This is a genomic window from Amycolatopsis sp. NPDC059027 (genome assembly GCF_042739735.1).
In the GTDB taxonomy this organism is placed as follows: domain Bacteria; phylum Actinomycetota; class Actinomycetes; order Mycobacteriales; family Pseudonocardiaceae; genus Amycolatopsis.
The window spans coordinates 2,813-85,157 of the sequence record NZ_JBHYIK010000041.1; the positions used below are offsets into that span (position 1 = coordinate 2,813).

The 82,345-nt window shown below is 70.0% G+C and carries 84 protein-coding genes and 2 pseudogenes; 46 read left to right on the forward strand and 40 right to left on the reverse strand.

The annotated features are described in order from the left end of the window. Nucleotides 1–92: 92 nt before the first annotated feature. On the reverse strand, nt 93–1,079 hold the full coding sequence (locus ACFWY9_RS26540) for a LysR substrate-binding domain-containing protein (RefSeq protein WP_378340189.1): 987 nt from the start codon (nt 1,077–1,079) through the stop codon (nt 93–95). A gap of 139 nt (nt 1,080–1,218) precedes the next feature. On the opposite strand from ACFWY9_RS26540, the gene ACFWY9_RS26545 reads away from it, so the two are divergent. From ACFWY9_RS26545 to ACFWY9_RS26575, 7 genes are all read left to right on the forward strand, one after another. Further along, complete coding sequence (locus ACFWY9_RS26545) at nt 1,219–2,472, forward strand: CaiB/BaiF CoA transferase family protein (protein WP_378340190.1); 1,254 nt, start codon at nt 1,219–1,221, stop codon at nt 2,470–2,472. Between the two features lie 47 nt (nt 2,473–2,519). Beyond that, nucleotides 2,520–3,827 (forward strand): MFS transporter, encoded by a 1,308-nt coding sequence (locus ACFWY9_RS26550; RefSeq protein WP_378340191.1) that lies wholly within the window; start codon nt 2,520–2,522, stop codon nt 3,825–3,827. Continuing rightward, complete coding sequence (locus tag ACFWY9_RS26555) at nt 3,824–4,624, forward strand: enoyl-CoA hydratase family protein (RefSeq protein WP_378340192.1); 801 nt, start codon at nt 3,824–3,826, stop codon at nt 4,622–4,624. Before ACFWY9_RS26550 ends, ACFWY9_RS26555 begins: the two co-directional genes overlap by 4 nt. 10 nt (nt 4,625–4,634) lie before the next feature. Continuing rightward, complete coding sequence (locus ACFWY9_RS26560) at nt 4,635–5,444, forward strand: enoyl-CoA hydratase/isomerase family protein (RefSeq protein ID WP_378340193.1); 810 nt, start codon at nt 4,635–4,637, stop codon at nt 5,442–5,444. A 5-nt stretch (nt 5,445–5,449) separates the two neighbouring features. Further along, on the forward strand, nt 5,450–6,526 hold the full coding sequence (locus ACFWY9_RS26565) for an acyl-CoA dehydrogenase family protein (protein WP_378324291.1): 1,077 nt from the start codon (nt 5,450–5,452) through the stop codon (nt 6,524–6,526). Next, entirely contained in the window at nt 6,523–7,479 is a 957-nt protein-coding gene (locus ACFWY9_RS26570) for an acyl-CoA dehydrogenase family protein (RefSeq protein ID WP_378340194.1), read from the forward strand. The genes ACFWY9_RS26565 and ACFWY9_RS26570 overlap by 4 nt, the downstream gene beginning before the upstream one ends. A gap of 331 nt (nt 7,480–7,810) precedes the next feature. Beyond that, nucleotides 7,811–8,218: a hypothetical protein gene (locus tag ACFWY9_RS26575; protein WP_378324288.1), complete on the forward strand. Its 408-nt coding sequence runs from the start codon at nt 7,811–7,813 to the stop codon at nt 8,216–8,218. Nucleotides 8,219–8,252: 34 nt separating this feature from the next. On the opposite strand, the gene ribA is transcribed toward ACFWY9_RS26575, so the two are convergent. The 5 genes and pseudogenes from ribA to ACFWY9_RS26600 all read right to left on the reverse strand — a co-directional run bounded on the left by ribA (nt 8,253) and on the right by ACFWY9_RS26600 (nt 13,156). Continuing rightward, nucleotides 8,253–9,863 carry a GTP cyclohydrolase II gene (ribA, locus tag ACFWY9_RS26580; RefSeq protein ID WP_378340195.1) on the reverse strand — a complete coding sequence of 537 codons (1,611 nt, stop codon included), beginning with the start codon at nt 9,861–9,863 and terminating at the stop codon, nt 8,253–8,255. Nucleotides 9,864–9,868: 5 nt separating this feature from the next. After that, nucleotides 9,869–10,684, reverse strand: a complete 816-nt coding sequence (locus ACFWY9_RS26585) for a methyltransferase domain-containing protein (protein WP_378324508.1) — start codon at nt 10,682–10,684, stop codon at nt 9,869–9,871. A 12-nt stretch (nt 10,685–10,696) separates the two neighbouring features. Then, nucleotides 10,697–11,752: pseudogene (locus ACFWY9_RS26590) on the reverse strand (glycosyltransferase family 4 protein); the annotation flags it as partial. An 8-nt stretch (nt 11,753–11,760) separates the two neighbouring features. Then, a complete protein-coding gene (locus tag ACFWY9_RS26595; RefSeq protein ID WP_378340196.1) occupies nt 11,761–12,159 on the reverse strand; it encodes a 6-pyruvoyl tetrahydropterin synthase family protein in 399 nt (132 codons plus the stop codon). A 28-nt stretch (nt 12,160–12,187) separates the two neighbouring features. Beyond that, complete coding sequence (locus ACFWY9_RS26600; RefSeq protein ID WP_378324284.1) at nt 12,188–13,156, reverse strand: zinc-binding alcohol dehydrogenase; 969 nt, start codon at nt 13,154–13,156, stop codon at nt 12,188–12,190. A 53-nt stretch (nt 13,157–13,209) separates the two neighbouring features. Between ACFWY9_RS26600 and ACFWY9_RS26605 the strand changes: the two genes are divergently transcribed. Then, on the forward strand, nt 13,210–13,917 hold the full coding sequence (locus tag ACFWY9_RS26605; RefSeq protein ID WP_378340197.1) for a CDP-alcohol phosphatidyltransferase family protein: 708 nt from the start codon (nt 13,210–13,212) through the stop codon (nt 13,915–13,917). On the opposite strand, the gene ligD is transcribed toward ACFWY9_RS26605, so the two are convergent. From ligD to ACFWY9_RS26630, 5 genes are all read right to left on the reverse strand, one after another. Beyond that, a complete protein-coding gene (gene ligD, locus ACFWY9_RS26610) occupies nt 13,914–14,867 on the reverse strand; it encodes a non-homologous end-joining DNA ligase (RefSeq protein WP_378340198.1) in 954 nt (317 codons plus the stop codon). The two genes, ACFWY9_RS26605 and ligD, sit on opposite strands and share 4 nt — an antisense overlap. Before the next feature lie 55 nt (nt 14,868–14,922). Beyond that, complete coding sequence (locus ACFWY9_RS26615; RefSeq protein ID WP_378324507.1) at nt 14,923–15,510, reverse strand: phosphatase PAP2 family protein; 588 nt, start codon at nt 15,508–15,510, stop codon at nt 14,923–14,925. Between the two features lie 311 nt (nt 15,511–15,821). Further along, nucleotides 15,822–16,958 (reverse strand): acyl-CoA dehydrogenase family protein, encoded by a 1,137-nt coding sequence (locus ACFWY9_RS26620; RefSeq protein ID WP_378327703.1) that lies wholly within the window; start codon nt 16,956–16,958, stop codon nt 15,822–15,824. A gap of 15 nt (nt 16,959–16,973) precedes the next feature. Next, complete coding sequence (locus ACFWY9_RS26625) at nt 16,974–17,798, reverse strand: oxygenase MpaB family protein (RefSeq protein ID WP_378327704.1); 825 nt, start codon at nt 17,796–17,798, stop codon at nt 16,974–16,976. Between the two features lie 85 nt (nt 17,799–17,883). Further along, the gene (locus ACFWY9_RS26630; RefSeq protein WP_378327705.1) at nt 17,884–18,768 is read right to left on the reverse strand and encodes a LysR family transcriptional regulator; all 885 of its coding nucleotides are present in this window, start codon (nt 18,766–18,768) and stop codon (nt 17,884–17,886) included. 96 nt (nt 18,769–18,864) lie between these two features. On the opposite strand from ACFWY9_RS26630, the gene ACFWY9_RS26635 reads away from it, so the two are divergent. Then, complete coding sequence (locus tag ACFWY9_RS26635; protein WP_378340199.1) at nt 18,865–20,214, forward strand: FAD-binding oxidoreductase; 1,350 nt, start codon at nt 18,865–18,867, stop codon at nt 20,212–20,214. Nucleotides 20,215–20,261: 47 nt separating this feature from the next. Here ACFWY9_RS26635 and ACFWY9_RS26640 read toward each other — a convergent pair whose 3' ends face one another. Beyond that, complete coding sequence (locus ACFWY9_RS26640; protein ID WP_378340200.1) at nt 20,262–20,678, reverse strand: nitroreductase family deazaflavin-dependent oxidoreductase; 417 nt, start codon at nt 20,676–20,678, stop codon at nt 20,262–20,264. A gap of 206 nt (nt 20,679–20,884) precedes the next feature. Between ACFWY9_RS26640 and ACFWY9_RS26645 the strand changes: the two genes are divergently transcribed. Next, the gene (locus tag ACFWY9_RS26645; protein WP_378327708.1) at nt 20,885–21,349 is read left to right on the forward strand and encodes a MarR family winged helix-turn-helix transcriptional regulator; all 465 of its coding nucleotides are present in this window, start codon (nt 20,885–20,887) and stop codon (nt 21,347–21,349) included. A gap of 9 nt (nt 21,350–21,358) precedes the next feature. On the opposite strand, the gene ACFWY9_RS26650 is transcribed toward ACFWY9_RS26645, so the two are convergent. Genes ACFWY9_RS26650 through ACFWY9_RS26660 form a run of 3 tightly spaced genes read right to left on the reverse strand, consistent with a single transcriptional unit; the run spans nt 21,359 to nt 23,194 of the window. Further along, nucleotides 21,359–21,727, reverse strand: coding sequence for a PLDc N-terminal domain-containing protein (locus ACFWY9_RS26650; RefSeq protein ID WP_378327709.1), 369 nt, complete (start codon nt 21,725–21,727; stop codon nt 21,359–21,361). A gap of 50 nt (nt 21,728–21,777) precedes the next feature. After that, nucleotides 21,778–22,578 carry a hypothetical protein gene (locus ACFWY9_RS26655; RefSeq protein ID WP_378327710.1) on the reverse strand — a complete coding sequence of 267 codons (801 nt, stop codon included), beginning with the start codon at nt 22,576–22,578 and terminating at the stop codon, nt 21,778–21,780. Nucleotides 22,579–22,588: 10 nt separating this feature from the next. Beyond that, entirely contained in the window at nt 22,589–23,194 is a 606-nt protein-coding gene (locus ACFWY9_RS26660; RefSeq protein WP_378327711.1) for a GNAT family N-acetyltransferase, read from the reverse strand. A gap of 146 nt (nt 23,195–23,340) precedes the next feature. Here ACFWY9_RS26660 and ACFWY9_RS26665 point away from each other — a divergent pair, with 146 nt between their 5' ends. Next, a complete protein-coding gene (locus ACFWY9_RS26665) occupies nt 23,341–24,198 on the forward strand; it encodes a PaaX family transcriptional regulator C-terminal domain-containing protein (RefSeq protein ID WP_378327712.1) in 858 nt (285 codons plus the stop codon). On the opposite strand, the gene ACFWY9_RS26670 is transcribed toward ACFWY9_RS26665, so the two are convergent. Further along, nucleotides 24,182–24,583 carry a RidA family protein gene (locus ACFWY9_RS26670; RefSeq protein ID WP_378327713.1) on the reverse strand — a complete coding sequence of 134 codons (402 nt, stop codon included), beginning with the start codon at nt 24,581–24,583 and terminating at the stop codon, nt 24,182–24,184. The genes ACFWY9_RS26665 and ACFWY9_RS26670 overlap by 17 nt on opposite strands. Nucleotides 24,584–24,650: 67 nt before the next feature. On the opposite strand from ACFWY9_RS26670, the gene ACFWY9_RS26675 reads away from it, so the two are divergent. Continuing rightward, the gene (locus ACFWY9_RS26675; protein WP_378340201.1) at nt 24,651–27,002 is read left to right on the forward strand and encodes a bifunctional salicylyl-CoA 5-hydroxylase/oxidoreductase; all 2,352 of its coding nucleotides are present in this window, start codon (nt 24,651–24,653) and stop codon (nt 27,000–27,002) included. Next, nucleotides 26,999–28,168, forward strand: a complete 1,170-nt coding sequence (locus ACFWY9_RS26680) for an acyl-CoA dehydrogenase family protein (RefSeq protein ID WP_378340202.1) — start codon at nt 26,999–27,001, stop codon at nt 28,166–28,168. The genes ACFWY9_RS26675 and ACFWY9_RS26680 overlap by 4 nt, the downstream gene beginning before the upstream one ends. Here ACFWY9_RS26680 and ACFWY9_RS26685 read toward each other — a convergent pair. Next, nucleotides 28,113–28,808 carry a DUF2306 domain-containing protein gene (locus ACFWY9_RS26685; protein ID WP_378340203.1) on the reverse strand — a complete coding sequence of 232 codons (696 nt, stop codon included), beginning with the start codon at nt 28,806–28,808 and terminating at the stop codon, nt 28,113–28,115. The genes ACFWY9_RS26680 and ACFWY9_RS26685 overlap by 56 nt on opposite strands. A 306-nt stretch (nt 28,809–29,114) precedes the next feature. On the opposite strand from ACFWY9_RS26685, the gene ACFWY9_RS26690 reads away from it, so the two are divergent. After that, complete coding sequence (locus tag ACFWY9_RS26690) at nt 29,115–29,849, forward strand: DUF4253 domain-containing protein (protein WP_378340204.1); 735 nt, start codon at nt 29,115–29,117, stop codon at nt 29,847–29,849. 23 nt (nt 29,850–29,872) lie between these two features. Here the strand turns inward: ACFWY9_RS26690 and ACFWY9_RS26695 are convergent, their stop codons facing one another. After that, complete coding sequence (locus tag ACFWY9_RS26695; protein ID WP_378340205.1) at nt 29,873–31,450, reverse strand: phytoene desaturase family protein; 1,578 nt, start codon at nt 31,448–31,450, stop codon at nt 29,873–29,875. 191 nt (nt 31,451–31,641) lie between these two features. On the opposite strand from ACFWY9_RS26695, the pseudogene ACFWY9_RS26700 reads away from it, so the two are divergent. Continuing rightward, a pseudogene (locus tag ACFWY9_RS26700) lies at nt 31,642–32,499 on the forward strand (family 16 glycosylhydrolase); the annotation flags it as partial. Nucleotides 32,500–32,863: 364 nt separating this feature from the next. Here ACFWY9_RS26700 and ACFWY9_RS26705 read toward each other — a convergent pair. Next, on the reverse strand, nt 32,864–33,529 hold the full coding sequence (locus tag ACFWY9_RS26705; protein WP_378327806.1) for a GntR family transcriptional regulator: 666 nt from the start codon (nt 33,527–33,529) through the stop codon (nt 32,864–32,866). 179 nt (nt 33,530–33,708) lie between these two features. Here ACFWY9_RS26705 and ACFWY9_RS26710 point away from each other — a divergent pair, with 179 nt between their 5' ends. Genes ACFWY9_RS26710 through ACFWY9_RS26730 form a run of 5 tightly spaced genes read left to right on the forward strand, consistent with a single transcriptional unit; the run spans nt 33,709 to nt 38,035 of the window. Further along, complete coding sequence (locus ACFWY9_RS26710) at nt 33,709–34,962, forward strand: MFS transporter (RefSeq protein WP_378327719.1); 1,254 nt, start codon at nt 33,709–33,711, stop codon at nt 34,960–34,962. 13 nt (nt 34,963–34,975) lie between these two features. After that, the gene (locus tag ACFWY9_RS26715; RefSeq protein ID WP_378327720.1) at nt 34,976–35,770 is read left to right on the forward strand and encodes a putative hydro-lyase; all 795 of its coding nucleotides are present in this window, start codon (nt 34,976–34,978) and stop codon (nt 35,768–35,770) included. Then, a complete protein-coding gene (locus ACFWY9_RS26720; RefSeq protein WP_378327721.1) occupies nt 35,770–36,528 on the forward strand; it encodes a LamB/YcsF family protein in 759 nt (252 codons plus the stop codon). Before ACFWY9_RS26715 ends, ACFWY9_RS26720 begins: the two co-directional genes overlap by 1 nt. Nucleotides 36,529–36,551: 23 nt before the next feature. Then, nucleotides 36,552–37,175 (forward strand): allophanate hydrolase subunit 1, encoded by a 624-nt coding sequence (locus ACFWY9_RS26725; RefSeq protein WP_378327722.1) that lies wholly within the window; start codon nt 36,552–36,554, stop codon nt 37,173–37,175. Continuing rightward, nucleotides 37,172–38,035: a biotin-dependent carboxyltransferase family protein gene (locus ACFWY9_RS26730; RefSeq protein WP_378327723.1), complete on the forward strand. Its 864-nt coding sequence runs from the start codon at nt 37,172–37,174 to the stop codon at nt 38,033–38,035. The genes ACFWY9_RS26725 and ACFWY9_RS26730 overlap by 4 nt, the downstream gene beginning before the upstream one ends. On the opposite strand, the gene ACFWY9_RS26735 is transcribed toward ACFWY9_RS26730, so the two are convergent. After that, entirely contained in the window at nt 38,016–38,288 is a 273-nt protein-coding gene (locus tag ACFWY9_RS26735) for a hypothetical protein (protein WP_378327724.1), read from the reverse strand. The genes ACFWY9_RS26730 and ACFWY9_RS26735 overlap by 20 nt on opposite strands. Further along, on the reverse strand, nt 38,281–38,688 hold the full coding sequence (locus tag ACFWY9_RS26740) for a hypothetical protein (RefSeq protein ID WP_378327725.1): 408 nt from the start codon (nt 38,686–38,688) through the stop codon (nt 38,281–38,283). Before ACFWY9_RS26740 ends, ACFWY9_RS26735 begins: the two co-directional genes overlap by 8 nt. 111 nt (nt 38,689–38,799) lie before the next feature. Here ACFWY9_RS26740 and ACFWY9_RS26745 point away from each other — a divergent pair, with 111 nt between their 5' ends. Beyond that, the gene (locus ACFWY9_RS26745) at nt 38,800–39,405 is read left to right on the forward strand and encodes an ArsR/SmtB family transcription factor (RefSeq protein WP_378327726.1); all 606 of its coding nucleotides are present in this window, start codon (nt 38,800–38,802) and stop codon (nt 39,403–39,405) included. Between the two features lie 38 nt (nt 39,406–39,443). On the opposite strand, the gene ACFWY9_RS26750 is transcribed toward ACFWY9_RS26745, so the two are convergent. The 6 genes from ACFWY9_RS26750 to ACFWY9_RS26775 form a co-directional block, all read right to left on the reverse strand. After that, on the reverse strand, nt 39,444–40,088 hold the full coding sequence (locus ACFWY9_RS26750) for an alpha-ketoglutarate-dependent dioxygenase AlkB family protein (RefSeq protein ID WP_378340206.1): 645 nt from the start codon (nt 40,086–40,088) through the stop codon (nt 39,444–39,446). A 293-nt stretch (nt 40,089–40,381) separates the two neighbouring features. Continuing rightward, nucleotides 40,382–40,735, reverse strand: coding sequence for a transcriptional regulator (locus tag ACFWY9_RS26755; RefSeq protein WP_378327728.1), 354 nt, complete (start codon nt 40,733–40,735; stop codon nt 40,382–40,384). A gap of 87 nt (nt 40,736–40,822) precedes the next feature. Then, nucleotides 40,823–41,644, reverse strand: a complete 822-nt coding sequence (locus ACFWY9_RS26760; RefSeq protein WP_378340207.1) for an LLM class flavin-dependent oxidoreductase — start codon at nt 41,642–41,644, stop codon at nt 40,823–40,825. A gap of 68 nt (nt 41,645–41,712) precedes the next feature. Next, nucleotides 41,713–42,396: a metal-dependent transcriptional regulator gene (locus tag ACFWY9_RS26765; protein ID WP_378327730.1), complete on the reverse strand. Its 684-nt coding sequence runs from the start codon at nt 42,394–42,396 to the stop codon at nt 41,713–41,715. A 21-nt stretch (nt 42,397–42,417) separates the two neighbouring features. Continuing rightward, the gene (locus ACFWY9_RS26770) at nt 42,418–42,858 is read right to left on the reverse strand and encodes a GNAT family N-acetyltransferase (RefSeq protein ID WP_378327731.1); all 441 of its coding nucleotides are present in this window, start codon (nt 42,856–42,858) and stop codon (nt 42,418–42,420) included. Nucleotides 42,859–42,880: 22 nt separating this feature from the next. Then, nucleotides 42,881–44,473, reverse strand: a complete 1,593-nt coding sequence (locus ACFWY9_RS26775; protein ID WP_378327732.1) for an amidohydrolase — start codon at nt 44,471–44,473, stop codon at nt 42,881–42,883. Between the two features lie 47 nt (nt 44,474–44,520). On the opposite strand from ACFWY9_RS26775, the gene ACFWY9_RS26780 reads away from it, so the two are divergent. The 4 genes from ACFWY9_RS26780 to ACFWY9_RS26795 are packed head-to-tail and all read left to right on the forward strand — an operon-like array spanning nt 44,521 to nt 47,816. Then, nucleotides 44,521–45,264 carry an enoyl-CoA hydratase/isomerase family protein gene (locus ACFWY9_RS26780; protein WP_378327733.1) on the forward strand — a complete coding sequence of 248 codons (744 nt, stop codon included), beginning with the start codon at nt 44,521–44,523 and terminating at the stop codon, nt 45,262–45,264. Beyond that, complete coding sequence (locus ACFWY9_RS26785; protein WP_378327734.1) at nt 45,261–46,805, forward strand: AMP-binding protein; 1,545 nt, start codon at nt 45,261–45,263, stop codon at nt 46,803–46,805. The genes ACFWY9_RS26780 and ACFWY9_RS26785 overlap by 4 nt, the downstream gene beginning before the upstream one ends. After that, nucleotides 46,796–47,437, forward strand: a complete 642-nt coding sequence (locus tag ACFWY9_RS26790; protein ID WP_378327735.1) for a TetR/AcrR family transcriptional regulator — start codon at nt 46,796–46,798, stop codon at nt 47,435–47,437. The genes ACFWY9_RS26785 and ACFWY9_RS26790 overlap by 10 nt, the downstream gene beginning before the upstream one ends. Before the next feature lie 58 nt (nt 47,438–47,495). Then, nucleotides 47,496–47,816, forward strand: a complete 321-nt coding sequence (locus ACFWY9_RS26795; RefSeq protein WP_378327736.1) for a hypothetical protein — start codon at nt 47,496–47,498, stop codon at nt 47,814–47,816. A 72-nt stretch (nt 47,817–47,888) separates the two neighbouring features. Here ACFWY9_RS26795 and sepH read toward each other — a convergent pair whose 3' ends face one another. The 3 genes from sepH to ACFWY9_RS26810 form a co-directional block, all read right to left on the reverse strand. Continuing rightward, complete coding sequence (gene sepH, locus ACFWY9_RS26800) at nt 47,889–48,758, reverse strand: septation protein SepH (protein ID WP_378327805.1); 870 nt, start codon at nt 48,756–48,758, stop codon at nt 47,889–47,891. A gap of 197 nt (nt 48,759–48,955) precedes the next feature. Next, nucleotides 48,956–50,116: an ATP-binding protein gene (locus tag ACFWY9_RS26805; protein WP_378327804.1), complete on the reverse strand. Its 1,161-nt coding sequence runs from the start codon at nt 50,114–50,116 to the stop codon at nt 48,956–48,958. Further along, entirely contained in the window at nt 50,113–50,778 is a 666-nt protein-coding gene (locus ACFWY9_RS26810; protein ID WP_378327803.1) for a response regulator transcription factor, read from the reverse strand. The genes ACFWY9_RS26805 and ACFWY9_RS26810 overlap by 4 nt, the downstream gene beginning before the upstream one ends. 148 nt (nt 50,779–50,926) lie before the next feature. Here ACFWY9_RS26810 and ACFWY9_RS26815 point away from each other — a divergent pair, with 148 nt between their 5' ends. From ACFWY9_RS26815 to ACFWY9_RS26835, 5 genes are all read left to right on the forward strand, one after another. Further along, a complete protein-coding gene (locus ACFWY9_RS26815) occupies nt 50,927–51,457 on the forward strand; it encodes a hypothetical protein (RefSeq protein ID WP_378340208.1) in 531 nt (176 codons plus the stop codon). Next, nucleotides 51,454–52,533: a peptidoglycan-binding protein gene (locus ACFWY9_RS26820; RefSeq protein ID WP_378340209.1), complete on the forward strand. Its 1,080-nt coding sequence runs from the start codon at nt 51,454–51,456 to the stop codon at nt 52,531–52,533. Before ACFWY9_RS26815 ends, ACFWY9_RS26820 begins: the two co-directional genes overlap by 4 nt. Further along, nucleotides 52,530–53,246, forward strand: coding sequence for an ABC transporter ATP-binding protein (locus ACFWY9_RS26825; RefSeq protein ID WP_378327800.1), 717 nt, complete (start codon nt 52,530–52,532; stop codon nt 53,244–53,246). Before ACFWY9_RS26820 ends, ACFWY9_RS26825 begins: the two co-directional genes overlap by 4 nt. Then, nucleotides 53,243–54,451, forward strand: coding sequence for an ABC transporter permease (locus ACFWY9_RS26830; RefSeq protein WP_378340210.1), 1,209 nt, complete (start codon nt 53,243–53,245; stop codon nt 54,449–54,451). Before ACFWY9_RS26825 ends, ACFWY9_RS26830 begins: the two co-directional genes overlap by 4 nt. Nucleotides 54,452–54,602: 151 nt before the next feature. Further along, nucleotides 54,603–56,114 (forward strand): amidohydrolase family protein, encoded by a 1,512-nt coding sequence (locus ACFWY9_RS26835; protein WP_378340211.1) that lies wholly within the window; start codon nt 54,603–54,605, stop codon nt 56,112–56,114. A 3-nt stretch (nt 56,115–56,117) separates the two neighbouring features. On the opposite strand, the gene serC is transcribed toward ACFWY9_RS26835, so the two are convergent. The 7 genes from serC to ACFWY9_RS26870 form a co-directional block, all read right to left on the reverse strand. Then, complete coding sequence (gene serC, locus ACFWY9_RS26840) at nt 56,118–57,245, reverse strand: phosphoserine transaminase (RefSeq protein WP_378340212.1); 1,128 nt, start codon at nt 57,243–57,245, stop codon at nt 56,118–56,120. Between the two features lie 68 nt (nt 57,246–57,313). Continuing rightward, nucleotides 57,314–58,663: a serine hydrolase domain-containing protein gene (locus ACFWY9_RS26845; RefSeq protein ID WP_378340213.1), complete on the reverse strand. Its 1,350-nt coding sequence runs from the start codon at nt 58,661–58,663 to the stop codon at nt 57,314–57,316. 102 nt (nt 58,664–58,765) lie between these two features. Further along, nucleotides 58,766–59,386, reverse strand: coding sequence for a response regulator (locus ACFWY9_RS26850; RefSeq protein ID WP_378327795.1), 621 nt, complete (start codon nt 59,384–59,386; stop codon nt 58,766–58,768). Continuing rightward, a complete protein-coding gene (locus ACFWY9_RS26855) occupies nt 59,383–60,558 on the reverse strand; it encodes a sensor histidine kinase (RefSeq protein WP_378327794.1) in 1,176 nt (391 codons plus the stop codon). Before ACFWY9_RS26855 ends, ACFWY9_RS26850 begins: the two co-directional genes overlap by 4 nt. After that, a complete protein-coding gene (locus ACFWY9_RS26860) occupies nt 60,555–61,367 on the reverse strand; it encodes an ABC transporter permease (RefSeq protein WP_378327793.1) in 813 nt (270 codons plus the stop codon). The genes ACFWY9_RS26855 and ACFWY9_RS26860 overlap by 4 nt, the downstream gene beginning before the upstream one ends. Continuing rightward, nucleotides 61,364–62,203 (reverse strand): ABC transporter ATP-binding protein, encoded by an 840-nt coding sequence (locus ACFWY9_RS26865; RefSeq protein WP_378327792.1) that lies wholly within the window; start codon nt 62,201–62,203, stop codon nt 61,364–61,366. The genes ACFWY9_RS26860 and ACFWY9_RS26865 overlap by 4 nt, the downstream gene beginning before the upstream one ends. Before the next feature lie 83 nt (nt 62,204–62,286). Then, on the reverse strand, nt 62,287–62,874 hold the full coding sequence (locus tag ACFWY9_RS26870) for a TetR/AcrR family transcriptional regulator (protein WP_378327791.1): 588 nt from the start codon (nt 62,872–62,874) through the stop codon (nt 62,287–62,289). A 77-nt stretch (nt 62,875–62,951) separates the two neighbouring features. Between ACFWY9_RS26870 and ACFWY9_RS26875 the strand changes: the two genes are divergently transcribed. From ACFWY9_RS26875 to ACFWY9_RS26890, 4 genes are read left to right on the forward strand one after another with little or no spacing between them, the layout of a single operon-like run. Next, nucleotides 62,952–64,475: an MFS transporter gene (locus tag ACFWY9_RS26875; protein WP_378327790.1), complete on the forward strand. Its 1,524-nt coding sequence runs from the start codon at nt 62,952–62,954 to the stop codon at nt 64,473–64,475. A 36-nt stretch (nt 64,476–64,511) separates the two neighbouring features. Next, nucleotides 64,512–66,224: an SDR family oxidoreductase gene (locus ACFWY9_RS26880; RefSeq protein WP_378340224.1), complete on the forward strand. Its 1,713-nt coding sequence runs from the start codon at nt 64,512–64,514 to the stop codon at nt 66,222–66,224. A 14-nt stretch (nt 66,225–66,238) separates the two neighbouring features. Beyond that, on the forward strand, nt 66,239–66,838 hold the full coding sequence (locus tag ACFWY9_RS26885; RefSeq protein WP_378340225.1) for a TetR/AcrR family transcriptional regulator: 600 nt from the start codon (nt 66,239–66,241) through the stop codon (nt 66,836–66,838). A 4-nt stretch (nt 66,839–66,842) separates the two neighbouring features. Next, nucleotides 66,843–67,130: a CPCC family cysteine-rich protein gene (locus ACFWY9_RS26890; protein ID WP_378340214.1), complete on the forward strand. Its 288-nt coding sequence runs from the start codon at nt 66,843–66,845 to the stop codon at nt 67,128–67,130. 45 nt (nt 67,131–67,175) lie between these two features. Here the strand turns inward: ACFWY9_RS26890 and ACFWY9_RS26895 are convergent, their stop codons facing one another. Beyond that, entirely contained in the window at nt 67,176–68,318 is a 1,143-nt protein-coding gene (locus tag ACFWY9_RS26895) for a citrate synthase 2 (RefSeq protein ID WP_378327788.1), read from the reverse strand. A gap of 318 nt (nt 68,319–68,636) precedes the next feature. Here ACFWY9_RS26895 and ACFWY9_RS26900 point away from each other — a divergent pair, with 318 nt between their 5' ends. The 6 genes from ACFWY9_RS26900 to ACFWY9_RS26925 are packed head-to-tail and all read left to right on the forward strand — an operon-like array spanning nt 68,637 to nt 73,085. Beyond that, nucleotides 68,637–68,939, forward strand: a complete 303-nt coding sequence (locus ACFWY9_RS26900; protein WP_378327787.1) for an urease subunit gamma — start codon at nt 68,637–68,639, stop codon at nt 68,937–68,939. Nucleotides 68,940–68,950: 11 nt separating this feature from the next. Beyond that, entirely contained in the window at nt 68,951–69,256 is a 306-nt protein-coding gene (locus tag ACFWY9_RS26905) for an urease subunit beta (RefSeq protein ID WP_378340215.1), read from the forward strand. Continuing rightward, nucleotides 69,256–70,974 carry an urease subunit alpha gene (locus ACFWY9_RS26910; RefSeq protein WP_378340216.1) on the forward strand — a complete coding sequence of 573 codons (1,719 nt, stop codon included), beginning with the start codon at nt 69,256–69,258 and terminating at the stop codon, nt 70,972–70,974. Before ACFWY9_RS26905 ends, ACFWY9_RS26910 begins: the two co-directional genes overlap by 1 nt. Nucleotides 70,975–70,988: 14 nt before the next feature. After that, entirely contained in the window at nt 70,989–71,675 is a 687-nt protein-coding gene (locus tag ACFWY9_RS26915) for an urease accessory protein UreF (RefSeq protein ID WP_378340226.1), read from the forward strand. Then, a complete protein-coding gene (gene ureG, locus ACFWY9_RS26920) occupies nt 71,665–72,378 on the forward strand; it encodes an urease accessory protein UreG (RefSeq protein WP_378340217.1) in 714 nt (237 codons plus the stop codon). The genes ACFWY9_RS26915 and ureG overlap by 11 nt, the downstream gene beginning before the upstream one ends. Continuing rightward, nucleotides 72,375–73,085 (forward strand): urease accessory protein UreD, encoded by a 711-nt coding sequence (locus ACFWY9_RS26925; protein ID WP_378340218.1) that lies wholly within the window; start codon nt 72,375–72,377, stop codon nt 73,083–73,085. Before ureG ends, ACFWY9_RS26925 begins: the two co-directional genes overlap by 4 nt. A gap of 50 nt (nt 73,086–73,135) precedes the next feature. On the opposite strand, the gene ACFWY9_RS26930 is transcribed toward ACFWY9_RS26925, so the two are convergent. Further along, a complete protein-coding gene (locus ACFWY9_RS26930) occupies nt 73,136–74,257 on the reverse strand; it encodes a lipase family protein (RefSeq protein WP_378340219.1) in 1,122 nt (373 codons plus the stop codon). 90 nt (nt 74,258–74,347) lie between these two features. Between ACFWY9_RS26930 and ACFWY9_RS26935 the strand changes: the two genes are divergently transcribed. Beyond that, nucleotides 74,348–74,968, forward strand: coding sequence for a TetR/AcrR family transcriptional regulator (locus ACFWY9_RS26935; RefSeq protein ID WP_378327781.1), 621 nt, complete (start codon nt 74,348–74,350; stop codon nt 74,966–74,968). Between the two features lie 74 nt (nt 74,969–75,042). Here the strand turns inward: ACFWY9_RS26935 and ACFWY9_RS26940 are convergent, their stop codons facing one another. After that, nucleotides 75,043–76,719: a purine-cytosine permease family protein gene (locus tag ACFWY9_RS26940; protein WP_378340220.1), complete on the reverse strand. Its 1,677-nt coding sequence runs from the start codon at nt 76,717–76,719 to the stop codon at nt 75,043–75,045. 242 nt (nt 76,720–76,961) lie between these two features. On the opposite strand from ACFWY9_RS26940, the gene pdxH reads away from it, so the two are divergent. The 5 genes from pdxH (at nt 76,962) to ACFWY9_RS26965 (ending at nt 82,230) form a co-directional block, all read left to right on the forward strand. Then, a complete protein-coding gene (gene pdxH, locus ACFWY9_RS26945; protein ID WP_378340221.1) occupies nt 76,962–77,642 on the forward strand; it encodes a pyridoxamine 5'-phosphate oxidase in 681 nt (226 codons plus the stop codon). 492 nt (nt 77,643–78,134) lie between these two features. Next, nucleotides 78,135–79,400, forward strand: coding sequence for an MFS transporter (locus ACFWY9_RS26950; protein WP_378340227.1), 1,266 nt, complete (start codon nt 78,135–78,137; stop codon nt 79,398–79,400). 28 nt (nt 79,401–79,428) lie between these two features. Further along, nucleotides 79,429–79,977: a DUF3558 domain-containing protein gene (locus ACFWY9_RS26955; RefSeq protein WP_378327778.1), complete on the forward strand. Its 549-nt coding sequence runs from the start codon at nt 79,429–79,431 to the stop codon at nt 79,975–79,977. A gap of 59 nt (nt 79,978–80,036) precedes the next feature. After that, nucleotides 80,037–81,386: an APC family permease gene (locus ACFWY9_RS26960; protein WP_378340222.1), complete on the forward strand. Its 1,350-nt coding sequence runs from the start codon at nt 80,037–80,039 to the stop codon at nt 81,384–81,386. Nucleotides 81,387–81,414: 28 nt separating this feature from the next. Continuing rightward, nucleotides 81,415–82,230, forward strand: a complete 816-nt coding sequence (locus ACFWY9_RS26965; RefSeq protein WP_378340223.1) for an alpha/beta fold hydrolase — start codon at nt 81,415–81,417, stop codon at nt 82,228–82,230. Nucleotides 82,231–82,345: the final 115 nt, after the last annotated feature.

Genomic DNA, 82,345 nt, shown 5'->3' on the forward strand with positions numbered 1-82,345 from the left:
CCCCCCCCCGCGCCCCCCCCGCCCCGCCCGCCGCGCCCACACCCCACCCCCGCCACCCCCCCCCCCCCTGTCCGGAATTCACTCCTCCGGCGTCACGTGATTCTTTCTTGGTTCACATCGGGGCTGATTGCCGTGGAATCCCCGGCGTCGCCGGGATGGTCGTCCCGCAGCAGGGCCAGTACCCGGTGCACGGCCGGGTCCCGCTGCCCGGCGCGGGTGGCGGCGATGATCGTCAGGGTCAGGTCGTCGGTACCGCCCGCGTCGTCGTCGTGTCCTTGCGGCCGCGTGGTTTCCAGCGTCCGGAACACCACCCCGGGCAACGCCCCGGTCTGGACCTGTGCGGGCACCAGGCATACGCAGGTCGCTGCCGCGACATGGCTGATGAGGCCGGGAAGGCTGTCCGCGCGGGCGCCGTCGCGCGGAGCGAAACCGGCGGCGCGGCAGGCGGCGGTGACCTGCTCGGCCAGGCCCGCGAGCGCGGTCAGGGACGGCAGCGCGAAGCTTTCGCCGGCGAGATCGGCCAGGCGCAGGGCCGTGCGTTCGGCGAGTGGATGGTCCGCGGGCAACGCGACGGCGAGGCGTTCGGCCGCCACCTCGTGCAGATCGAGCCCGTCGGGGTCGGCGAGCGGTCCACGGACGAAGGCGAGGTCGAGGCGGCCCGAGCGGACCATCGAGGCCAGTTCGACCGACGTGTTCTGGTGCAGGTGCAGCCGCAACGCGGGAAAGCGGTGCCGCGTCAGCCGGAGCACGCGGGGCAGGAAGGTGTAGGTGATACCGCTGATGAAGCCCAGGTGCAGTTCGCCCTCGGTGCCGTGGGCGATGCGCCGCGCGCGTCCGACGGCGGCCTGCTGCGCTTCGAGCAGGTACCGGGCGTCGCGGGCGAAGGCGGCTCCGGCCGCGGTCAGCCGTACGGCGCGGGTGCTGCGCTCCAGCAGCCGCACCCCCAGAGCGCGTTCGAGGCGCTGGATCGCCTGGCTCAGCGGCGGCTGGCTCATCGAGAGGCGCTCGGCGGCTCGCCCGAAGTGCTCTTCTTCGGCCAGGGCGACGAACTGCTCCAGCAGGCGCGTGGTCAGATCCATAGCCCCAAGCATATGAATAATGGGCCAGAAAGTATTGGCGATAGATCAATGATCTCGCTTTGACTGTGTTCACCAGCACGGTCCCGATCGTCGACGCCGACGAGGCCGGGCCGCCGGAGGACACAGGAGGTGCGAGGCGATGTCGCCTTACCAGGTGGACGAAGTCGCCGGAGACGCCGCGGCCGCGGCGCCCACCGGCCCGCTGGCCGGACTGCGGATCGTCGAGCTGGCCACCGTGATCATGGGCCCGTATGCGGGTGCGCAGCTGGCCGATCTGGGCGCGGACGTCGTCAAGGTCGAGGCGCCGGGCGGGGATCCGACCCGGCACTTCGAGCCGCGCCGCCACCCCGGGATGGCGGGCGCCTCGCTCAATTTCAACCGCAACAAGCGCAGCGTGTCCCTCGACCTGAAGACCGGCGCCGGGCGCGAGGCGCTCCTCGCACTGCTGGCCACCGCCGACGCCTTCATCACCAACATCCGCCCCGGCGCGCTGCACAGGCTCGGGCTGGGCTACGAAAGCCTGGCGGACGAACTTCCCCGGCTCGTCTACGTCAACGCACAGGGTTTCCGGAGCGATTCCCCGCTCGGCGACAACGCCGCCTACGACGACATCCTCCAGGCCGCCTCCGGCCTGGTCTGGCTGAACGAGCAGGTCACCGGCGAGGCCTACTACGTGCCGACGGTCCTGGTGGACAAGGTGTGCGGCCTGGTCATCGTCCAATCCGTACTGGCCGCGCTGCGGCACCGCGACCGCACCGGCGAGGGCCAGCACGTCGAGGTGCCGATGGCCGACACGATGATCGCGTTCAACCTGGTCGAGCACCTCGCGGGCGCCTCACTCGACCCCACCGAAGAACCCGGATACGGCTACCCGCGTGTCCTGAGCAAGGAGCGCAGGGCCTGCCGCACCGCCGACGGCTGGATGTGCGTCCTGCCGTACAACGACCGCAACTGGCGCGACTTCTTCGCCCACGCGGGCCGTCCCGAACTGGCCTCGGACCCACGCTTCGCGAGCATGCCGGCCCGCATCGCGCACGCCGACGAACTGTACGGCCACGTAAGGGAGCTGACTCCGCAGTTCACTTCCGCGCAGTGGCAGGAGTTCTGCGACCGCGTGAGCATCCCGGCGCATCCCGTGTACAGCCTCCAGGAGGCGGCCGAGAGCGAGTACGCCCGCCAAGGCGGCCTTGTCCGCACGGTCCGGCACCCCACCGAGGGCGCCTGCCGCCTCGTCGCCCCGCCGGTGCGCTACTCCCGCACACCTGCCGGGATCTACCGGCATTTCCCGCCCGTCGGCGCGGACACCGACGAGGTGCTGGCCGAGGCGGGCTTCGACCCGGCCCGGCTCGCCCGGACACCGGCACCGGCCCCCGCCCCGACGCGGTGCGACTGAGCCCGGGGCTCACCCCAGCGACAACGTCGTCGTCCCCAGGAGAACCCATGGCACCCTCCGAACACTTCGTCCCGCCCCGCGCTCGAACCGGCCGGGCCTGGACCGTCACCGTGCTCGTCCTGCTCTTCCTGCTGATCAACTACGCGGACAAGACGGTGGTCGGCCTCGCCGCGGAGCCGATCATGAAGGACCTCGGCCTCGGCGAGCGGCAGTACGCCCTCGTCCAGTCCAGCTTCTACTTCCTGTTCAGCGTCTCCGGGATCGTCGTGGGTTTCGCCGCGGCGAAGCGTCGTTCGACCCGGGTCATGGTCGTGCTCGCTCTCGTCTGGGGTGTGACGGCGCTGCCCGTGGCGGCGGGGCTCGGCCTCGCCGCCCTGATCGCCTCGCGGATCGCCCTCGGCGCTGCCGAAGGGCCGGCGGTGCCCGCCGCGACGCATACCGTCTACGGCTGGTTCCGGGCACGCGACCGTGCCCTGCCCAACGCCTTGGTCCACATTGGACCCACCCTCGGTGTCGTGGCGAGCGCGCCGCTGCTCAGCTGGATCATCGCGGACTTCGGCTACCGGACCGCGTTCGGCGTCCTGTTCGCCCTCTCCGTGGTGTGGTCCGCGGTGTGGCTGCTGATCGCGCGCGACGGCCCCTACGCCAGGACCTCCGCCGAAGACAGGCGGGCCGCATCGCCGCGCGAGGGCGCTGCTCCGGTGCCGTACCGCGTGCTTTTCCTGTCGGGCACGGTGATCGGTGCCGTTCTCACCGGTTTCGTCGCCTTCTGGGCGACCACCACCGCGCTGGGTTTCCTGCCCCGATACCTGTCCTCCGGTCTCGGCATCGGACGTCAGCAGGCGGGTACCCTCACCGCGCTGCCCCCGCTGCTCGCCACCGTCGTAATCCTCGCGATGGGCGCCGTGGCCACGCGGCTGCGCCGCGGGGGCATGGACAGCCGCCGCGCTTACTGCCTGCCGGGCATGGCGCTGCTCGCCGTCTCCGGCGCCACGATGATCCTGTTCCCGCACACCGAAAAGGGCATGGCACTCGTCCTGATCACCGTGGCCTTCGGCCTGCCGAGCGCGTTCTATCCGATGATCTGGCTGCTCATCGGCGAGCTGGTACCGCCGGAGCGCCGCCTGGCCGTCACCGCGGCCACCACCGCCATCGCCACGTCCGCCGGTGTGTTCGCACCGCTGGTGATGGGCGGCTTCCTCACCGCGGATCGCGGCTACGCGGCCGGGTTCGGTGTTTGCGGCGGGCTGTTGCTGGCGGGAGCGGTCCTGGGCGCCGTACTGATCAATCCGGCGAGAGACCTGCGGCGGCTCACCACCCTCGCCCCGGCCGACGAAAGCACGAGTCCCGCATGATCCACCGAACCACCACGCCGCTGGTGCGCCGCACCGACGACAGCGGCATCGCCACCCTCACCCTCGATTCGCCCCACAACCGCAACGCTCTCTCGGCCCGGCTCGTCGACGACCTCGTCGCGCACCTGAACCGCGCTGCCGAGGACTCCGGCATCCGGGCCGTGCTGCTCACCCACACCGGCGAAGCGTTCTGCTCGGGCATCGACCTCACCGAAGCCCGCGCGGGCACCGGCGTCACCGCCGAGCGGCTGGCCGATCTGCTGCGCACCGTCGTCGAAGCACCGAAACCCGTCGTCGCCCGTGTGACCGGACCTGCACGGGCGGGCGGGCTCGGGCTGCTGGGCGCCTGCGACATCGTCGCGGCGGGCCCTGCCGCGAGTTTCGCCTTCACCGAAGTGCGCATCGGCCTCGCGCCCGCCGTCCTGTCGACGACCGTGCTGCCCCGCCTGGACCCGCGCGCCGCCGCCCGCTACTACCTCACCGGCGAACCGTTCGACAGCGCCGAAGCGGCACGCATCGGCCTGGTCACGATCGCCGACGACGACGTCGACGCGGCACTCGAACCCGTGCTCGCCGGGCTGCGCTCCGCCGCTCCCGGTGCGCTCGCCGCCGCCAAACACCTCACCACAACGAACACGCGGCAGTTCTTCGCTGCCTACACGAGCGAGCTGATCGCCCTCGCCGCGCGGCTCGCCGGTGGTGCCGAAGCCGGGGAAGGCATCGCGTCCTTCCTCGAACGCCGCAGCCCGGTCTGGAAGTCGGCCTCGTCCGAAACCTCTTGCGCCCCAACACAATAAAGGAGCCGTGATGACCTCCCCGCCCACCGCGTTGCCGTCGGTGCCCGGCCTTGACGTCCGCGTCGAAGACCACGTCGGCTGGATCGTCCTGGACCGTCCTCGGCACAAGAACGCCTTCACCGGCGAAATGCTGCGCGCCTGGGCCGAGGCGTACCGCGCGTTCCAGGCCGACGACCACGTGCGCGCCGTCGTCCTCACCGGCACCGGCGACGCCTTCTGCGCGGGCGCCGATCTCGGCGACCTCGGCCAGGCTCGCTCGCCACTGGACAGCCGCCGCCTGATGACCGAGCACGTGCACCCGGTGGCCAGAGCCGCCGAAGATCTCGCCAAACCACTGATCGCCGCCGTCAACGGAGTCGCGGTCGGCGCGGGCATGGACATGGCCCTGATGTGCGACTACCGGATCGTCTCGGACCACGCGCGGTTCTCCGAGGGCTACGTGCGGGTCGGCCTGGTACCCGGCGACGGCGGTTGTCACTACCTGCCGCGCATCGTGGGACGGTCTCGAGCACTGCGTCTACTGTGGACAGGAGAGTTCGTCGACGCGGACCAGGCGCTGGCGTGGGGGCTGGCCGACGAGATCCGCGCGCACGATCGGCTACGGGCGCGGGCCGGTGAGTTCGCCGCGACCCTCGCGTCCCAGCCACCGATCGCGGTCGAACTGATCAAGCGCGCGGTACAGGCTGGCGAGCACGCCGACCTGCGCACCTCGCTGGACCTGATCGCCTCGCACCAGGCCGTCGTCCAGGCGACCGCCGACTCCGCCGAAGCGCTCTCGGCCTTCCTCGACAAGCGTCCACCGCACTACACCGGAGAGTGAGGCAGATGACCACAACCGAGGCCCTGCGAAACAGAGTCCGAGACTTCCTCGGCACCCATCCGTTCACACCACGATGCGATTCCTGGGCAGGCGCGTACGACGCGAGTTTCAGCCGCGAACTCGGCAAAGCCGGGCTTCTGGCCGTCTCCTGGCCCGGGCACCTGGGCGGCGGTGGCGGCACCGCCGTCGACCGTCTCGTGGTGACCGAGGAACTTCTGCGCGCGGGAGCGCCGCTCGCCGCCCACTGGGTGGGAGAGCGGCAGATCGGCCCGACTCTGCTCCGGCACGGCACGCCGGAGCTGCGCGAGGAGTTCTGCCCGCCGCTGGCCCGCGCTGACTACACCTTCGCGCTGGGGATGAGCGAGCCGGACGCGGGATCGGACCTGGCCTCGTTGCGGACCTCCGCCGTCCGCGACGGCGACGGCTGGCGCATCACCGGGCGCAAGATCTGGACCAGCGGCGCCCACCTGGCCACCCACCTGTACGTCCTGGCCAGGACATCCCGCGAACCCGACCACCACGACGGGCTGACGGAGTTCATCGTCGCCATGGACACACCGGGAATCACCGTCACGCCCATCCTGGATCTGCGCGGTGAGCACCACTTCAACGAAGTCGCGCTGGAAGACGTGCACGTTCCGGACCGCTGGGTGATCGGCGGGGTCGGCGAGGGCTGGCGGCAGGTCGTCGGCCAGCTCGCCTTCGAACGGGGCGGCCCCGAACGGTTCCTGTCGACCTACCCGCTCCTGTCCGCGGTGCTCACCGCGGGCCTCGTGGACGACGCCGCCCGGCGCGAACTGCGGGGACTGGCCGCACGTCTGCAGATCCTGCGTGCCTGGGTACTGGAGACCGCGCGAACGCTCGACGCCGGCGGCGCCCCGGTCGTGCAGGCCGCCATGAGCAAGTACCTCGGCAACCAGTTCGAGCTGAGCGTCATCGAGTGGGCGCGGCCGCTCATGCCGCGGGCGGCCCCTGCCGTCCGCGCGCTCTACGACCAGGCCCTCGCGGCCTCGCCCGCCTCGGGCATCCGCGGTGGCGCGGCCCAAGTCATGCTGTCGATGATCGCCAAGGACAACCGATGACCAGTCAAATCGAACACACTCTGGAAAAGGATCTGGACGACGCGGTCAGCGAGGTGATCGCGGGCTGGGAACGGCCCGGCGACCCGCGCGAGCACTGGCGGATCGCGGCCGGGCTCGGCTGGACCACCATCCTCGACGACTTCCGTGCCGACGGCACACAGGAGCAGAACCAGCGAGAACTCGCCGACGCGGCCTGCGGCGCGGTGACAGCTCTCGCGCGCGGCGGGATCGCGCTCCCGCTCCGCCAGACGCTGGTCGCCCGCGCCGCGGCCAGGACTCCGGTGTCCGAAGTGGACGCCATCGCCGTTCATCCGACCGCGCAAGGACTCTGGGCACCGATCGCCGACGTCCTCGTCGCCGCCGACGGCAGCGTCAGCCACGGCGCACCGGGCGACGAAGCCGGACGCGATCTCGCGGGTCGGCCCTACCGTCTCGCGCCACCACCGCCGCCGGAGATCCCGCTGCGGCTGACCGCGTTGGCGGACGTCCTCCGGTGCCAGGAGATGATCGGCGCGGCACAGGGTGCCGTCGCCGAAACCCGGCGCTACGTCACCCAGCGCGTCCAGTTCGGCAGGCCACTCGTCGCCATTCCCGCGGTCCGGACCCTGCTGGGGCAGGTGAAAGTCGACCTCCGGGAACTGGAAACCAGCACCTACGAGGCCAGGCACCGCCTCTTCGGCGACGACTCGGACGCACTCGCCTTCTCGCTGGTCACCGCGCGCGAGGTCGCCAGCGCCGTCGCACCTCGGATAGCCCAGACCACCCACCAGCTCCACGGCGCGATGGGCATCACGCACGAGGCCGGACTGCATTGGCGGACCAAACTGCTGTGGACCGGCTGCGACGAGGGCGTCCCGCGCCGCGACCACGGAGACGAAGCCGTACCGGCGGACGAGCCATCCCTCTGGTCGCTCACCACACCGGGGACTCTCCGGAGCGGTGCCCGTCCGTAGTCCACCAGCGACACGGCCTGGTACGAGCCGGGCTCACGCGATGGCGCCGGGCTGCAGGACCAGCGCGGGCTTGCCCTCGACCAGTATCAGGCCGACCTCGACCGAGGGGGATCCCCGCGCTGATCGCCGTCACGTCGCAGGGGTGTGCAGGCGCATGCACGGTTTGTAGCCCTCATTCCGGGGAGGCGCCCCCGTACCCGGCGGCGGGCCCCGTGAAGACCGGACGATCCCGTTCGAGTGGATCAGGAGCGCACCGCTCGCCGTGGTGTGCACGGCCCGGAAGCATGGGAAGCCGGGATCGCCAAGGGGCGGCGGGAGTCATGGAGGAGCATTGAGGACAACGAAGTACGCGGCCGCGGCGGCGGGGCTGGCGTTGATCGCGAGCACCGTCGCCACGGCGACACCGGCCATCGCCGGGCAGAGCGGCCGGGTCGTGCTCACGAACACCGACAACGGCCGATCCGTGCGCGCGAATATCGGGGACACCATCGCGGTCCGGCTCACCGGCTACCGAGACCAGGGGCTCACCTACTCTTGGGGTATCCCGCAAACCAGTGAGCCACAGGCTCTCGGCCGGACCACGGGCACGACCACACCGGGCGGTGGCGCCTCGGCGACCTTCCACGCCGCTGGGGAAGGCACCGTCACCATCTCCGCGGTACGGACCTGCCGTCCCGACGCCGGCCGCGTCTGCCCGCACGTCGTCACGCCGTGGAAGGCCACCGCGACCATCAAGTGATCCGGCGGTACGAGCCTTACTTGTCCAACGCGGCCTAGGTGCCGACCTCGTCGAGATGCGGCAGGTAGTGGTCGAGCCGCTCCCGTTTCGCCCGCAGATACCGGAGATTCTCGGCGTTCGGCGGCACCAGCAGCGGCACCTGTTCCACGACCTCGATCCCGTCGCGCTGGAGCGCGTCCAGCTTGTCGGGATTGTTCGAGAGCAGCCGGACCGAGAGCACACCCAGGTCACGAAGGATCTCGGCGGCGGGCCGGAAATCCCGGGCGTCGACCGGCAGTCCCAGCGCGAGGTTCGCGTCCACGGTGTCGAGCCCCTCTTCCTGCAGCCGCATGGCTTTCAGCTTGGCCAGCAACCCGATCCCCCGTCCCTCGTGACCCCGCAGGTAGACGAGCACGCCCGCGCCTTCCGTGACGATGGCGTGCAACGCCGTGGCGAGCTGATCCCCGCATTCGCAGTGCGTCGAGGAGAAGACGTCGCCGGTGAGACATTCCGAATGGACCCGCACCAACGTCCCGTATCCGCTGACATCGCCGTGAACAAGCGCGACGTGCTCGTCTCCGCTCCGCCGGTCCAGATACCCGACGGCGCGGAAATCCCCATACGCCGTGGGAAGCCGGGTGCCCACGATCCGCTCGACGAGGCGTGCCCCGGTGCGTTCCGACTCGGTCATCGCCCTCGTCCCATCCTCGCCGTTCTCGTCCTTCTTGCGCTGTTCCCAGAAGTCCGCCATAGCACGGAGGACGAGCACTCCCGCGCCCGGCAGGCTCGCGACGAGCACGAGCACGCCGTAGACGACCGCGACGGTGAGCCCTTGCGCGGCACCGAGCCCGGCGGCACCGAAGGCCAGCGCGGCGACGCCCTCACGCGGTCCCCAGCCCCCGATGTTCACCGGCAAGCCCATCGCGAGCAGCACCAGTACGAGCAGGGGCAGCAACTCGTCGATCGGGGCGGTGGAGCCCGCGGCCCGCGCGGCGACCAGGAACATCGCGAGGTACCCGGCCAGTGTCAACGCGGACAGCACCGCCACACCGGGCCAGGAATCGCGCGAAAGCAGCCCCGCGCGGATGTCGGTGAGCGTGACGCCGAGCCCGCGGCGCCACTTCGACGTACTGGCCGCCCACCGCCGTCCCACGGTGAAACCGGCGGCGAGCAGGCACCCCGCGGCGAACACCACCACGACGCCGCAAATCGTGACGACGTCGCGGAATTCGGCGGGCACCACCGACGGGCGGAAGAGCAGGACGGCGAGCCCGGCGCCGATCATGACGACCTGGCCCGCGGTGCGTTCGAGCACCACCGCGCGCACGCCGCGCCCGACGTCTCCGGCACCGCGTCCGTGCTGAACGGCGCGGTGGACGTCGCCGAGTACCCCGGCGGGCAGGACGGCGTTGAGGAACAACGCCCGGTAGTAGTCGGGAACGGCCGTACGCAAGGAAAGCCGCAGGCCGAGACGCCGCGCGACGAGGCACCAGCGCCAGGCGCTGAACACGGTGGTCACCGCGCCGATCGCCAGGGCCGCGAGCACCGCGCGGCCGTCGATCACGTGCAGCGCGGCCAGGAACGCCGCCGAGCCCAGTTGCCACACCAGGATCCCGATGATCGCTGGCGCCGCGAGGGCCCGCAGCCACGGCAGGAACGCCCGCATCGTCCTCACACCCCGGCCGGCAGGGCGAGCAGATCGCCGTGGTGGACGACGGCGCACAGCACACCGTCCGCGCATTCCGCCAGCCGTCTGTCCAAATAGGACTCAGCGGCCACGGTCAGGCCGGGCCGGTGCGCACAGGCCGCCGCGACCCAGCCGCGGAGCCATTCCACCAGCAGCGGCGCCTCCGCCGCGCCGAGCCGCCACGGGCTGGCATACCGGTGCACCACCGCGCCCCGGCGTTCGAACTCCCCGGCCGCGAAGTCGACGGCGTCCGGGCCGAGCAGATCGCGGCCCTCGGTGGTGCGGCGCTGATGGGCGTTGAACGCGGCCTCGATCTCACTGTCGAGCGGATCGGGCGGGGTCAGCTCGACCCGGCCCTCGACCGACAGCGCCAGCAGCGTCGGATGCTCGGCGCAGGCGTCGGCCAGTGCGGTGACCTCGGCGGCGGTGAGCAGATCCAGCAACGCGGACGCCGTCACCAGCGACGTGTCGGCGAGGTCGTCCGCGTGCAGCTGCGTGATGTCGCGGCGTTCGGTCTCGACCGTGACCGGCTCGCCGCCCATCCCGGTGGCGGGCAGGCTCTCGCCCGCGTGCGTGAGCAGGACGGGATCGCGGTCGTGCAGGATCCAGCGTTGCGGCCCGGGAAGCCGCCGGGCGAGCCAGCGCCCCATCGCCCCGGTGCCGCAACCGAGGTCGCGGATCACCAGCGGTGCACGGGCCGGCAGACGCGTCCGCAGCAGCTCGACGAGTTCGTCGGCACGGGCGGCGGCGTCCGCGCTTTCCCGCAGCCGCAACCATTCCACCGAAAACCCGCCCCCGATGCCGGTCGCTTCGAGCCGCTCCAGCACTTCCGCGAGCTGCCGCGTCGTCGAGCCCCAGCCCCGCAGCGAACGCTGCCGCAGCCGTGCCGACTCCCGCAGCTGATCACGCAGGCTCGGCGAGGCGAACCAGCAGCGGAGGGTGTCCGCGAGGATGTCGGCGTTTCCCGGCGGGACAAGGATTCCCGGCATGGTTCCGTCCGGCGCGAGACCGAGCGTGTCCGGGACGCCGTCGGCGGTGGTCGCGAGCACCGGCAGTCCACGGGCGAGCGCCTCGGTGATCACCATGCCGTACGTCTCGGCGTGCGAAGGCAACACGACGAGGTCAGCGGACGCGTACGCGGCGTCGAGATCGGCGCCGATCCGTGGCCCGGCGAGGGTGATCCGATCCCGTAGGCCGCGCCTTTCGATGAGCGCGCGAAGCCGTTCGACGTACCCGGGATCGCGTCGCAGCGGCCCGACGAGTTCGCACGTCCACGGCAGATCTTCCAGCGCTGCCAACGCTTCGACGAGCACGTCCTGCCCTTTGCGCGGCGTCGCGGAACCGACGCACAGCAGCCGCGACATCCCGTCGGTGCCCGGCGCGGGCGGCGCGGGGTCGGTGCCCGGCGGGACGACGTGCACCCGGTCACGGTCCAGCCCGTGACGTTCGATCAACCGACGGGCCGCAGCCACACCTGTGGTGATGACCGCACTCGCCGCCCAGAGCGTTTCCCGTTCCGCGGCGTCGAGGCGAGCGGCCGTGTCGGGCGCGAGTCCGGTTTCCTCCGCCAGCGGCAGGTGCAGCAGCACCGCGATCCGCAGCCGCCGGGCCTCCGGCACGACGATCTCGGGGACACCGCAGGCCACCAACCCGTCCACGAGAACCACCGCGTCGTCCGGCGCTTCGGCCAGAGCCTTGGTCAGTTCGGTTCGCGCGTCGTCGTCCGGCCGGGGCCAGTCACCCGCGATGGCGATCTCGCGCACTCGCCATCCCGCGACCAGCAGGCCCTGACAGACGCGGCGGTCGTACTGGTTACCGCCGCTGGGCACCGAGACGTCGTCGACGTCGCCGGGCAGGACGACGAGCACCTCGCCGGTCACAACGCACGCTCGTAACTGGCCCAGGCGACATGGGACTCACGCAGTGTGACGACGATGCCGTCGATCCTGCGGGCGCCCTCCCCGAGCGAACCGGCGTGCACACGCTCGGCGAGCCGGTCGGCGACGACCTTGGCCAGGAACTCGGTGGAGGTGTTCACACCCGCGAACTCCGGCTCCTCGTCGAGGTTGCGGTAGTTGAGATCACCCAGCACAGCGCCGAGTTCCCGGGTGGCGAGGCCGATGTCGACGACGATGCCGTCCGCGTCGAGTTCCGCCCTGCGGAACGAGGCGTCGACCACGAACGTGGCTCCGTGCAGCCGCTGCGCCGGGCCGAAGACCTCGCCGCGGAAGCTGTGCGCGACCATGATGTGGTCGCGGACGGTGACAGTGAACACCCGTTCCCTCCAGAAACGTCGGCCGTGCCTAGGTCCCCTCGTAGAGGACACGGTGACAAAGCGCGGACGGTTCACTGTTCGTCAGACGCGTCATCACCGCGGGGAGGGTTTCGAAGCGGGATTCCCCGGTGACCAGCACGTCGAACGCCGGATCGGCGAGCAGTTCCAGCGCCAGCGCCATCCGGTCGGCGAAGTCACGCCCCGGCCGCGCCACGGTGCCGACCTGGCTGCCGCGCACCGTCAGCCGCCGCGAGTGGAAGAACTCGCCGAGCGGCAGGCTGATCTTCCGGTCGCCGTACCAGCTCAGCTCGACGACGACGCCGTCCGGCGCGAGGAGTTCCAGCGACCGGGCGAGCCCTGCCTCGGACGCGCTGGCGTGTACGACGAGGTCGCAGCCACCCTTGGCCTGCGCGGGGCTGGTGAACTCGACGCCGAGCCCGGCCGCGACCTCCGCCCGCGCCGGTTCGACGTCCACGAGCTGCACGCGAACCCCGGGAAAACCCGCCAGGAGCTTCGCGACGCAACAGCCGACCATCCCGGCGCCGACGACCGCGACCCGGTCGCCGATCAGCGGTTTCGCGTCCCACAGCGCGTTCACCGCGGTCTCGACCGTGCCGGCGAGGACGGCGCGTCCCGGAGGCACGGCGTCCGGCACCGGCGTCACCGCGGCGGCCGGGACGACGTACCGGGTCTGGTGCGGGTAGAGGCAGAACACCGTCCGGCCGAGCAGCTCGCGCGGCCCTTCCTCGACGACTCCGACGTTGAGATAGCCGTACTTGACCGGCCAGGGAAACTCGCCTTCCTGGAACGGCGCGCGCATCAGGTGGTACTGGCTTTCCGGTACACCACAACGGAAAACCAGCGTCTCGGTGCCGCGGCTGATCCCCGAGCAGATACTCCGCACCACGACGTCGCCGTCCCCGGGTTCGGGCAGCTCGACCGGCAGAATCTCGCCGTGGCCGGGGCCAGTGAGCCAGAAAGCGTTCGCGGCGCGCATGGATACCTCCGAGCTACTCTCGATCGCACCCTACGCGGTGAGAGGAGCCGAGCATGGCGATCCGGATCCGCTGTGGCGCCGTCACGTTCGGGTGGGGACCGTTCGCGGGAGCGGCGCTCCAGCTCGTTCTGCTGGCGCTGGTGTGGAAAGTGGACGGCCTCGGTCTCGCGGGCTGGCTCAGCGGATCGGCGTACGCGATCGCGCTGTGCGGACTCCTGCTCGTCGCTCTGCGAGGGACACGACTTGGGCCCGCAGACGTCGTCACGCTCACGCGAGCGACGCTCGTCGGCTGTGTCACCGCGCTGGTCGCCGACACCGTGACACGACCGGCCCCGACCACGACGCTCGTCGCGCTCGCCTCGATCGCACTGGCGCTGGACGCCGTCGACGGACAGGTCGCGCGCCGCACCGGCACCGCGTCCCCGCTCGGCGCGCGGTTCGACATGGAAGTGGACGCGTTCCTCATCCTGGTGCTGAGCGTCTTCGTCGCGCGGTCGCTCGGGCCATGGGTACTGGCGATCGGCGCCATGCGGTACGTCTTCGTGGCCGTGTCCTGGTTCCTGCCCTGGCTGAAGGCGCCTTTGCCGCCGAGCATGGGCCGCAAGACCGTTGCCGCGGTCCAGGGCGTCGTGCTCGTCGTCGCAGCGGCCGATGTCCTGCCGCAAACGTTTGCGATGCTGGTGACAGGGCTGGCGCTCACGTCGTTGTGCTGGTCGTTCGGCCGCGATGTGACCTGGCTGGCGCGGCACCGCGCGGGCTAGTTCGCGCGGCGGGCCCTGGCGCGGCGTTTGCCCTCGTGCATCGCCTGGACCCGGGCGATCGGGATGGTGTGCCCCTCCTCGACGAGATCCGCGGGCAACTGCTGCGGCTCGGGCATCTCCTCGGCCCACGGATCGCGATCGCCGAGCCGCTCGGCAGCGGTGTGCAGCGTGAAGTCGGCCGGGGTGACGTCGTCGATTTCGGACCACGCGAGCGGGAAGGAGACCGGGGCGCCGGGACGGATCCGCGGGCTGTAGGCGGCGACAACCGTCGCGCTGCCCGCGCGGGTCGAGTCGAGGAAGACCTTCCCGCCCCGGTCCTCGCGGATGAACGCCGTGGTGGCGAGCGCCGGGTCGATCCGCTCGGCACGGGCGGCGACCGCGCGGGTGGCCGCCGCGACGTCGTCGATCGCGAGCCCCGGCACGATCGGCACGAACACGTGCACGCCCTTGGCGCCGCTGGTCTTGACCGCGCCGGCGAGCCCGTCGTCGGCCAGCGCCGCACGGATCAGCTTGGCCGCCTCGACCGCCTTGCGGAAGGCGTCGCCGGGCGGCGGGTCGAGGTCGAGGATGAGGTGCGTCGGGCCCTGGGAGTAGTCGGCGAGCAGCAGCGTCGGGTGGTATTCGACCGCACGCTGGTTGCCGAACCACAGCAACGTCCGCACGTCGTCGCACAACGCGTACGAGACCTGGCGATGGGAGGACTCGGCCCAGATCGAGACCCGCTTGACCCAGTCCGGCGTGTACTTGGGCAGGTTCTTCTGCATGAACGGTTCCTGCCCCGGCCGGATGCGGACGACCGAGAGCGGCCTGCCGCGCAGCTGCCGGACAAGCCGGTCACCGACGACCTCGAGGTAGTCGACCAGATCACGCTTGGTCGCCTCGGCGCCGTCGAACAGCGGCTGGTCGAGGTTGGTCAGCGTCACGCCCTGCCGGGCCTCTTCGCCGCTCATGCGATCGACCCTTGCCCACCAGTGGGGCCACAGTCAACTCGGTGAATGCTCGCGCTCAGGCGAGCGCCGCCGCCAGCGCGAGATAACCGCCGCCCCCGACCACGAGCCCGAGGACCAGTCCCACGACGACCTGGGGTGTCGTGTGGTCCTTCAACGCGACGCGGGACCAGCTCACCCAGCCGACGAGCGGGAACAGCAGCGCGGGCCATGGCCCGTAGACCGCCATGAGGATCACGACGGCCCCGGCCGCGACGGCGGCGTGGATGGAGACCTTGAACTTCAGCCCGAACGTGACCGCGAGCGCCACGACCAGACTGGCCAGCTCGGCCGCGGCCAGCGCGATCATCTCGTGCGGCGCGCCGCCGGCGAGCAGGATCACGAACCCGGCGCCGAGCGAGCCGATACACACCGCGAACGGCACGAGCCGCCCCGCCCGATCGGTGACGTGGTGGCCTTCCCAGCTGCCCCGCTTGGCGCCGCGGACGATCACCGCCATCGGGATCAGCGAACCGGTGACACCGACCACCAGCCCCCACAGCAACGCCCGGCCGAGGCTGTACCCGGTGACCTGCCACGCCACGACCAGCGGCAGCCCGAGCACCCACACCCACGGCGCGAGCACCTCGGTCGCGATACGGGCCATGCCCCGCGACGTCGCCGCACTCTCTTGCCGCACGGACGACTCGGCGCCCTGCCCTGCACCCTGCCCGTTCGATTGCCCGACGGATGACTCGGCCGACGAAAAACTCACCCGCCAACGCTACCGACTCGCCTCCTGGCCCCCTGCGCCCGGCCGGTCCCGTACCTCGGGGCATCCCCCTCCCACCCTGGCGACCCCGAAACCAGTCTACCGCCGGGGTACGACAAAACCCCGCGATCAAGGGCCGGCACCCGGATTCATCCACAACGCGAAAACCCTGTGGACAACTCACCCCGACGGTAGCGAAAGCGGCGTCAGAGCCCGTAGGTCTTCCCGATGATGTCCCGCTGCACCTCGCTCGTCCCACCGTACACAGTGGACACCACGGTCGCGCGCAGCAAGGCCTCCATGCCGTACTCCGTCGCGTACCCGTAGCCGCCGTGCATCTGCATCCCGTCCAGTGCCATGGCTTTCGCGAACTCGGTCGCCTTCAGCTTCGCCATCGACGCCTCGCGCGGGAACAGCTTTCCGGGATTCTCGTCGATCTTCTCGGCGACGTCGTGCACCAGCAGCCGCGTGCATTCCAGCTCGACGGCGTGATCGGCGAGGCGGTGCCGCAGCGCCTGAAAAGTCCCGATAGGACGGCCGAACTGCTTGCGCTCCTTGACATACGCCAGTGTGTCGTCGAACGCCCGCCGCGCGGTGCCGAGCATCACCGCGGCGAGGATCATCCGTTCCAGGTTCAGCCCGGCCATGAGCTGCCCCCACGCCTGGCCTTCGACCCCGACGACGGCGCCGGCCGGCAGCACGCAGTCGGTGAAGTAGAGGTCGTTGACCTCCTTGCCGCCCATGGTGTCGATGCCGTGCATCGTGAGCCCTTCGACGTCGGCCGGCACGACGAACATCGTGAGCCCGTCGTGTTTGCCGCCGCCGGTGCCGGTCCGCGCGACGAGCAGGATGTGATCGGCGATGTGGGCGTTGGAGCACCAGGTCTTCTGGCCGTTGACGACCCAGCCGCCGTCACGCTTCTCGGCCCGGCAGGTCAGCGCGCCGACATCGGACCCTGCACCCGGTTCGGACATCGAGATCGCGAGCACCGAACCGTTCACCACCGCGGGCAGCAACGCGCGTTTCTGTTCCTCGGAGCCGAATTTCTCGATCGCCGCGGCCACGATGATCGTCGTGGTGAACCCGGTGATCGGCGCACGCCAGTATCCCGTCTCCTCCAGGAACAGGACGAGATCGACCATGCCCTGCCCGGAACCGCCGTACTCCTCGGGCAGCGAGATCCCGAGCCAGCCGAGTTCGGCGAGCTTGCCGTACAGCTCCCGGCTGTGCGGACCGTCCTTGGTGAGTTTCGCCCGCTGTTCGCGGTCCCCGGCCTCACGGCGGCAGAACGCGCCGAACGCGGAGACGAAATCCTGCTGTCCTTCGGTCAGCCGCAAAGCCATTGCCTTCCCTTCGGGCTAGACGAGCGGGCGCCCGGTGCGGATCCGCAGCCGGACGTCCCAGAGGTAGAAGTTGAACGGGAACTGCCGCAACGGCTTCGGCAGCCGCCGCACCACCGCGCCGATGGCCGCCATCAGCCGGTCGAACCGACGCTGCTGCCGCGAGGTCCACGAAAACCGCATCTGCTCCCGGAACTCCGGCGGCAGAAAGCCGATCGTCACGAACCTGACGAAGGGTCCGAAAAGGACACTCAGTGGTTTCGGCTGGAAGCGAAGTTCGGCGACGGCGGTGAGATGCTCACGGACGGTGTCGTCGATCGACACCCGTTTCAGCCCGTCCTGCCAGTATTTCCCGAATGCGTCCAAATCGGACGGCCAGCGGTCAGGCGGAACCTGCAGGGTGGTCCCGAACGTCGCCGAAGCGCGGTAGAACTCCTCCGCCAGCGCGCGATCGGGTTCGCCGACGAGTAGCCGATAGCTGTCCTCGAATCCTTTGTAGATACACGCCGCAACCCACAGCTGCAGCTCTTTGTCGAAAGCGTTGTACCGGACCGGGCTCGCGTCGGTCGAGTACACCTGCGCGTGCGCCTTGTTGACCCCTCGCCGGAATGCCGCCTTGTCCTCGTCACTGCCGAGCGCCGCGACCGCCAGATAACTCAACGTCGTCCGGGTGCGCTTCGCCGGATGCTTGAACAGATTCCCGCTGTCCACCCGGCTTTCCACCACACCGTGGCCGACCTCCGGCCAGCTGAGCTGCATGATCACGTTCGCGCCACCCGCGAGGAACGCCGCCGCGCCGATGACGGCGTCGTCGAGGACATCCGTTCGTGTCGTCGTGCGCATCGGTGCGCCTCCCTGGCGGAATTCAGGACACGTTTCGCCTGCCATCCAGCTAACGCGCTTGTTGACGCCCTGTCAAGAGGTGCCGCTACAGCGGTAACGTCCGCCTCGCGAAATCGATCAGCGCCCGCCCCGCGGGGGCGATCGGCCCCTCCGCACGCCACGCGAGCGCGAGGCAGCCCCGCAGGTTCGGCCCGGCGACCCGCACCGTGCGTACCTGTTGCGCGTAGTACGCGGCGAGCGACTCCGGCACGATCGCCACACCGAGATTCTGCGCGGCGAGCTGCGCCAGCAGATTCGGGTCCCCGGCTTCGAAGGTGATCTTCGGTTGCAGTCCCCGGGACGCGAACCCGGCATCGAGCGCCGTCCGCAGCCCGGTCCCCTTCGGCAGGCTCATCAGCGACCGCTCGGCCAGCTCGGCGATCGTCACCTGCTTCCGCTCGGCGAGCGGATCGCGCGGCCCGGCGATAGCCACGAAGTCCTCTTCGCGCACCACCTTCGTCTCGATCCCCGACGGCGGATCACCGGCGATCCCGACCACCGCGACGTCGAGCTCGCCCTCGCGCAGCGACTCGATCAGCAGATCCGAATTCCCTTCCCGGAGCGTGATTTCGACCGCCGGATGCCGCTCGTGGAACATCGCCAGCAGCTCGGGCACCCGGACCGGCCCCGGCGAGGTCACCATGCCGAGCGCGACCTGGCCGCGGACCAGCCCGGCGAGCTCGTCGACGGCCTGCCGGACGCCGGCGACCGCGGCGAGCGCCGCCCGCGCGTGCGGCAACGCCGCCAGCCCGACGTCGGTCAGCCGCACGGACCGGCCGGACCGGTCGAGCAGTGGCTGCCCCAGCTCCCGTTCGAGCCTGCGGATCTGCGCGCTCACCCCTGGCTGCGCGACGTGCATCCGGGCGGCGGCCCTGGTGAAGTTCGCTTCCTCGGCCACCGCCACGAAGTACTCGAGCTGATGCAGTTCCATAAGCGTTCATTATAGCTAGTAGATGAACTAGATCTTGGACTTCTAGGTCGCGACTCGCGAAGCTGGAGGGGAACAAGGGAACGACAGGAGCAGGTCATGACGCAGGTTTCGGAGATCACGACGCTGACCGGGCAGGTGCACGGCCCGGTGTTCCAGCCCGGCCAGGACGGCTACACCGAGGAGGTCGCCGGCTTCCAGACGGGCGTGCCAAGCAGCCCCGCGGTGGTCGTCGGCGCGACACGGCCGGAGGACGTCGCCGCTGCGGTCCGGTTCGCGGCGTCGCACGACCTACCGGTCGCGGTGCAGTCCACCGGACACGGCCTGGTCACCGGCGCCGACGGTGGCGTGCTCATCAGCACCCGGCGGATGACCGGCGTCGAAATCGACCCGGCGACCTCGACCGCGCGAGCGGAAGCGGGCGTGCACTGGGGCGCGGTCATCACCGCGGCGGCCGAGCACGGACTGGCGCCACTGAGCGGGTCCGCCCCCGACGTCGGCGTCGTGGGCTACACCCTCGGCGGCGGTTTCAGTCTGATGGGCCGCAAATACGGCCGGGCGGCCGACCAGGTCCGCGCGCTCGACGTGGTGACCGCGGACGGCGAACTCCGGCACGTCACCGCGGACACCGAGGCCGAGCTGTTCCAAGCTCTTCTGCTCGGCGGCCGCGACAACTTCGGGATCGTGACCTCGCTGGAGTTCGGGCTGGTGCCGGTGACCACGCTCTACGGCGGCGGTCTCTACTTCGGCCCCGAACACCTCGGCGACGTTCTGCGCGGCTGGCGCGACTGGGCCGCCACGGCGCCCGAGGAGGTGACGACGTCGGTCGCCATGGTCCCCATGCCGGATCTGCCGATGGTGCCGGAACCGTTGCGCGGCAAGCACATCGCGCAGATCCGGATCGCCTACCTCGGCGACGCGGACGCGGGCGAACGCCTCGTCGAGCCGCTGCGCGCGATCGGACCCCGGCTCATCGACTCACTCACCGAGATGCCGTTCACCAAGTCCGGCTCGATCGCCAACGAGCCGCCGCACCCGCACGCCTACCGCGGGGACAACACGACCACCCGCGAGCTGACCGACCCGATGATCGACACGATCCTGGAACTGGCCGGACCGGACGCGCCGGTCGAAACGGTCCTGCTGGTCGACCTGCTCGGCGGCAAGCTCGCCCTGGAGAACGACGCGGCGCGGTTCACCGTGCGCGCACTGTCCATCGTGGACAGCGAAACGGCGGGTGAGGTCAAGGCGGCACACGGGAAGCTGTTCACCGCTCTGCGTCCGTGGAGCACGGGCAAACTGCTCACGTTCGTCTACGGCGAGCACGACCCGCACGAGCAGGCGCCGGCGGCGTTCGGGGAACCCTGCCTGCGGCGGCTCACCGAGGTCAAGGCGAAGTACGACCCGTCGAACGTGTTCCGCCTCAGCCACAACATCCGTCCCAGCTGAGCGGCTACGCGGTCTCCGGCGCCCCCAGGAAACCGGAGACCGCGTAGTCACTTCTCCAGAACGACGACCGGGATGATCCGCTCGGTCTTCTGCTGGTATTCGGCGAACTGCGGCATCGCCTCGGCCATCCGGGCATACAGCCGGTCCCGCTCCGGGCCTTCGGCATGGACGACGGCGGCGGCAGGGAAGGCACCATCACCGAGATCGACCGTGACCTTCGGGTTCGCCAGGATGTTGTGGTACCAGGCCGGATGCTTGTCGGCACCGCCGTACGAGGCGATGACGACCATCCGCGCGCCGTCGCGCTGGTACGCCAGCGGCGAGATGCGCTCCTGACCGCTCTTCGCCCCGACAGTGGTGAGCAGCAGCAGGTCACGACCCTCGAACATCCCGCCGACCTTGCCGTGGTTGGCGCGGAACTCCTCGATGATCCCCTGGTTGAAGTTCTGGATCTCCTCCGACATCAGGCCTCCCCAGGGACACGATCGCCCGGATAGTTTTGATTTGCTTGCAAAACTACTTGCCTCCCCGCACCCTGTCAACGTCGTACTCATCGGACAGCAGCTGACGCAGGAACCACCTGATCTTCCCGGGTACCGCCGTCGACCCAGGTAGGCTCAAGTCGCTGGTGAGATGGTGGACGACGAACGCACCGAGGAGACAGGGGATCATGTCGACGGAGGCCGGACCGAGCGTCGAGGACGGGGTGCGTCAGCTGCTCCTGCTGATGCCACGCCTGATCGGCCGCGCGAAGCGGACTCCCGTACCGGAGGAGCTCAGTGGCCTCTCCCTGGCACCCCGGCATCTTTCCCTGCTGTGCCATCTCCTGTTCGACGGTCCGACGACCGTCACCGAACTCGCCGGGAAACTGGAGCTGGCACCCACCACCGCCAGCCTCATGGTCGGCGACCTCAGCCGCCAGGGCGTCCTCGAACGCACCGAGGACCCCGCCGACCGCAGGCGCACGATCGTCAGCATCGCCGAGGACAAGCGCTGCGCCGTCGATGCCTGGCTGGCCCGCGGCGCGCACGCGTGGACCCGCGCGCTGACCCCACTGTCCCCTGCCGAACGCAAGCTCGTGATCGACACCCTGCTCGCCTACGAACAGGACGTCTCCGGCTGCTGCCCGGAGTAGCCGGCGCTTTCAGCCCTCCCCACGTTTTTCGCGTGCGGCACGACGCTGCGCTTCGGCGCGCTCACGACATTTCCGGAGGAATTCCTCATCCGCCGCGGGATCCGTCGCGGCGAACCGCCCTGGACGGTTGTATTCGGGATACTCGGGCGCGTCCCTTTCGAAAAGCCCACGCGACGCCCGTGCTCGTCCTGCGGTCTGCGGCCGTCCGGCCACCAGCCAGACGATCGAACCGACCAACGGCACCAGCAGAACCAAGAGCAGCCACAGGCCTTTCGGCATGTTCCGGCACGACGACTCGTCCGTCACCACGACGTCGACCACGCAGAAAATCCACAGCCCGAGTGTGAGGAACCCGAGTAATCCATTGAAGTACCACATGGAAAGACCCTCCCAGTACGCCGGACCCTCCGCCGACGACGCGGTAAGTCTTAGCACAGGCCCCCGACAGAATCGTCTCGCACCACCGGAAGTGACACCGGGACGCGAATGTTCACACTCGGCTCGTAAGTGATTTCCCCGGGCACCACACGGAATCCGCGCAGTGCCGCGAGAATTCCCATGACCAGCGCGACCGCGTGCCCGCGACCGGGGCATTCCTTCGCGCCCGCACCGAAAGCGAGTTTCGCGGCCGCCAGATCCAGTGCGACGATCTCGCCGTCGACCACCCGCCGCGTCACCCGGACCGGGGGTTCGGCACCGGCCACACTTCCGCTCAACAGAGCCGAAGCCACCAGCCCGGCTGTCGCGTCGCAGGCTTGGATCAACAGGCCGATCCGCGCCGCGGCACGCTCGTCCGCGTCTGGGCCACAGGCCTCGACCAGCCGTGCGAGCGCGGCCTCCGCCTCCTCGTCCGGCTCGACATGCGGGTGATACGCCCGCGCGATCACGGCGACATCACGGGAAACGTCCGGCAGCCCCAACGCCTCCGCGAGCACCCCGACCGGCACCCGCCTGGCGATCAGGGCCATCACGTCCACCACAGGGCCCGTCTCGGACACGATTCCGCAAGTCCATTCAAAAGCCTTGTCACACAACGACTTCTCGTCGACCATGGCGAGTTCGGACAGCGCGAGCGCACGCCGCCGCGCGTGCGCTTCGCCGTTGCTGAACCGGGCGACAGCCGCCCGTAGCCACCGCACACCACTCGCGCCGTCCGGTACCGCGGGCACCTCCGCGGCCGGATCGGTCAGCACCGCGTGCACCTCGGCCCGCGTTGTCAGGGTTCTCATACCCGGGACGCTAGGCCGGGAACGCTTCGGCCTCCGCCGAACCGTGCCGGGCACGGAGCCACCCGGCCTGCGGACCCGCACAGGCCCGCGTCGCGCCGCTTCGATGTTCGTACCAACCGGCCTCGGTCACCCTGCCGTTCGGCAGCCGGTACGACGACGGACCGGGCACCCGGACAAGGCCGGCCGCCTCGAGCGAGCGGCCGCTCGCGACATTGCCGAGCTCGGCGCCCGCGCGCACCCGGTACAGCCCGAGATGCTCGTGCGCCAGCCGGACCCCGGCGGTGAACAGCACCCGGCCGACCCCGCGCCCGCGATAGTCCGGCACGAGATAGCCGCCGGTCTCCGGGCTGCCGTCCTCACCGCTGTGCACGCTGACCAGCCCGACACACCGCCTGGCCGCGACATCGATCGCGACGAGGTCGATCGACAGCGGATCCGGCGACGTCCAGTCCGGCCCCGTGCCCGGCACCACGCGCAACGCCTCGGCGCGTAACGGCTCGGCCACGATCGATTCGTCCAGCCAGCCGAGCCAGCGCTGCGCGGCCGGGTCGCTCCCGCAGGCGACAGCCGCGGCGTACTCCCACGCCGTCGGCGTCCGGAACAGGAATCCGGCCACCTCGAAAGCATGTCCGCGCGGGTCACACGTCCGCTTCGCCATCAGGCGACCGCGGCGGGTGAACCGGTCGAAGAACACTACTTCCCCCTAGCAGCACGTCCGGAGAATGGTAACGAACCCGAAGCCCCGGTTGTTATGGTGGCCGGATGACGGTCGTACCGGAAGCAACCGAACTGGACGGGGGCGGCCGCGCCGCGCAACCCCGCCAGCTCATCGTGACGGTGTACGGCCTCTACTCGCAGACCGAGGGCGACTGGCTTTCGGTCGCCTCACTGATCGACCTGCTCGCCGCGCTCGGCGTCGACGAACCCGCCGTGCGCTCGTCCATCTCCCGCCTCAAACGACGCGGCATCCTCGAGGCGGTCCGCCGCGGGACGACCGCCGGATACGAGCTGTCCGGCCCGGGACGCGCGATCCTGCGCGAGGGCGATCAGCGCATCTTCCGCCGCGAACGCGCCAAGATCGACGACGGCTGGCTGCTCGCGGTGTTCTCCGTGCCCGAGGCCGAACGCCACAAGCGGCACCTGCTGCGCACCCAGCTGGCCCGCCTCGGTTTCGGCACCGTGTCCTCCGGCGTGTGGATCGCCCCGGCGCTGCTGCACGACGTCACCGAGCACACCCTGGGCGAACTGGGCCTTTCCGGCTACGCCGAACTGTTCCGCGCCGACCACATCGCGTTCGGCGAACTCGCCGGGAAGGTCCGCGAATGGTGGGACTTCGCCCAGCTCGACGAGCTCTACACCGCCTTCCTCGACGAGTACGGGCCCACCCTGCGCCGCTGGCAGCGCCGCAGGTCGGTAGCCGCCGACGAGGCGTTCACCGACTACGTCCGTGTCCTCACCGGCTGGCGCCGGATGCCCTACCTCGACCCCGGTCTTCCCGCCGAGCTGCTGCCGCCGGACTGGCCGGGGCTGCGCGCGAGCGACCTCTTCTTCACCCTGCACGCCCGGCTCGAAACCGCCGCGCGCGCGTTCGTCACGAGGACCGTCAGCGGGCCGGGATGACCGCGTAGCCCTGCACTTCCACCAGAGCCTCCGCATCCCACAACCGCGCGACGCCGATGCCCGCCATCGCCGGGTATTCCGTGCCGGCCAGCCGCCGCCACACCTTGCCGATCTCGCGGGCGTGTGCCCGGTAGTCGTCCATGTCGACGATGTAGATCGTGACGGCGCAGAGTTGTCCGGGCTCACCACCCGCCTCACGCAACGCCGTCAGCAGGTTCGACAGCGCCTGTTCGAACTGCGCCACGACGGTTTCGCCGACGATCTTGTTCTCCGCGTCCAACGCCGTCTGGCCGGCGAGGAACACGAACCGGCCCTCCGCCACGACGGCGTGCGAGAACCCCGATGGGCGGCCGAGTCCGGCCGGATTGACGCGCTCGATGACCATGGCGCTCAGCCTACGACATATTTCGCCTCCTTGACGGTCGTATCAACAGCGACATACTCTGACTGACGTGCGTATCGCGGTTCTCGGCGGCGGCCCGGCGGGGCTCTACCTCGCCGCGCTGGTGAAACAGCTCGACCCCGGTCACGAGATCACCGTGTGGGAACGCAACGCGCCCGACGACACCTTCGGCTTCGGCGTGGTGTTCTCCGACGAGACGCTGGGCGGGATCGAGCACGCCGACCCGGTGGTCCACGAGGCCATGCGTGCCGAATTCGCCCGCTGGGACGACATCGACGTCCACTACCGCGGCACCGTGACAACCTCGGGCGGGCACGGTTTCGCGGCGATGAGCCGCAAACGGCTGCTGGGCATCCTGCAGGAACGCTGCGCGGAACTCGGCGTCGACCTGCGCTTCCGCACTCCCGCACCGGACCCCGCCGCGCTGTCCGCCGGGTACGACCTCGTCGTGGCCGCGGACGGCGTCAACTCCGCCGTCCGCGAACGGTTCGCCGCGGCCTTCCGGCCTGAGATCGAAACGCGGCGGTGCACCTACATCTGGCTCGGCACAGACCTCGTGTTCGACGCGTTCAAGTTCCACGTCCTGGACACCCCGCACGGGATCATGCAGATCCACGGCTACCCGTACGGCCGCGACGGGAGCACGTTCATCCTCGAGATGCACTCCGACGTCTGGCGCCGCGCGTTCGGCCCGATCGCGGCGACCTCGCTCGCCCCCGGCGAGAGCGACGAGAAGTCGATCGAGCTGATCCGCGAACTGTGCGCGGACGTCCTCGACGGGCACCAGGTACTGGCCAACAACTCGAAGTGGACGGCGTTCGGCACGGTCCGCTGCGAGCGCTGGGTGCACGGCAACGTCGTCCTGCTCGGCGACGCCGCGCACACCGCGCACTTCTCCATCGGCTCCGGGACGAAGCTGGCCATGGAGGACGCGCTCGCACTCGCCGCCTGCCTGCACGAACAGTCCACTGTGGACGACGCGCTCGCCGCCTACGAAACCGAGCGGCGGCCGGTCGTCACCTCGACGCAGCGCGCCGCGCAGGCCAGCCTCGAATGGTTCGAGAACCTCGGCCAGTACACCCATCAGGAACCACCGCAGTTCGCGTTCAACCTGCTCACCCGCAGCCGCCGCGTCACCTACGACAACCTGCGGCTGCGCGATCCCGAGTTCACCGCGGAACTCGACACCTGGTTCGCCGGACGGCTCGGCACCGACGTCGCGCCGCCGATGTTCCAGCCCTACCGGATCGGCGAACTGGAACTCGCCAACCGCGTCGTCGTCTCCCCGATGGACATGTACTCCGCCGAGGACGGGGTGCCCGGCGACTTCCATCTCGTCCACCTCGGCGGCAAGGCGCTCGGCGGCGCCGGGCTGGTGATGACCGAGATGGTGTGCGTCTCCCCGGAAGGCCGGATCACCCCGGGCTGCGCGGGCCTGTACACGGCCGAGCAGGAACGCGCGTGGGCCCGCGTCGTCGGCTTCGTGCACGGCAATTCCCCGGCGAAGATCGGCGTCCAGCTGGGGCATTCCGGGCGCAAGGGGTCGACCAAGCTCATGTGGGACGGTATCGACGAGCCCCTGCCGGAAGGCAACTGGGAGGTCTGCGGTCCGTCGCCGATTCCTTATACCGCAAGGAATCAGACACCTCGCGAGCTTTCGGCCGAGGAACTGGGCGAAATCCGCGAGCAGTTCGTGAACGCCGCGGCGAGCGCCGCGCGGGCCGGGTTCGACCTGCTGGAACTGCACTGTGCGCATGGGTATCTCCTGTCCTCTTTCCTGTCACCGTTGACCAACCACCGCACCGACGAGTACGGCGGATCACTCGAGAACCGGCTTCGTTTTCCGTTGGAAGTCTTCGACGCGGTCCGCGCGGTCTGGCCTGCCGAACGGCCGATGACCGTGCGCATTTCCGCGACGGACTGGTGTGAAGGCGGGATCGACACCGGGGACGCCGTCGAGATCGCCCGTGCCTTCGCGGCACACGGGGCGGCGGGGATCGACGTGTCCACCGGGCAGGTGGTCAGCGAGGAGAAGCCGAAGTTCGGTCGGAGCTACCAGACACCATACGCCGATCGGATCCGCAACGAAATCGGGGTGCGGTATCCGATCGCGGTGATCACTGTCGGCGCGATTTCTTCCTATGACGACGTGAATTCGCTGATCCTCGCCGGCCGCGCGGACCTGTGCGCGCTCGGCAGAACGCATCTCTATAATCCACAGTGGACACTGCACGCCGCCGCCGAACAGGGCTGCCGCGTTCCGTGGCCGAAGCCGTTCGCCGCGGGAAGCTGGAAACCGCAGAGCGGCCGGACGGACGGACCGCCGCCTCGGCTCGAACTCGTCCGCTCGGGCGTACCGGGTACCGCGCACGCCCGCTGGCGACCGGAGGAATCACGATGAGCGCCTTCGCACTCGACGCCACCCAGAAAGCCTTCGCCGCCGAGGTTCGCGTCCTCGGCGCGGAACGGCTCCGGCCGCTCGCCGAGTCCGGTGTGGACGGTGCGGTGAACCGGCCGCTGCTGGAAACCATGGGCGAACTCGGCCTGCTCGCCCGGCTGTTCCCCGGTGTGTCGGGCGGGAACCCGACCCGTCAGGCCGCGGCGACCGAGCTGTGCATCCTGCGCGAAGCACTGGCGACCCAGTGCACCGAGGCCGAGACGGCACTGGCGTTGCAGGGCCTCGGCAGTTATCCGGTGCTGCAGTCGGCCCGTGACGAACAAGTACGGAAATGGCTGCCCGAGGTCGCCGCCGGGCGCGCCGTCGCGGCGTTCGCCCTCACCGAGCCGGACGCCGGTTCCGACGCCGCCGCCTTGTCGCTCGCGGCCGAGCGCGACGGCGACGGCTGGCGGCTGACCGGCGAGAAGATGTGGATCTCGAACGCGCCGGAAGCCGATTTCTACACGGTCTTCGCCCGCACCACACCGGGTGCGGGCGCACGCGGGGTGAGCGCGTTCGTGGTGCCCGCCGACCGTCCCGGGCTCTCCGGCGAACACCTCGAACTGGTCAGCCCGCACCCCATCGGGACACTCCGTTTCGACGGCGTCCCGGTACACCGCGACGAACTGCTCGGCGAGGAGGACCGCGGCTTCGCCGTCGCCATGCGGACGCTGGACCTGTTCCGCCCCAGCGTCGGCGCGTTCGCCGTCGGGATGGCGCAGGCCGCGCTGGAGGCCGCCGTCGAGCACACCGGGCAGCGCGTCGCGTTCGGCGGCCCCTTGGTACAGCAGCAAACCGTCGCGCACACACTCGCCGAAATGGCGACCCGCACCGAGGCCGCGCGGCTTCTCGTCTACTCCGCGGCCGCCGCCTATGACGCCGGAGAGAAGAACCTCGCCGGGCGTGCGGCGATGGCGAAGCTGTTCGCGACCGAAGCCGCCCAGTACGTCGTCGACGCCGCCGTCCAGCTGCACGGCGCGCGGGCGCTGCGGCGCGGGCACCTGCTGGAGCACCTCTACCGCGACGTCCGCGCGCCGAGGATCTACGAGGGCGCCTCGGAGATCCAGCGAACGATCATCGCGCGAGAACTGGCCGCCGGGCGGGCCGGCGCTCCAGCCACCACTGACTGACGACGAGCAGCGTGAACAGGCTCAGCGCGGCCGAAGTCGCGGACGAGACGTCGGTGAACCACTGGTCGTTGCCGCCGAACCTGGTGTCCTTCCCCGACCCGATGGCCATGAACACGAACGGCCCGTAGAACCGGGTCAGCAGGGTGTTCATGGCCATCGCGAAACTACGGATCATCCACTTCCGATGCTCGCCGAACCGGCGTTCCCGCGCCGCCTTCCACCCCGCGACCGTGAAGCCGAACCACAGCGACGCCGCGATGACGTCGAGCGTCGAAGTCGCCGGGCCGAACGGGCTCATCGCGCCGATCGTGCCCGCCATCAGCGCGGACGGGATCGCCCCGGCGAACACGTAGATCCGGCCGACGCGGCGATGGCCCACCGGATGCTTCCGGCGGAACCACGGCCAGATCTGGAGCAGGACACCCACGATCGCGACGGTGCCGAAAAGGACGTGAGCGACGAGAAACCAGTAGTGCGCGGCGAATCCTTCCGGTGCCGGGACACGCGACCGAGCCGGGTCCATCGCCAGGTACGGCGGCAGCGAATACGCGAGGAACGCCACGACGAGCACGGCGAGCGGGCCGACCCACGGCCGTCTCCACCATCGCTTCGCCCGGGGTGCGGTTTCCGCCGGCGTCACCTGTTCAGGTGAGGTTTCGAAATCCGTTCCGAGTGCCATCCCCCAGGACCTTTCCCTTGTCCGCCAAGGAACTTTTCTCCCGAGGCTAGGGCGCGCGGCCGGGCCGGACCATCGGGTGAGCCACCCGGCTCTGGGTAGGGCTGCCCCCACCGAGCCCGAAATCGTCGTACCCTCGCTCTAGCGTTCGACGCATCGTGAACCGTCCTGAGTCACCCCCGATCCGCTGCCCGTCCGGGCACCAGCCGGGTCTGTCGCGAACCCCCTTCCGCCGCCGGCCCGTGCCGGCTCGATTCCCCTGGGGAAATCATGACCGTTCTTCCGTTCCGCCGTAGCGCTCTCGGTCTCGAGGCAAGCCCCGAGACCCCGAAACCGGACGGCTGCTGGCACGGCCCGATCTGGCTGTCCTCCGCGCGGGCCGATCCGGCCACCTACGCGGCTTTCCTCGACGACGCACCGAAAACCGGCTTCTGGCCACTCGTCGTCCAGACCGCCGTGGAGGCTTTCGACGGGGCGCGCGCCCGTTCCGGGAGCAGACCTCTCGATCAGGAGGACCCGATACGGCTGGATCCCGCCGAAATCCTCGCGCGCTGGTGGCGGGCGGGCCAGCACTCGTTCCCGGCGGCACGTTTCCCCGGCCTCGTCCGGCGCTCCACCGCGCGGCGGGATCCGTTGCTGTACGCGATGCACTGCGGCACCGAACTTCTCATCCGTGACGGGGGCAGGCTCGGCCTGACGAAGGTCCGGCTGTCGGCCGACGTGCCCTTCCGCATCGGCTGGCCGGGCGCCGGCCTGGTACGCGGCAAGGCTGACGCGGTGGCCGCCGTGCTGGGCAGCTGGGAACACCGCTTCGGTACCCGGCTCGTCGGCCTCGGGAGCACCGACCTCACCCTGTCCGTGGCCGCGCCCCCGACCACGTTGAACCGCGCATTGGCCATCGCGGCCGAACATCGCGCGTTCTGTCCGCGGATCTGCGGCGAGGATCAGGAGGCCTACGCCCACAGTCTCCTCAACCACCACATCTGGCGGCTCCGATGGTCGTGAGCGCGGTCCTCCGCCGCCGGGCGCTAATCCAGCAGACGGCGAGCCACGATGTACCCGGACGCCCCGTTGACGCCGTGGCCCGGCCAGGTCGCGGCGCCCAGCATCCACAGCCCCGGGATCGGGGTGTGATGCGAAGGCTGCGCGGGAAGTGGCCGGAAAAGGTAGCTCTGCGCGAGATCGTGGCTGCCACCGTACGGATCGCCAGGGCCGCAGTTGCGGTTGGCGCGCGCGAGGTCGTCCGGCGCGATGACGTGCACGGCGAGGATCGCGTCCGGCAGGTTCGGCACGTGCCGGCCGGCCACCGCCAGCACCCGGTCCGTGAAGGCCTTCTTCACCTCGTCCGTCCACCCGTCACCGGCGTCGATCTCGCCCGCCGCGTCGCCACGCGGACGCGTCGGCACGTCAAGCAGTTGCAGGCGCGCCACCGCCTTTCCCGGCGGGCACCGACTGCTGTCCACAGTGGACGGAACGTCGAGGGCGATGGTCGGCTCGGCGGGGAGCAGGTCCCGCGTCGCCTCGTTGACCGAGCGCGACAACGCGTCGAGCCCACCGGTCAGATGGGGTTCACCCGCGCTCGCCAGCCGCTCGTCGGCGAACCGGGGCGGTTCGGAAAGCGCCAGGTGCAGCTGGAAGCAGCCCCGGCCGTAGCGATAGCGGCCGGCCTGGCCACGGATCACCGGCGGCACCGCTTCGGGCGCGTCGGCGAGCAGTTCGAGATACAGCTGATCCGGGTTGACCGAGGCCAGCACGGCGCGCCGGGCGTGCACGATCTGCCCGTCCGTCACGCGGACTCCCCTGGCGCGGCCGTGCTTGAGCAGGATCCGGTCGGCTCGCCGTCCGGTCCGCACCTCACCTCCGTGCTTCTCGATCAACTCCGTCAACGTCTGGGCGAGCCGTTCACTGCCCCCTGCCGGGGTCGGCATCCCGGCCATGCCCAGCGCGACCTGGACGAGGATCACCCACAGCGCGCTGTTCACCTCGTCCGGACCGCGGCCGAGATGCAGGGCCCACGGGGCCAGGAGGCCGCGCAGCACCGGCGAGGAGAAGGTCCGGGTGAGCAGTTCACGCGCGGTGCGGGTGAACAGGTGCGCGAACTCGGAGAAGCCGCCGTCCTCGTCGTGCAGGAGCCGGTGCAGGCGGCGGCAGGCGGCCTTGGTGTTCAGGTCCGTGCCCATCAGGGCGAACACCGGCTGGATGTACGGCTCGAAGTCCTTGAGCAGCTTCGCGAACGCCTGCCCGTCGCCCGGTGCGAGACGTTCGGCCTCGGCCACGTTCTCCTCGACGGAGGAGGAGAGGACGGCGCTGCCCTCGCCGGGCATCGAGACTCCGGAGAAGTACCGCGGCTGCCGGTATTCGAGGCCCAGTTCGGTCAGCTCCGGGCCGAGCGCGGCGTAGGCGGGGCCGCCGGTGAACAGGGGATGCGCCGAGGAGAACACGTCGTGCCGGAAGCCGGGGAGCGTGAGCTCCTCGGTCCGCACCAGGCCACCGGGACGGTCGCGCTCCTCCAGTACCAGCACACTCCAGCCGTCCCTGGCCAGCATCGCTCCCGCGACCAGCGCGTTGTGCCCGCTGCCGATGATCACCGCGTCCCACGAGTCCATGGTCGGCATCCTGGTGGCCCGGCAGTCCCGGTCACCAGGGACCGCGGTCCCGGATCGCCCCGATCCGCCGGTGCCCCGCAGCACCCCGCCGAAAACCGCCAACGAAACGCTTGCCCACCTGGTTTAGACCATGCATACTTTGTTGCCGAGCACAACAAAACCCCCGGTTTGCTCGCAGAGAGGCGACAAAGATGTCCATCTCACGCTCCCTCCGGCGTCCTCGCTGGGCGGCCGCACTGGCCGCCGGCGCCGTCCTCACCCTCGGCCAGGCCGCGCTCCCCGCCACCGCTCCCGCATCCGGGGCGGGTACCGGCACCGCGGCGGCCGCCACGTTCACCGACGACTTCGACGGCCCCGCCGGAGGCGCGGTCAATGGCTCGAAGTGGCACTTCGAGACCGGCGACAACGTCAACAACCACGAGCGACAGTGGTACACCTCCGGCACGAACAACGCGGCGCTGGACGGCCAGGGGCACCTGGTGATCACCGCGCGCAAGGAGAACCCGGGCAACTACAACTGCTGGTACGGCCGCTGCCAGTACACCTCGGCACGGCTGGCCACCCAGGGCCAGTTCACCCAGACCTACGGCCGTTTCGAATCGCGGATGAAGCTCCCCCGCGGACAGGGCATGTGGCCCGCGTTCTGGATGCTCGGCAGCGACATCGGCAACGCCGGTTGGCCGAACTGCGGCGAGATCGACATCATGGAGAACATCGGCAAGGAGCCGAACACCGTGCACGGCACCATCCACGGCCCCGGCTACTCGGGCTCAGGCGGGATCGGCGCGCCCTACAACGGCCCCAACTTCTCCGACGGGTTCCACACCTTCGCCGTCGACTGGGCACCCAACTCGATCCGCTGGTCGGTCGACGGGAAGGTCTACCAGACCCGGACCCCGGCCGACCTGCACGGCAACCGGTGGGTCTTCGACCACCCCTTCTACCTGCTCCTGAACCTCGCGGTCGGCGGGTACTGGCCGGGCGACCCGGACGGCGGCACCCAGTTCCCGCAGCAACTGGTCGTCGACTACGTCCACGTCACCACCGGCTAGCGCGGTACCGCCGGGGCGATCACCGGGCTGGGCGGAAGGCAGGCGAACGGGCTTGGGCTCATTCCGCCGACGGCATTTCCGCCCGGCCCGAGCCCATGATGACAACCACCGACCACAACTCCGCGAACGCCGCCGCCGTGGATCCGGCCCCGCACCGGCGGGTCGGCCAAAGGATCGGGCCCCGGCTCGGCCGGGGCCCTGCGTTCCCGCTGGGGGCGTCCGGAACGCAGGGCGGCCGTGGCAGGACCTCTCGACTGATCCATAGCCACGCTAACCATCAGGCGGGCCGAGCACGCCGCCACGCCGCCGGTTCGTCCCCCACGCGGACGATTCGTGCCCCTTCGGGCAATCTCCGGCGTTCCTACTCGGCCGGCTCGGCCCCGGCGGCACGCTCGCGGAAGGCCTCGACGAGTTGCTGTTCGGCGTCGCCGAGGTACTTCTCGAGCAGCGCCTCCGCGGCGGCACCGTCCCCGGCCTCGATACGGTCGAGGATCTGGTGGTTGCGCTTGAGGTACGGCTCATGGAACCGGCGCGGGTCGGCCATCATGTGGAAGGCCAGCCTCAGCTCGGCGCAGACGCCCTCCATCAGCTCCTTGATCCGCTCGCTTCCGCTGATCTCGGTGATCTCGGCGTGGAAGCGGATGTTCGCGGTGCCGAGGTCCCGCCATCGGCCGCTCTCCTGCGCGACGTCGCCGTCGGCGACCGTCCGCGCCAGCCTCGCGAACGTCGCGGGCTTCTCCGTGATCCCCCGGACCGCGGAACATTCGACGAGCTTGCGGACCTTGTAGAGATCGACGACATCGGCTTCGCTCAGCACCCGGACGAAGACACCGCGGTTGAGTTCGTGGCTCAGCAACCGCTCGTGCGTGAGCAGCCGGAACGCCTCGCGCAGCGTGTTGCGGGAGACCCCGAGCGCGGTGCCGATGTCCAGTTCGGACAGACGGACACCGGGCAGGAAGTAGCCCTCCGCGATCCGGGTGCGCAGCACGCCCGCGACGCGTTCGGCCGTGCTCGTGCGGCCGAGCAGGCCACGATCCGCTTCAAGCCCCTGGCTGCCGCCCTCGATGACCACGTCATCGATCCTACGCGCGGTCACGAGAACGATAAAATCAGAGTCTTGTGGGATTGTTCAACGATCCCTACAGTGACTAGGCGAGTCAGAAAGTGTGAGCCATGCCACGATGAGCACTCACCTGTGAGGTCCCGATGAACGCGATTGCCGACACCACCACCACGAAAGATCGCCCTTTCGCCTGGTTACGCAGCCTCGGCCCGAAGGGCAGGCGCGCTTTCCTCGGCGCGTTCGGCGGCTATGGGCTCGACTCGTTCGACTACCAGACGCTGCCGCTGGGGCTCGCCGCGATCATGGCCTACTTCGGCATCTCGTCCGGGCAGGCGGGACTGCTCGGCACGACGACCCTCGTCGTTTCGGCGATCGGCGGCGTCGGCGCGGGCATCCTGGCCGACCGCATCGGCCGCGTCCGCACGCTCCAGCTCACGATCGCCATGTACACGATCTTCACCGTGCTCTGCGGGTTCGCGCCGAACTTCGAGACGCTGCTGGTGTTCCGCGCGCTGCAGGGTCTCGGCTTCGGTGGTGAATGGGCGGCGGGCGCCGCGCTGGTCGCCGAGTACGCGCAGGCACGGTACCGGGGCCGGACCGTCGCGTTCGTGCAGAGCGCGTGGGCGGTCGGCTGGGGTTTGTCGGTGGTCGTCTACACCGTCGTGTACAGCATCACCGGCCCCGATCTGGCCTGGCGCGTCATGTTCTGGGCCGGCGTCATCCCGGCGCTGCTGGTGCTGTGGCTCCGCCGCAGCGTGCAGGACGCGCCGCGCGCGGCAGAACGTCGCACGTCGACCCGCGAGCGCGGCGCGCTGCTTCGGATCTTCCGGGGCGACCTGGCCCGCACCACGCTCTTCGCCTCACTGCTGGCCACCGGCGTCCAGGGCGGCTACTACACGCTCAACACCTGGTTGCCGGCGTACCTGAAGAACACTCGCGGGCTCAGCGTCATCAACACGGGCGGCTACATGGCGTTCCTGATCTGCGGCGCGTTCATCGGCTACGTCTGCGGCGGATATCTGACAGACCTGTTGGGGCGCAAGAAAACCTTCCTGCTCTTCTCCGTGCTCTCCGCGGTACTGATCGTCGCGTACGTGCAGATCCCGGCCGGCGCGAACGGCCTCGTGCTCGTGCTCGGTTTCCCGCTCGGCTTCTCGATGTCCGCGATCTTCAGCGGGTTCGGAGCCTTCCTCGCCGAGCTGTACCCGACCGCGCTCCGCGGCACCGGGCAGGGTTTCACCTACAACTTCGGCCGCGCGGTCGGCGCGGTGTTCCCGGGCCTCGTCGGGTTCCTCGGCGCCGGCGGTGGCATCGTCATCGGAGCGGCCGGTTACGTCCTCGCGGCGCTCGCGCTGCTCGGCCTTCCCGAAACCCGCGGCCGCGAACTGCTCGCCTAGGAGGTGCTTGACGATGACGACCTACGACGACCCGGCGACGTTGACCCCCGCCGAAGCACGCGCGGTGTTCCGCACCGGCACGGAGCGCCCGACGACGGGCTGGGCACGCGGCTACACCCAGACGAACCTCATCGCGGTGCCCGAGGACTGGGCCTACGACGTCCTGCTGTTCTGTCAGCGCAATCCGCAGGCCTGCCCGGTACTGGATGTGAGCGATCCCGGCGATCCAGGCAGCAGGCTCGCCTCGGACGCGGATCTACGCACCGACCTGCCGCGCTATCGCGTCTGGCAGAACGGCGCGCTCTCCGGCGAGGTCTCCGACGCCAGCGGACTGTGGCGCAGCGACATGGTGGCCTTCTCGATCGGCTGCAGCTTCAGCTTCGAATCGATACTGGCCGCCGAGGGCATCCCGCTGCGGCACAACGACCAGGGCCGCAATGTCGCCATGTACGTGACGAACGTCGAATGCGAACCGGCGGGCAGGCTGCACGGGCCGATGGTCGTCTCGATGCGGCCGATCCCGGAAGACCGCGTCGGCGACGCCATCCGGCTCACCCGCGCGATGCCCGCGGTGCACGGGGCGCCGGTGCACGTCGGCGATCCGCGTACGCTCGGCATCGAGGACCTCGACCGGCCGGACTTCGGTGACCCGATCGACGCCGAGCCCGGCGACGTCCCCGTGTTCTGGGCGTGCGGGGTGACCCCGCAGGCGGCCCTGATGGCCTCGCGGCCGCCGTTCGCGATCACGCACGCACCCGGCTACATGTTCATTTCCGACCGGCTCGACAGCGAATATCGGGTGGACTGATGGATCTCAACAGCGATCTCGGAGAAGGTTTCGGCGCCTGGCGGATGGGCGACGACGAGGCGATGCTCGACATCGTCACCAGCGCGAACGTCGCGTGTGGTTTCCACGCCGGGGATCCCGGGGTGATGCGGCGCGTGTGCGCGCTCGCGGCCGAACGCGGCGTGACCATCGGGGCGCATGTCGGCTACCGCGACCTGGCGGGTTTCGGCAGGCGGGCACTGGACATCACGCCCGAGGACCTGGCCGACGACGTGCTGTACCAGATCGGCGCGCTCGACGCGTTCGCGCGCGCGGCGGGCAGCCGTGTCCGGTACGTCAAGCCACACGGGGCGCTCTACAACACCGCGGCGGTCGACCCGGATCAGGCCGCCGCCGTGGTCGAGGCACTGCGCCGGTACGACCCCGGTCTCGCGCTGCTCTGCCCGCCAGGCTCGGAAATGCAGCGCCAAGCCGAAAAAGCGGGCATCGCGAGCTACGCCGAGGCGTTCGCCGACCGCGCTTACACCCCGGAGGGCCGCCTGGTGTCGCGCCGGGAGCCCGGCGCCGTACTGCACGAGGCGGACGCCGTGGCCGAACGCGCGGTCGCCATGGCCACCACCGGCACAGTGTCCGCTGTGGACGGACAGGTGCTCGCGCTGAACCCGGCTTCCCTGTGCGTGCACGGTGACACCCCGGGCGCGGTGGAGCTGGCGAGGCGGATTCGTGACGGGTTGACCGAAGCCGGGGTCAAGCCCGCACCGTTCGTGCCCGCCGGATGACCGGGAAGAACGTGGAAGTCCACATGCGACAGTGGCGGGTCTCGCCGTACGGCCGCCGGGCGGTGCTCGTCGATCTCGACGGGCAGGAGGACGTGCTCGGCCTGCACGACGCGCTCGAACAGGAGCAGCCCGACGGCGTGACCGAGCTCGTCCCGGCGGCACGGACGCTGCTGGTGCGGTTCGACCCGGACCGCACCAGCCACGAGCGGCTGACCGACGACCTGCTCCGGCACTCCACAGTGGACGTTTCCGCGCGGGCGGAGCGCGAGGTCGTCATCGAAGTCCGCTACGACGGCGAGGATCTGGGCGAGGTCGCTGAGTACACCGGGCTGTCGGTGGCCGAGGTGGTGGAACGCCACGAGCAGGGCGGATACGTCGCGGCGTTCTGCGGTTTCGCACCGGGTTTCGCCTACCTGACCGGGCTCGATCCGGTGCTGCACGTGCCGCGGCGGGCCACGCCGCGCACCCGGGTGCCCGCCGGGTCGGTCGCGATCGCCGGCGAGTACACGGCGGTGTACCCGAACTCGTCGCCCGGTGGCTGGCGCCTGCTCGGCCATACCGGACACCCGGTGTGGGACGTCGAACGGGCGCGGCCGAACCTGCTCACCCCAGGCACCCGAGTGCGGTTCGCCAGGACGCGCCGATGACCGCGAAGCTCGACGTACTGCGCCCGGGCCCGTTCGCCACCGTGCAGGATCTGGGCCGTCCCGGCCTGGCGGCGATCGGCGTCGGCCGCTCCGGCGCCGCGGACCGCGGTGCGCTTCGCCTGGCGAACCGGCTGGTCGGCAACCCCGAGGGGCACGCCGCGCTGGAGACCGCGCTCGGCGGGCTCGCCCTGCGGGCCTCGGAGACGGTGACCGTCGCCGTCACCGGGGCACCGTGCCCGATCACCGCCGGAGGCCGCGCGGCCGGGCCGAACGCGCCGATCGTCCTGCGTCCCGGTGACGAGCTGGCGCTCGGCACGCCGGAACGTGGTTTGCGGTGCTACGTCGCGGTTCGAGGCGGCCTCGACGTCCCCGCGATCCTCGGCGCCCGCGCGACCGACACCCTCGGCAAGCTGGGCCCGCCGCCGCTCGCGGCCGGGATGTCGCTGCCGGTCGGGAGTGTCGTGCTCGGCCCGCCCGCGGTGGATCTCGCACCACGCCCCGGCCTTCCGGCCGAGCCGTGCCTGCGGATCACCCCGGGACCACGGCTGGACTGGTTCACCGGCGACGCACTGTCCACAATGGTCTCGCGGCCCTACACCGTTACGTCCGATGTGGACAGAGTCGGCATCCGGTTCACCGGCCCGCAACTGAGCCGCGTCCGCGATGGCGAGTTACCACCCGAGGCGTGCGTGCCGGGCGCACTGCAGGTGCCGCCATCGGGCGCGCCGATCCTCTTCCTCGCCGATCACCCGGTGACCGGTGGCTATCCGGTGATCGCGGTCGTCGACGAGGACGATCTCGACCTCGCCGCCCAGCTCCGTCCCGGGATCTCGGTCCGGTTCACCGCCTCGGGCGCGTGAGCAGCCAGGCGAGGTTGACGACCGCGAGCGAGCCCCAGATCCAGCACAGCACCGTCGGCTCGAACTGCGCGACAACCGTCGCGAACGCGCCGAAGGCCACCGTGCCCAGCACGACCCCGGCACCACGACCGGCATCGAGCGCGCTGCGCAGGGGACCGGGTTCGGCCAGCCGCTCGGCGAGGTAGGCATCGAAGGCCTCGGCCACACGGTCGTCGATCTCGTCGCGCAGCACCGGGTCGAGACGCTCAGGCATGAGCCACCGCCAGCGGCCGCGTAGCCCGCGAAACGACAGCCGGCGCCGTCTTGCGCAGTGCGACGAAGACGCACACCGCGGCCAGCGGCAGTTCGAGCGCGAGCGCCATGATCAGCGACACCACGACGTCGCTGCCCGCGGTCAGCACGTCGAACCAGGCGTCCACGAACAGGAGCACCGCCGTCCCGATCGACGCGAGCGGCGCCCGGTGATCGCCCCGCCGGACCAGCCACGCCGTGGCGAGCAGCCCGAGGGCCTCCAGCAGGTCCAGCCCCACCCACGCGACACGCCAATGCTGCGCGGGGTAGGCGTCGGGCAACGTCGCCCAGAGCACGCCGATCCACGGCAGCAGGCCCGCTCCCGCGAGCAGGAACAGCCTTCCGGCCAGGTCTTTCCGCATGACAGCCCCCGATAGGTCGCGGCGCCGGTGCGCCTCGCCGACCAAGTTAGCCGATTGCAGAGACTTTTTGCAAACTTGCTTTGCAGTACTTCTCTGCAATACGGTGACCGCATGGCGGAACGTCCCGAGCGCCGCGTACTCACCGGCGCGGACATCAAGGCGCTGTACAAGGCGCTGTCCAATCCGGTGCGCCGCGACATCCTCAGCTACCTCGGGGACCACGGCGAAGCGAACTCGACCAGCGTCGCGAAGGCACTCGGCGAGAGCACCGGGACGACGAGCTACCACCTGCGCAAACTCGCGGATCTGAAGCTGATCGCCGAGATCGAGGAGCGCTCCACCGGGCGCGAGCGCTGGTGGCGGTCGCTGACGAAGGACATCTACACCCCGCCCGGCCTGGAAATGACCCCGGACGAGCGCGAGGCCGCGACCAAGCTCGGCGCGCTCAAGATGAGCCACGACCTCGGGCTCGTCGTCAGCGCGTACAGCGGCTACGACACCGCCGGAGGCTGGAACCAGATCTACCGCAGCGGGCTGCGGATGACCGAAGAGCAGATCACGTCGTTCGTCGAGGAGTACCAGAACCTCATCTGGAAGTACGTGAACGAGCCCGGCGAAAAGCCGCCCGGCTCACGGCAGATGGCCGTGCGGCTGTACATGCTGCCCGACGAGGGCCCGCACCCGACACCGCCCAAACTGGACGGCGACGAGGACTAATGCCGCCTCATCCCCTCCGCCCGCCCTCAACGGTGGAGCTACGCTCCCATGCCCAGCCCTGACACGCGGAGCGTCAGATTGAGCCTGCCGGTCAGGCCCAGCGCCGGTTCCGCCGTGCCCGGCAGGGTTTTCGGCACTCCGTGATAGGCGAGCCGCGACGCGCCACCGAACACGAACAGATCGCCCGAGCCGAGTTCGACGTCGGTGTACGGCTGCCCGCGATTCTCCGTGTTCCCGAAGCGGAACACACAGGTGTCGCCGAGGCTGAGGGACACCACAGGTTCAAGGCCGCGTTCGTCCTTGTCCTGATGCATCCCCATCCGCGCGGCGGCGTCGTAGAAGTTCACGAGCGCGACGTCCGGCCGGTAGTCCTCGGCGGGCGAGCCGTACGCGTCCGCCAGCCCGCGGCGCCCGAGATCACCGAGCCAGTCCGGGAACGGCAGCACCGGCGAGCCGTCGCCGTCGTCGATCGTGCGCGAATAGCGGTAGGGATACCAGTGCCAGCCGAGGCAAACCGTGCGCACGGACATCACGCCCCCGCTCGGCAACCGCGCCGACCGGTAGCCGCGCCAGCTCCGGCAGGCCTCGACCAGCTCACGTTGCGCGTCGAGATCGAGCCAGCCCGGCACGTGCACCGCGCCGGGTGCGATCTCGGCCCGCGGACGGGGAAGCAGCGCGTTCACCCCGGCGATTCTGCCACCGGGCACACCGCGTAGCCGCTCGCTATCCGCCGCGCGACGTTCGCACTTTTTCCGGCACCTCGGCTCGCCAGCCGAGCATTACCCGCTGACCCCGGAAAGCCACATTCGCCGCCACAAGCCTCCGCATTCCTCGCTCGAATGGCGCAGTCCCGAAGTCACGCAGCCGAGTTCCTCTGCTCTGCGTCACCATTCGTCCAAGACTGCCACAGAACTGTGATCCACGGCACACTCGATCGGCAACGGGGCGGTCACGTGACCAGTGACCGCCTCCCCGGCTACCGCGCGTGTTCATGAGGAAGGCCGCACGGGGTGGCCCTGCCCCGCGGCGGGCCGAGCAGCCGGATCAGCGAACCGCCCGGCACACCGAGGATGTCCTCGAGATTCCGCAACGCCCGCAACGATTCCGACCGCTCCGGCCGGCACCGTCCCGACTGCCAATGGCTCAGTGTGGCAAGGCTGAGCGAAGTCCCCCTGCTCCGCAAGCGATAGCGGATGCGATCGAGGCCGAGCCCTCTGGCCCGGATCGCCGCGCGCAACGCCTCGGCGAACGGGCCCGTTTCGAGCAACCGTTCCAGTTCGCTCCCCGTGCGTTCCCCCCGGTCGATGGTCCTTGGTCGTTGACCGGTCATGGTTATTTCGCTCCGAGCTACAGCTGGTGAGAACACTGGAGCGTAGGCGCCGCGCGGCAGGATCGGAAGGGTGCTCACCCAGGTGCTTCAGGCGAGCGCACGCAGCGATCGGGCAATGGCCGCGAAGGGCTGGAGATAGCCGGAATTGACTGTGGCGTACGAGATCCCCCACTTCTCTCGCCAGCCGAGAAGTGTGTCGGTGGCCTGTCCGGGATCGGCGGGGAGCACGGTCACCGCGCCGGACGCGGCGAGTTCCGGGACGTCGACTCCGGCGAACCGCGCGACGTGCGGTGCCGGCTCGTCCCCGATCGCCATCAGGTTCACCGCCAGCTCGATCTCGCCGAGCCGCGCACCCGCGAGCTCGCGGAACTTGTCCACAATGGACAGCGCTTCGTCCGGCGTGGTCCGCGGCAGCCAGGAGAACGTGACGATGTCGGCCTCGCGGGCGGCCAGCGCGAGCATCTTCGGCCCCCGCGCGGCCATGAGCAGCTTCGGCCGGTCCGGCGTGCTCTTGATCAGCTCGATGGTGGCTTCCAGCCGCTCGATGCGCTGCGCCATCCCGGGGTAGTCCCTGCCCAGCGACCGGGCGTGGTCGTCGGCACCGGGACGGCCGGCGCCGAGGCCGAGTTCGAACCGGCCACCCGTCTGCCGGTGCAGCGTGCGGACCTGCCAGTCGAGCTGGCGCGGGTCGCGGAACGGGTCGGCGAGCACGAACGTGCCCACCCGGAGCGTGCTGGTGACCGCGGCGGCGGCCGGGACGAGCGTGAGCGGGTCGGAGCCGGCGACCGGGTCGGTGGCCAGCATCGTGTCCAGGCCGAGCTGCTCGACCTGCTTCGCCTGCGCGGTCCACGCGGCCAGGTCCGGCGAGAACCCGGCGACGATCCCGAAGCGGAAGGATTTCGATGTCATGCGGCCATCCTGCGCCGACGGACCTGGCCGCCACATCCGCTCCAGGACGTCAACCGCGGATACGTCGCTCAGCGCAGGGCGACCGACAACGCCTGCGCGATCTCCTTGCCGATGGCGTGCGTGGCGGTGTCCGGCGGCGAGCCCACCTTGACGACCATCGGACCGCCGAAGGGCTGACGCTCGACGACCTCGATCCGTTTGCCGAGCCCGATGGCGTGCTCGGTCAGATACCGCAGCAGCTCCGGATCGGTGTCCCAGACCCGCACGATCTCGCCGACGGCTCCGGGCGGCAGATCGTCGAGGATCCGCATCGGCAGCTCCTCGACACTGCCGTCGGGTGCCGGGATGGGGTCGCCGTGCGGATCGCGCACCGGGTTGCCGAGCTTCGCCGCGATGCGTTCGACCAGCCTGTCGGACACCGCGTGCTCCAGCGCGTCGGCCTCGGCGTGCACCTCGTCCCAGGTGTAGCCGAGTTCGGACACCAGGTACGTCTCGATCAGCCGATGCCGCCGCAGCACCGACCGGGCCAGCTGCCTGCCCTCGCCGGTCAGCTCGATCCCGCGGTAGGGCACGTGCGCGACCAGGCCCAGCTGCGCGAGCTTCGTGACCATGCCCGAAGCCGACGACGGGCTCACCTCGAGCCTGCCGGCGAGCGAAGCGTTGGTGACCGCCTCACCCCGCTCGACCAGCCCGTAGATCACGCGGACGTAGTCCTCGACCGACGAAGACCTCCGGACCGAACCATCACCCATGCCGAATACGATACGGCGTGATCAGGGTCGCCAGCGGTAGCGGATCCATCCCGGCACCGGTTCGGCGCCGAGATCGGCGTAGAACGCTTCGCCCTTTTCGTTCCCCGCCTGCATGTCCCACTCGACCCGCCCGGTCGTCCGCGCGCGCAGCGCGTCGAGCAGCTCGCGGCCGAGCCCGTGCCGCCGGTACTCCGGCCGGATGAACAGATCGTCCAGCCAGATCCCCGGCCGGGCCTCCCAGGTCGAGAAGTTCCAGCTGCAGAACGCGAAACCCGCGACCTTGTCCGGGTCCCCCGGCACGGTGGCGATCAGCACCCACGCCTTGGGCTCCGGCCCGAACAGGTGACCGCTCATCTCGGCGCGGTCGAGCTTCAGCTCGGTGTTTCCCTCGTACTCCGCGTGTTCCTCGATGAGCGCGCAGATCTCCTCCGCGTCCTCGAACACCGCTTCCCGGACCGGCATCGGCCAGCACTCCTCTCGGTCGTCAGTTCGGGGCCTCGTAGCGCAGCTCGCCGCCGACGGCGGTGGCCAGCACCCGAGCATCGTCCATAGTGGACTCGTCGGTCGGGTCGGCCGACAGCACGGCGAAGTCCGCGAGCTTGCCGGGTGTCAGCGTTCCCAGATCATTCTCGGCGAAGACGGCGTACGCCGAGCCTTGGGTGTAGGCCCGCAACGCCTCGCGCGGGGAAAGCGCTTCCTGCGGACCGAACGGGGCACCGGAGGACGTCCGGCGCCGCACCATGTCGGCGAGCGCGAGCAGCGGGGCGCCGTTCACGACCGGGCGATCGGAACTCGCGGGCAGCACGCATCCCGCGTCGAGCAGGCTCTTCAGCCGGTAGCACCACGCGACCCGCTCCTCGCCGAGCGCGGCACGCATCCCGTCGCCGAGTTCGTTGACGAACCGGCCCTGCGGGGACGGGATCAGGCCGAGACGCGCCATCCGTGTCAGCTCGTCCGGCTGCAGGACCGCGCAGTGCTCGATCCGGTGCCGGTGATCGGCGCGCGGATGCGCGGCCAGCGCGGCCTCGTAGGCGTCGAGGACGACGGTGATCGCCCGGTCCCCGATCGCGTGCGTCGCGATCTGCCAGCCCGCCTCGTGCGCCCGCATGATCGTCCGCGCGAGTTCGTCCTCCGGCAGCTGGAAGTAGCCGCGGTTGTCCGGCTCGCCCGCGAACGGCTCGTGCATGGCGCAGGTTTTGCCGACCAGCGAACCGTCGGCGAACAGCTTCATCGGGCCGATGCGCAGCCACTCGTCGCCGAGCCCGGTGCGCAGACCAAGATCCAGGCCGAAACCCGCGCCGTCGCTCAGTTCGTGCAGTACCGGCGCGCCCACCATCACCGTGGCTCGCACGCGCAACAGCCCGCGTTCGCGAGCCAGCTGGTACGCCGCCAGTTCCGCCGGGGACTCGCCGACGAGCCCGCCGCCGATCCCGGCCTCCTGGACACTGGTGATGCCCTCGGACAGGTACACCTCGCTCGCCCGGCCGAGACCGCGAACCAGCGTTTCCGTCGGGGTCGGGTAGGTCAGCGGGTCCAGCAGCCGCTGGGCCTGTTCCCGCAACAGCCCGGTCGGCGAGCCGCCGTCGTCGAGCACGAGGTCCCCGCCCACCGGCACGTTGCCGACGTCCAGCCGGTCGAGCACCGCGGTGTTGACCACGCACATGTGCCCGGAAGTGTGCTTGAGCTGCACGAGCTTTCCCGGGGCCGCGCGATCGAGACCATGGCGGTCGGGATGGCCGCCGACGAGCTTGTTCTGGTCGTAGCCGCTGCCGACGACCCAGCTGCCGTCGGGCAGTTCGGCCGCCCGGCGCGCGATCGCGGCGTAGACCTCCTCGACGCCGCGGCAGTCGCTGAGCGGGACATGGTCGAGCGACATCCCGTACCAGGCCATGTGGTTGTGCGCGTCGTGGAAACCGGGGACGACCACCGAGCCGCCGAGGTCGACCCGCCGACGCGCCGACAACGCTTCGGCGTCCTCGCCGAGCGCCACGATCCGCCCGTGCAGGACGGCCAGCGCACTCGTCGTGGTTTCCCCGGTCAGCACCAGGGCGTTCTCGTAGACCGTGTCGACCCGCATGAATCGGACCCTATCGATCGATCGATCGAACGTCTAGGCTCGCCCTCATGAGCACCGTGGACCTCGCCGTCGCCGACGGCATCGCCCAGATCCGGCTGAACCGGCCCGAGCGGCTGAACGCCGTCGCCCCGGCACTGGTCGACGACCTGCTGGCCGCACTCGACGAGGTCGCGCGCGGCGACGCCCGCGTGGTCGTCCTGTCCGGGAACGGCCGCGCGTTCTGCGCGGGTCACGACCTGAAAGAGCCCACCCCGGAGGGTGATTCACGGGCCAGGCTCGATCGGTTGCAGGACGTGACGCGGCGGCTGCGCGCGTTGCGGCAGCCGGTGATCGCCGCGGTGCACGGCTACGCGATCGGCGCGGGCGCGGAGTTCGCGCTGGGCTGCGACCTGATTCTCGCCGCCGAGGACGCGGTGTTCCGCTTCCCCGAGGTCTCGCTCGGGCTGAGCGTCACCGGGGCGGCGTCGCGGCTGCTGCCGTTGCTGGTCGGACCGCTCAAGGCGAAGGAACTGCTGCTGCTCGGCGACCGGATCTCCGGAACGGAGGCGCACGAACTGGGGCTGGTCAACGCGGTCTTCCCGGCAAGCGAACTCCCGGAGCGCGCACTCGACTGGGCGGCGAAGATCGCCGCGCATCCGGCGGAGGCCGCCACGATGGCCAAGCGAGTCCTCGACTCGGGCATCGACAACGCGCTGGAATCCGCGCTGGAACTGGAAGTCAGCCACGCGCTGGTCACCGAGCACTCGGCCGCGGTGCGCGCGTCCACCGAAGCGTTCCGGAGCCGGGCATGACGCCGTTGCGCGAGTGCACCACCCTGGTCGAACTGCTCACCCGCGCCGCCGAACTCTGGCCGGAGCGGACCGCCTGGATCTTCGACGAAACGGGCGAGCGGCTCACCTTCGCCGAAGTCGACCGCCGCAGCTCACGGCTCGCGCTCACCCTGCTCGACCTCGGCGTCCGTGCCGGTGACCGGGTCGCGGTGATGCTGCGCAACCAGCCGGAATTCCCGCTCCTGTGGCTCGCGCTGGCGAAACTCGGCGCGGCGCTGGTGCCGGTGAACACGAACTACCGGGAGTTCGACGGCGCCCATGTGCTGCGCCATTCCGGCGCGCGATTCGCCGTCGTCGCGGCGGAATTCGCCGAACTGATCGGCCGTGTCGCACCGGAAACCGCACTCGAGCGGACGCTGACGATCGACGAACTCACCGCACTCACCCCTGGCATCGGCGCGGCCCGGTTCACCACCACCGCCGAGCGGCCGGTCAACATCCAGTACACCTCGGGCACCACCGGCGCGCCCAAGGGCTGCGTGCTGCCCAACCGGTACTGGACGACGCTCGCGATCAGCCTGGCCACCGACTTCCCCGCCGTCGGCGAGGACGACGTCTTCCTGACCGCGCAACCGTTCCACTACATCGATCCACAGTGGAATGTCGCGTTGGGACTCGCGGGCGGCGCAACGCTCGTTGTGCTGGACCGCTTCCACCCCACGACGTTCTGGTCGAAGGTCCGCGAATACGAGGTCACCTGGTTCTACTGCCTCGGCATGATGCCCGCGCTGCTGCTGCGCCAGCCTCCGCACGAGGACGACCGGAACCACCGGGTCCGCGCCGTCACCGCGTCGGCGATCCCGGTGGAGCTGCACGCGGAACTGGAGGAACGCTGGGGCGTGCCGTGGTACGAGGCGTTCGGGATGACCGAGACCGGCGGCGACATCCGGATGACCGCGGCCGACCACGACGAGACGGTCGGCACCGGCTGCCTCGGCCTGCCCAACGCCGCCCGCGAGGTGATGATCGCCGGCGACGACGACAAGCCGTTGCCACGCGGGGAAACCGGACAGCTGCTCATCCGCGGGGTCGGGCTGATGCACGGCTACCACGACGATCCGGAAGCGACCGCGCGTGCCTTCGCGGGCGGTTGGTTCCACACCGGTGATCTGGCCAAAATGGACGATCGGGGCCGGGTCTACTACGTCGGGCGCACCAAGGACATGATCCGCCGCAGCGGGGAGAACGTGTCCGCCGACGAGGTGGAACGCGCGCTGCTCCTGCATCCCGCGGTGAAGCTGGCGGCCGTCGTCGCGGTGCCCGACGAGTTGCGCGGCGAGGAGATCAAGGCCTATGTCGTCCGCGACGGCGATCGTCCCGAACCCGCCGAACTGGCCGAGTTCTGCGCGGAGAAGCTCGCCTACTTCAAGATCCCGCGGTTCTGGGCCTTCCCGGACGAACTGCCGCTGACGCCGTCCGAACGGGTCGCGAAGGGCGAACTGCGGAGGATCGCCGACCCGCGCGCGGGCAGCTGGGACCGGACGGCGGGCCGATGGCTGTGACCAGTCGCGAGCGCGTCCGCGCCGCGGCCGTCAAACTCTTCGCCGCCAAGGGTTTCCACGGCACCGGCATCCGGGATCTCGCGCAGGAGGCGGAACTGTCCTCGGCCAGCCTGTACCACTACATGGGCACCAAGGAGGATCTGCTCGTCGACATCATGACCACCGCGCTGCGCCGCCTGCTCGACGCCGCGCGCCAGGCCGTCGCCGAGTCCGCCGGCCCGGTCACCCGGGTACGCACGCTCGTGGCGCTGCACGTCCTCGCGCACGCGGTCCAGCCAGAGGAAACCCGGGTGGTGGACAACGAAGTGGACGCCCTGTCCGACGAATCACGCGAACGGGTCGTCGCGTTACGGGACGACTACGAAAAGCTCTGGTCCGACGCCATCGAGGAGGGCGTGGCGGCCGGTGTTTTCCACACCACACATCCGGCTGTCACCCGGTTGGCGCTCCTGGAGATGTGCAACGGCGTCGCCCGGTGGTATTCGCCACGCGGGCCGCTCTCCCTCGACCAGCTGGCCGCGCATTACGCCGAACTCGCGCTGCGGGTCCTCGGCTGTGAATGTCCGGCCGGTGTTTCGGAGTTGCGGCGGGAGCGCGAAATGGTCGCGAAAGTGTGGGGAGTGCCCGTTTAGCGGCGCTTTTACCACCGTACGCCTTGCCCCGGGCGCGTGTGTGGGGGACGCTCGAAGGGTGACTGAGCAAACGATCCAACTGGAACTGGACGACTCGGGTCTCGCACCTGGTCTGCCGACCCCGGCAAACCCCCGCGATCAGGTGCAGGACGTGCCTTACCGCCCCGTGGAGTTCCGTGACGACGACCTCCCCGCGGCACTGGAACGGTGTGCGGGCTGGCTACGTCAGGCCCAGGAGTGGCTCGGTGAGCCGCTGGACGTGCTGGCGATCCACCTCGACTACGACGAACGGCAGGGTTCGCCCTACTACGACGTCAAGCTGCTGTGCAACGAGGAGGACCTGGCGGGCGTCCCCATCGCGCTCCGGAACCAGAAGTAGGAACCTGAAGTGCCGTTAAGGCCACCTTACGGGCGTCAGACGCCCGTAAGGTGGCCTTAACGGCAGGTCGGGTCAGCCGCGCTGGGTGCGGACTCCGAGGAGCACGTCCTCCCAGGACGGCACGATCGGATGATTCTTCTTCGCCTTGGCCCGCTGCGGCTGCTCGTCGGTCTCCCGGACGTCCTCGTCGCCCTCCGGCGGGACGCGCGGGATCTCCCGGGTGTCGTCCTCGGGGTCGTGCTCAGGTTCGGTTCGCGGCGCCTCGATCGCCTTGGCCTCGAGGGATTCCGCGGAGTCCAGCGTCGGCTGCACGGCGGGCTCGCGGGCCGGGTCCAGCGCGCGCACGGTGCGCGGCGCGCGGTAGGAGTTCGGGTTGAGCAGGCCCTCGGCGTTCTCGTCCAGCGCGTGCACGGTGCCGCCGTGCGCCCCCGGCGAGAACGACCAGTGCGCGCGGTTGTCCGAACGGCCCGCCTTCCATTGCAGCACGACGACCCAGCGGCCGTCGTCACCGCGCCAGGAGTCCCACTTGGCCTGCGTGTAGTCGTGACCACGGACCCCGAAGGCGTAGGCGATCACCTCGCCGAGCGTCTGCACGTCGGGGCCGTCCTCACGGACCGGGTGCGCGCTCTGGGCGAGTTCGGCGGTGCGGGACCGCTCCAGCAGCACGGGGTAGGCGAAGCGCTCGACGCGCTGCACCGGCACCCCGGCACTGCTCGCCACCTGCTCGACGGACTCACCGGCCCGGATTCGCGCCTGGATCTCGCGTGGCCGCATCTGGCTCTCCAACTCGATTTCGATCTGGCCCAGCCGGGTGATGTCACCCCTCGCCGCCGCGCGCAGTCTCTCATCGGCCGGGAGCAGAAAGCGCGTACGGCTCGCCGGGTCTTCGCACACGATGGACTTTCCGTCCTCGTGCAGCCCGACCACCCGTAGCGCGCGCATTGTTCGCCTCCCCGATTCTTCACCTTTGTGGGTGCTTACGTTAGAACGGCGCGTCGGCTTGACGTGCGAGGCGCGCCGAGCCTTGACCGACCTGTTTCACTCTTGATCTTTGTGTCACGCATCCTCTGCCACCGTAGCGAAACCGGTGTGTGTGACGCGCCGAATACTGTGCGTCACGATTGGGTGTACTTCGGTGGTCACCCGGGCAGCCGGACGTCGACGGTCAGGCCGCCGCGGGGATTCGCCCGCGCCGCGGCGGCGCCACCGTGTGCCTCGGCGACCGACCGCACGATCGACAGCCCCAGCCCGGCGTGCGCGGCCGAGCCGGTGCGTTCGGGGGTGCCGCGCCGGAATGGCTCGAACAGCTCCGCGGCGCTTTCCGCGGGCACCGGCCTGCCCGAGTTCCGCACGCTCAGCGCGGGTTCGCCGCTGACGTCGACGTGCACCCAGCCGCCACGGACGTTGTAGTCGATCGCGTTGCTCACCAGGTTCGTCACCAGCCGTTCGAGCAGCACCGGATCGCCCGCGACGGTCCTTGGCCGCAACCGCGTCTCCACCGTCACCCCGGCCGCCTCGGCCTGCGCCGACGTCGTCCGGACGACCGAGCGCACGACCTCGTCGAGCCGCACCGGCGCGCGGGCGGTCAGGCCACGATCGCTGCGTGCCAGTACCAGGAGGCCCTCGATCATCCGCTCGCTGCGCTCGTTGGTGTGCAGCAGATGGGCGCCGAGCTTGCGGAGTTCCGGGGTCACCTCCGGATCGGCGAGCGCGACCTCGATCAGGGTGCGCTGCACGGCCAGTGGTGTCCGCAGCTCGTGGGACGCGTTGGCGACGAACCGTTTCTGGCTGTCGAACGACTCGGCGAGCCGGTCGAGCATGCCGTCGAAGGTGTCAGCGAGATCCTTGAGCTCGTCGTGCGGGCCGTCGTGGTTGATGCGCCGGTCGAGTTTGCCCGCCTCCAGCTTCCGCGCGGTCGAGGTGATGTCGTGCAGCGGACGCAGCGCCCTGCTCGCCATCAGCCAGCCGAAGAGCACCGCGAGCGCGGCCGCGACCAGCAGCGCCACCGCGGAGCCGAGTACCAAAGTGGACAGTGTCGAGCTGCGGTAGCCGTCGACGACGTCGGTTGCCACGCCCGCGACCACCCCGGCTTGGCTGACCTCCAGCGTCGTCGACGGCGGGAGCGTCTCGGCCAGAGGCAGGCGGGCCGCCACGGCGGTGCTCGCGTATTTCGCAGGCTCGGGCAGGGAGCTGTCGACCAGCAGGTAGTTGATCACCAGCAGGGCCACGCCCGCCAGCAGGAACAGGCCGCCGTAGAGCGCGGTGAGCCGGGTGCGCACCGACAGCCGGACGCGCTTCACCGTGCCCCGCCGAACCGGTAGCCCGCGCCCGGCACGGTCTCGATGACCGGGGGTTCGCCCAGCTTGCGCCGCAGCGTCATCACGGCGACCCGGACGGCGTTGGTGAACGGGTCCGCGTGCTCGTCCCACGCCTTTTCCAGCAGATCCTCCGGGCTGACCACCGTGCCGCTCGCGCGCATGAGTACCTCCAGCACCGCGAACTCCTTCGGCGACAACGGCAGGAAACGGCCGTCGCGGGAGGCCTGGTGCCGGGGCAGGTCGAGCACGACGCCGTCGCTTTCCAGTACCGGCGGCAGGGCGGGGCGGGCGCGCCGGGCCAGTGCCTGGACCCGGGCGACCAGCTCGGCGAAGGCGAACGGCTTGGTGAGGTAGTCGTCCGCGCCGAGACCGAGGCCGCGGACCCGGTCGGTGACCTCGGCGGCCGCGGTGAGCATCAGCACCCGTGCCTCGCCGCCCGCCGCGACCACCGCCGAGCAGACGTCGTCGCCGTGCACCTTGGGCAGGTCGCGGTCGAGGACGACGACGTCGTAGCCGTGTACGCCGACGCGTTCCAGCGCCTGTTCGCCGTCGTAGCAGACGTCGACCGCCATCGAATAACGGCGCAGTCCTTCGGCGATCGAATCCGCGAGCAGCAGCTCGTCCTCCACAACCAGCACACGCACATCGGTCAGTCTGCACCGCGGGGACATAAGCACCGGATAAACAACTTCGCTTAACGCGCGGAAATCACCCGGCCCGTAGAAATCCGGGCCGAGGCGGGTCCGGTTCGTCGGGGGCCGGACCCGCCCTTCGACCGAAAGGGAGATGCGGATGAAAACGCGGATGGCGATCCTCGGTGCCGGGGTGGCACTGGCCGTTTTGGCCGGCTGTTCGTCCGGTGACGGCGGCTCGAAGGTCGCTTCGATTTCGACGCCGCCGAAAAGCGGGAGCCAGGCGCCCGCGGCGGGCGGCAATGGGCAGACCGACAAAGCCGCGGATATGGACGCGATGCGTGCCTACGCGAAGTGTATGCGCGAACACGGCGTCGACATGCCCGACCCGACGGACGGCGGGATGATGTCGCTCCCCGCGATGACGCCGGGCGACACGAAGCTGGAAGGGGCGACCGCGGCCTGTAAGAAGCTGCTGCCCAACGGCGGCGAGGTCAAGAAGCCGACGCCCGAGGAGCTGGACAAACAGCGGCAGCAGGCCAAGTGCATGCGTGAGCACGGCGTGAACATGTCCGACCCGACCACCGACGGTGACAGCCAGGGCATCACGATCGACGGGGGCGACGGCTCGAAGTTCGAAGAGGCGGCGAAGGCGTGTGGCCTCGGGATCGGGATGTCGGCGCGGAAATGAACCAGCACAGGACACGGCGACGGACGCGATGGTTCATCGCGGCGGCGGCCGCGATCGTGGTACTCGGCACCACCTCCGTGGTGATCATGACCCAGGTCGCCTCCGGCAGCCCGAGCGCGACGCCGCCACCGAAACCCGTCGCTACCGCCGAAGTGGTCAAGACCGACCTGAGCGAGGAACAGGACGTCGACGGGCAACTCGGGTACGGCAAGGAAAATCCCGTGGCGGGCAGGAAGAACGGCACGATCACCGCGTTACCGTCCACAGGGGACACCATCGGCAGGGGAAAGCCGGTGTACCACGTGGACGCCAAGCCGGTGCCGTTGTTCTACGGGAACCTGCCCTTCTATCGGGACCTCTCCGACGGGGTGGACAAGGGGCCGGATGTCAAGGAGCTGGAGGAAAACCTGCAGGCGCTGGGTTTCGGCGGTTTCGGTGCTCCGGACGAGAAGTTCACGGCGGCCACGGCCGCGGCGGTGAAGCGGTGGCAGAAATCGCTCGGGCTCGAGCAGACCGGGACGTTCGGCCAGGGCGACGTCGTCCTCGCGCCGGGCGAGATTCGCGTGGCGTCGGTGTCGGCGCAGCTCGGCGGCCCCGCCGCGGGTGACGTGCTCAAGTACAGCGGTACCGGGCGCGTCGTGGAGGTCAAACTCGATGTCGCGAAGCAGAGCCTCGCAGCACGGGGCGCGAAGGTCAACGTCGTGGTGAACGGTCGCACGTCGACCGGCACGGTCGCCGAAGTCGGCCGGGCCGCCGAGAACGGCAAGGACGCGCAGGGGCAGGACGACGGCAAGCCGAAGATCGTCGTCCGGGTCACGTTGGACGATCCCGGAGTCGCGGGTTCCCTCGATACCGCCCCGGCGACCGTCCGGTTCACGAAGAGTGTCCACAAAGGAGTCTTCACGGTGCCGGTCGGTGCGCTGCTCGCGCTCGCGGAAGGCGGCTACGCCGTCGAGGTGGACGAAAACGGGCAACGCAGGCTGATCGGGGTCAAGACCGGATCGTTCAGCGGCGGCAAGGTCGAGGTCAGCGGGGACGGATTGCGCGAGGGTATGCGGGTGGTGGTCACGTCGTGACGCCGGTACTCGCCGTGCACGAGGTGTCGCGTACGTATCCCGGCGGGGTCACCGCGCTGCGTGACGTCTCACTGTCCTTATCGGACGGTGAGATGGTCGCGATCGTCGGACCTTCCGGCTCCGGGAAGTCCACCCTGCTGCAGCTGATGGGCACACTCGACCGGCCGAGCACCGGCCGGATCGAGATCCGCGGGAACGACGTCGCGGAGTTGCCCGACCGGAAGCTCTCGGCGCTGCGCTCGCGGTGGATCGGGTTCGTGTTCCAGCAGTTCTTCCTGAGCGAGGGTGTCAGCGCGGTGGACAACGTGTGCACGGGCCTGCTCTACAGCGGTGTGCCGAAACGGAAACGGCGGGAGAAAGCGCTTGCCGCGCTCGACAGGGTCGGGCTGGCACACCGGTCCTCGCACTTCCCCGGGGAGTTGTCCGGCGGGGAGCGGCAGCGGGTCGCGATCGCGCGTGCCGTCGTGAACACTCCGCCGATTCTGCTCGCGGACGAGCCGACCGGGAACCTCGACACCGGCAACGGCGCGGCGGTGCTCGGCCTGCTGGGGCAGCTGAGTTCCGACGGCACCACGATCGTGATCATCACGCACGACCGCGAGATCGCCGCCGGCTTGCCGAGACGGATCGAGATCCTGGACGGGGCGGTGCGGCTCGACACCGGTTCGATGACCGGGCCGATGGCCGGTTCGAGGACCGGGGTGCCGCGGTGAGCGCGCCGGTCGCCCCGCCGCCGCCCGTGCGGCTCAGGCCGTCGGACGTGGTTTCCCTTGGCGCGCATGGGATGCGCACCCGGCCGGTGCGGGCGATGCTGTCGGCGCTTGGCATCGCGATCGGCGTCGCGGCGATGGTCGCCGTGCTCGCGGTCCCGGCGTCGGCGGCGCAGGCGTTGCAGGACAGGCTGGCCGCGATGGGCACGAACCTGCTCAAGGCGGGACCGGGGCAGACGTTGTTCGGGAAGAAGGCGACGCTCCCGGACGGTGTCATCCCGATGGTCCGGCGGATCAGCCCGGTCACCGGGGCGGTCGAAACCGGCAGGGTCGACGCGAAGGTGCGGCGCAACGACCACATCCCGAAGGACGACACGTCCGGGCTCGCGGTGTTCGCCGCGCGTCCGGACCTGCTGTCGGTGCTCGGCGGCAAGGTGCGGGCAGGGCAGTTCCTGAACGCGGCGAACCAGCGGTACCCGGTGACCGTGCTCGGTTCCGAGGCCGCCGCGCGGCTCGGGGTCGACCACGTGGATCCCGCGCGGCCGCCGCAGGTGCTGATCGGCGACGTCTGGTTCACCGTGGCGGGGGTGCTCGACCCGATGCCGCTCGCGCCGGAGGTCGAGCGGTCGGTGCTGGTCGGCTGGGACGTCGCGAAGGCGTTGCTCGGCTTCGACGGGCACCCCGGCACCGTGTACGTCCGGGCGAGCGAGTCCGAAGTGGACAGTGTGCGGTCGGTGCTCGGCGCGACGCTGAACCCGGCCGCGCCCAACGAGGTCGAGGTGCAGCGGCCGTCCGACGCGCTCGCCGCGCAGCAGCTGACCAGGACCACCTACGACGCGCTGTTCCTCGGCCTCGGCGGGGTGGCGCTGCTCGTCGGCGGGGTCGGGGTGGCCAACACGATGGTGATCTCGGTGCTGGAACGCCGTCGCGAGATCGGGCTGCGGCGGGCGTTGGGCGCGACGAAGCGTCAGGTGCGGGGTCAGTTCCTCGCCGAATCGGTGCTGTTGTCCGGCCTCGGCGGGCTCGTCGGCGTACTGCTCGGCGTCGCGGTCACGGCAGGGTACGCGCTGAGTCAGGGCTGGCCCGCCGTGCTTCCGCCCGTCGCGCTGGTCGGCGGGGTCGCGGTGTCCGCCGCCGTCGGCGCCATCGCCGGTGCCTATCCCGCCATGCGGGCCGCCCGCCTGCCGCCCACCCAGGCCCTCGCCTGACGGTCCGAGGGGCCTCGCCGTGAGGCCCCTCGGAGCTTGCGCAGTTCCGCACGAGGGAAGGCGTGCGGGCGATTCAGCACGATAGAAGAACCCACGCCCCGTGCAAGCCCGGTTCAATGGGCGCAGGGATCATGCTGAAGGGTGGCCTGTGGTGGCGTGCGAGGTGGGCAGGCGTGACTTCCTGCGCTGGCTGGCGATGAGTGGAGCCGGACTCGCGGCGGCGGGACTCGCGCCTGCCGTGTTCGCGCAGGAAGCCGCGGCGGCGGGTTCCGACGTCGTGGTGCTGACGCCGGTGACGGTGATCGACGCGACCGGTGCCCCTGCCCGCTCCGACGTCGCGATCGTGCTGGTCGGCGACCGCGTCGCCTGGATCGGGCCGCCCGCCGACCTGCCGCCGGCCGAGGGCGCCCGGGTGCTCGACGGTCGCGGCAAGTACGTCATCCCCGGCCTGTGCGACATGCACACCCACGGCGCCGACATGGTCGCGGTCCCGGAGCTGCACGTGGTCAACGGCGTGACCACGATCCGCGAGATGTGGGGTTATCCCGAGAACCGGGTCGTCCGGGACCGGATCGAACGCGGTGAGCTGCTGGGCCCCCGGATGGTGCTGGCCAGCGGCATCATCGACGGACCGGTGTCCCTGCTGGAGCCCCCGGTCGTCCGGGTGTCCACAGAGGACGAAGCGAGGGCGGCCGTACGCACCGCGAAGGCCGAGGGCGCCGAGTTCGTCAAGGTCTATTCGTACCTGGGCCGGGACACCTTCGCCGCGGTCGCCGACGAGTGCGCGCGGCAGGGCCTCCCGTTCGGCGGGCACTGGCCGTACCGCGTCACCATTCCCGAGGCCAGTGCCGCGGGCCAGCGGAGTTTCGAGCATCTGTACGGCATGGGAATCCACACCTCGACCCGGCGGGATGAATTCCTCGCGCGGCTCGCGGGTCAGCGGTTCGATCCGGCCGCGCCGCGCGCGTTCTACAACCTGGTCGCCGAGCTCGATCGCCAGGGCACGCTCAGCCACAGCCCCGCCCGCGCACAGGCGTTGTTCGAGTTGCTGGTCCACAATGGATCGTGGCTGTCCCCGACGCTGATCGTGAACCGCGTCATTTCCGCGCCCGCGGAGACCTACGCGCACGATCCCCGGTTACGGTACGTACTGCCGTCACTGCGGGATTACTGGAAGGAACGCATCAAGGTCTTCGCGCCGGTCACCCCGCGAGAGATCGCCGAGCGGGAGGCGTATTTCCAGGCGCTGCTCGGATTGCTGGGCGACGCGTACCGCGCGGGTGTCGGCGTCATCGGCGGCACCGACTGCCCGAATCCGTACTCGTTCCCCGGGTTCGGCCTGCACGACGATCTCGAATTTCTCGTCAAGGCGGGATTGTCGCCGATGCAGGCCCTGCAGACGGTGACCCGCGACGCGGCACGCTACCTGGGCAGGCAGGACACCGCGGGGACGGTCACCGTGGGCAAGGTCGCCGATCTCGTGGTGCTCGACGCGAATCCGCTCGACGGCATCGGTGCGGTGCGCCGGATCGACACGGTGATCAGCCGTGGCAGGATCCTCGACCGCGCGAAGCGGGCGAAGGTGCTCGCCGACGTCGAAAGGGCCGTACAGACCAGTGCCCCGGTCGCGAGGACCGGGGCACCGAAGCGGGACTGCTGCTGAGGGTCAGGACAGCCGCTCGACGACGTACTCGACGCTCTGCGTGAGCTTGCTGATGTCGTCCGGGTCGATGGCCGGGAACAGGCCGACGCGCAGCTGGTTGCGGCCCAGCTTGCGGTACGGCTCGGTGTCGACGATCCCGTTGGCGCGCAACACCTTCGCCACCGCCGAGGCATCCACCTCGTCGGCGAAGTCGATGGTGCCGACGACCTGCGAGCGCAGTGCCGGATCGGTCACGAACGGCGTGGTGTAGGCGGTCTTCTCGGCCCATTCGTACAGCCGGGTCGAGGAGTCCTTGGTGCGGGCCGTCGTCCAGTCGAGGCCGCCCTGGCCGAGCATCCACTCGATCTGGTCGGCCAGCAGGAACAGCGTCGACACCGCCGGGGTGTTGTACGTCTGGTCCTTGCGCGAGTTGTCCAGCGCGGTGGTCAGCGACAGGAACTCCGGCACCCAGCGGTCGCTCGCGCCGATCTCGCCGATCCGCTCGACCGCGGCGGGCGAGGCCAGCGCGATCCACAGCCCGCCGTCCGAGGCGAACGACTTCTGCGGCGCGAAGTAGTAGACGTCGAAGTCCTCGGCCTTGACCGGCAGGCCGCCGGCGCCGGACGTCGCGTCGATCGCGACGAGCGCGCCTTCACTGCCCTCCGGACGGCGGACCGGCACCGCGACGCCGGTCGAGGTCTCGTTGTGCGCCCAGCCGACCAGGTCGGCGCCGGACTGGTAGGCGATCTCGGGCGCGCTGCCCGGGTCGGCCTTGACCACGATCGGGTCGGCGAGGAAGGGGGCGCCCTTGGTCACGGTGGCGAACTTCGAGGAGAACTCGCCGTAGGTGAAGTGCTGCGCACGCTCGCGCACGAGGCCGAACGCGGCGGCGTCCCAGAACGCGGTCGTGCCGCCGTTGCCGAGGATCACCTCGTAGCCCTCGGGCAGGGAGAACAGCTCGGTCAGGCCCGCGCGGACGCGCCCGACGAGGGACTTGACCGGCTTCTGGCGGTGGGACGTGCCCAGGTAGGTGGAGCCGGAGGCCGCCAGCGCGCTCAGCTGCTCGCCGCGGACCTTCGACGGTCCGCAGCCGAAGCGGCCGTCGGCCGGCTTGAGCTCTGCGGGGATGGTCAACTCAGCTGCGTCGGTCATGTGCGCAGTCTCTCAGGCCGGGACGCCCCAGCTCCCTCCGGTACCGCACTGCCCACCATCTGGAACACTCAGCGCCAGCCTTCGGGGTCGACGCCGCCGGGGATCGGGGCGGCCGGGTCGTACGGCGTACGGGTGAAGATGAACGTCGCCAGGTCGAGGTGGTTCGGGACGCCGTCGGCGTCGCGGCCGACGGTGAGCGTCTCGCCCGCGTAGTAGGCGTCGAGGCCGAGCCAGGTGTCGCTGTCGACCGGCCGGAACCGCGACGCGCGGCCGACGCCGTCGGCCGGGTACAGCGAGAAGCAGCCGTCGGGCAGCAGCCGCAGGTGATACGGCGTCGGACCCCAGTGCCAGAGCCCGGTCAGCTCCAGCAGTTTCGGGTCCACAGTGGACGGAAGCCACTCCGCGGGGAACGCGGGTTCGAGCTCGTCGCTCGTCGTGATCAGGTCGAGGCACAGCTGGGTGATGCCGACGCCGCCGGTCGAGTTCGTCAGCACCAGCGCGCCGGTGCCGGTGGCCGGGTCGCTCAGCGTGACCGCCAGGAAGCCGGGCATCGACCCGGTGTGCCCGGTCAGCCTGCGTCCCTGATAGCGCAGTGCCATCAGGCCCAGCCCGAACCCGGTGGTCCAGTTGTCGGCGTCGTCGACGGTGACCATGGTCCGCATCTCGGCGAGCGTGTCCTCGCTCAGGACGTCGCCGCTGCCCTGCCCGCCGAGGAACGCCGTCCAGCGGCCGAGGTCGGTGACCGTCGACCACAGCTGCCCGGCCGGGGCCATGGCGCCCGCGTCCGGTGACGGCTCCGGCAGCAGCAGGTCCGCGAACGGGTGCACGGCGAAACCCTCCGCGTGCGCGCCCTCGGGATGCGGCGTGGTGCGGGACATGCCCAGCGGGCCGAGGATCTCCGTACGCAGCACGGTGAGCCAATCGCTCCCGCGCTTGCGCGCGATCAGCTCGCCGAGCACGCCGTAGCCGACGTTCGAGTAGTGGAACTTCGCACCGGGACGAAGCTTCGTCGCGCCGGTCGCCAGGCTCCCGACGAGGGCCTCCCAGTCCGCGCCCGGCGTGCGTTCCCACCACAGGCCGGGAGATTCGGAAGTCAGCCCGGAGGTGTGCGAGAGCAGCTGCGCGATGGTCGCGCCGCCGAACGCGGTGCCCGGCAGATGCTGTTCGAGCGGGTCGTTGAGGTCAAGTGCGCCCTCGTCACGCAGCCGCATGACGGCGGTGGCGACCATCGTCTTGGTGATCGAGCCCAGCCGGTACTGCGTGTCGTCGTCCGGGCGCGCGTCGCCAACCTGCCCGCGAGCCCCGGACCAGACGACCTGCCCGTCCCGCACAACAGCGGCGACCAGGGACGGAGCACGGCAAACGGCCTGCTCGTGCGCCACTCGGCGCAGCAGGGCGAGTTCGGTCGAAGCAAGCATGAAGAGCATTCTGCCCCTAGTACCTTCTATCCGATCACGCGAGTTCTCCATCCAGACACGCGAGATCGCCGCCCAATCACGCGAGTGCGCCGCCTAATCACATCAGCCGAGGAGGCCCCGCTCCATCGCCGTGGTCACCGCCGCGGTCCGGTCGGACACGCCGAGCTTCCCGAACACCCGCAGCAGATGCGTCTTCACCGTGGCCTCGCTGATGTGCAGTGCCCGTCCGATGTCCGCGTTCGTCCCGCCCTTCGCGACGAGCCGCAGCACCTCCGCCTCCCGCGCCGACAACGGCGGCGACTCCGGGTTCCGCACGCGCTTCACCAGCTTCCCGGCCACCGACGGCGCCAGTACCGTCTCGCCCCGTGCCGCCGCCCGTATCGCCCCGGCCAGCTCGGCCCGCGACGCGTCCTTGAGCAGGTACCCCGACGCGCCGGCCTCGACGGCGCGCAGGATGTCCGCGTCCGTTTCGTAGGTGGTCAGCACGACAATCCGCCGACCCGGCGTCTGCCGCAGGATCTTCCTGGTCGCACCGACACCGTCGAGGCCGGGCATCCGCAGGTCCATCAGGATGACGTCGGGCTGCTTGACGCTGTCGAGTGCGACGGCCTCGTCGCCGGAGCCCGCCTCACCGACGACGCTGAAGTCCGCTTCGGACTCCAGCATCCCGCGCAGTCCCTCGCGTACCACGGGGTGATCGTCGACCAGCATGATCCGGATCACGCGGGCACCTCCACTGTCAGTTCCGTCCCGCCGGTACGTCCACTGCGGACGGTCAGCCGCCCGCCTACCTGCTCGGCCCGCGACCGCATCCCTGGCAGGCCGAACCCGTCCGACGGGTCATCCGGATCGAATCCGACGCCGTTGTCCCGCACCAGCAACCGTACCGAATCGTCCACAACGGACACTTGGACGGACACCGTCGACGCGGCCGCGTGCTTGCGTATGTTCGTCAACGCCTCCTGCGCCGCCCGCAAAAGGACCACTTCGGCCGCCATCGGCAGCGGTGGCACCGCACCGTCCACTTCGTACGAAGCCTCGACGCCGGTCTCATCGGCCAGCCGTTCGACCTGACGTCGCAAGGCATCGTCCAGCGAACCCGTGGTGAGCTCGGCCGGGGCGAGCGCCGCTACCATCGTCCGAGCCTCGTCCAGGTTCTCGCGCGCGGTGCGGGCCGCGAGTTCGAGGTGCCGCCTCGCCGCCGCCGGGTCGGTGTCCATTTCGGACTCGATCGCCTGGGTGAGGGTGACGATGCTGGTGAACCCCTGCGCCAGCGTGTCGTGGATCTCGCGGGCGAGCCGTTCCCGTTCGGCGGCCGTGCCCGCCTCCCGGGAGAGGCGGGCCACCTCGGCCTGGCTGGCCTCCAGCCGCTCGATCAGCTCGGCGCGGGCGCTGCTCTCCTCGATGATCCGGGTGATGTACCGCCCGATCAGCATGCTGAACACGATCATGATCGCGAGCATCGGCACCAGGAACCGCAGTATCGCGCTGTCCAGCCCGTCGTGGACGATCGAGGACACCGGGCTCAGCACTATCGCCGTGGTGGTGAGCACGGCGGCCGGTTTGAAGTCCAGCGTGATGTACACCAGCGGGCAGACGATGAACAGGCCGAAGCTCGCCGTGGAGTCGGCGAACATCGCGACGGCGATGAGGACCAGCAGGACACCGGCGAACAGCCACCGCTGGGGGTCGCTGTCCTCGGCGAAGAGAACGCGACGACCCTGCAGCAGGTAGGCGAGCGCGATCCCGGTCAGCGCGAGGACGGCGACCAGTTTCGCTGCCGGCTCCGCGTTGTCGGTCAGGATGTATGCGGCCGTGCCGAGGTACGCGACGCCGAACACCACGTCCCACAGCCAGTGGAACCGGTCCCAGGCGTCCCGCCTCGGGGGTTTCACCGGCTCTCGTTCGTCCAGCGGAACGTCAGCTTCGCCAGCAACAGCCCCGCCACGCACCAGGCGCCGAGCACCAGCGCCACCATCGGAAGTTCCCATGTCCCCGCCATCTCCTGAGCCGCGGCCTCCGGGGGCAGGAACACCGAACGGAACCCCTGGCACACCCACTTCAGCGGAAAGACCGACGCGACGTAGACCATAACCTTCGGCAGATGCGTGATGGGCGTGACGAACACCCCGGACATGAACTGCAGCACCAAATACACCAGGTTGACCAACGCGACCACGCCGTTCGTCGAGCGCACCGCCGAGCTGATCACGATGCCGAGCAGCGTGCAGGACACGATTCCCAGCGCGAACACCCAGAACAGCGTCAGCCACTGAATGGGGTCGGCGGGCAGATGCAACTTGAACAACAGCACGGCCACCGCGATCATCAACACCGACTGGGCCGCGCTGGTCACCGCCACCAGCACCATCTTGCCGATGAAGTACGACCCGGCGGACATCGGTGTCCCGCGAAGGCGTTTGAGCGCACCGGTCTCGCGGTCGGCGGCCAGCCCGATGCCCATGCTGTTGAACGACGTCGAGACGATGCCCGCGCCGATCATGCCCGCGGCGAGCAGCTGGCCCGAGCTGACCGACGCCTGCGCGGTCGGACCGTCCAGAATGGACCCGAGCAGGATCATCAGTATCGCGGGCAGGGAGAAGGTGAAGATCACCTGTTCCTTGTTGCGGAAGAACTGGCGCAGTTCCGCGCCGCCGCGGAGCAGCCCCAGCGAGAACGTGCCGGGCAGGGCGAGCGTGGTCATTCCGTGTCTCCGATCAGGTCAAGGTAGACGTCCTCCAGGCTCGGCCTGGTCACGGTCAGCTCACCGAGCTCCCCACCCCCAGTGGAGAGCTCGGTGATGAGCTTGGTCGGGTACGCGGTGCGCTCGACGTGTTCGCCGCGCTGGTCGACCCAGCGCACGGTGGCCTCCGCTCCGGCCCTGCCGCCGAGGTCCCGTGGAGTGTCCTCGGCGACGATGCGGCCGCGGGCGATCACCGCGACCCGGTCGGCGAGGGCCTCGGCCTCGTCGAGGTAATGCGTGGTGAGCAGGATCGTCGTGCCTTCCTCGGCGAGCCCGGCGATCAGGGCCCAGAACTGGCGACGCGCTTCGGGATCGAATCCGGTCGTCGGCTCGTCGAGGAAGAGCAGTTCGGGACGGCCGACGATGCCCAGCGCGACGTCCACCCGACGGCGTTGCCCACCGGACAACGACTTCACCCGCGCTCCCGCCTTCTCGGTCAGCCCGACCTTGTCGATCACTTCCTCGGGATCCCGGGGATTCGGGTAGTACTTCGCGAAGTGCCGCACGGTTTCGGCGACGGACAGCTCGGCCGCGTCGGTCGCGGTCTGCAGGACGATGCCCAGCCGCGCCCGCCAGGCCCTGCCCGCGCGTCCGGGATCCTCGCCGAGCACGCTGACCTCACCGGCCGTCCGGTCGCGGTGCCCCTCCAGGATCTCGACGGTCGTCGTCTTCCCCGCGCCGTTCGGCCCGAGCAGCGCGAACACCTCGCCGCGCCGGATGTCGAGATCGAGCCCGGCCACGGCGACGTGCCCCGGATACTCCTTGCACAAGCCGCGCACGCTCACTGCTGTGGTCATGGCTCGAGTCTGCTGCCGTCGGGGGCGCCTCAGGGACGTCCGGGAAGTGGAATCCGGTTGTCCACCGATCGACGGACACGGGCTCAGCGAGGAGTCAGCAGCTCACGCAGCGCGAGGGTGAGCGAGGCTTGGAGCGCGTGCGGATCCTCGCAGGTCAGCATGCGGTGGGCGAATCCGTCGCCCAGCGCGATCACGACGTCGGCGAGCTGGCCGGTCGGCAGGTCGGTCCGGATGTGTCCGGCGTCGCGGGCGGTGTCGAGGAAGTCCACGGTCATGTCGTGGAGTTCGTCGTAGCCTTCGCGGACGAAGTCCGTCCACGAGGGACGCACCGCCGCGCGGGCGGTGAAGGCGCTGATGACGATCGACTCGGCACGGCGCTGCTCGTCGAGCGGCAGCGTCTCGCCGACCAGCCGGATCAGCACCTCCAGAAGGTTCCCGGTGTAGTCGATCCGCGTCCAGCGCTGCTCCACGAACTCGCCGGTGAGGTCGAGTGCGAACCGGAACAGTTCTTCCTTGGTGGAGAAGTACTTCTGTACCGCGCCCGCGGACACCCCGGCCTCGGCGGCCACGGATCGCACGCTCACCGCCTCGACGCCGCCCGCGGCGACCAGGCGCAGCAGCGCGTCGGCGATTTCCCGGCGGCGCTCGGCCCGGTCCACGATCTTCGGCACTGGCGCATCCTACTTTCGGCGGAGGTGGTGTGCCCGTGACGGTTTTAGGATACGCTCGTATCTCGAAAGGGGGGAGGGTGGCCGAACAGGGGGTGCGCCGCCGCGAGGAGAACGAGCTCGCGGCGGCGCTGGTCAAAGGGCCGGCCGAGGTGCTGGATTTCTTCCTGCCGTTGTGGGTGGGGATCCAGCTGGGCGCCTCGGCGGCGGAGGTCGGCGCGCTGACCGCGCTGGAGACGCTGGTTTCGTTCCTGGTACGGCCGCTGGCCGGGGTGCTGGCCGACCGCGCCGATCGGGGTCGGGTCGCCGCGATCGGTGCTGTCCTCTATGGACTGTCCTTTGTGGCGTACGGGGTGACGCCGGGCATCGGTGTCGCCTACGCGGGCGCGGTACTCGGCGGCGCGGGTGGCGCGTTGTTCTGGGTGGCACTGCGCGCGAGAGTCGGCGAGGGACTGTCCACGGACGACAGTGTGTTCAGCAGGCTGTTCGCCGCCGAGGGTGGCGGGACGTGGATCGCGTTCGTCGTCGCGATGACGCTGGTCAAGTGGCTCGACTACCGGGGCGTTTTCGCGCTCGGCGCGGTCGCCTGCGTGGTCGCCGCGGTGTTGCTGGGCTTCTCGCGGGTGAAACGTGCCGAGCCTGTTCCCGAAGCGCCACGCCTCGGGCAGGTGAGCAGGCGGCTGCGGCCGATGCTCGGCCTGGTGGCGCTGACGGCGCTCGCGGAAGGCGGCGTCGCGTTGTTGCTCCTGCTGCATCTGCAGCGCGGTCATCACCTGGAACTGGGCCGGATCGCCGCCGTGTTCCTGCCCGGGTTCATCGTCTACAGCGTGCTGCCGGGGTACCTGCACGGGTTCGTCCGGCGGCTCGGCCGGACGCGGGTCCTCGCGCTGGCGATGCTGGCGAGCGCCGTCTTCGCGGCCGGGCTCGCGTTCGCGCCGGATCCGGTGACGATCGCGGTGATGTGGATCCTCTCGGCCGCCGCGTTCGCCGCCGCCGTGCCGGTGGAACAGGCCGTGGTGGCCGAAGCGGCCGGGGGCAGCCTCGGCCGGGGCATGGGGATCTACGAGAGCGCGACGTTACTCGGAGCGACCATCGGCACCTTTGCGGCCGGGCAGCTCTATGGTTCCGGGGACGCCGGCTGGCGGATCGCGTGCTTCGGTGCGGCGGGTCTGCTCGTGCTCGGCGCGCTCGTCGTCCGGGGTGCGGTGCGGCGGATCGGAGTCGCGGAGTTTCCCGTGGAACAGGCGAAAACGCCGTCACAAAAGGAAAAACCGGCCTCTGAACCCGTTGTCATGGTGCCCGGAGTGATCGACGTCCGGCCACAAGAGGCCAACCCGGTGAAGCGCGAAACGAACACTCGCGCGAAGCCGCTCGCGAACTGGGGCGTGCACTTGGCCGTGTTCGTCCTCGTGCAGGGCGTGCTGGCGTTCGCTGGGTACAGCTGGCCGGTCGAAGCGGTCTTCGGCGGCCCGCACGACGCGGGCTGGTTCTGGAACTGGAGTGGTCACTGGCTGTTGAACGCGGGCCGGATCTGGACCGCCCTTCTGCTGCTCGACACGGTGTGGACCTGGGGCCGGTTCGCGCTGCGCTCGCGCGCTTGTTGACAAACTGTCTAACATGACAGAATGTCTCACAAGTGGGTGACCGCCAGCGACGGTGTCCGCCTCTCGGTCCAGGTGACCGGCAACGAGGACGGACCCACGGTCGTGCTTGTGCACGGCTATCCGGACAACGGCTCGATGTGGGACGGCGTGGCCGCCGAGCTGGACGCCCGCTACCGCGTCGTGGTCTACGACGTGCGGGGCGCGGGTCAGTCGGACAAACCGTCAGGACGCCGGTCCTATCGGCTGGACCAGCTGGCCAGTGACCTCAAGGCCGTCGTCGACGCGGTCGCGCCGACCGGCAGGGTCCACCTGATCGCCCACGACTGGGGCTCGATCCAGGCCTGGCACGCGGTGACCGGCGACGAGCTGCGCGGGCGGCTCGCCTCGTACACGTCGATTTCCGGGCCGAGCCTCGATCACGCGGGCGCGTGGTTCCGCGCGCAGGTCGCGAAGCCGACGCCGCGGCGGCTTCGGCATGCGCTGGGTCAGGGCCTGCACTCCTGGTACATCGGCTTCTTCCAGATCCCGCTGCTGCCGCAGCTGTTGTGGCGCGTCGGGGCGATGCGCGCGATCATCCGGCGGATGGAGCCGGCGGAGGCCGCGCCGGAGACCGCCGACGGCGTGCACGGCCTCAACCTCTACCGCGCGAACATGCTTCCTCGGCTGTCCCGGCCCGCGCCGCGTGCCGCCGAGATCCCGGTGCAGGTGCTCGCACCCAGCGGCGATTCGTTCGTCACCACGCCGTTGCAGACCGAGATCTCGCGCTGGGTCCCGGATCTGCGGGTCCGGCGGATCATCGGCACGCACTGGGTCGCGCGCAACAAGCCGAAGGTCATCGCCGGCGCCGCGGCCGAGCTGATCGACCATGTCGAGGGTGGTGAGGAAACCCGTGCGCTCAAACGATCCCGCGTGTCTGATGTAGACACTCCGGGACGCTTCGCGAACAAGCTTGTCGTGATCACCGGTGCGGGCAGCGGGATCGGCAGGGCGACCGCGCTGGCCTTCGCAGGCGAGGGCGCCGACGTCGTCATCACCGACATCGACGCGAACGCCGCCGCCGAGACAGCGAAGCTGTTGCTGGACAAGGGTGCGAACGTCGGTGAGTACACAGTGGACTCCTCGGACGGCGAGGCGGTGGCGCGGTTCGCGGAGCTCGTCCGTGCCGACTTCGGAGTCCCGGACATCGTGATCAACAACGCCGGGATCGGCATGTCCGGCTCCTTCCTCGACACGTCCGAAAAGGACTGGGAGAAGGTCGTCGACGTCAATCTGTGGGGTGTCATCCACGGATGCCGCGCGTTCGCCGCGCAGATGGTCGAGCGGTCCGAGGGCGGCCAGATCGTGAACCTGGCCTCGCTGGCGGCCTACCTGCCGTCGAAGATCCTTTCCGCCTACGCCACCACGAAGTCCGCCGTGCTGACGCTTTCGGTGTGCCTGCGCGCGGAACTGGCTGCCGAAGGGATCGGGGTCACCGCGATCTGTCCCGGCATCGTGAAGACCAACATCACCGACACGACGCGGTTCGTCGGGGTGGACGCCGAGGAGCAGCGACGGCTCCAGCGGGCCAGCTCGAAGCTCTACGCGCGGCGTGGGTTCGGGCCGGAGAAGGTGGCGCGCGACATTCTGAAGGCCGTCGAGCGGAACACCGCGATCGCGCCGTCGACGCCGGAGGCCAAGGCGGCGCTGGTCCTTTCGCGACTGACCCCCGGACTCCTCCGTGCGGCGGCGAAACTGGACGTCACTCCGTGAGCAAGCCCCGGCGCATGTCGCCGCAGGCACGCCGGGACGACCTCATCCGGGCGGCGCTGGACCTCTTCGGCAGCCGTGCGCCGGAACTGGTCACCGTCGACGACATCGTCGCGCGCTCGGAGGTTTCGCGGCCGCTGTTCTACCGGTACTTCTCCAGCCTGCGCGAGCTGCAGGTGGAGGCGTTGCGGACGGTCACCGACGGCCTGATCGACCGGCTCGCCGGTCTGGAGGAGGGCCCGCCGCCGGAACGGTTGCGGGCCGCCGTGCGCGGGCTCATCGACGTCGCGGATTCTTACCGCGCCGGGTACATCGCCTTGCTGCGCAGCGGTTCGGTGATCGCGACGTCCGAGACGAACGCGGCGATCGACCACGTCCGCAACCGCGCGGTGGAGCTGATCCTGGACGCGCTGGGCGTCGGCGAGCCGTCGCCGATGCTGCTGCTGACCCTGCGCTGCTGGACCGCGGTCGTCGAGGGCGCCTTGCTGAGCTGGCTGCAGGAACGCACGGTGGCGCGGGCGGACCTCGACGGCTGGCTCGTCGACCAGCTCGCCGCCATGCTCTCGGCCACCGCCGCCCACGACCCGACCGTGCCGGTCGTGGTGCGGGCACAATGACCGGGTGCACAACGTCAAGCGTCCCGCTGAGGTCGGTCCGCACGCCTGTCCGTGCTGCGGCTATCTCACGCTCGAAGAGCGGGGCGGGCACCAGATCTGCCCGGTCTGTTTCTGGGAGGACGACGGCCAGGACGTCCACGACGCCGACGAGGTACGTGGCGGCCCGAACGGCGCCTTGAGCCTCGCCCAGGCACGGGCGAACTTCGAGCGCTTCGGTGCCTGCCGGGATCGCGACCTCGCGCACGTCCGCCCGCCTCGCGACGACGAACACCCGTTGCGGCCCCGGGATTGAGCCCAAGCGCCCCAATGTGGCATTGGGGCGCTTGGGCCGCGGAACTCAGTGGCCGATCGACGCCCAGCCCTCGACCTCTTCCGGACGACGCGGGCCGGGGCCGATGTACTTGGCCGACGGGCGCACGAGGCGTCCGGTCCGCTTCTGCTCCAGGATGTGCGCGGCCCAGCCGGCGGTGCGGGCCGAGCTGAACATCGCGGGCATCATGTGCGGCGGCACCTGGGCGAAGTCCAGGATGACCGCGGCCCAGAACTCGACGTTGGTCTCGATCGGGTGATCCGGGCGCCGGTCGCGCAGCTCGGCGAGCGCGGCCTGCTCCAGCGCCGCGGCGACCTCGTACCGTTCGGCGCCCAGCTCCTGGCAGGTCCGCCGCAGCACGCGAGCCCGCGGGTCCTCCGCGCGGTACACGCGGTGCCCGAAGCCCATCAGCCGCTCCTTGCGGTCGAGGATGCCCTTGACCAGGCCTGCCGCGTCGCCCGTCTTCTCGACCTCGGCGATCATCGGCAGCACCCGCGCCGGCGCGCCGCCGTGCAGCGGGCCCGACATCGCGCCGATCGCGCCGGACATCGCCGCCGCGACGTCGGCGCCGGTGGAGGCGATGACGCGCGCGGTGAACGTCGAGGCGTTCAGGCCGTGCTCCGCGGCCGAGACCCAGTAGGCGTCCAGTGCCTTGACGTGCGCGGGATCGGGCTCGCCGCGCCAGCGGATCAGGAACCGTTCGGTGATCGACTTCGCCTCGTCGACCCGGTCCTGCGGGACGGCGGGCTGCCCTATTCCGCGCGCGGACTGCGCAACGTAGGACAGCGCCATGACCGAGGCGCGGGCGAGCTGGTCGCGTGCCTGTTCGTCGGTGATGTCCAGCAGCGGCTGGTAGCCCCAGATCGGCGCGAGCATCGCGAGCGCGGCCTGGACGTCGACGCGGACGTCCCCGGTGTGCACCGGAAGGGGGAACGGCTCGGCGGGCGGGAGGCCGTGGCCGAAGCGGCCGTCGACGAGAAGGCCCCAGACGTCACCGAAGGTCACCTTGCCGGCGAGGTCTTCGATGTCGACGCCGCGGTAGCGCAGCGCACCGCCGTCCCGGTCGGGTTCGGCGATCTCGGTGTGGAAGGCGACGACGCCCTCCAGGCCAGGACGGAAGCCGTCGTCGGGTTGTCCGGACGGCTGTGGCTTGCTGATCGTGGATGTCACTTTCGCGAAACCTTTCGGTGCGCAATTTCCCCGGCTAGGTGTTCTGTCGCGCAGACGGGATACACGCAGCGAACGCGCGCCTCATCGCACGGATGGACAAACCTTCCTCCTCCGGCCGACGGCTGGCAATCGAAAGAAGCGGTGGTTTCGGTCACGATTACGAGAACGATTCAGTCCTGGTAGGGGTCTCATCCGAAAACCTTTCACTTCGAGGTGTGACATCGCCGTGCACGGGCGGTGGCCGACAGGCGGCGCGACACGTAAATCCTGTGTTGCCGAAACCGGCGGCAGGGGGTGCCGGGTGATAGACCTGAGGGCATGCACCTGAGCCCGCAGGAGCGCGACAAGCTCCTGATCCACGTAGCGGCGGACATAGCGCGCAAACGTTTGCAACGTGGGGTTTTGCTCAATTACCCCGAATCGGTCGCGTTGATCACCGAGCACGTGCTGGAGGGCGCCCGCGACGGCCGCACGGTCAGCGAGCTGGTCGCGAGTGGACGGACGGTGCTCTCGCGGGCGCAGGTGCTCGACGGGGTGCCCGAGATGGTCGACTCCGTTCAGGTCGAGGCCACCTTCCCGGACGGGACGAAGCTCGTCACCGTGCACGATCCGATCGTCTGAAGGGGAGCCCAGTGCGTCCAGGCGAGATCATTCCCGGCGACGAGCCGGTCGAGCTGAACCCTGGCCGCGCCCGGGTACGGCTGTTCGTGCGCAACGTCGGCGACCGGCCGGTGCAGGTCGGCTCGCACTACCACTTCGCGGCGGTCAACCCCGGCCTCGAGTTCGACCGCGAGGCCGCGCGCGGACACCGGCTCGACGTCCCGGCCGGGACGTCCGTCCGTTTCGAACCGGGCGTCGAGCGCGAAGTCGACCTCGTCCCGCTCGCCGGGAACCGGCGCGTGCCGGGCTTGCGGTCCGAATTCTCCGGGGAGTTCTGATGACCTCGATCGATCGTGAGCGGTACGCCGAGCTGTTCGGCCCGACCGTCGGCGACCGCGTCCGGCTCGCCGACACCGACCTGCTGATAGAGATCACCGAAGACCGCAGCCGTGGTGCGGGCAGCGGCGACGAGGTGCTCTTCGGTGGCGGCAAGGTGATCCGCGAGTCGATGGGCCAGGGCATGGCGACCCGTGCCGAGGGCGCGCCGGACCTGGTCATCACCGGCGCGGTGATCCTCGACCACTGGGGTGTGGTCAAGGCCGACGTCGGGGTGCGGGACGGCCGGATCGTGGGGATCGGCAAGGCGGGCAATCCGGACACCATGGACGGTGTAGATCCGGCGCTGGTGATCGGCCCGTCCACCGAGGTGCTCTCGGGCAACGGGAAGATCCTCACCGCGGGCGGGATCGACTGCCACGTCCACTTCATCTGCCCGCAGCTGGTCGACACCGCGCTCGCCGCCGGACTGACCACTTTGGTCGGTGGCGGCACCGGGCCCGCCGAGGGCACCAAGGCCACCACGGTCACCCCCGGCGCGTGGAACCTCGGCCGGATGCTGTCCGCGATGGACGGATATCCGGTCAACGTCCTCTTACTGGGCAAGGGGAATACCGTCCGGCACGACGCGCTGCGTGAGCAGCTCGCCGCCGGGGCGGGCGGATTCAAGCTGCACGAGGACTGGGGCTCGACACCCGCCGCGATCGACGCCTGCCTGACCGTGGCCGACGAATCCGGTGTGCAGGTCGCGATCCACACCGACACGCTCAACGAGGCCGGATTCCTGGAGTCCACTGTGGACGCCATCGGTGGCCGGTCGATCAACGCGTACCACACCGAGGGCGCGGGCGGCGGGCACGCGCCGGACATCATCCAGGTCGTCGGCCTGCCGCACATCCTGCCCTCCTCGACCAACCCGACCCGGCCGCACACCGCGAACACGCTCGACGAGCACCTCGACATGCTCATGGTGTGCCATCACCTCAACCCGTCGGTGCCCGAGGACCTGGCGTTCGCCGAAAGCCGGATCCGGCCGACGACGATCGCCGCCGAGGACGTGCTCCACGACATGGGCGCGATCTCGATGATGAGCTCGGACGCCCAGGCGATGGGCCGGATCGGCGAGGTGATCATCCGGACCTGGCAGACCGCGCACGTGATGAAGGGCCGCCGCGGCGCGCTGCCCGGCGACGGCGCCGCCGACAACCTGCGGGCGCGTCGTTATGTCGCCAAGTACACGATCAATCCGGCCATCGCGCACGGGATGGAGACGGAGATCGGCTCGGTCGAGGTGGGCAAGCTCGCCGATCTGGTGTTGTGGGAGCCGAAGTTCTTCGGTGTCCGCCCGCACGTCGTACTGAAGGGCGGGTTCATCGCGTGGGCCGCGATGGGCGACGCGAACGCGTCGATCCCGACGCCGCAGCCGGTGCTCGCGCGGCCCATGTTCGGCGCGGTGCCCTCGGTCGCGGCGGCGAGCAGTGTCCACTTTGTAGCGCCTGAGGCGTTGGAAAGCGCTGTCGCGGACCAGTTCGGTATCACCCGCCGGCTCGCGCCGGTGTCGAACATGCGGCGGCGGACCAAGGCGGACATGGTGCTCAACGACGCGACGCCGGACGTCCGGGTCGACCCGGACAGCTTCGCGGTGCATGTGGACGGTGACCTGATCGAACCCCGGCCGGTGGCGGAACTGCCGATGGCACAACGATATTTCTTGTTTTGATGGAGCTTGTTCTGATGGACCTCTCCGCGCTCATCCTCGCCGACTCCCGCTTCCCCGGCGGCGGTCATGTCCACTCGGGCGGGCTGGAAGAGGTCATCGCGCGCAAGCTGGTCACGCACGAACGGGATCTGCCGGGGTTCCTGAGTGGACGGTTGCGCACGGCCGGTCTGCTGGCGGCGGTGTTCGCCGCCGCGTCCGCGCACGCCGCTGCTCGCGATGTCCACAAGGGACACTGGCTGCGGCTGGACGTCGAGCTGGACGCGCGGACGCCGTCGCTCGCGCAGCGGGAGGCGTCGCGGGCGCAGGGCAGAGGGACGGCGCGTGCGGGCCGGGTCGCGTGGCCGTCGCCGGTGTTGTCGGCGTTGCTCGCCGAAACGCCGAGGCCGCATCATCCCGTGGTGCTCGGCGCGCTCGTCGGTGTCGCGGGCGGTTCGCCGTTCGACGCCGCGATAGCGGTGGCGTATCTCGCGATCAGCGGCCCGGCGAGCGCGGCCGTACGGCTGCTGGGGCTCGATCCGTTCGCGGTCAACGCCGTCGTCGCGCGGCTGGCGGCCGAGGTCCGGTACGTGTCGTCGCGAGCCGCCGCTGTCGCGGGGGGCGATCCCGCCGAGCTTCCCGCGCCGGGGTCTCCGGCGCTGGACCTGTTCGCCGAGGCCCACGCCCGGCATCACGAGGAAGAGGTGCGTCTCTTTGCCAGCTGAGCACAGCCACGGTCATGGCCACGGGCACGTGCATCCGGTCAACTTCGATCCGACGGCCGCGGAGCCGGATCACTACGACGCCGCCCCGACGGCCGGGCGGGCCTACCGGATCGGGATCGGTGGCCCGGTCGGCAGCGGCAAGACGGCGCTGACCGCCGCGCTGTGCCGCGCGCTCGGCGACGAGCTGAACCTCGCGGTGGTCACCAACGACATCTACACCACCGAGGACGCCGACTTCCTGCGCCGGGCGGGGGTGCTCGATCCGGCGCGGATCGAGGCGGTGCAGACCGGCGCGTGCCCGCACACCGCGATCCGGGACGACATCACCGCGAACCTCGACGCCGTCGAGCGGCTCGAGGAGAAGTTCCCCGGGCTGGACCTGGTGATCATCGAAAGCGGGGGCGACAACCTGACCGCGGTGTTCAGCCGGGGACTCGCGGACAGTCAGGTGTTCGTCGTCGACGTCGCGGGCGGGGACAAGGTGCCGCGCAAGGGTGGCCCCGGTGTCACGACCGCCGATCTGCTGGTGATCAACAAGATCGACATCGCGCACCTGGTCGGCGCGGACATGGACGTGATGACCTCGGACGCGCACCGCATGCGCGGCGAGCTTCCGGTGATCGCGCAGTCCCTTGTGGACACTCCGGACGCACCGGCCGTCGCCGATTGGGTTCGTTCGCTCGTGCCGGTCCGCGCGGGGTGAAGGCACACGCCCGGCTGGTCGTCTGCCGCGACGGGGAACGCACGATCCTGCGTGAGCTGTGTTCTGTCGCGCCGCTCATGCTGTATCCCCGCCGGGGTTCCGGCGCCGCGGCGGTCGTCCATCTGGTCAACTCGGCGACGTCCCCGCTGGGCGGCGACGACCTGACGCTCACCGTGCACGTCGGTCCCGGCGCGGCGCTCCGGCTTTCCGGGGTCGCCGCGACACTCGCGTTGCCCGGACCGCGCGGCGAGCGTAGCCACTCCACTGTGGACATCGAGGTGGCGGCCGGTGGCGTGCTGGAGTACCTGCCCGAGCCGACGGTGGTCACCGCGCGGGCGCGGCACACCGCGGTGCTGCGTGCGTCCGTCGCGCCCGGAGGGTACTTCCACACCCGGGAGGTGCTGGTGCTCGGCCGCGCGGGGGAACGTCCCGGCGAGCTGACGACGTCGCAACACGTGACGCGCGGGGCGGTGCCGGTGTTGCACCAGACTCTGACCATCGGTGATTCCACTTTGGACAGCAGCCTGGCGCAGCTGGCGGGGAACCGGGTGCTCGCCACGGATCTCGTCGTCGGCGGCCCCGAGCTCCCCGCCGCCTCGGGTGAGTGGTGGTCCCGCAGCCCCCTCGCCGCGGGCGGCACCCTCACCACGTCACTGGCCCCCGACGCCGTCACCGCGCTGCGTCACCTCGGGCACGCGAGTCCGTGAATGCCACATTGAGGGACTCTGACTCCCTCAATGTGGCATTCACGGACCTCTCAGAACTTGGTGCCCAGCCAGGTCATCGCGACGGGGCCACCCACGGCGACGCCGCCGATGTGTTCCAGCAGCGGGAATTCCTGCCAGGTGACGTTCGCGCCGAGCGCCTTGTAGCGGTCCCGCAGGCCGGTGCCGATCGAGAGCGGGATCAGCTCGTCGGCCGACGCGTGGTACAGGAACACCGGAGCCTTCGGCTTGACGCGGCCGAGGTAGTTCTGGTCGAGCCGGGCCTGCCAGCGCGGGTCGGCGGCGGGGTCGGGCACCGTGGTGTAGTCGGACAGATGCCCGAACGGTGCCGCGAGGGCGAGCTGGACGGTGCACATCTCCTTGACCTTCGGCACCAGGGCCTTGCCGCGGGCGTTGAGGATGTCGTTGAACGGCAGCTCGGGATACGCGGCGGCGTATCCGGTGGCGGCACCGAGCACGAGGCTGAAGCCGGCGTTGCCGTCGTTGAACTTCATGACCTGCTTGAGATCCGCGGGCACCCCGCCCTCGGCGACGCCGACGAGGTTCAGCTCCGGCGCGTAGGTCGCCTGGAGTTCACCGGCGGCTGCCGCGGCCTGCCCACCCTGCGAGTAGCCGAAGACACCGACCGGCCCGGACGTCGAAAGCCCGGCGCCCGGCACGCGCGCGGCCGCGCGGGCGGCGTCGAGCACGGCTCGGCCTTCGGACTGCGCGACGGCATAGGTGTGATCGCCGGGGGTGCCGAGGCCCTCGTAGTCGGTCAGGACCACGGCCCAGCCTTGGGACAGCGCCTGCCCGATGAGGGCGACCTCGTTTTCGATGCCGTTGGCGAGCAGGTTCGACGGCGCGCACTGGTCGCCGAGCCCGTGGGTCCCGACGGCGTAGCTGACCAGCGGGCGCGACCCCTTCGTCCACGGGACAGGCGGGACGAGCAGGGTGCCGGAGACGGCGTTGGCGGCGCCGGTCGCCGAGGTCGAGCGGTAGAGCAGGTGCCAGGCCTGCACGGGTGCCGGGAAGACGGCGACCTTGACGGTGACGGGGCGCTGTTCGAGGAGGTCGCCGGGCGCGGGCGCGGTCCCGGCGCGAGCGGTGGGCGCGGCCACGAGCGCGGCGGTGAGGATGGTACTGAGGACGGTAACCAGGACCCGGCGAAGCATCGTTGCCTCCGGTATTTTGGTAATTAGGATTTTCACAAAGTAGGCCCGTGGCTACGATCTGGCAATACCGGAGAGCGGAGAGGGGGACTGATGGCCCGGAACTACGGCGGCGTGACGCCAGAGCGACGTCGCGCGGAGCGTCGTGAGCGACTGCTCGCCGCGGCGCTGGAGCTGTTCACCTCGACCGGGTTCCGGCAGGCCAAGATCACCGATCTGTGTACCAGGGCGGGAGTGTCCACTCGCAACTTCTACGAGGAGTTCGGCGGCAAGGAGGAAGTACTCCGCACGCTGCACGACCACATCAACAGCCTCGCCATGACGCACGTGACCGCCGCGCTCGACCAGGTCGAGGGCGTGGACGCGGTCGAGCGGATCTCGACGCTGCTCGACGTCTTCGTGGCGACCGTGACGGCGGATCCGCGGATGCCGCGGCTGAACTACGTCGAGGCGGTCGGGGTCAGCGCCGAACTGGAGGCGCAGCACCAGGTGTGGGTCGACCGGTGGGCGACGTTCATCGAGCAGGAGGCGCTGCGCGCCGCGCGGGACGGCGCGGCGCCACGCCGTGACTACCGGCTGACCGCGATCGCGCTGGTCGGCGCGGCGACCGGGTTGCTGCGGGAGTGGCAGGCGCATGATCCGCCGCTGCCGGTGGCCGAGGTCTCCGCCGAACTGCGTGCCATGATGCTGTCGGCGATCCTGCGCCCGGCGTGAGCTGAAGGGGACTTTCCTCGCATGCCATGCGACGAAAGTCCCCTTCAGCGCGTCTTACGCGACGAACGTCCCCTTCAGCTCACGCGGGCGGTGGGCATCGGGAGGGGGACGGGGCCGGTGGTCTGGCATACGTCGTGGCAGGAGTTGTCGAGGGTGCAGCACAGCGAGCAGATCGGCCCCTGCCGTTTCGCGCAGTCCGCGATGTCCGGCAGCTCGTACGGGTCGCCGCATTCCGAGCAGGTGTGCGTGGCGCGGAGGTCCGCCGTGACGTCGGGACCCGCGACGGTGTTCGGCCTTGCCAGGTAGTACTTGCCCTTCGTGAGGATCGCGAGCGCGGGCACCAGGACGAGCGCGATGACCATCGCCAGCAGCGGGCTGAACGCCGCCAGGAACTGTCCGAACGCGCCGAAGTACGCCACGATCGAGACCGCCGACGCGATCACCATCGAACCGAACCCGACCGGGTTGATCTTGTGCAGATAGGCCCGTTTGAACTCGATGTAGCGGGGTGAAAGCCCCAGCGGTTTCGCGATCACGAGGTCCGCGCAGACCGCGCCGATCCAGGCGATCGCGACGTTGGAGTAGAAGCCGAGAATCTTGTTCAGGAATGTGAACGCGCCGAATTCCATTAGTGCCAGCGCAATCCCGCAGTTCACCAGGACGTACCAGACGCGGCCGGGGTGCCGGTGCAGCACGCGGGAGAAGAAGTTCGCGAACGACAGCGAGCCGGAGTACGCGTTCGTCGTGTTGATCTTGATCTGGGAGACGACGACGAACAGCGCGGCGAACGTCAGCGCCACCGGGCCGAGCGCGGGTTTCACGGCTTCGAGGTACGGCGCGATCGGCTCCAGCGCGTGTGTCTTGCCGACGACGCCGAGAGCGAGGAACGCCAGCAGCGCGCCGCCGATCTGCTTCGCTGCGCCGAGCACGACCCAGCCGGGACCGGCCGCGAGCACCGCGCCCCACCAGGCCCGTTTGTTCGAGGCAGTTTTCTCGGGCATGAATCGCAGGTAGTCGGCCTGCTCGCCGATCTGGCCGATCAGCGACAGCGCCACACCCATGCCGAAGCCGAAGCCGATCGCGGAGAAGCCGGACCCGGCGCCCTCGGTGCCGCCGAACGACGCGAATTCGGCGAACTTGCCGGGCTCGCGGATCGCGACCACGACGAAGGGGAGGACGAGGCCCGCGATCCAGAGCGGCTGCGTCCAGGTCTGCATCTTCGCGACCGCGCCCATGCCGTAGAGCGCGAACGGCAGCACGATCAGGGTCGCGAGCAGGTACCCGATGGGCAGCGGCAGTCCGACGGCGAGTTCGAAGGCCTGCGCCATGATCGAACCCTCGAGCGAGAAGAAGATGACGGTGAAGCTCGCGTACACCAGCGACGTCAGCGTCGATCCGAAGTAGCCGAAGCCGGCGCCCCGGGTCAGCAGGTCCATGTCCACACCGGACTTCGCGCAGGCCGACGCGATCGGGACGCCGGTCACGAAGATGACCACGGCCGCCGCGAGGATCGCGAGGACCCCGGACGTGAACCCGTAGGACAGGACGATGCTGGCGCCGATGGCGAAGTCGGCGAGGTAGGCGATGCCGCCCAAAGCGGTGGTCGCGACTACGAAGGGTGACCAGCGGCGGAACGAGTGCGCGGCGAAGCGGAGGGAGTAGTCTTCGCGGTTCTCGTTGGCCGCGAGCGGGGCGTAGCGCCGGCGGGGTGGAGCAGGGGATTCCTGCTGGCCGGACAGGGTGTCGGTCATACCTGCCTCCGAGTCGGTGGGGAACGGCTGGCGGAGCAGGCCGACGGTAGATCGCTCCTTTATCGATCAGGGTCCGCGCGGTAAACCCCGCGTTACGGCTTGTCGCCCTGCGGTTACCAGGTGATGGCGGCGACGGGGTGGCAGGAGTCACCGTTCAGTGGGTTTCGCCGCAGCTCGCGAGGCAATAACGTCGGCGGATAGCCGAAGTGACAGATGCCCCGACCGGGTGTGGAGGTTTGGCGATGACGCCGGAGATCGACGACGTTGACGTAGCGGACGCCGTTGTGCGGCTGCCCGGGATGCGAGTCGCCTACGATGGGCGCCCGTTCGACGAGTCCGCGCTGGCGGCCACCTGGACCGAACAGTTGCAGGCCTGGCTGAACGACGCCGACTCGGCGGGTGTCCCCGAACCCAACGCGATGGTGCTGGCGACCGCGGACAGTGAGGGCCGTCCGTCCTCCCGCACGGTCCTGTGCAAGGGGCTCGACGAGCGTGGGGTGGTGTTCTACACGAACTACACCTCGAACAAGAGCCACGATCTGATCGCGACGCGCTACGCCTCGGTCACCTTCCCCTGGTACGGCCTGCACCGGCAGGTGTCGGTGCGCGGCGAGGTCGAGAAGGTCGGTCCGAAGGAGACCGCGGAGTACTGGGCGCAGCGGCCGCGGGGTTCGCAGCTGGGCGCGTGGGCGTCGCCGCAGTCCCGCGTCGTCGAGGGCCGTCGCGCGCTCGACAACGCCCTGCACGGCATCGAACGCCGCTTCGCCGACGTCGAGAACATCCCGGCGCCGCCGCACTGGGGTGGCTGGCGGATCCGCCCCGACGTCGTCGAGTTCTGGCAGGGCCGCGCCGACCGCATGCACGACCGGCTCCGCTACGTCCGTACCGACGACGGCTGGCACATCGAACGCGTCGCCCCCTGATCTTCGCCGCGATGTCGTTAAGGCCACCTTATGGGCGTCTGACGCCCATAAGGTGGCCTTAACGGCATTGGGGCTCGGGGATCCCGGACCTCTGGCTTGGCCCCGTCGGCTCCTGTTGGCCGCTGGGAGGCGGGGTCACTTCTCGCCACCGGGTTTTGTCGGACCTCGCTCGTAGGCTTTTTGGTAGGGGCGCTCAGGGTGTTCTGAATCTTCCGTTCATTCCTTCAGCGATGCTGGCGGCCGTGCGCGGGGGAAGTCCGAGGGACGCCCTGGGTGCATCCACCGCACCGAGGGACGCTCTTGTCGCACTCACAAGCCCGGCGGACCGAAGGTGCTCCAGCACAAACGCGCAGTGCCCACGACTGCGGAGCCCTCAGCGAACAACCTCATCGGGGCACCCGCCCCACCCCCGAACCCGCGCGAGGAAAATCACCTGCGCCCAGATAGTTAGCACAGCTAACCTGGTCGGTTGTGAGTGGTGATACGGGGACGCTGCCGCCCCGAACCGGGGTCCGCAAGCTGCTCGGCCGCATCGTCGTCGACATCCGCCCGCTGAAGATCCCGGCCTTCCGCAGGCTGTGGTCGTCCACAGTGGTCACTGCGATCGGCACGCAGCTGACAGCCGTCGCGGTGCCGAAGCAGGTCTTCGATCTGACCGGTTCGTCCGGGTATGTCGGGCTCACCGGCGCCGTCGCGCTGGTGCCGCTGCTGGTGTTCGGGCTGTGGGGCGGTGCGGTCGCGGACGCCGTCGACAGGCGCAAGCTGCTCCTCGTCACCAACGTCGGCGTCGCCGTGACCTCGGCGCTCCTGTGGCTGCAAGCGTTCGCGGGCTTCGGCTCGGTGTGGCTCGTGCTCACCCTGCTCGCGATCAACCAGGCGTTCTTCGCGATCAACATGCCCACCCGCGGCGCCGTCATCGCCCGCCTCGTCCCGCCTGAACTGCTGCCCTCGGCGAACGCGCTGAACGCGACGATGTCCACCTTCGGCGCGGTGTTCGGGCCGCTGCTGGCCGGTGCGCTGATCCCGGTCATCGGACTGTCCACTTTGTACCTGGTCGACGTCGTCGCGCTCACCATCACGCTGTTCGCGGTCTGGCGGCTGCCGTCGATCCCGCCGCTGGGCGACCAGAAACGACGCGCGGGGGTCAGCGACGTCATCGACGGCTTCCGGTATCTCGCGACGCAGAAGGTGCTGCTCGCCTCGTTCGTGGTCGACATCATCGCGATGGTCGCCGGAATGCCTCGCGCCCTCATTCCCGAAATGGCCGAACGCACCTTCGGCGATCCGCCCGGCGGTGGTCCCGCGCTCGGCTGGCTGTACGCGGCGATCCCGGCGGGGGCGATGCTGATCGGCCTGTTCTCCGGCTGGCTGACGCGAGTGCGCCGCCAGGGCGTCGCGGTCGTGGTCGCGATCTGCGCGTGGGGTGCCGCGGTGGCAGCGTTCGGGATCGCGCATTCGCTGTGGCTCGGTGTCCTGTTCATGGCCCTCGCCGGCGCCGCGGACATGGTCAGCGCGATCTACCGGATGGCGATCCTCCAGGTCGCGACGACCGACGAAATGCGCGGACGGCTCCAGGGCGTGTTCACGGTCGTGGTCGCGGGCGGGCCGCGCATCGCCGATGTCACGCACGGGTGGGCGGCCGCCGGCTTCGGCACCGCCGTCGCCGCGTCGGGCGGTGGCCTGCTGGTGATCGTCCTGGTGCTGGCCTCGATGCTGCTGCTCCCGGCGTTCTGGCGGTATCTCGCGCCGTCGGCTTGATCCGTTCAGCGTAGGTACAGTGTCTGGTATGCGAACTTTCCGCGCCCTTTCCGTACTCACCGTGGTCGGCGGGCTCGCCGCCGTCACCGTCGCCTGTTCCTCACCCGCGCCTGCCCCGCATCGCCCGCCTTCCTCGGCGCCCGCCGCGTCGAAGGCCGCGGAACTCAAGGACCCGTGCACGCTGCTGTCCGCGGAGGAGGTCGGCAAGGCGATCTCCAAGCAGGGCGTGACGACGAAGGCCGGACAGGTCGAGAACGCGGCCAACGGCGGCAAATCGCGTGCGTGCCAGTATCTCGTCGAGGGCAAACCCGCCGGTGAGCTGAAGGTGACGCAGTACGCGAGCAAGGCCAAGCCGTCCGAAATGATCGCGGGGATCAAGAAGGACAAGGTCGGCGCGCAGGACGTCAGCGGCTTCTCCGACGGCGCGGTGTACTACACCGAAGGCCAGAAGACCGCGTTCTTGGTCGCCGGGAAGGTTTCCAACGGCGTGCCGACGCTGATCGACTACGCGGGCCCGACGAAGATGACCGCCGAGATGATGGCCCCGCTGGTGAAGACGGCGCTCGCGGCGAACTGAGCCGTAATAGGCGCTATCGGACTTTCCGTTCGTAGCGGGACGAGGCAGACTGTGCCCGCATGACGGACGTGCGCACGGAAGCGAAGGCGGGCGAACCGGCACTGCGACGGGTCATGGGCCCGAAGCTGCTGCTGTTCTTCGTCGCGGGGGACATCATCGGCACCGGCGTCTACGCGCTGACGGGGCAGGTCGCGGGCCGGGTCGGCGGCGCGTTGTGGCTGCCGTTCCTGCTCGCGTTCGTCGTCGCGTTCATGACGGCGTTCAGCTATCTCGAGCTGGTCGGGAAATACCCGAAGGCCGCGGGCGCGGCGCTGTACACCCACCGTGCCTTCGGGATCCCGTTCCTCACGTTCATGGTCGCGTTCGCGGTCATGTGCTCGGGGATCACGTCGGCGTCGTCGGCCGCCGTCGCGTTCGGCGCGACGTACCTGGCCGCGTTCGTGAAACTGCCGACGGTGCTGGTCGCGATCGTGTTCGTCGCCGGGCTCGCGGTGATCAACTTCCGCGGCGTCGGCGAGTCGGTCAAGGCCAACGTCGTGCTCACCTGCATCGAGATCTCCGGGCTGCTGATCATCATCGGCGTCGGGGTGTGGGCGGTGCTGAACGGCAATGGTGACGCCTCGCGGCTGGTGCAGATCGACACCGCGGACCGGACGTGGCTGGTCGCGATCACCTCGGCGACGTCGCTGGCCTTCTTCGCGATGGTCGGTTTCGAGGACTCGGTCAACATGGCCGAGGAATGCCACGACCCGGTGCGGATCTTCCCGAAGGCGATGCTGTGGGGCATGGTCGTCGCGGCCACGATCTACGTGCTCGTCTCGATCACGTCGTCGTTGCTCGTCCCGGCAGGCGACCTGGCGGCGGCGAAGAGCGACGCCCTGCTGAAGGTGCTTGACGTCGGCGCTCCCGGCTTCCCGCGCGAGGTCTTCTCGGCGATCGGCCTGTTCGCCGTCATCAACTCGGCACTGATCAACATGCTGATGGCGAGCAGGCTCCTGTACGGGATGGCGAACGAGGGCATCATCCCGCGCCGGTTCGGCAAGGTGCATCCCCGGCGCCGGACGCCGTGGGTGGCGATCGTCTTCACCAGCCTGATCGCGATCGGCTTGGTGTCCACTGTGGACATCAGCGTGCTCGGCGGGACGACGGCGTTGCTGCTGCTGGCGGTGTTCGCCATCGTCAACGTCGCCGTGCTGGTGCTGCGCCGCGATCATGTGCCGCATCACCATTTCCGGGCGCCGACGGTGATTCCGGCGCTGGCGGCGGTCTTCTGCGTGTATCTGGCGAGTCCGCTGTCCGGGCGTCCCGCGCGTGACTACGTCGTCGCCGGGATCCTGCTCGCCGTCGGCCTGCTGCTGTGGGCGGTGAACTGGGCGCTGATGCGCCGTAACCGCGCGACGGTTGCGTGACGGTGCGGATCTTGGCAGGGTCGGCGTCGTGGAGCTGACCGAAGTATTCGAATGGCGGGGGCGTCGAGTTCGCTGGGGGCGGGCGGGTTCCGGTCCGGATGTCGTTTTCTGCCACGGGACGCCGTGGTCCTCGCAGCTGTGGCGCCCCTACGCCGAGGCGCTGGCCGAGGAGTTCACCGTGCACCTGTGGGACATGCCCGGCTACGGGAGTTCCTCCAAGGACGCGGAACACCGGGTGTCCCTGGATGTCCAAAGTGAACTCTTCGCGGACCTGCTGGCGCACTGGGATTTGCGGTCGCCGCACGTGGTGGCGCACGACTACGGCGGCGCGGCGTCGCTGCGGACGCATCTGCTGCACGGCCGGGCCTACGCGTCACTGGCCCTGGTCGACGTCGTCGCGCTCGCGCCGTGGGGCTCGGAGTTCTTCCGGCTGGTCAGGGAGAACGCCGGCGTCTTCGCCGCGGTTCCGGAAGCGATGCACGAGGGCATGCTGCGGGCCTACATTTCCGGAGCGAGTGCTCGCGGCCTGACAGCGGAACACCTCGAAATGCTCGTCGTGCCCTGGCGTGGTGATGAGGGGCAAGCCGCCTTCTACCGCCAGATCGCGCAGGCCGATCAGGTCTACACCGACGAGGTCGAGGGTTTGTATCCGAAGGTGGATCTGCCGGTTCTTGTTGTGTGGGGCGAAAACGACACATGGATACCGGTGGATCGCGCGCACCGGCTGGCTTCGCTGATCCCGGACGCGCGTCTTCGCCTGATCGGCAACGCCGGTCACCTCATCCAGCTCGACCAGCCGGTCGCCCTGGCCTCGGCACTGCACCAGTGGCTGACGTCCCGCTGAATCGCCGGTCCGTGAAGGCCTCCTTACCGGCCCCTTTTGCAGTTTATGATGTATTTAATCCATTTCAAGTGGTACAACAAGCCAAAAGGTGTGGGTTGTCGGTGAAAAAAAAAAG

Coding starts and splice junctions, on each gene's coding strand:
- ACFWY9_RS26845 (WP_378340213.1), bottom strand. CDS start 58,663: ATGCTTGCTTCGACCGAACTCGCCCTGCTGCGCCGAGTGGCGCACGAG.
- ACFWY9_RS26565 (WP_378324291.1), top strand. CDS start 5,450: ATGACCACAACCGAGGCCCTGCGAAACAGAGTCCGAGACTTCCTCGGC.
- ACFWY9_RS26725 (WP_378327722.1), top strand. CDS start 36,552: ATGCGACAGTGGCGGGTCTCGCCGTACGGCCGCCGGGCGGTGCTCGTC.
- ACFWY9_RS26635 (WP_378340199.1), top strand. CDS start 18,865: ATGACGCAGGTTTCGGAGATCACGACGCTGACCGGGCAGGTGCACGGC.
- ACFWY9_RS26730 (WP_378327723.1), top strand. CDS start 37,172: ATGACCGCGAAGCTCGACGTACTGCGCCCGGGCCCGTTCGCCACCGTG.
- ACFWY9_RS26955 (WP_378327778.1), top strand. CDS start 79,429: ATGCGAACTTTCCGCGCCCTTTCCGTACTCACCGTGGTCGGCGGGCTC.
- ACFWY9_RS26720 (WP_378327721.1), top strand. CDS start 35,770: ATGGATCTCAACAGCGATCTCGGAGAAGGTTTCGGCGCCTGGCGGATG.
- ACFWY9_RS26940 (WP_378340220.1), bottom strand. CDS start 76,719: ATGACCGACACCCTGTCCGGCCAGCAGGAATCCCCTGCTCCACCCCGC.
- ACFWY9_RS26555 (WP_378340192.1), top strand. CDS start 3,824: ATGATCCACCGAACCACCACGCCGCTGGTGCGCCGCACCGACGACAGC.
- ACFWY9_RS26545 (WP_378340190.1), top strand. CDS start 1,219: ATGTCGCCTTACCAGGTGGACGAAGTCGCCGGAGACGCCGCGGCCGCG.
- ACFWY9_RS26630 (WP_378327705.1), bottom strand. CDS start 18,768: ATGGAACTGCATCAGCTCGAGTACTTCGTGGCGGTGGCCGAGGAAGCG.
- ACFWY9_RS26615 (WP_378324507.1), bottom strand. CDS start 15,510: ATGGCCCGTATCGCGACCGAGGTGCTCGCGCCGTGGGTGTGGGTGCTC.
- ACFWY9_RS26715 (WP_378327720.1), top strand. CDS start 34,976: ATGACGACCTACGACGACCCGGCGACGTTGACCCCCGCCGAAGCACGC.
- ACFWY9_RS26690 (WP_378340204.1), top strand. CDS start 29,115: ATGACCGTTCTTCCGTTCCGCCGTAGCGCTCTCGGTCTCGAGGCAAGC.
- ACFWY9_RS26540 (WP_378340189.1), bottom strand. CDS start 1,079: ATGGATCTGACCACGCGCCTGCTGGAGCAGTTCGTCGCCCTGGCCGAA.
- ACFWY9_RS26960 (WP_378340222.1), top strand. CDS start 80,037: ATGACGGACGTGCGCACGGAAGCGAAGGCGGGCGAACCGGCACTGCGA.
- ACFWY9_RS26775 (WP_378327732.1), bottom strand. CDS start 44,473: ATGCGGGTCGACACGGTCTACGAGAACGCCCTGGTGCTGACCGGGGAA.
- ACFWY9_RS26780 (WP_378327733.1), top strand. CDS start 44,521: ATGAGCACCGTGGACCTCGCCGTCGCCGACGGCATCGCCCAGATCCGG.
- ACFWY9_RS26760 (WP_378340207.1), bottom strand. CDS start 41,644: ATGACATCGAAATCCTTCCGCTTCGGGATCGTCGCCGGGTTCTCGCCG.
- ACFWY9_RS26785 (WP_378327734.1), top strand. CDS start 45,261: ATGACGCCGTTGCGCGAGTGCACCACCCTGGTCGAACTGCTCACCCGC.
- ACFWY9_RS26915 (WP_378340226.1), top strand. CDS start 70,989: ATGGACCTCTCCGCGCTCATCCTCGCCGACTCCCGCTTCCCCGGCGGC.
- ACFWY9_RS26765 (WP_378327730.1), bottom strand. CDS start 42,396: ATGGGTGATGGTTCGGTCCGGAGGTCTTCGTCGGTCGAGGACTACGTC.
- ACFWY9_RS26600 (WP_378324284.1), bottom strand. CDS start 13,156: ATGCGCGCCGCGAACGCTTTCTGGCTCACTGGCCCCGGCCACGGCGAG.
- sepH (WP_378327805.1), bottom strand. CDS start 48,758: ATGCGCGCGCTACGGGTGGTCGGGCTGCACGAGGACGGAAAGTCCATC.
- ACFWY9_RS26865 (WP_378327792.1), bottom strand. CDS start 62,203: ATGACCACAGCAGTGAGCGTGCGCGGCTTGTGCAAGGAGTATCCGGGG.
- pdxH (WP_378340221.1), top strand. CDS start 76,962: ATGACGCCGGAGATCGACGACGTTGACGTAGCGGACGCCGTTGTGCGG.
- ACFWY9_RS26770 (WP_378327731.1), bottom strand. CDS start 42,858: ATGCCGGTCCGGGAAGCGGTGTTCGAGGACGCGGAGGAGATCTGCGCG.
- ACFWY9_RS26735 (WP_378327724.1), bottom strand. CDS start 38,288: ATGCCTGAGCGTCTCGACCCGGTGCTGCGCGACGAGATCGACGACCGT.
- ACFWY9_RS26650 (WP_378327709.1), bottom strand. CDS start 21,727: ATGTGGTACTTCAATGGATTACTCGGGTTCCTCACACTCGGGCTGTGG.
- ACFWY9_RS26755 (WP_378327728.1), bottom strand. CDS start 40,735: ATGACCGGTCAACGACCAAGGACCATCGACCGGGGGGAACGCACGGGG.
- ACFWY9_RS26930 (WP_378340219.1), bottom strand. CDS start 74,257: ATGCTTCGCCGGGTCCTGGTTACCGTCCTCAGTACCATCCTCACCGCC.
- ACFWY9_RS26815 (WP_378340208.1), top strand. CDS start 50,927: ATGAAAACGCGGATGGCGATCCTCGGTGCCGGGGTGGCACTGGCCGTT.
- ACFWY9_RS26620 (WP_378327703.1), bottom strand. CDS start 16,958: ATGGCTTTGCGGCTGACCGAAGGACAGCAGGATTTCGTCTCCGCGTTC.
- ACFWY9_RS26625 (WP_378327704.1), bottom strand. CDS start 17,798: ATGCGCACGACGACACGAACGGATGTCCTCGACGACGCCGTCATCGGC.
- ACFWY9_RS26900 (WP_378327787.1), top strand. CDS start 68,637: ATGCACCTGAGCCCGCAGGAGCGCGACAAGCTCCTGATCCACGTAGCG.
- ACFWY9_RS26910 (WP_378340216.1), top strand. CDS start 69,256: ATGACCTCGATCGATCGTGAGCGGTACGCCGAGCTGTTCGGCCCGACC.
- ACFWY9_RS26655 (WP_378327710.1), bottom strand. CDS start 22,578: ATGAGAACCCTGACAACGCGGGCCGAGGTGCACGCGGTGCTGACCGAT.
- ACFWY9_RS26645 (WP_378327708.1), top strand. CDS start 20,885: ATGTCGACGGAGGCCGGACCGAGCGTCGAGGACGGGGTGCGTCAGCTG.
- serC (WP_378340212.1), bottom strand. CDS start 57,245: ATGACCGACGCAGCTGAGTTGACCATCCCCGCAGAGCTCAAGCCGGCC.
- ACFWY9_RS26885 (WP_378340225.1), top strand. CDS start 66,239: ATGTCGCCGCAGGCACGCCGGGACGACCTCATCCGGGCGGCGCTGGAC.
- ACFWY9_RS26640 (WP_378340200.1), bottom strand. CDS start 20,678: ATGTCGGAGGAGATCCAGAACTTCAACCAGGGGATCATCGAGGAGTTC.
- ACFWY9_RS26695 (WP_378340205.1), bottom strand. CDS start 31,450: ATGGACTCGTGGGACGCGGTGATCATCGGCAGCGGGCACAACGCGCTG.
- ACFWY9_RS26550 (WP_378340191.1), top strand. CDS start 2,520: ATGGCACCCTCCGAACACTTCGTCCCGCCCCGCGCTCGAACCGGCCGG.
- ACFWY9_RS26935 (WP_378327781.1), top strand. CDS start 74,348: ATGGCCCGGAACTACGGCGGCGTGACGCCAGAGCGACGTCGCGCGGAG.
- ACFWY9_RS26790 (WP_378327735.1), top strand. CDS start 46,796: ATGGCTGTGACCAGTCGCGAGCGCGTCCGCGCCGCGGCCGTCAAACTC.
- ACFWY9_RS26560 (WP_378340193.1), top strand. CDS start 4,635: ATGACCTCCCCGCCCACCGCGTTGCCGTCGGTGCCCGGCCTTGACGTC.
- ACFWY9_RS26820 (WP_378340209.1), top strand. CDS start 51,454: ATGAACCAGCACAGGACACGGCGACGGACGCGATGGTTCATCGCGGCG.
- ACFWY9_RS26570 (WP_378340194.1), top strand. CDS start 6,523: ATGACCAGTCAAATCGAACACACTCTGGAAAAGGATCTGGACGACGCG.
- ACFWY9_RS26605 (WP_378340197.1), top strand. CDS start 13,210: ATGGCGATCCGGATCCGCTGTGGCGCCGTCACGTTCGGGTGGGGACCG.
- ACFWY9_RS26670 (WP_378327713.1), bottom strand. CDS start 24,583: ATGGTCATCGAGCGCGTCAATCCGGCCGGACTCGGCCGCCCATCGGGG.
- ACFWY9_RS26860 (WP_378327793.1), bottom strand. CDS start 61,367: ATGACCACGCTCGCCCTGCCCGGCACGTTCTCGCTGGGGCTGCTCCGC.
- ACFWY9_RS26665 (WP_378327712.1), top strand. CDS start 23,341: ATGACGGTCGTACCGGAAGCAACCGAACTGGACGGGGGCGGCCGCGCC.
- ribA (WP_378340195.1), bottom strand. CDS start 9,863: ATGCGGGCGTTCCTGCCGTGGCTGCGGGCCCTCGCGGCGCCAGCGATC.
- ACFWY9_RS26740 (WP_378327725.1), bottom strand. CDS start 38,688: ATGCGGAAAGACCTGGCCGGAAGGCTGTTCCTGCTCGCGGGAGCGGGC.
- ACFWY9_RS26680 (WP_378340202.1), top strand. CDS start 26,999: ATGAGCGCCTTCGCACTCGACGCCACCCAGAAAGCCTTCGCCGCCGAG.
- ACFWY9_RS26745 (WP_378327726.1), top strand. CDS start 38,800: ATGGCGGAACGTCCCGAGCGCCGCGTACTCACCGGCGCGGACATCAAG.
- ACFWY9_RS26710 (WP_378327719.1), top strand. CDS start 33,709: ATGAACGCGATTGCCGACACCACCACCACGAAAGATCGCCCTTTCGCC.
- ligD (WP_378340198.1), bottom strand. CDS start 14,867: ATGAGCGGCGAAGAGGCCCGGCAGGGCGTGACGCTGACCAACCTCGAC.